Source organism: Streptomyces cinnamoneus (genome assembly GCF_002939475.1).
Classification (GTDB): Bacteria; Actinomycetota; Actinomycetes; order Streptomycetales; family Streptomycetaceae; genus Streptomyces; species Streptomyces cinnamoneus_A.
The window spans coordinates 1-115,343 of sequence record NZ_PKFQ01000002.1; the positions used below are offsets into that span (position 1 = coordinate 1).

The 115,343-nt window shown below is 73.4% G+C and carries 77 protein-coding genes and 2 tRNA genes (1 of these 79 running past the window's edge); 40 read left to right on the forward strand and 39 right to left on the reverse strand.

All coding sequences use genetic code 11. The annotated features are described in order from the left end of the window. Together CYQ11_RS28290 and CYQ11_RS28295 are read left to right on the forward strand one after the other, a co-directional pair. Positions 1-5,909: non-ribosomal peptide synthetase (locus CYQ11_RS28290; RefSeq protein WP_146104760.1), on the forward strand; the 5,909-nt coding region annotated here is incomplete at its 5' end. Next, positions 5,909-28,303: a non-ribosomal peptide synthetase gene (locus CYQ11_RS28295; protein ID WP_104651133.1), complete on the forward strand. Its 22,395-nt coding sequence runs from the start codon at positions 5,909-5,911 to the stop codon at positions 28,301-28,303. The genes CYQ11_RS28290 and CYQ11_RS28295, both read left to right, overlap by 1 nt. Before the next feature lie 69 nt (positions 28,304-28,372). On the opposite strand, the gene CYQ11_RS28300 is transcribed toward CYQ11_RS28295, so the two are convergent. The 3 genes from CYQ11_RS28300 to CYQ11_RS28310 all read right to left on the reverse strand — a co-directional run bounded on the left by CYQ11_RS28300 (position 28,373) and on the right by CYQ11_RS28310 (position 32,862). Beyond that, a complete protein-coding gene (locus CYQ11_RS28300) occupies positions 28,373-31,234 on the reverse strand; it encodes a non-ribosomal peptide synthetase (protein WP_205041776.1) in 2,862 nt (953 codons plus the stop codon). A gap of 91 nt (positions 31,235-31,325) precedes the next feature. Continuing rightward, complete coding sequence (locus tag CYQ11_RS28305; RefSeq protein ID WP_099197978.1) at positions 31,326-32,150, reverse strand: SDR family oxidoreductase; 825 nt, start codon at positions 32,148-32,150, stop codon at positions 31,326-31,328. Between the two features lies 1 nt (position 32,151). Beyond that, complete coding sequence (locus tag CYQ11_RS28310) at positions 32,152-32,862, reverse strand: thioesterase II family protein (protein WP_099197977.1); 711 nt, start codon at positions 32,860-32,862, stop codon at positions 32,152-32,154. A 523-nt stretch (positions 32,863-33,385) separates the two neighbouring features. On the opposite strand from CYQ11_RS28310, the gene CYQ11_RS28315 reads away from it, so the two are divergent. Continuing rightward, positions 33,386-34,840, forward strand: coding sequence for a DEAD/DEAH box helicase (locus tag CYQ11_RS28315; protein ID WP_099197976.1), 1,455 nt, complete (start codon positions 33,386-33,388; stop codon positions 34,838-34,840). A gap of 140 nt (positions 34,841-34,980) precedes the next feature. Here the strand turns inward: CYQ11_RS28315 and CYQ11_RS28320 are convergent, their stop codons facing one another. Next, on the reverse strand, positions 34,981-36,360 hold the full coding sequence (locus tag CYQ11_RS28320; protein WP_099197975.1) for a cryptochrome/photolyase family protein: 1,380 nt from the start codon (positions 36,358-36,360) through the stop codon (positions 34,981-34,983). Positions 36,361-36,579: 219 nt separating this feature from the next. Between CYQ11_RS28320 and CYQ11_RS28325 the strand changes: the two genes are divergently transcribed. Both CYQ11_RS28325 and CYQ11_RS28330 read left to right on the forward strand, forming a co-directional pair. Next, on the forward strand, positions 36,580-38,295 hold the full coding sequence (locus tag CYQ11_RS28325; RefSeq protein WP_099197974.1) for a sensor histidine kinase: 1,716 nt from the start codon (positions 36,580-36,582) through the stop codon (positions 38,293-38,295). Positions 38,296-38,414: 119 nt separating this feature from the next. Continuing rightward, complete coding sequence (locus CYQ11_RS28330) at positions 38,415-40,796, forward strand: phosphoketolase family protein (RefSeq protein WP_099197973.1); 2,382 nt, start codon at positions 38,415-38,417, stop codon at positions 40,794-40,796. Positions 40,797-40,803: 7 nt separating this feature from the next. On the opposite strand, the gene CYQ11_RS28335 is transcribed toward CYQ11_RS28330, so the two are convergent. The 6 genes from CYQ11_RS28335 to CYQ11_RS28360 all read right to left on the reverse strand — a co-directional run bounded on the left by CYQ11_RS28335 (position 40,804) and on the right by CYQ11_RS28360 (position 45,781). Next, a complete protein-coding gene (locus CYQ11_RS28335; protein WP_099197972.1) occupies positions 40,804-41,481 on the reverse strand; it encodes a response regulator in 678 nt (225 codons plus the stop codon). A 140-nt stretch (positions 41,482-41,621) separates the two neighbouring features. Next, positions 41,622-41,909 (reverse strand): DUF1876 domain-containing protein, encoded by a 288-nt coding sequence (locus tag CYQ11_RS28340; RefSeq protein WP_099197971.1) that lies wholly within the window; start codon positions 41,907-41,909, stop codon positions 41,622-41,624. A gap of 200 nt (positions 41,910-42,109) precedes the next feature. Then, entirely contained in the window at positions 42,110-43,099 is a 990-nt protein-coding gene (locus tag CYQ11_RS28345; protein ID WP_099197970.1) for a trypsin-like serine peptidase, read from the reverse strand. Between the two features lie 253 nt (positions 43,100-43,352). Continuing rightward, the gene (locus tag CYQ11_RS28350) at positions 43,353-43,622 is read right to left on the reverse strand and encodes a DUF1876 domain-containing protein (RefSeq protein ID WP_099197969.1); all 270 of its coding nucleotides are present in this window, start codon (positions 43,620-43,622) and stop codon (positions 43,353-43,355) included. Between the two features lie 82 nt (positions 43,623-43,704). Then, positions 43,705-45,042 (reverse strand): phosphoribosyltransferase family protein, encoded by a 1,338-nt coding sequence (locus CYQ11_RS28355; RefSeq protein WP_099197968.1) that lies wholly within the window; start codon positions 45,040-45,042, stop codon positions 43,705-43,707. A gap of 322 nt (positions 45,043-45,364) precedes the next feature. Beyond that, entirely contained in the window at positions 45,365-45,781 is a 417-nt protein-coding gene (locus CYQ11_RS28360) for an HIT family protein (protein WP_099197967.1), read from the reverse strand. A 90-nt stretch (positions 45,782-45,871) separates the two neighbouring features. On the opposite strand from CYQ11_RS28360, the gene CYQ11_RS28365 reads away from it, so the two are divergent. The 6 genes from CYQ11_RS28365 (at position 45,872) to CYQ11_RS28390 (ending at position 53,176) form a co-directional block, all read left to right on the forward strand. Beyond that, positions 45,872-46,633: a DUF72 domain-containing protein gene (locus CYQ11_RS28365; RefSeq protein ID WP_099197966.1), complete on the forward strand. Its 762-nt coding sequence runs from the start codon at positions 45,872-45,874 to the stop codon at positions 46,631-46,633. Between the two features lie 94 nt (positions 46,634-46,727). After that, entirely contained in the window at positions 46,728-47,051 is a 324-nt protein-coding gene (locus CYQ11_RS28370) for a plasmid stabilization protein (protein ID WP_099198004.1), read from the forward strand. Between the two features lie 104 nt (positions 47,052-47,155). Then, a complete protein-coding gene (locus CYQ11_RS28375; RefSeq protein WP_099197965.1) occupies positions 47,156-48,391 on the forward strand; it encodes a cytochrome P450 family protein in 1,236 nt (411 codons plus the stop codon). 164 nt (positions 48,392-48,555) lie between these two features. After that, on the forward strand, positions 48,556-50,058 hold the full coding sequence (gene zwf, locus CYQ11_RS28380) for a glucose-6-phosphate dehydrogenase (protein WP_099197964.1): 1,503 nt from the start codon (positions 48,556-48,558) through the stop codon (positions 50,056-50,058). Then, positions 50,055-50,798, forward strand: a complete 744-nt coding sequence (locus tag CYQ11_RS28385) for a beta-phosphoglucomutase family hydrolase (protein ID WP_099197963.1) — start codon at positions 50,055-50,057, stop codon at positions 50,796-50,798. Before zwf ends, CYQ11_RS28385 begins: the two co-directional genes overlap by 4 nt. Then, positions 50,795-53,176: a glycoside hydrolase family 65 protein gene (locus tag CYQ11_RS28390; protein WP_099197962.1), complete on the forward strand. Its 2,382-nt coding sequence runs from the start codon at positions 50,795-50,797 to the stop codon at positions 53,174-53,176. Before CYQ11_RS28385 ends, CYQ11_RS28390 begins: the two co-directional genes overlap by 4 nt. Positions 53,177-53,225: 49 nt before the next feature. Here the strand turns inward: CYQ11_RS28390 and CYQ11_RS28395 are convergent, their stop codons facing one another. Continuing rightward, positions 53,226-54,449, reverse strand: coding sequence for an FUSC family protein (locus CYQ11_RS28395; RefSeq protein ID WP_099197961.1), 1,224 nt, complete (start codon positions 54,447-54,449; stop codon positions 53,226-53,228). 129 nt (positions 54,450-54,578) lie between these two features. After that, positions 54,579-54,962, reverse strand: a complete 384-nt coding sequence (locus tag CYQ11_RS28400; protein WP_099197960.1) for a hypothetical protein — start codon at positions 54,960-54,962, stop codon at positions 54,579-54,581. 270 nt (positions 54,963-55,232) lie between these two features. Between CYQ11_RS28400 and CYQ11_RS28405 the strand changes: the two genes are divergently transcribed. Further along, positions 55,233-56,210, forward strand: a complete 978-nt coding sequence (locus CYQ11_RS28405; protein WP_243469310.1) for a DMT family transporter — start codon at positions 55,233-55,235, stop codon at positions 56,208-56,210. 192 nt (positions 56,211-56,402) lie between these two features. Next, positions 56,403-56,597 carry a hypothetical protein gene (locus CYQ11_RS28410; RefSeq protein WP_099197959.1) on the forward strand — a complete coding sequence of 65 codons (195 nt, stop codon included), beginning with the start codon at positions 56,403-56,405 and terminating at the stop codon, positions 56,595-56,597. A gap of 48 nt (positions 56,598-56,645) precedes the next feature. Here CYQ11_RS28410 and CYQ11_RS28415 read toward each other — a convergent pair whose 3' ends face one another. Beyond that, complete coding sequence (locus tag CYQ11_RS28415) at positions 56,646-57,764, reverse strand: WD40/YVTN/BNR-like repeat-containing protein (RefSeq protein ID WP_099197958.1); 1,119 nt, start codon at positions 57,762-57,764, stop codon at positions 56,646-56,648. Positions 57,765-58,003: 239 nt separating this feature from the next. On the opposite strand from CYQ11_RS28415, the gene CYQ11_RS28420 reads away from it, so the two are divergent. Next, positions 58,004-58,077: transfer RNA gene (locus CYQ11_RS28420), tRNA-Lys, on the forward strand. Between the two features lie 71 nt (positions 58,078-58,148). On the opposite strand, the gene CYQ11_RS28425 is transcribed toward CYQ11_RS28420, so the two are convergent. Next, on the reverse strand, positions 58,149-58,679 hold the full coding sequence (locus CYQ11_RS28425) for a TerD family protein (protein ID WP_099197957.1): 531 nt from the start codon (positions 58,677-58,679) through the stop codon (positions 58,149-58,151). A 177-nt stretch (positions 58,680-58,856) separates the two neighbouring features. On the opposite strand from CYQ11_RS28425, the gene CYQ11_RS28430 reads away from it, so the two are divergent. From CYQ11_RS28430 to CYQ11_RS28440, 3 genes are all read left to right on the forward strand, one after another. After that, complete coding sequence (locus tag CYQ11_RS28430; RefSeq protein WP_099197956.1) at positions 58,857-59,522, forward strand: hypothetical protein; 666 nt, start codon at positions 58,857-58,859, stop codon at positions 59,520-59,522. A gap of 59 nt (positions 59,523-59,581) precedes the next feature. Then, on the forward strand, positions 59,582-59,953 hold the full coding sequence (locus tag CYQ11_RS28435) for a VOC family protein (protein ID WP_099197955.1): 372 nt from the start codon (positions 59,582-59,584) through the stop codon (positions 59,951-59,953). Between the two features lie 100 nt (positions 59,954-60,053). Then, the gene (locus tag CYQ11_RS28440; protein ID WP_205041775.1) at positions 60,054-61,685 is read left to right on the forward strand and encodes a bifunctional 3'-5' exonuclease/DNA polymerase; all 1,632 of its coding nucleotides are present in this window, start codon (positions 60,054-60,056) and stop codon (positions 61,683-61,685) included. Between the two features lie 17 nt (positions 61,686-61,702). On the opposite strand, the gene CYQ11_RS28445 is transcribed toward CYQ11_RS28440, so the two are convergent. Together CYQ11_RS28445 and CYQ11_RS28450 are read right to left on the reverse strand one after the other, a co-directional pair. Beyond that, the gene (locus CYQ11_RS28445) at positions 61,703-63,250 is read right to left on the reverse strand and encodes an AMP-binding protein (protein ID WP_099197953.1); all 1,548 of its coding nucleotides are present in this window, start codon (positions 63,248-63,250) and stop codon (positions 61,703-61,705) included. 93 nt (positions 63,251-63,343) lie between these two features. Continuing rightward, positions 63,344-64,024 (reverse strand): UdgX family uracil-DNA binding protein, encoded by a 681-nt coding sequence (locus CYQ11_RS28450; protein WP_099197952.1) that lies wholly within the window; start codon positions 64,022-64,024, stop codon positions 63,344-63,346. Positions 64,025-64,108: 84 nt separating this feature from the next. On the opposite strand from CYQ11_RS28450, the gene CYQ11_RS28455 reads away from it, so the two are divergent. From CYQ11_RS28455 to CYQ11_RS30525, 6 genes are all read left to right on the forward strand, one after another. Further along, positions 64,109-64,182 (forward strand) — tRNA-Lys (locus tag CYQ11_RS28455). Between the two features lie 118 nt (positions 64,183-64,300). After that, entirely contained in the window at positions 64,301-65,686 is a 1,386-nt protein-coding gene (locus tag CYQ11_RS28460) for a flavin monoamine oxidase family protein (RefSeq protein WP_099197951.1), read from the forward strand. Positions 65,687-65,833: 147 nt separating this feature from the next. Next, positions 65,834-67,087: a cytochrome P450 gene (locus CYQ11_RS28465; protein ID WP_099197950.1), complete on the forward strand. Its 1,254-nt coding sequence runs from the start codon at positions 65,834-65,836 to the stop codon at positions 67,085-67,087. A gap of 96 nt (positions 67,088-67,183) precedes the next feature. Beyond that, the gene (locus CYQ11_RS28470; protein ID WP_099197949.1) at positions 67,184-67,885 is read left to right on the forward strand and encodes a VC0807 family protein; all 702 of its coding nucleotides are present in this window, start codon (positions 67,184-67,186) and stop codon (positions 67,883-67,885) included. A gap of 1,025 nt (positions 67,886-68,910) precedes the next feature. Then, positions 68,911-69,189 carry a hypothetical protein gene (locus CYQ11_RS28475; protein WP_146104761.1) on the forward strand — a complete coding sequence of 93 codons (279 nt, stop codon included), beginning with the start codon at positions 68,911-68,913 and terminating at the stop codon, positions 69,187-69,189. Between the two features lie 524 nt (positions 69,190-69,713). Next, positions 69,714-69,962, forward strand: a complete 249-nt coding sequence (locus tag CYQ11_RS30525) for a hypothetical protein (protein WP_240003204.1) — start codon at positions 69,714-69,716, stop codon at positions 69,960-69,962. Between the two features lie 38 nt (positions 69,963-70,000). Here CYQ11_RS30525 and polX read toward each other — a convergent pair whose 3' ends face one another. The 7 genes from polX to hypA are packed head-to-tail and all read right to left on the reverse strand — an operon-like array spanning position 70,001 to position 77,866. Further along, positions 70,001-71,725, reverse strand: a complete 1,725-nt coding sequence (gene polX / locus CYQ11_RS28485; RefSeq protein WP_099197947.1) for a DNA polymerase/3'-5' exonuclease PolX — start codon at positions 71,723-71,725, stop codon at positions 70,001-70,003. A gap of 43 nt (positions 71,726-71,768) precedes the next feature. Beyond that, positions 71,769-72,830: a hydrogenase expression/formation protein HypE gene (gene hypE / locus CYQ11_RS28490; RefSeq protein ID WP_099197946.1), complete on the reverse strand. Its 1,062-nt coding sequence runs from the start codon at positions 72,828-72,830 to the stop codon at positions 71,769-71,771. Beyond that, positions 72,823-73,950: a hydrogenase formation protein HypD gene (hypD, locus tag CYQ11_RS28495; protein ID WP_099197945.1), complete on the reverse strand. Its 1,128-nt coding sequence runs from the start codon at positions 73,948-73,950 to the stop codon at positions 72,823-72,825. The genes hypE and hypD overlap by 8 nt, the downstream gene beginning before the upstream one ends. Beyond that, positions 73,947-74,255 carry a HypC/HybG/HupF family hydrogenase formation chaperone gene (locus CYQ11_RS28500; RefSeq protein ID WP_099197944.1) on the reverse strand — a complete coding sequence of 103 codons (309 nt, stop codon included), beginning with the start codon at positions 74,253-74,255 and terminating at the stop codon, positions 73,947-73,949. Before CYQ11_RS28500 ends, hypD begins: the two co-directional genes overlap by 4 nt. Continuing rightward, positions 74,218-76,662, reverse strand: coding sequence for a carbamoyltransferase HypF (gene hypF, locus CYQ11_RS28505; protein ID WP_398780428.1), 2,445 nt, complete (start codon positions 76,660-76,662; stop codon positions 74,218-74,220). The genes CYQ11_RS28500 and hypF overlap by 38 nt, the downstream gene beginning before the upstream one ends. 2 nt (positions 76,663-76,664) lie before the next feature. Continuing rightward, positions 76,665-77,507 (reverse strand): hydrogenase nickel incorporation protein HypB, encoded by an 843-nt coding sequence (hypB, locus tag CYQ11_RS28510; protein ID WP_099197943.1) that lies wholly within the window; start codon positions 77,505-77,507, stop codon positions 76,665-76,667. Continuing rightward, complete coding sequence (gene hypA, locus CYQ11_RS28515) at positions 77,507-77,866, reverse strand: hydrogenase maturation nickel metallochaperone HypA (protein ID WP_099197942.1); 360 nt, start codon at positions 77,864-77,866, stop codon at positions 77,507-77,509. The genes hypB and hypA overlap by 1 nt, the downstream gene beginning before the upstream one ends. A gap of 286 nt (positions 77,867-78,152) precedes the next feature. Here hypA and CYQ11_RS28520 point away from each other — a divergent pair, with 286 nt between their 5' ends. From CYQ11_RS28520 to CYQ11_RS30715, 10 genes are all read left to right on the forward strand, one after another. Continuing rightward, positions 78,153-79,892, forward strand: a complete 1,740-nt coding sequence (locus CYQ11_RS28520; RefSeq protein ID WP_099197941.1) for an enoyl-CoA hydratase-related protein — start codon at positions 78,153-78,155, stop codon at positions 79,890-79,892. Positions 79,893-79,968: 76 nt separating this feature from the next. Further along, complete coding sequence (locus CYQ11_RS28525; RefSeq protein WP_099197940.1) at positions 79,969-81,033, forward strand: NADH-quinone oxidoreductase subunit B family protein; 1,065 nt, start codon at positions 79,969-79,971, stop codon at positions 81,031-81,033. A gap of 83 nt (positions 81,034-81,116) precedes the next feature. Next, the gene (locus CYQ11_RS28530) at positions 81,117-82,904 is read left to right on the forward strand and encodes a nickel-dependent hydrogenase large subunit (protein ID WP_099197939.1); all 1,788 of its coding nucleotides are present in this window, start codon (positions 81,117-81,119) and stop codon (positions 82,902-82,904) included. Between the two features lie 12 nt (positions 82,905-82,916). After that, positions 82,917-83,450 (forward strand): NifU family protein, encoded by a 534-nt coding sequence (locus CYQ11_RS28535; RefSeq protein WP_099197938.1) that lies wholly within the window; start codon positions 82,917-82,919, stop codon positions 83,448-83,450. Further along, a complete protein-coding gene (locus tag CYQ11_RS28540; protein ID WP_099198001.1) occupies positions 83,447-84,091 on the forward strand; it encodes a DUF5947 family protein in 645 nt (214 codons plus the stop codon). The genes CYQ11_RS28535 and CYQ11_RS28540 overlap by 4 nt, the downstream gene beginning before the upstream one ends. A gap of 11 nt (positions 84,092-84,102) precedes the next feature. Then, positions 84,103-84,312, forward strand: coding sequence for a hypothetical protein (locus CYQ11_RS28545; protein ID WP_099197937.1), 210 nt, complete (start codon positions 84,103-84,105; stop codon positions 84,310-84,312). Further along, positions 84,309-85,031, forward strand: coding sequence for a DUF6084 family protein (locus CYQ11_RS28550; protein WP_205041774.1), 723 nt, complete (start codon positions 84,309-84,311; stop codon positions 85,029-85,031). The genes CYQ11_RS28545 and CYQ11_RS28550 overlap by 4 nt, the downstream gene beginning before the upstream one ends. Next, entirely contained in the window at positions 85,019-86,065 is a 1,047-nt protein-coding gene (locus CYQ11_RS28555; protein ID WP_099197936.1) for a hypothetical protein, read from the forward strand. Before CYQ11_RS28550 ends, CYQ11_RS28555 begins: the two co-directional genes overlap by 13 nt. Further along, entirely contained in the window at positions 86,062-86,874 is an 813-nt protein-coding gene (locus tag CYQ11_RS28560; protein WP_099197935.1) for a hydrogenase maturation protease, read from the forward strand. The genes CYQ11_RS28555 and CYQ11_RS28560 overlap by 4 nt, the downstream gene beginning before the upstream one ends. A 22-nt stretch (positions 86,875-86,896) precedes the next feature. Continuing rightward, the gene (locus tag CYQ11_RS30715; RefSeq protein WP_275666317.1) at positions 86,897-87,028 is read left to right on the forward strand and encodes a DUF6893 family small protein; all 132 of its coding nucleotides are present in this window, start codon (positions 86,897-86,899) and stop codon (positions 87,026-87,028) included. Positions 87,029-87,056: 28 nt separating this feature from the next. Here the strand turns inward: CYQ11_RS30715 and CYQ11_RS28565 are convergent, their stop codons facing one another. The 3 genes from CYQ11_RS28565 to CYQ11_RS28570 all read right to left on the reverse strand — a co-directional run bounded on the left by CYQ11_RS28565 (position 87,057) and on the right by CYQ11_RS28570 (position 92,032). Further along, positions 87,057-87,827 (reverse strand): acyltransferase, encoded by a 771-nt coding sequence (locus CYQ11_RS28565; protein WP_099197934.1) that lies wholly within the window; start codon positions 87,825-87,827, stop codon positions 87,057-87,059. Positions 87,828-87,893: 66 nt separating this feature from the next. After that, positions 87,894-88,049: a hypothetical protein gene (locus CYQ11_RS29905; RefSeq protein ID WP_181143895.1), complete on the reverse strand. Its 156-nt coding sequence runs from the start codon at positions 88,047-88,049 to the stop codon at positions 87,894-87,896. A gap of 170 nt (positions 88,050-88,219) precedes the next feature. Beyond that, positions 88,220-92,032 carry an nSTAND1 domain-containing NTPase gene (locus CYQ11_RS28570; RefSeq protein WP_099197933.1) on the reverse strand — a complete coding sequence of 1,271 codons (3,813 nt, stop codon included), beginning with the start codon at positions 92,030-92,032 and terminating at the stop codon, positions 88,220-88,222. Positions 92,033-92,301: 269 nt separating this feature from the next. On the opposite strand from CYQ11_RS28570, the gene CYQ11_RS28575 reads away from it, so the two are divergent. Beyond that, positions 92,302-92,904 carry a TIGR03086 family metal-binding protein gene (locus CYQ11_RS28575; RefSeq protein WP_099197932.1) on the forward strand — a complete coding sequence of 201 codons (603 nt, stop codon included), beginning with the start codon at positions 92,302-92,304 and terminating at the stop codon, positions 92,902-92,904. A 163-nt stretch (positions 92,905-93,067) separates the two neighbouring features. Here the strand turns inward: CYQ11_RS28575 and CYQ11_RS28580 are convergent, their stop codons facing one another. Beyond that, positions 93,068-93,865, reverse strand: coding sequence for a VOC family protein (locus CYQ11_RS28580; protein ID WP_099197999.1), 798 nt, complete (start codon positions 93,863-93,865; stop codon positions 93,068-93,070). A gap of 234 nt (positions 93,866-94,099) precedes the next feature. Here CYQ11_RS28580 and CYQ11_RS28585 point away from each other — a divergent pair, with 234 nt between their 5' ends. Together CYQ11_RS28585 and CYQ11_RS28590 are read left to right on the forward strand one after the other, a co-directional pair. Further along, positions 94,100-95,248 (forward strand): baeRF3 domain-containing protein, encoded by a 1,149-nt coding sequence (locus CYQ11_RS28585; protein ID WP_099197931.1) that lies wholly within the window; start codon positions 94,100-94,102, stop codon positions 95,246-95,248. A gap of 74 nt (positions 95,249-95,322) precedes the next feature. Next, complete coding sequence (locus tag CYQ11_RS28590) at positions 95,323-95,574, forward strand: hypothetical protein (RefSeq protein ID WP_099197930.1); 252 nt, start codon at positions 95,323-95,325, stop codon at positions 95,572-95,574. Here CYQ11_RS28590 and CYQ11_RS28595 read toward each other — a convergent pair. Both CYQ11_RS28595 and CYQ11_RS28600 read right to left on the reverse strand, forming a co-directional pair. Beyond that, positions 95,544-96,296 (reverse strand): AAA family ATPase, encoded by a 753-nt coding sequence (locus tag CYQ11_RS28595; RefSeq protein ID WP_099197929.1) that lies wholly within the window; start codon positions 96,294-96,296, stop codon positions 95,544-95,546. The genes CYQ11_RS28590 and CYQ11_RS28595 overlap by 31 nt on opposite strands. A 176-nt stretch (positions 96,297-96,472) precedes the next feature. Beyond that, positions 96,473-97,480: a winged helix-turn-helix domain-containing protein gene (locus tag CYQ11_RS28600; protein WP_104651134.1), complete on the reverse strand. Its 1,008-nt coding sequence runs from the start codon at positions 97,478-97,480 to the stop codon at positions 96,473-96,475. 331 nt (positions 97,481-97,811) lie between these two features. Here CYQ11_RS28600 and CYQ11_RS28605 point away from each other — a divergent pair, with 331 nt between their 5' ends. Beyond that, the gene (locus tag CYQ11_RS28605) at positions 97,812-98,888 is read left to right on the forward strand and encodes an alpha/beta hydrolase (protein ID WP_099197928.1); all 1,077 of its coding nucleotides are present in this window, start codon (positions 97,812-97,814) and stop codon (positions 98,886-98,888) included. A 40-nt stretch (positions 98,889-98,928) separates the two neighbouring features. Here CYQ11_RS28605 and CYQ11_RS28610 read toward each other — a convergent pair whose 3' ends face one another. Further along, positions 98,929-100,086: a DUF5005 domain-containing protein gene (locus tag CYQ11_RS28610; protein WP_099197927.1), complete on the reverse strand. Its 1,158-nt coding sequence runs from the start codon at positions 100,084-100,086 to the stop codon at positions 98,929-98,931. A 215-nt stretch (positions 100,087-100,301) separates the two neighbouring features. On the opposite strand from CYQ11_RS28610, the gene CYQ11_RS28615 reads away from it, so the two are divergent. Continuing rightward, positions 100,302-101,552 carry a globin domain-containing protein gene (locus tag CYQ11_RS28615; protein WP_398780422.1) on the forward strand — a complete coding sequence of 417 codons (1,251 nt, stop codon included), beginning with the start codon at positions 100,302-100,304 and terminating at the stop codon, positions 101,550-101,552. A gap of 25 nt (positions 101,553-101,577) precedes the next feature. On the opposite strand, the gene CYQ11_RS28620 is transcribed toward CYQ11_RS28615, so the two are convergent. Together CYQ11_RS28620 and CYQ11_RS28625 are read right to left on the reverse strand one after the other, a co-directional pair. After that, positions 101,578-102,249 (reverse strand): CBS domain-containing protein, encoded by a 672-nt coding sequence (locus CYQ11_RS28620; RefSeq protein WP_099197997.1) that lies wholly within the window; start codon positions 102,247-102,249, stop codon positions 101,578-101,580. A 111-nt stretch (positions 102,250-102,360) separates the two neighbouring features. Continuing rightward, complete coding sequence (locus CYQ11_RS28625) at positions 102,361-102,651, reverse strand: cholesterol oxidase substrate-binding domain-containing protein (protein ID WP_181143896.1); 291 nt, start codon at positions 102,649-102,651, stop codon at positions 102,361-102,363. Positions 102,652-102,797: 146 nt separating this feature from the next. Between CYQ11_RS28625 and CYQ11_RS28630 the strand changes: the two genes are divergently transcribed. Continuing rightward, positions 102,798-103,847 carry a zinc-binding dehydrogenase gene (locus tag CYQ11_RS28630; protein WP_099197925.1) on the forward strand — a complete coding sequence of 350 codons (1,050 nt, stop codon included), beginning with the start codon at positions 102,798-102,800 and terminating at the stop codon, positions 103,845-103,847. Positions 103,848-103,876: 29 nt separating this feature from the next. On the opposite strand, the gene CYQ11_RS28635 is transcribed toward CYQ11_RS28630, so the two are convergent. From CYQ11_RS28635 to CYQ11_RS28660, 6 genes are all read right to left on the reverse strand, one after another. Beyond that, on the reverse strand, positions 103,877-105,619 hold the full coding sequence (locus CYQ11_RS28635; protein ID WP_099197924.1) for a pyruvate dehydrogenase: 1,743 nt from the start codon (positions 105,617-105,619) through the stop codon (positions 103,877-103,879). A gap of 233 nt (positions 105,620-105,852) precedes the next feature. Then, positions 105,853-107,430 (reverse strand): trypsin-like peptidase domain-containing protein, encoded by a 1,578-nt coding sequence (locus CYQ11_RS28640; protein WP_099197923.1) that lies wholly within the window; start codon positions 107,428-107,430, stop codon positions 105,853-105,855. Between the two features lie 222 nt (positions 107,431-107,652). Then, a complete protein-coding gene (locus CYQ11_RS28645; RefSeq protein ID WP_099197922.1) occupies positions 107,653-108,837 on the reverse strand; it encodes a thioredoxin family protein in 1,185 nt (394 codons plus the stop codon). A 50-nt stretch (positions 108,838-108,887) separates the two neighbouring features. After that, positions 108,888-110,366: a glycoside hydrolase family 47 protein gene (locus CYQ11_RS28650; RefSeq protein WP_240003201.1), complete on the reverse strand. Its 1,479-nt coding sequence runs from the start codon at positions 110,364-110,366 to the stop codon at positions 108,888-108,890. Positions 110,367-110,460: 94 nt separating this feature from the next. Next, on the reverse strand, positions 110,461-111,564 hold the full coding sequence (locus tag CYQ11_RS28655) for a PP2C family protein-serine/threonine phosphatase (RefSeq protein WP_099197921.1): 1,104 nt from the start codon (positions 111,562-111,564) through the stop codon (positions 110,461-110,463). 67 nt (positions 111,565-111,631) lie between these two features. Beyond that, positions 111,632-112,501, reverse strand: coding sequence for a maleylpyruvate isomerase family mycothiol-dependent enzyme (locus tag CYQ11_RS28660; RefSeq protein WP_099197920.1), 870 nt, complete (start codon positions 112,499-112,501; stop codon positions 111,632-111,634). A 156-nt stretch (positions 112,502-112,657) separates the two neighbouring features. On the opposite strand from CYQ11_RS28660, the gene CYQ11_RS28665 reads away from it, so the two are divergent. Next, positions 112,658-113,710, forward strand: a complete 1,053-nt coding sequence (locus CYQ11_RS28665) for a questin oxidase family protein (RefSeq protein WP_099197919.1) — start codon at positions 112,658-112,660, stop codon at positions 113,708-113,710. Between the two features lie 29 nt (positions 113,711-113,739). On the opposite strand, the gene CYQ11_RS28670 is transcribed toward CYQ11_RS28665, so the two are convergent. Next, a protein-coding gene (locus CYQ11_RS28670; protein WP_104651135.1) for a protein-arginine deiminase family protein crosses the window boundary here: on the reverse strand, positions 113,740-115,343 show its 3' portion. 190 nt of this gene lie beyond the right edge of the window; the window shows 1,604 of its 1,794 coding nt (coding positions 191-1,794); its start codon lies beyond the right edge, outside the window; it ends in the stop codon at positions 113,740-113,742.

Here is a 115,343-nt window from a genome sequence, read left to right on the forward strand (position 1 = left end):
CGGGTGAGCGGATGTATCGCACGGGGGACCGGGTGCGGTGGACTGCGGACGGGCAGTTGGTGTTTGCCGGTCGGGTTGATGACCAGGTCAAGATCCGTGGCTTCCGCGTCGAACCCGGCGAGATCGAGAGCGTCATCGCGGCCCACCCCCGCGTGGCCCAGGCGGCGGTCACGGTCCGCGAGGACACCCCCGGCGACAAGCGCCTGGCCGCCTACCTCGTGCCCGCGGATCACGGCACCGACGACCTCGCCGACGTCGTACGCCGGTACGTCGCCGACCGGTTGCCCTCGTACATGATGCCCGCCGCGATCACGCTCCTGGACGCCCTGCCGCTGACCGCCAACAGCAAGCTCGACCGCGCTGCGCTGCCAGCACCGGACTCCGCAGCGACCGCCCCGGGCACCACGGGCCGCGCCCCCGCCAACGCTCAGGAAGAGCTGCTGTGCGAGGCGTTCGCCGAGGTGCTCGGTCTGCCGGTCGTGGGTGTCGACGACGACTTCTTCTCTCTCGGTGGGCATTCGCTGCTGGCCGTCTCGCTGGTGGAGTGGCTGCGGGCCCGTGGTGTATCGGTGTCGGTGCGTGCTCTGTTCGCGACGCCGACGCCGGCCGGGTTGGCGGCGGTGGCCGGGCCCGGGCAGGTCGTGGTGCCGCCGAACCGCATCCCCATCGGGACGAGCGAGGTCACACCGGAGATGCTGCCGCTGGTGGACCTGACCGAGGCGGAGCTCGCGACCGTGACCGTGTCCGTACCGGGCGGCGCGGCCAACGTGGCCGACGTCTACCCCCTGGCCCCGCTCCAGGAAGGCATCTTCTTCCATCACCTCATGGCCGACCAGGACAGCGGCGACGTGTACGTCCTGCCGTTCGTCCTGGCCTTTGACACGCGTGAGCGGCTGGACGGTTTCCTCACGGCACTCCAGTGGGTGGTGGACCGCCACGACATCTACCGCACCGCCATTGTGTGGGAGGGACTGCGCGAGCCCGTCCAGGTCGTGGCCCGGCACGTGGACCTGCCGGTGACGGAGGTCGCCCTCGACAGCGCCGACGACGCCGCCGGCCAACTGATGTCCCGCGCCGGGTCCTGGATGGCTCTCGACCGCGCTCCGCTGCTGACGGCGCACACCGCTGCCGAGCCGGGCACCGGCCGGTGGCTGGCGCTGGTCCGTATCCATCATCTGGTGCAGGACCACACCGCGCTCGACGTGCTGCTGGGGGAGCTGCGCGCCTTCCTGGCCGGCGACAGCGACGAGCTGCCCGCCCCCCTGCCCTTCCGCGAGTTCGTCGCGCAGGCCCGCTTCGGAACGACGGAGCAGGAGCACGAGCGGTACTTCGCCGCACTGCTGGGGGACGTGACCGGGACCACCGCCCCCTACGGCCTGCTCGACGTGCACGGCGCCGGGTCCGCGGTCGCGCGGGACCGGCTGGACGTGGACGAAGCCCTGGCCGGGAGGGTGCGGGAGGTGGCGCGGTCGCTGGGAGTCAGTCCGGCGACCGTCTTCCATCTGGCGTGGGCGCGTGTCCTGGCGGCCGTGTCGGAGCGCGACGACGTGGTGTTCGGCACGGTGCTGTTCGGCCGGATGAACGCGGGCGCAGGCGCCGACCGCGTCCCCGGCCTGTTCATCAACACCCTGCCGGTGCGGGTCCCCGTGAAGGGACGGAGCGTGGGCGAGGCGCTGGCCGGCATGCGCGGCCAGCTCGCCGACCTGTTGGTGCACGAGCACGCTCCCCTCGCCGCGGCCCAGCGGGCCGCCGGGATACCCGGGAACGGGGCCCTCTTCACCTCACTGCTCAACTACCGCCACTCCCGGCCGTCGTCCCAGCAGGCCGGCTCGGCGATCGAAGGGGTCGCGACCCTCTTCGACCGCGAGGGCAACAACTTCCCCCTCACCGTGTCCGTCGACGACGACGGAGCCGGCTTCGCCCTGACCGTCGACGCGGTGGCGCCGGTGGACGCCGGCCAGGTCTGCGGGCTGGTGCACACCGCTTTGGCGAACCTCGTGACCGCGCTGGCAGAGGCGCCCGACACGAGGCTCGCCGCGGTGGACGTCCTGGACGCGCCGCTGCGCCGCCGGCTGACCGACGGTGCCGCTCCCGTCGGCGGCCCGGCGACGGCCGCACCGCGGGCGTACGTGCTCGACGGTTTCCTCTCGCCGGTGCCGTACGGCGCGGTCGGTGAGCTGTACGTGGCGGAGCCCGCCCCCGGTCCGGACGCACGGCCCGGACCCGCCGGCCAGGACGAGCCGGCCGAGGCCGACCTCGTCGCCTGCCCGTTCGGGCCGGCCGGGCGTCGCATGCACCGCACCGGGGAGCGGGCACGCTGGACGCCCGACGGCGTGCTGGAACGCCTCGGCGCCCCGGGCGAGGCCGCCCCCGAAGGCCGGCCTGACGGTGCCGACGCCACGGCCGCCGACCGTGCGCCGGCCGACGACCTCGAGTCCCTGCTGTGCGCCGAGTTCGCCCACATGCTGGGGCGCGACAGCGTCGGCGTGCACGACAACTACTTCCTGCTCGGTGGGCACTCGCTCCTGGCGACGCGGCTCATCAGCCGGCTGCGGTCCGTCCTCGGTGCGGAAGTACCGCTGCGCGCGCTGTTCGAGCACCCCACCCCGGCGGGCCTCGCCGGCCACCTGGCCCGCACCGGCCTCGTACGGACCGCACCGCGCCGGGCCCCGCTGCGCGCCGGGAAGCGCCCCGAGCGTCTCCCGCTGTCGTTCGCACAGCAGCGGCTCTGGTTCATGGGCCAGCTGGACGGCTCGAGCGCCACCTACACCAACACCACCGCTCTCCGGCTCACCGGCCCGCTGAACAGGGAGGCCCTCGCCGCGGCCGTACGGGACGTGGTCGGCCGCCACGAGGTGCTGCGCACCGTGCTGCCGCTCAGCGACGGCACCGGGCACGAGCCCGGCACCGGGCACGACGGGGAGCCCTTCCAGCTGATCCTGCCGGCCGACGAGACGGACGTCGCCATGCCGGTGATCGAGATCGCGCCGGCGGACCTTGCCGGGCAGACGGCCCGTACGACGGGCCACACCTTCGACCTCGCCACGGAGATCCCGATCCGGACGTGGCTGTTCGCCCTCGCCCCCGACCACCACGTGTTCGTCCTGGCCGTCCACCACGGCGCGACCGACGGGTGGTCGACGGGAGTGCTGGCCAGGGACTTGTCGGTGGCGTACACCGCCCGTCTGGACGGGCACGCGCCGCAATGGCCGCCCCTGCCCGTGCAGTACGCGGACTACGCGCTCTGGCAGCGCGACCTGCTCGGCGACCCCCGAGATCCGGACAGTGTGCTGTCCCAGCAGCTGGCCTACTGGCAGGACGCGCTGGCTGGAGCGCCCGAGGAGATCGCTCTGCCGGCCGACCGCCCTCGTCCCTCCGTCGCGACCCACCGCGGGGACGAGGTGGCCGTCGACATCGGCGCGGACCTCCACCGCCGCATCGTGGCGCTGGCCCAGGCGGAGAACGTCACCGTCTTCATGGTGATGCAGGCGGCGCTCGCCGCGCTGCTCAGCAAACTGGGGGCGGGCGACGACATCCCGATCGGCAGCCCCCTCGCCGGCCGGATGGACGACGCCCTCGACGACCTGGTCGGCTTCTTCGTCAACATGCTGGTCCTGCGCACCGACCTGTCGGGAGACCCGGGGTTCCGTGAACTGCTGCGGCGTGTGCGCGGCACGGACCTGGCCGCGTTCGCGCACCAGGACGTGCCGTTCGAACACGTCGTGGAGACGCTCGCCCCCGAGCGGTCCGTCGCGCGGCACCCCCTCTTCCAGGTGACCCTCGCCGTCCAGAACACCCCGGACAGCGCGCTGCGACTGCCCGGACTCGCGGTACGCGCCGAGCCCCTCGAAGAGGGGACCACCAGGTACGACCTGACGCTCAACCTCGCCGAGAGCACGGACGCCGACGGGGCGCCCGCCGGAATGGGCGGCGTGCTCCAGTTCGCCACCGATCTGTTCGACCGACCGACGGTCCAGGCGCTGGCCGACCGGCTGCTGCACCTGCTGGAAAGCGTCGTCGCCGACCCCGAGCGCCCTCTGAGCCGCGTGGACGCGATGACGCCACAAGAACGACGCACCGTGCTGGACTGGAGCACCGGCCCTGAGCGGACGATCGAGGCCACGACCCTGCCGGAGCTCTTCGCCGACCAGGTGCGTCGTTCACCCTCGGCCGTGGCCGTGCGCTCCGGAGACACGGTCCTCACCTACAGCCAGCTGGACGCCCGCGCCGACCGGCTCGCGCAGCGGCTCGCACGCCGGGGCGCGGGACCGGAGAAGCTGGTGGCCGTCGTGCTGCCCCAGTCGGTCGAGCTGGCCGTGACACTGCTGGCGGTGACGAAGACGGGAGCCGCGTTCCTCCCCGTGGATCCCGCCTATCCGGCCGACCGCGTCCGGTTCGTGTTCGACGACGCACGGCCGGTCCTCGTGGTCGTCTCGGGCGACACGGCGGAGCGCGCGCCGGTCGACCCGGAACTGCTGTTCCTGCTCGACGACCAGGAGACGGACGACGGCGCGCAGTGCACCCTCACGCCGCCCTCCCCGGCGAACGCCGCCTATGTGATCTATACGTCGGGGTCGACGGGTCGGCCTAAGGGTGTGGTGGTGTCGCATGGGGGTGTGCCGGGTTTGGCGGTGGCGCAGGGGGATGCGTTTGGGGTGGGTGTGGGGTGTCGGGTGGTGTTGTTGGCGTCGCCGGGGTTTGACGCGTCGGTGATGGAGTTGGTGATGGCGTTGGGGTCGGGGGCTGTGTTGGTGGTGCCGGAGGGGGGTGGTGGTTTGGCGGGTGAGGAGTTGGCGGGTGTGTTGGTGGGTGAGGGGGTGACGCATGGGTTGATTCCGCCGAGTGTGTTGGCGACGGTTCCGGTGCCGGTGGGGGATGTGCTGGAGACGTTGGTGGTGGGGGCGGAGGTGTGTTCTGCGGGGTTGGCGTCTCGGTGGTCGGTGGGGCGTCGGTTGGTGAATGCGTATGGTCCGACCGAGGTGACGGTGTTGTGCACGTTGAGTGATGCGGTGGTGGGGGGTGAGGTGCCGCCGATCGGCCGTCCGATCGTCAACACCCGCGTCTACGTCCTCGACGACACCCTCCGCCCGGTACCCCCCGGAGTGGTCGGCGAGGTCTACGTCGCCGGGCCGGGAGTGGCACGCGGCTACCTCGGCCGCCCGGCGCACACCGCCCAGCGGTTCGTGGCGGACCCCCTCGAGCCGGGCGGGCGGATGTACCGCACGGGGGACCGGGCGCGGTGGCGTGCGGACGGGCAGCTCGACTTCGCGGGGCGTGCGGACGACCAGGTGAAGATCCGGGGGTTCCGGATCGAGCCGGGCGAGGTGGAGGCGGTGCTCGCCGCCCACCCGGGCGTCGCCCAGGCCGCGGTCCTCGTGCGCGAGGACGTACCGGGCGACAAACGCCTGGTCGCCTACCTGGTCCCGTCCCGACAGGACCCCGACGACCTCGTCGACACCGTGCGCGCCCACACTGCCGAGCGGCTGCCGCGGTACATGCTCCCCGCCGCGTTCACGGTCCTCGACACCCTTCCCCTGACGGTCAACGGCAAGCTCGACCACCGGGCACTGCCGGCTCCCGACTACGGCGCCGCCGCGACGAGCACGGGGCGCGCCCCGGCCACACCCGAGGAAGAACTCGTCTGCGGCGTCTACGCGGACACCCTCGGACTGCCGAAGGTCGGAGCCGACGACGACTTCTTCGCCCTGGGCGGCCACTCGCTGCTCGCCACCCGGTTGCTCAGCCGCCTGAGGGCACTGGCGGGCATCGACGTCTCCCTGCGCGTCCTCTTCGAGAACCCCACCTGCTCCGCCCTCGCGGCCTGGATCGCGGCACAGGCCGGCGGGCGCAAGACGACGAAACGAAACCGGCCGACGCTGCGGCCCATGCGTAACCAAGAGGAGTTCTGATGATCCCGTTGTCGTTCGCGCAGCGCCGGTTGTGGTTCCTCGGGCAGTTGGAGGGGCCGAGCGCCACCTACAACATCCCCCTCGTCCTGCGCCTGTCCGGTGAGCTGGACCGGGACGCGCTGGCCGCGGCCCTAGGGGACGTCGTCGCCCGCCACGAGGTCCTGCGCACCATCTTCCCGATGGCAGACGGCGAGCCGCACCAGCGGGTGCTGCCGGTCGAGGAGGCCGGGTTCGAGCTGTCGGTCACCGAGGTGGCGGCCGAGGAACTCGCGGACGCGGTCCGGCGCGCAACCGAGTACGCCTTCGACTTCGCCGTGGAGATCCCCGTGCGGGCGTGGCTGTTCGCGGTCGCGCCGGACGAGCACGTCCTGGTGCTGCTCCTGCACCACATCGCCGGCGACGGCTGGTCGGTGGGCCCGCTGGCGCGGGACGTGTCGGTGGCGTACACCGCCCGGCGCTCCGGTGACGAGCCCCGGTGGTCGCCGTTACCGGTGCAGTACGCGGACTACGCGCTCTGGCAGCGCGAGCTGCTCGGCGACGAGACCGACCCGGACAGCGTGCTCTCCGAACAGGTCGCCTACTGGCGCCGGACCCTCGCCGGCGCGCCGCAGGAGCTGGAGCTCCCCTTCGACCGTCCGCGCCCCACCCAGGCCTCGTACCAGGGACACGCGGTCGGCCTGTCCCTCTCCGCCGACACCCACCGACGGCTGGCCGAGCTGGCCCGCGAGCACGGGGCGACGCTGTTCATGGTGCTGCACGCCGGAATGGCGGCGTTGCTCTCCCGCCTCGGCGCCGGCACGGACATCCCCATCGGCTCGGTGATCGCCGGACGCACCGACGAGGCCCTGGACGAGCTGGTCGGCTGCTTCGTCAACACCGTGGTGATCCGCTCGGACCTGTCCGGCGACCCCACCTTCACCGAGATCCTCTCGCGGGTGCGCGAGACCGCGCTCGACGCGTTCGGACACCAGGACGTGCCGTTCGAGAAACTGGTCGAGGACCTGGCGCCGGCCCGCTCGCTGGCCCGGCACCCGCTGTTCCAGGTCATGGTCACGGCCCAGAGCGCCGACCTGGTGTCCGGGACCGGCGGTGGCTCCGCCCTCCTGCTGCCCGGACTGCGGGCCGAGATGCTGCCCCGGGTCCACGACATGGGCGAGTTCGACCTCGACCTCGGACTCGCCGAGGCCTTCGACGAAGAGGGCCGGCCGGCCGGGCTCCAGGGCATGCTCATCGGGGCGGCGGACCTGTTCACCGCCGACACGGTCGAGCGCTTGGCCGGCTGGGTGGTCCGTGTCCTGGAGACGATGGCCGAAGCCCCCCGGACCCGGCTGAGCGCGGTGGGGGTTCTGAGCGAGGCCGAGCGCCGGCGGGTGCTGGTGGAGTGGAACGACAGCGCGCGGGAAGCCCCGGCGGTGACCGTCCCGGAACTGTTCGCCGCGCAGGTGGCGCGGACGCCGGGTGCGGTTGCGGTGGTGTGTGGTGGTCGTGAGGTGTCGTATGGGGAGTTGGACGAGCGGGCGAATCGTTTGGCCCGGGTGTTGATCGGTCGTGGGGTGGGGCCGGAGTCGGTTGTTGGTGTGGTGTTGGGTCGTTCGCCTGAGTTGTTGGTGGCGATTTTGGCGGTGCTCAAGGCTGGTGGGGCGTATCTGAGTGTGGATGCCGGGTTGCCGGTGGAGCGGGTCGGGTTCGTGCTGGGGGACGCGGCGCCGGTGGTGGTGCTCACCGACCAGGCGTCGGCTGGGGTCGTTCGTGCGGGTGGGGCCGTGCCGGTGGTGGTGATGGACGACCCCGGGGTGAGTGGCGAGTTGCTGGGGTTGTCGGGGGCGCCGGTTGGGCATGAGGACCGGCTTGGTGTGCTGTCGGCCGGCCATCCGGCGTATGTGCTGTACACCTCCGGGTCGACGGGCCGGCCCAAGGGCGTGGTGATCTCGCACGGCGGGTTCGCGAACCTGTCGCTGAGCCACGACCGGTTCGGTGTGGGACCGGGATGCCGGGTCGCGCAGTTCGCCTCGGCGGGCTTCGACATGTTCTGCGAGGAGTGGCTGCTGGCACTGCTGTCGGGGTCCGCTCTGGTCGTCGTGCCACCCGACCAGCGGGTGGGAGCGGACTTCGCGCGGTTCCTGCGGGAGCAGGGGGTCACGCACGCGACCTTGCCGCCGTCGGTGGTGGCCACGATTCCGGAAGGCGGCCTGGATCCGGCGTTCGTTCTGGACGTGGGTGGTGAGGCCTGCACGCCGGAGCTCGTACAGCGCTGGACGGCCGACGGCCGGACGATGTTCAACAGCTACGGACCGACGGAGACGACCGTCAACACCGCTGTCTGGCAGTGCCGCTCGGACGCCGTGACGGATGGCGGCGCCGTGCCGGTCGGCCGGCCGATCGCGAACACGCGCGTGTACGTGCTGGACGACTCGCTGCATCCGGTTCCGCCGGGCGTGATGGGTGACCTGTACGCGACGGGGACCGGCCTGGCGCGGGGATACCTCGGCCGTCCGGGGTTGACGGGTGAGCGGTTCGTGGCCTGCCCGTTCGAGCCCGGACAGCGGATGTACCGCACCGGCGACCGGGTGCGCTGGTCCCCCGACGGGGACCTGGTGTTCGCGGGGCGTGCGGACGACCAGGTGAAGATCCGTGGCTTCCGCATCGAGCCGGGCGAGGTCGAAGCCGTGCTCGGCGCCCACCCGGGCGTCGATCAGGCGGCGGTCGTGGTGCGCGAGGACGTCCCAGGCGAGAAGCGGCTGGTCGGTTACGTGGTGCCGGCGGGTGCCGGCATCGGTGACCTGGGTGAGTCGGCGCGTGGTCTCGCGGCGGAGCGGTTGCCGTCCTACATGGTGCCGTCCGCGGTGATGGTGCTTGACGCCCTGCCGTTGACGGTGAACGGCAAGCTCGACCGAAAGGCCCTGCCGGCACCGGACTTCACGGGAGCCGTGGGCCCCGGACGCCCCCCGGCCAACCCGCGGGAAGAGCTGCTGTGCCGGGCGTTCGCCGAGGTGCTGAGCGTGCCCGCGGTCGGCGTGGAGGACGACTTCTTCGCGCTCGGCGGGCACTCGCTCCTGGTGGTCTCACTGGTCGAGTGGCTGCGTGAGCGAGGCGTGTCGGTGTCGGTGCGTGCGCTGTTCGCGACGCCGACGCCGGCCGGGTTGGCGGCGGTGGCCGGGCCCGGGCAGGTCGTGGTGCCGCCGAACCGCATCCCCATCGGGACGAGCGAGATCACGCCGGAGATGCTGCCGCTGGTGGAGCTGACCGAGGCGGAGATCGCACGGGTCGTGGCCGCGGTGCCGGGCGGCGCCGCGAACGTCGCCGACGTCTATCCGCTGGCCCCCCTGCAAGAGGGCATGTTCTTCCACCACCTCATGTCCGACCGGGAAGGGGGAGACGTCTACGCCACCCCGACCGTGGTGGAGTTCGCGACCCGTGAACGCCTGGACGAGTTCGTCGCGGCCCTGCGCTGGGTGGTGGACCGCCACGACATCTACCGCACGGCGATCCTGTGGGAAGGGCTGCGCGAGCCGGTCCAGGTGGTGGTCCGGGAGGCGGAGCTTCCGGTGGAGGAAGTCGTCCTGGACGCGGACGGCGGGGACCCTGCCGAGCAACTGCAGGCGGCGGACGGCTCGCGGATGGACCTCGGCCGCGCGCCCCTGATGACCGTCCGCGTCGCGGCCGAGCCGGGCACCGCCGAGGGCCGGTGGCTGGCGCTGGTGCGCATCCACCACCTGGTGCAGGACCACACGGCCCTGGACGTGCTGCTGGGAGAGCTGCGCGCCTTCCTCTCCGGTACGACCGACGAGCTGCCGGAGCCGCTGCCGTTCCGCGAGTTCGTCGCCCAGGCACGGCTGGGGGTCGCCCCCGCCGCCCACGAGCGCTACTTCGCCGGACTGCTGGGGGACGTCGAGGAGACGACGGCGCCGTTCGGCCTGTTCGACGTGCACAGCGACGGAAGCGAGGTCACGCAGGCCCACCTGCCGGTGGAGGATGCGCTTGCCGGGCGGTTGCGGGAGGTGGCGCGGTCGTTGGGGGTGAGTCCGGCGACGGTGTTCCATCTGGCGTGGGCGCGGGTGCTGGCGACGGTTTCGGGCCGTGACGACGTGGTGTTCGGGACGGTGTTGTTCGGGCGGATGAACGCGGGGGCGGGTGCCGACCGCGTCCCCGGTCTGTTCATCAACACCCTGCCCGTACGGGTCCGCGTGAAGGGGCAGAGTGTCGGGGAGGCCCTGGCGGGGATGCGGGGGCAGCTCGCCGATCTGATGGTGCACGAGCACGCCCCGCTGACCGTGGCCCAGAGCGCCAGCGGCCTGCCCGGCGGCACCCCGCTGTTCACCTCGCTCTTCAACTACCGGCACAACCAGGACGCCCCCCGGGAACAGAGCACAGCCCTGCGCGGCATGAGCGTCCTGTCCTACCGCGACCTCAGCAACTACCCGCTCACCGTCTCCATCGACGTCGGTGAGACCGACTTCGCCATCACCGTCGACGCCACGACTCCGGCCGACCCCCGCCACGTGTGCACCCTGCTGCACACCGCCCTCGGCAACCTCGTCACGGCTCTGGAGGAGGACGGCGTCACGCCGCTTGCGGCGGTGGACGTGCTGGATGCCGCCACCGTGAGGCGACTGGTCGAAGAGTGGAGCACGCGCGCGTGGCCCACGCCACGGAGGCGGGACGACGCGGCCGCCACGACGGGCACGCGCGCGTTCGTGCTCGACGAGACCCTGCGTCCCGTGCCCGTCGGGGTGGTCGGGGACCTGTACGTGACGGCCCGGCGCGGAACCACCGCCCTCCCGTGCCCCTTCGCGGCAGATCCGGACGAGCGGATGTACCGCACCGGGGACCGGGTGCGCTGGACTGCGGACGGGCGGCTGGAACACCTCGGGCGCGCCGGCGAGCAGCTCCGCCTCGGTGGGTTCCGGGTGGAGCCCGGCGAGATCGAGGCCGTGCTCGCCGCCCACCCCCGGGTGGCCCGCGCGGCCGTGGCCGTCCGCGAGGACGCCGCCGGTGGCGAACGCCTGGTCGCCTACCTCGAGGCCGCCGGCCAGGGCGCGCACACGGACGGCGGCGGCCTGGCCGACGCCCTGCGCGGATACGCGGTGGGGCGTCTGCCGCAGCACCTCCAGCCCGCCGACATCGTGCTGATCGACGCGCTGCCGTCGACGACGGACGGACACCTGGACCGCGCGGCGCTGCCCGCCCTCGACCACGCGACCGCCGCCCGGCCCGCCGGCCGGGCACCCGCCAACGCGGTGGAGGAGATCCTCTGCGCCGAGTTCGCCACCGTCCTGGGTCTCGACCACGTCGGAGTGGACGACAACTACTTCCTGCTCGGCGGCCAGTCGTTGTCGGCGACGCGCCTGGTGAGCCGTCTGCGGTCGGTGCTCGGCGTCGAGGTGCCCTTGCGGGCGCTGTTCGAGTGCCCCACACCGTCGGGTCTGGCCGCACGGTTGGTGCAGGCGGAGCCGGGGCGTGTGGCGTTGGGTGCGGGGGTGCGTCCGGAGCGGGTGCCGTTGTCGTTCGCGCAGCGGCGGTTGTGGTTCATCGGGCAGTTGGAGGGGCCGAGTGCCACCTACAACATTCCCCTCGCCTTGCGTCTGTCTGGTGGGTTGGATCGTGACGCTCTGGTGGCGGCGCTGGGGGATGTCGTGGGGCGTCATGAGGTGCTGCGCACGGTGTTCCCGGTGGTGGACGGTGAGCCGTGTCAGCGGGTGTTGTCGGTCGGGGAGGCCGGGTTCGCTGTCGAGGTCGCCGAGGTGGCCGAGGAGGCGTTGACGGAGGCGGTGGACCGCGCCTCTCGGCATGCCTTCGACCTGTCCGGCGAGGTTCCGGTGCGGGCGTGGTTGTTCGCGGTGGCGCCGGATGAGCATGTGCTGGTGCTGGTGTTGCATCACATCGCTGGTGACGGCTGGTCGATGGGGCCGTTGGCGCGGGATGTGTCGGTGGCGTACGCGGCGCGGTGTGCTGGTGGCGAGCCTGGGTGGTCGGCGTTGCCGGTGCAGTACGCGGATTACGCGCTGTGGCAGCGTGAGTTGCTGGGCGATGAGGGTGACCCCGAGAGTGTGATCTCGCGGCAGGTGGCCTATTGGCGTGAGGCGTTGGCGGGGGCGCCGGAGGAGCTGGAGCTGCCGGTGGATCGGCCGCGGCCGGCGGAGTCTTCCCACCGTGGGTACGTCGCGCGGGTCGACGTACCGGCTGACGTGCATCAAGCCCTCCTGCGTATGGCGCGGGCTGAGGGTGTGACGCTGTTCATGGTGGTGCAGGCGGCGTTGGCGGTGTTGTTGTCGAAGGTGGGTGCGGGTGTTGATGTGCCGATTGGTGCGTCGGTGGCGGGGCGTACGGATCAGGCGTTGGAGGGGTTGGTTGGTTTCTTCGTCAATACGTTGGTGATGCGGACGGAGTTGTCGGGTGATCCGTCGTTGGCTGAGGTGTTGGGGAGGGTGCGGGAGACGAGTCTGGCGGCGTATGAGCGGCAGGATGTGCCGTTTGAGAAGTTGGTGGAGGAGTTGGCGCCGGTTCGTTCGTTGGCGCGGCATCCGTTGTTCCAGGTGATGCTCACGGTGCAGAACACGGGCTCGGTGGTGGGGGGTGAGGGTTCTGCGCTGTTGCCGGGGGTGCGGAGTGAGCCGTTGTCCGCGGAGGTGGGAGCGGCGAAGTTCGATCTGGACGTGAACTTGAGTGAGTCCTTCGCCCCCGACGGCACTCCCGGCGGCCTGCACGGCGCCTTGGTCGCGTCGACGGACCTCTTCGACCGTGCCACGGCCGCCCGGATCTCCGACTGGCTGGTACGGGTGCTGTCCACGGTCGTCGAGGCACCGGACACCCGGCTGTCCGCCCTGGAAGTGCTGACGCCGCCCGAGCGGCAGCGAGTTCTGGAGGAGTGGAACGACACCGCGCTGGAAGCCCCGGCGGTGACCGTCCCGGAGTTGTTCGCGGCGCAGGTGGCGCGGACGCCGGATGCGGTGGCGGTGGTGTGTGGGGATGTGCGGTTGAGCTATCGCGAGCTTGATGGGCGGGCGGATGCTCTGGCGGGTGTTCTGCGTGCTGCCGGTGTGGGGCTGGAAAGCGTCGTGGGGTTGTGTCTGCCGCGTGGTGTGGAGATGGTGGCGGCGGTTTTGGGGGTGTGGAAGGCCGGGGGCGCGTATGTGCCGGTGGATGCGGAGTATCCCGTGGAGCGGGTGGCTTTCATGCTCACCGACAGCGGCGCCTCCGTACTGGTCGGCACCCGTGAGGCGCTGGAATCGCTGGAAGGCGCTGTGCCGTCGGGTGTGTCGGTCGTGACGGTGGACGATCCGGCTGTCGAGGCGGCCCTGGCAACGCACCCCGATACTGCGCCTCCGGTGGTGTGGCGTGGGGGTGGGTTGGCGTATGTGGTGTATACGTCGGGTTCTTCTGGGTTGCCGAAGGGTGTGGCGGTGACGCATGGGGGGCTGGCGAATTATGTGGCGGTGGTGCCGGGGCGCGTGGGGTTCGGTGGCGTGGGGGTGCGGTATGCGTTGTTGCAGCCTCAGGTGACGGACTTGGGGAACACGGTGGTGTTCGCGAGTTTGGTTTCGGGTGGGGTGCTGCATGTGCTGGATGCGCAGGCGGTGACCGACCCTGGGGTGGTGGCTGCGTATGTGGCTGAGCATGAGATCGATTGTGTGAAGGTGGTGCCGTCGCATTTGGCGGCGCTGGGTGCGGTGGGTGGTCTGGCGGGGTTGGTTCCTGCTCGGTCGTTGGTGGTGGGGGGTGAGTCGGCTCGTTCGAGCTGGGTGGGGGAGTGGTTGGATGCCGCTGGTGATGTGGCGGTGTTCAATCACTATGGTCCGACGGAGGCGACGGTTGGTGTGGTCGCCGGTCGTTTGGACGCGGCGACGGTTGCTGGTGGTGTGGTGCCGATCGGTGCGCCGTTGGGGAACTCGTGCGCCTATGTGCTGGACGAGTGGTTGCGGCCGGTGCCGGTTGGTGTGGTGGGGGAGTTGTATGTCTGCGGTGTGCAGTTGGCTCGGGGGTATGTGGGGCGTGCGCGGCTGACGGCGGAGCGTTTCGTGGCGTGTCCGTTCGTGTCTGGTCAGCGGATGTATCGCACGGGTGACCGGGCGCGGTGGACTGCGGACGGTCGGTTGGTGTTCGCGGGCCGTGCGGATGATCAGGTGAAGATCCGCGGCTTCCGCGTCGAACCCGCCGAGGTCCAGGCAGTGCTCTCCACCGCCCACCCGGACGCCGCACAGGTGGCCGTGACCGTCCACGAGGACAAGGCCGGAGACCCGCAGCTGGTGTGCTACGTGGTCCCGGCCGAGGGCGCGGATCCCACAGGAGTGACCGACGCCCTGCGGGCGCTCGCCACCCGGACCTTGCCCCAGCACATGGTGCCGGCAGCTTTTGTGGTCCTGGATGTGTTGCCGTTGACGGGTAACGGCAAGTTGGATCGTGGGGCGTTGCCGGCGCCTGATTTCGCTGGTGTCGCGGGTGGGGGCCGGGCTCCTGCGGATGCTCAGGAAGAGCTGTTGTGTCAGGCGTTCGCGGACATCCTGGGTCTGCCCGCGGTCGGTGTGGAGGACGACTTCTTCGCGCTCGGTGGGCATTCGCTGCTGGCGGTCTCCTTGGTGGAGCGGTTGCGGGCGCGGGGTGTGGCGGTCTCGGTGCGTGCCCTGTTCGCCACGCCCACTCCCGCTGGTCTGGCGGCGGTCGCCGGGCCCAGGCCGGTCGAGGTGCCGCCGAACCTGATCCCGCCCGGCGCGGAGGAGATCACGCCGGGCATGCTGCCGCTGGTGGGCCTCACCGAGGCCGAGCTGGCCTGCGTCGTGGCCACCGTGCCCGGTGGTGCCGCGAACATCGCCGACGTCTACCCCCTGGCCCCCCTCCAGGAAGGCGTCTTCTTCCACCACCTCATGGCCGACCAGGACCGAGGCGTCTACGTGTCGCCCACCGTGGCCCGCTTCGACGCGCGCGAACGGCTCGACGAGTTCCTCCAGGCGCTCCAGTGGGTCGTGAACCGCCACGACATCTACCGCACCGCTGTCATGTGGGAGGGGCTGCGCGAGCCCGTGCAGGTCGTGTCCCGGCATGTGGAACTGCCGGTCGAAGAAGTCGTCCTCGCTCCGGACGGACCGCAGCCGGCCGACCAGTTGCTGGCCGCGGCCGGTTCGTGGATGGCCGTGGACCGTGCCCCCCTGCTGACGGTGCACGTCGCGGCCGAGCCGGGCACCGCCGGCCGGTGGCTGGCGCTGGTGCGGATCCACCACCTGGTGCAGGACCACACCGCCATGGAGGTGCTGCTCGGCGAGCTCCGCGCCTTCCTGTCCGGCAAGGCGGCCGACCTGCCCGAGCCGGTGCCGTTCCGCGAGTTCGTGGCGCAGGCCCGGCTCGGGGTCTCCCGGGACGAGCACGAACGGCACTTCGCCGAGCTGCTCGGAGACGTCACCGAGACCACCGCACCGTACGGCCTCCTCGACGTCTACCACGACGGGACCGACGTCATCGAGGCCCGCCTGCCGGTCGAGGGGCAACTCGCCACGCGCGTACGCGAGGCGGCGCGCTCCCGGGGGCTCAGCCCGGCGACCGTCTTCCATCTGGCGTGGGCGAGGGTGCTGGCCTCCGTGTCGGGGCGCGACGACGTGGTGTTCGGCACGGTGCTGTTCGGCCGGATGAACGCGGGGACGGGCGCCGACCGCGTCCCCGGCCTGTTCATCAACACCCTGCCGGTACGCGTCCGCGTGGGCGGGCAGAGCGTCGGCGACGCGCTCACCGGCCTGCGCGGCCAGCTCGCCGACCTGCTGGCCCACGAACACGCACCGCTGTCCCTCGCCCAGGCGGCCAGCGGCATCGTCGGCGGCAGCCCGCTGTTCACCTCGATGTTCAACTACCGGTACAGCCAGCCGGCGGTCCGTGAGCCCGGCACCGCACCCGCCGACGCCTTCGCCGGAATCAGCGAACTGATGTCCCGGCAACGCACGACCTACCCCATGGCCGTCTCCGTCGACGACGCGGGGGACTGGTTCCTGCTGACCGTCGAGACGCTTCCGCCAGCCGATCCGGACCGCGTCTGCGCCATGCTCCGCACCAGCCTGGACCGTCTGGTCGCCGCCCTCGAAGAGGCACCTGAGACGCCGCTCGGCGCGGTCGACGTGCTGGACGCGGCGGAAACGCTTCGCCTGGTCGAGACCTGGAACGCCACCGAGCGCCCCCTGCCGCCGGCCACCGTGCCCGAGCTGATCGCGGCGCAGGCGGGGCGTACGCCCGGCGCGGCCGCTGTGGTGTGCGACGGGAACGAGGTCTCCTACGCCGAGCTGGACGCCCGCGCCAACCAGCTGTCCCGCTACCTGCGGGACGCCGGAGTCGGTCCGGAAAGCGTCGTGGGGCTCTGCCTGCCCCGGGGCGTCGACATGATCGTGGCGCTCCTCGGCGTGTGGAAGGCCGGCGCGGCGTACGTTCCCCTGGACGCCGCGTACCCGGTGGAGCGGCTTGAGTTCGTCCTCGCCGACAGCGGTGCCGCCCTGGTGCTCGGCCACCGCGGTCTCGTACGGCGGCTGACCGCGAACCACGTCGTGTGCCTGGACGACCCCCGGGTCCTGGAGGAGGTGGCCGAGCGTTCCGACCGGCCGCTGCCGATGGCGTCGGGGCCCGAGCACCTGGCCTACGTGATCTACACGTCGGGTTCGACGGGGCTGGCCAAGGGCGTGGCCGCCCGCCACGGCGGCCTGCTGAACATGGCGCTGGCCCTGGGGCCGGTGCTCGGCGCGGCTCCGGGCGTCAGAGTCCTGCAGTTCGCCTCGTTCAGCTTCGACGCCTCGGTGCTGGACGTCGCGGCGACCCTGGCGGCCGGCGGCACCCTCGTGGTGGCCACGTCCGCCGAGCGGACCGACACCGCCCTGCTGACGCGGATGGTGCGCGAGACGGGCGTGACGTCCGCCAGCGTGGTGCCCTCCCTGCTGGCCACCTTGGACCCGGCCGATCTCGCCGGCGTCTCCACGATGCTGGTCGGCGCGGAACCGATCTCCACGCCGCAGGCCGAGGCGTGGTCGGCGGGCCGGCGGCTGGTCAACACGTACGGACCCACCGAGGCCACGGTGATGGTGACGGCCGGACGCGTCGAGCCCGGCGGCCGCCGGGAGGTGCCGATGGGCTCGCCGGTGGCGAACAGCAAGGTGTTCGTGCTCGACGGCGCCCTCCGCCCCGCTCCCGTGGGCGTGGTCGGCGACCTGTACGTGGCCGGGGCGCAGCTCACGCGCGGGTACGCGGGCCGGCCCGGACTGACGGCGGAGCGCTTCGTCGCGTGTCCGTACGAGCCCGGTGGGCTGCGGATGTACCGCACCGGGGACCGGGCGCGCTGGGGCGCGGACGGGCAGCTGGTGTTCGCGGGGCGTGCGGACGACCAGGTGAAGATCCGCGGCTTCCGGGTCGAGCCGGGCGAGGTCGAGGCCGTGCTGACGGCCCACCCGGGCGTCGGGCAGGCCGCCGTCGTGGCGCGCGAGGACGTGCCGGGTGACAAGGGTCTGGTGGCCTATCTGGTGCCGGCGCGGCAGGAGGTCGATGGTCTTGTCGAGGCGGTGCGCGCACAGGTTGCCGAGCGGCTTCCGTCGTACATGGTGCCGGCTGCGTTCGTGGTTCTGGAGGCGTTGCCGCTGACGGTGAACGGCAAGGTGGACCGCAGGGCGTTGCCTGCCCCGGACTTCGCCGAGGTGGCGGGTGCGGGGGGCCGGGTGCCGGCTGATGCCCGGGAGGAGCTGTTGTGTCTGGCGTTCGCCGAGGTGCTCGGGTTGCCGGTCGTCGGTGCCGATGACGACTTCTTCGCCCTGGGTGGTCACTCGCTCCTCGCCACGCGCCTGGTGAGCCGGGTGCGCGCTGTGCTCGGGGTCGAGGTGTCCCTGCGGACGCTGTTCGACAACCCCACGCCGGCACGCTTGGCCGCTCGTGTGATCCATGCCGCCCCGGGGCGTGTGGCGTTGGGTGCGGGGGTGCGTCCGGAGCGGGTGCCGTTGTCGTTCGCTCAGCGCCGGTTGTGGTTCATCGGGCAGTTGGAGGGGCCGAGCGCGACATACAACATTCCGTTGGCTTTGCGTCTGTCTGGTGGCTTGGATCGTGACGCTCTGGTGGCGGCCCTGGAGGATGTCGTCGGGCGTCATGAGGTGCTGCGCACGGTGTTCCCGGTGGCGGATGGTGAGCCGTGTCAGCGGGTGTTGTCGGTCGGGGAGGCCGGCTTCGCTGTCGAGGTCGTCGAGATGGCCGAGGAGGCGTTGACGGAGGCGGTGGAGCGCGCCGCCCGGCGCCCCTTCGACCTGTCCGGCGAGATACCCGTGCGGGCGTCGCTCTTCGCGGTGGCGCCGGATGAGCATGTGCTGGTGCTGGTGATCCATCACATCGCCGGTGATGGCTGGTCGATGGGGCCGTTGGCGCGGGATGTGTCGACGGCCTACGCCGCCCGTCGTGAAGGCCGCCAGCCGCAGTGGACCGACCTGCCGGTGCAGTACGCGGACTACGCCCTATGGCAACGCACGTTGATCGGCGACGAGACCGACCCCGAAAGCATCCTGTCCCAGCAGTTGGCCTACTGGCGCGAGGCCCTCTCCGGCGCACCGCAGGAGCTCGACCTGCCCGCGGACCGCCCACGCCCGGCACAGGCCGGCTACCGCGGACACACCGTGCCGGTGGAGGTGCCCGCCGACGTCCACCGTCAGCTGCTCGCGGTGGCGCGGGCTGAGGGTGTGACGCTGTTCATGGTGGTGCAGGCGGCGTTGGCGGTGTTGTTGTCGAAGGTGGGTGCGGGTGTTGATGTGCCGATTGGTGCGTCGGTGGCGGGGCGTACGGATCAGGCGTTGGAGGGGTTGGTTGGTTTCTTCGTCAATACGTTGGTGATGCGGACGGAGTTGTCGGGTGATCCGTCGTTCGCTGAGGTGTTGGGGAGGGTGCGGGAGACGAGTCTGGCGGCGTATGAGCGGCAGGATGTGCCGTTTGAGAAGTTGGTGGAGGAGTTGGCGCCGGTTCGTTCGTTGGCGCGGCATCCGTTGTTCCAGGTGATGCTCACGGTGCAGAACACGGGCTCGGTGGTGGGGGGTGAGGGTTCTGCGCTGTTGCCGGGGGTGCGGAGTGAGCCGTTGTCCGCGGAGGTGGGAGCGGCGAAGTTCGATCTGGATGTGAACCTGAGTGAGTCCTTCGCCCCCGACGGCACTCCCGACGGCCTGCACGGCGCCTTGGTCGCGTCGACGGACCTCTTCGACCGTGCCACGGCCGCCCGGATCTCCGACTGGCTGGTACGGGTGCTGTCCACGGTCGGCGAGGCACCGGACACCCGGCTGTCCGCCCTGGAAGTGCTGACGCCGCCCGAGCGGCAGCGAGTTCTGGAGGAGTGGAACGAAACCGCGCTGGAAGCCCCGGCGGTGACCGTCCCGGAGTTGTTCGCGGCGCAGGTGGCGCGGACGCCGGATGCGGTGGCGGTGGTGTGTGGGGATGTGCGGTTGAGCTATCGCGAGCTTGATGGGCGGGCGGATGCTCTGGCGGGTGTTCTGCGTGCTGCCGGCGTGGGGCTGGAAAGCGTTGTGGGGTTGTGTCTGCCGCGTGGTGTGGAGATGGTGGCGGCGGTTTTGGGGGTGTGGAAGGCCGGGGGCGCGTATGTGCCGGTGGATGCGGAGCATCTCGTGGAGCTGGTGGCTTTGATGCTACACGAAAGCGGCGTCTCCGTCATGGTAGCCACCCGTGAGGCGCTGGAATCGCTGGAAGGCGTTGTGACTTCGGGTGTGTCGGTCGTGACGGTGGACGATCCGGCTGTCGAGGCGGCCTTGGCAACGAACCCCGATACTGCGCCTCCGGTGGTGTGGCGTGGGGGTGGGTTGGCGTATGTGGTGTATACGTCGGGTTCTTCTGGGTTGCCGAAGGGTGTGGCGGTGACGCATGGGGGGCTGGCGAATTATGTGGCGGTGGTGCCGGGGCGCGTGGGGTTCGGTGGCGTGGGGGTGCGGTATGCGTTGTTGCAGCCTCAGGTGACGGACTTGGGGAACACGGTGGTGTTCGCGAGTTTGGTTTCGGGTGGGGTGCTGCATGTGCTGGATGCGCAGGCGGTGACCGACCCTGGGGTGGTGGCTGCGTATGTGGCTGAGCATGAGATCGATTGTGTGAAGGTGGTGCCGTCGCATTTGGCGGCGCTGGGTGCGGTGGGTGGTCTGGCGGGGTTGGTTCCTGCTCGGTCGTTGGTGTTGGGGGGTGAGTCGGCTCGTTCGAGCTGGGTGGGGGAGTTGTTGGAGGCCGCTGGTGATGTGGCGGTGTTCAATCACTATGGTCCGACGGAGGCGACGGTTGGTGTGGTCGCCGGTCGTTTGGACGCGGCGACGGTTGCTGGTGGTGTGGTGCCGATCGGTGCGCCGTTGGGGAACTCGTGCGCCTATGTGCTGGACGAGTGGTTGCGGCCGGTACCGGTTGGTGTGGTGGGGGAGTTGTATGTCTGCGGTGTGCAGTTGGCTCGGGGGTATGTGGGGCGTGCGCGGCTGACGGCGGAGCGTTTCGTGGCGTGTCCGTTCGTGTCTGGTCAGCGGATGTATCGCACGGGTGACCGGGCGCGGTGGACTGCGGACGGTCGGTTGGTGTTCGCGGGCCGTGCGGATGATCAGGTGAAGATCCGCGGCTTCCGCGTCGAACCCGCCGAGGTCCAGGCAGTGCTCTCCACCGCCCACCCGGACGCCGCACAGGTGGCCGTGACCGTCCACGAGGACAAGGCCGGAGACCCGCAGCTGGTGTGCTACGTGGTCCCGGCCGAGGGCGCGGATCCCACAGGAGTGACCGACGCCCTGCGGGCGCTCGCCACCCGGACGTTGCCCCAGCACATGGTGCCGGCAGCTTTTGTGGTCCTGGATGTGTTGCCGTTGACGGGTAACGGCAAGTTGGATCGTGGGGCGTTGCCGGCGCCTGATTTCGCTGGTGTCGCGGGTGGGGGCCGGGCTCCTGCGGATGCTCAGGAAGAGCTGTTGTGTCAGGCGTTCGCGGACATCCTGGGTCTGCCCGCGGTCGGTGTGGAGGACGACTTCTTCGCGCTCGGTGGGCATTCGCTGCTGGCGGTCTCCTTGGTGGAGCGGTTGCGGGCGCGGGGTGTGGCGGTCTCGGTGCGTGCCCTGTTCGCCACGCCCACTCCCGCTGGTCTGGCGGCGGTCGCCGGGCCCAGGCCGGTCGAGGTGCCGCCGAACCTGATCCCGCCCGGCGCGGAGGAGATCACGCCGGGCATGCTGCCGCTGGTGGACCTCACCGAGGCCGAGCTGGCCTGCGTCGTGGCCACCGTGCCCGGTGGTGCCGCGAACATCGCCGACGTCTACCCCCTGGCCCCCCTCCAGGAAGGCGTCTTCTTCCACCACCTCATGGCCGACCAGGACGCCGGCGACGTGTACGTGCTCCCGATGGTCCTCGGCTTCGAGGCGCGGGAGCGACTGGACGCCTTCCTGAACGCCATGCAACGCGTGGTGGACCGGCATGACATCTACCGCACCGCAGTCGTGTGGGACGGGCTTCGCGAGCCGGTGCAGGTCGTGCTGCGGCACGCGGACCTCCCCGTCGAAGAAGTCGTCCTCGCCCCGGACGGACCGCAGCCGGCCGACCAGTTGCTGGCCGCGGGCGGGGCCTGGATCGAGCTCGACCGGGCACCGCTGCTGCGGGTGAGCGTCGCGGCCGAACCGGGCACCGGCCGGTGGCTCGCGCTGCTGCGCATCCACCAGCTGATCCGGGACCACACGACCCAGGAAGTGCTGCTCGGTGAGCTGTGGGCGCTGCTGTCGGGGAACGAGGACAGCCTCCCGCAGCCGCTGCCGTTCCGTGAGTTCGTGGCGCAGGCGCGGCTCGGGGTGTCCCGGGACGAGCACGAGCGGTACTTCGCCGACCTGCTCGGAGACGTCACCGAGACCACCGCCCCGTACGGCCTCCTCGACGTGCACGGCGACGGGGCGTCCGTCCAGCGAGCGCAGCTGTGGACGGACGACGCCCTCGCGGCGCGGGTGCGGGAGGTGGCCAGGTCGTCGGCCGTGAGCCCGGCGACGGTGTTCCACCTCGCCTGGGCGCGCGTCCTGGGCGTGCTGGCGGGGCGGGACGACGTCGTGTTCGGCACGGTGCTGTTCGGCCGGATGAACGCGGGCGCCGGTGCGGACCGGGTGCTGGGGCCCTTCATCAACACGCTGCCGGTACGGGTGCGCCTGGACGGGCGCGGCGTGGGTGAGGCGCTGTCGGCGATGCGCGGTCAGCTCGCCGACCTGCTGGCCCACGAACACGCCCCCCTCGCGCTGGCGCAGCGGGCTGGAGCCGTCCCGGCCGGCAGCCCCCTGTTCACCTCCCTCTTCAACTACCGGCACAGCGGCCTCGTCCCGCAGGAGCCCGGCACCGAACCGGAGCCCCCCGCCGGGGCCGACGACGCGTTCGCCGGGATCAGCCAGCTGATGTCCCGCGAGCGCACCAACTACCCGGTGGCCGTGTCCGTCGACGACCTCGGCGAGGGGTTCCGGCTGACCGTCGACGCGGTCGCCCCGGCCGACGCCGCCCAGGTCTGCGCGCTGCTCCACACGGGCCTCGACCACCTGGTCACCGCCCTCGAGCAGGCCCCCGACGAGCGGCTGGACGCCGTGGACGTCCTCGACGACGCCGAGCGGCACCGCGTGGTGGCGGAGTGGAACCGGACCGACCGGGAGGTCGCGGCGAAGACCTTCCCGGCGCTGTTCGCTGCGCAGGTCGCCCGGAGCCCCCGCAGCACGGCGCTGGTCCGCGGGGCGCACGAGCTCTCCTACGCGCAGCTCGACGAGCGGGCCAACCGGCTGGCGCGGCTGCTGATCGGCCAGGGCATCGGGCCCGAGTCGGTGGTCGCGGTCATGCTGCCGCGATCCGTCGAACTGGCCGTCGCGTTCCTCGCCGTCCTCAAAGCCGGCGCCGCGTACCTCCCCGTCGATCCGGCGCTTCCCGCCGAGCGCGTCTCCTACCTTTTCGCCGACGCCCGGCCGGTGCACGTCCTGACGGACTCGGCCTGCGCGCCGCAGGTCCCGGCCGGCCCGCCGGTCACCGTCCTCGGAACGCCGAGGACGGACGCGCGACTCGACGGCTTCGCCCCGTCGGACCCCACCGACGCCGAGCGCGTCACCGCGCTGCTGCCCGCCCACCCCGCCTATGTGATCTATACGTCGGGGTCGACGGGTCGGCCTAAGGGTGTGGTGGTGTCGCATGGGGGTGTGCCGGGTTTGGCGGTGGCGCAGGGGGATGCGTTTGGGGTGGGTGTGGGGTGTCGGGTGGTGTTGTTGGCGTCGCCGGGGTTTGACGCGTCGGTGATGGAGTTGGTGATGGCGTTGGGGTCGGGGGCTGTGTTGGTGGTGCCGGAGGGGGGTGGTGGTTTGGCGGGTGAGGAGTTGGCGGGTGTGTTGGTGGGTGAGGGGGTGACGCATGGGTTGATTCCGCCGAGTGTGTTGGCGACGGTTCCGGTGCCGGTGGGGGATGTGCTGGAGACGTTGGTGGTGGGGGCGGAGGTGTGTTCTGCGGGGTTGGCGTCTCGGTGGTCGGTGGGGCGTCGGTTGGTGAATGCGTATGGTCCGACCGAGGTGACGGTGTTGTGCACGTTGAGTGATGCGGTGGTGGGGGGTGAGGTGCCGCCGATCGGCCGTCCGATCGTCAACACCCGGGTCTACGTCCTCGACGACACCCTCCGCCCGGTGCCGCCGGGAGTCCCCGGAGAGCTGTACGTCACGGGAGCGGGCCTGGCCCGCGGTTACGTCGGACAACCCGGCCTGACCAGCGAGCGCTTCGTCGCCTGCCCCTTCGAGCCGGGCGGGCGGATGTACCGCACGGGGGACCGGGCGCGGTGGCGTGCGGACGGGCAGCTCGACTTCGCGGGGCGTGCGGACGACCAGGTGAAGATCCGGGGGTTCCGGATCGAGCCGGGCGAGGTGGAGGCGGTGCTCGCCGCCCACCCGGGCGTCGCCCAGGCCGCGGTCCTCGTGCGCGAGGACGTACCGGGCGACAAACGCCTGGTCGCCTACCTGGTCCCGTCCCGACAGGACCCCGACGACCTCGTCGACACCGTGCGCGCCCACACCGCCGACAGACTCCCGTCGTACATGGTGCCGGCTGCGTTCGTGGTTCTGGAGGCGTTGCCGCTGACGGTGAACGGCAAGGTGGACCGCAGGGCGTTGCCTGCTCCGGACTTCGCCGAGGTGGCGGGTGCGGGGGGCCGGGTGCCGGCTGATGCCCGGGAGGAGCTGTTGTGTCTGGCGTTCGCCGAGGTGCTCGGGTTGCCGGTCGTCGGTGCCGATGACGACTTCTTCGCCCTGGGTGGTCACTCGCTCCTCGCCACGCGCCTGGTGAGCCGGGTGCGCGCTGTGCTCGGGGTCGAGGTGTCCCTGCGGACGCTGTTCGACAACCCCACGCCGGCACGCTTGGCCGCTCGTGTGATCCATGCCGCCCCGGGGCGTGTGGCGTTGGGTGCGGGGGTGCGTCCGGAGCGGGTGCCGTTGTCGTTCGCTCAGCGCCGGTTGTGGTTCCTCGGGCAGCTGGAGGGGCCGAGCACCACCTACAACATCCCCCTCGTCCTGCGCCTGTCCGGTGAGCTGGACCGGGACGCGCTGGCCGTGGCCCTGCGGGACGTCGTCGCCCGCCACGAGGTCCTGCGCACGGTCTTCCCGATGGCGGACGGCGAGCCGTACCAGAAAGTCCTGACGCCGGAAGAGGCAGCGTTCGCGCTCAAGGTCGTCGACGTGGCCGAAGCCGAGCTGGCGGACGCGGTGGACCGCGCCTCCCGGCACACCTTCGACCTGTCCGGCGAGATACCCGTACGGGCACGGCTGTTCGCGGTCGCCCCGGACGAACACGTGCTGGTGCTGGTGCTGCACCACATCGCCGGCGACGGCTGGTCGGTGGGCCCGCTGGCGCGCGACGTGGCGGAGGCCTACGCGGCCCGGTGCACCGGTGACGAGCCGCAGTGGCCGCCCCTGCCCGTGCAGTACGCCGACTACGCCCTCTGGCAGCGCGAACTCCTCGGTGACGAGAGCGACCCGGACAGTGTGCTCTCCCGCCAGGTCGCCCACTGGCGGGACGCCCTCTCCGGCGCACCGCAGGAGCTCGACCTGCCGGCCGACCGGCCGCGGCCCGCCGAAGCCTCCCACCGCGGGCACGCCACCGGATTCGCCGTGCCGGCCGCGACGCACCGGAAGCTGCAGGCCCTCACCCGGGAACAGGGCGTGACCCTGTTCATGGTGGTGCAGGCCGCACTGGCGACGCTGCTGTCCAAGACGGGCGCCGGGGACGACGTCCCGATCGGGGTCGCCGTCGCCGGGCGCACCGACCAGGCGCTCGACGACCTGGTCGGATTCTTCGTCAACACCCTGGTCGTGCGCACGGATCTGTCCGGCGACCCGACGTTCGCCGAGCTGCTCGGGCGGATCCGCGAGACCAGCCTCGCCGCGTACGAGAACCAGGACGTGCCGTTCGACAAGCTCGTCGAGGAACTGGCGCCCGCACGCTCCCTCACCCGGTCCCCGCTGTTCCAGGTGATGCTGGCCGTGCAGAACACCGGCTCGCCGGGCGGCGGCCCGGGCGCCGGGCTGCCGGGCCTGCGCACGGAGGTGCTGCCCGGCGGAACCGGAGGGGCGAAGTTCGACCTGGACGTGAGTCTGGGCGAGACCTTCGACTCCGACGGCGCCCCGGCCGGCCTGCGCGGCGTGCTCAGGGCGGCGGCGGACCTGTTCGACCCCGACACCGCCGACCGCCTGGCGGGCTGGCTCGTGCGGGCCCTGGAGGCAATGGCCGCCGACCCGCTGGCGCGGATCGGTGACGTCGACGTCCTGGCCCCCGCCGAGCGGCGCCGGGTTCTGACGGAGTGGAACGACACCGCCCGGACCTGCCCGGCCTCGACCGTGCCGGAGCTGTTCGCCGCGCAGGCCGCGCGCACCCCCGACGCGGTCGCGGTGGTGTGCGGCGAGACCGAGGTGACGTACGCGGAGCTGGACGCGCGGACGAACCGGCTGGCCCGCTGCCTGACCGGGCGCGGTGTGGGGCCGGAATCCGTCGTCGCCGTCTCCCTCGACCGGTCCGCCGACCTGGTCGCCACGCTCCTCGGCGTCCTCAAGGCCGGAGGCGCCTACCTGCCCCTCGACACGGAGTACCCCGCCGAGCGCGTCAGGTTCATGCTGCGCGACGCCGGGGCGATGTGTCTGCTGGCCGACGCCTCCGCGCGGGAGCGGCTGGCGGCCGTCGCCGACGAGGAGGGCCTGCCGGTGCTCGTCCTCGACGACCCCGCGACCGCCGGTGAACTGGCCGCCCTCGACGAGGGCGCCCTGACGCCCGCCGAACGCGCGGGCGTCCTGCTCCCGGACCATCCGGCGTACGTGGTGTACACCTCCGGATCCACCGGCACGCCGAAGGGCGTGGTCGTGCCGCACGCCGGCGTGGACCGGCTGGTGCGCGACAGCGGGTACATCGACCTGACGCCCGACGACGTGATCGGCCAGCTGGCGTCGGTGTCCTTCGACGCGGCCACCTTCGAGATCTGGGGCGCCCTGCTGAACGGGGCACGGCTGGCGGTCTCCGCCTCGACACGCCTGTCGGTGCCCGAGACGCGCGACTTCCTGGCCGGGCACCGCGTGAGCGTGCTGTTCCTGACGACAGGCCTGTTCAACGTGCTCGCCGACGCCGACGCCGAGGCGCTCGCGCACCTCCGCGTCCTGCTGACCGGAGGTGAGGCGTACCACCCCGCACTGTTCGAGAAGGTGCTCGATCGGCTGCCGGGGGTGCGGCTGTCCCACGTGTACGGGCCCACGGAGAACACCACCTTCACCACCGAGCACCGCGTGCGCCACGCCGACCTCAAGGGCGGGGCGACCGTGCCCATCGGCGGGCCGATCTCCGACACCCGGCTGTACGTGCTCGACGAACGCCTCAACCCCGTGCCGCCGGGCGGGACCGGTGAGCTGTACGTCGCGGGTCTCGGGCTGGCCCGCGGCTACGCCGGCCGGGCCGCCCTCACGGGCGAGCGGTTCGTCGCCTGCCCGTTCGAGGCGGGGGAGCGGATGTACCGTACAGGTGACCGGGCCCGCTGGACGGCCGGGGGCGGGGTGGTGTTCGCGGGCCGCGCCGACGAGCAGGTCAAGATCCGCGGGTTCCGCATCGAGCCCGGCGAGGTCGAGGCGGTCCTGAGCGGTCACCCCGCGGTGGCACGGGCCACGGTCGTCGTCCGCCAGGACGTCCCGGGCGACAAGAGGCTGGTCGCCTACCTCGTCCCCGCCGAGGAGGCCGGCCGCGACCCGGCCGCGCTGGCCGGGGCCGTAGGGGCGTACGCCGCCGAGCGGCTGCCCCGGTACATGCTGCCCGCGGCGATCGTGCCGCTGGACGCCCTGCCGCTGACGGTCAACGGCAAGATCGACCGGGCGGCCCTGCCCGAGCCCGGCCCCGCCGCCCGGGCCACCGGCGGCGGGGCCACGGACCGGGGATCCGTCGGAGCCCTGGAGCAGGCCATGTGCGAGGCGTTCGCCGAGGTCCTCGGTCTGGACGCCGTCGGTCTGGAAGACGACTTCTTCGCCCTGGGCGGGCATTCGCTGCTCGCGGTCTCGCTCGTCGAGAAGCTGCGGGAGCGGGGCGTCGACGTCGCGGTGCGCGCGGTGATGGCGCATCCCACCGTGGCCGGCCTGCGGAACACGCTCAGCCTGTCCTCCGTGCGCGACTCGCTCGGTCCCCTGCTGCCCATCCGGACGACCGGAGACCAGCCGCCCCTGTTCTGCGTGCACCCGGGCGGCGGACTCAGCTGGTGCTACACCCCGCTGGCCCGGCACCTTCCCGCCGACCGGCCCGTCTACGGCCTGCAGGCCCGCGGCCTCGACGGAACGGGCGCGCTCCCCGCCGACGTCGTGGAGATGGCGGCCGACTACGTCGAGCGGATCCGCGAGGTGCAGCCGGCCGGCCCGTACCACCTGCTCGGATACTCCTTCGGCGGCAGCGCGGCGCACGAGATCGCCGTGCGGCTCCAGGACCTGGGCGAGGAGGTGGCGTCGCTGATCATCATGGACTCCTTCCCGACCGCTCCGACCGACCTGTCCGGTCCGTCCGGGCCGGCGGAGCCGGCGGGGGAGGACGACGCCGAGGTCGCCGAGTGGGCGGAACTGATCCGGGCGGAGCTCGGTCACGCCCTCGGCGGGCTGTCGGACGAGGAGATCGTGGTCCTCGCGCGGGTCTTCCGGAACAACGGCGACATCAGGAGCGCGCACCACTTCGGCCGGTTCGACGGCGACGCGCTGCTGCTCGTCGCGGCCGAGGGAAGGCCCGACGGCGAGTCCGGCGCGGCGCGCTGGGCCCCCCACGTCTCCGGCCGCGTCCAGGAGACCCGCCTTCCCTGCTCGCACGCCGACATGGTGCGCCCGGACATGCTCGGCCTGGTGGGCGAGGCCGTCGCGGCCTGGCTGCGGGGGACGAGGAGCGGCGACGAGGAGGAATGACGGAACGGGCGGAGGCGGGCCACCGGCCCGCCTCCGCCCGCTCACGCTCCCCTGGCGGGAGGCCGCCGGTCAGCTCCCGCTGTCCCGGAGCAGGCCGATGAACTGCACCGCGACGGAGTTGCGGTAGAAGTCCCGCACGGAGACCCGGGGGAGCCCGTGGTCCCGCAGCTCGCGCAGCAGCCGGATCACCAGCAGCGAGTTCCCGCCCAGTTCGAAGAAGTTGTCGTGCGGACCCACCTCGGTGTTCAGCATGCGGCTCCACAGCGCGAGGACGGTGGCGGCCGTCGGGTCGTCCTCCGCTGCCGGGCCCGGCCGGGAGCCCGCCGCGCGCGGGGGCGCGGCGGCGGCCTCGGGCTCGGGCAGCGCGGCCAGGTCGGCCTTGCCGTTGGCGGTCAGTGGTATCGCGCCGACCTCCGTGAGGGTCGCCGGCATCATGTAGTCCGGCAGCATCGTGGCGGCGTGGTCGAGCAGGTCCTGCCGGCGCAGCCCGGAGCCGCCGCGCGCCACGAAGTAGGCGTCGATGCGCGCGGTGTCCCGGTCCCGTGCGACGCCGTTGCGCAGGACGACCGCCGCCCCCGCGACCGAGGGGTGGCCGAGGAGCACGCCGCGGATCTCGTCGAGCTCTATCCGGTGCCCGCGGACCTTCACCTGGTTGTCGATCCGGCCGAGGTGGTCGAGCCGGCCGTCCGGCCGCAGGCGGCCCAGGTCCCCCGACCGGTAGAGCCGTTCGCCGCTGTACGGGTCGGTGACGAAGCGCTCCGCGGTCAGTTCGGGGCGCCGCAGGTAGCCCCGCGCGACACCGGCGCCCCCCACGTGGATCTCCCCGGCGACCCCCGCGGGCAGCACCCTGCCGCGTGGGTCGCGGACGGACAGGGACCAGCCGGGCAGCGCCTTGCCCACCGCCCTGCTGCCGGCGACGACGTCGGCGGGCGTGAGGGACTGCTCGGTGACGTGCACGGTGGTCTCGGTGATGCCGAACATGTTCGCCACGCGGCACTCCGTGGCGGAGTGCCGGGCGAACCACGTGCCGAGCACGCCGACGTCGAGTGCCTCGCCGCCGAGCACGACCAGTCGCACGGCGACGCGGGCCCGCAGCCGGGCGTCGGTCTCGATGAACTGGGCGAACGCCGAGGGCGTCTGGCTGAGGACCGTCACCTGCCACCGGTCCACGAGTTCGTAGAACAGCTCGGTGTCCCGTGTCGCCCAGTAGGGCACCACCACGAGCCGGCCCCCGGTGAGCAGGCAGCCCCAGATCTCCCACACCGAGAAGTCGAAGGCGCCGGAGTGGAAGAAGGTCCAGGTGTCCCCGGCGCCCAGTCCGAAGCGGTCCCGGGTCGCCGCGATGAGCGCGGTCACGTTGCGGTGCGGAACCACGACCCCCTTGGGCCGGCCCGTGGAACCGGAGGTGTAGATGACGTACGCGGGCTGGTCGGTGTCCGTCACGGGCGGCGGCGCCGCAGGGGCCGACTCCCCGAGCCCGTACAGCTCCTCGGGCGGGACCAGCCGCACACCGTCGAAGCGGGGAAGCGTCTCCGGCCGGCCGATGACGACGGGGGCGCCGGCGTCCTCCAGCGTGTACCGCAGCCGCTCCTCGGGATAGCGGACGTCCAGGGGCACGTAGGCGAAACCGGCCTTGACGATTCCGACCAGGGCGACCACGAACTCGGCCGTGCGGTCCAGCGCCACGGCGATCAGGCCGCCGGGCTCGGCACCCAGGGCGCGAAGGCCCCGCGCGACCAGTTCGGAGCGGCGCTCCAGCTCCGCGTAGGTGAGTTCGGTCTTCTCGTCGGCCACGGCGATCGCGTCGGGCCGGCGGCGGGCGACGTCGGACAGCAGGCCGTGCAGGGTCCGGTCCGCGTCCGGCGAGCCGGTCGGGGCCGTCGCGCCGTCGGCCAGCAGACGCGCGGCCTCCGCCTCGCCGATCAGCTCCGTCTCACCGAGCCTCAGGGACGGCGTCGCGAGCAGTTGCCCGGCGACGTGCGCCAGGTGGGCGGCGAAGTCCCGGGCGACACAGGGGTCGACCTCGCCCGCGCGGTAGCCCAGGGTCCCGGTCACCGATCCGTCGGCCGCGCGCAGCCAGTGGACGACGAGCGGCAAGGCGGGGGCGAGGAAGGGCCGGTAGCGCTCCCCTGGACGGTCGTCGTCGAAGACGCATCCCACCTGCGGAACCGGCACCCGGCGCGCGTCGTCGCCGGCCGGGGAACCGTCGAGGAGCGCCCGGCACCGCGCGACCAGGTCCCCCGCCGTCTGCTGCTCGTCGAGCGCGACGGCACGCACCCGCATGCCGTCGGCGGCCGGCGCGGCGGGCCACAGGGCCACGGCCGGTTCGTCCGAGCCCGCGTGCCGGGCGGCGGTGACGGCGGTCGCCGCGAGGAGCAGGGCGTCCGGCGCGGCCTCGGCCCACGGGACGGCCACGTCGCCGAACCAGTCGGCAGCCGAGGGGTCGCCCAGCCCCCACTCGGGTGCCGCGTGCGCCCCCTCCGGGCCGGCCGCCGCGGCGCCGCCGCCGGCGTCCGCGGACACGACCGGGGCAGGCGGCAGCGGCGTCCCCCGCGACAGGAGCGCGCCGAGACCCCGGAGCGCCTTCCGGGGCACCTCGGCGCGCCGGGCGACCAGGACCAGATCCGCCCGGCCGTCGGCGTACCCCAGGAAGACGGCACGCAGCGACCGGGCGGTGCCGTGGCCGCCCAGCGGCCGGCCGGCCTCCGCGCGCACCCGCGCGAGAGCGGCCGGATCGTCGTGCGCGACCGTGAGCCGGTCGTACCAGACGGACAGTCCGGCCGCGGCGGGGACGGCGCCGGCGGCCGCTCGCGCGCGTGCGCGGACCGTTTCGAAGGTGGCGCCGGCGTCCAGCCGCAGGGTGAGGCTGTGGCAGCCGCCGGCGTCCCGGGCGGTGGGCTCGGCCATGCGGTAGCGCAGGCCTGGCGTCATGAGGACTCCTCGGTTCGCGGGCTCCTGTGAATGCGCCTGCGGTCGCAGACTCCCGGCACGGGGGCGCGGCCGCGGCGCGGCCGCCCGCCGCTCACATGGCGGTGAAGCCGCCGTCCACGGTCACGGTGGCCCCGGTCACCTGGCGGGAGTCGCGCCCGCTCAGCCAGAGCGCCGCGCCCGCGACGTCCTGCGGCTCGATGAGCCGGTTCATCGGCTGCCGCCGGCTGAAGACCTCCTCGTGCTCCTCGACCGCCACGTCCAGGGAGCGGGCGATCTCGGCCAGCATGCGGCCCTCGACCAGCGGATCGTCGCGCACCGAGCCGGGGCACAGGGCGTTGACCCGCACCCGGAACGGCGCGTAGTCCAGCGCCGCCGCCTTGGTCAGGCCGATCAGCCCGTGCTTGGCGGCGACGTATCCGGCGAAGTGGCGGTAGCCGACCAGCCCGGCGGTGGACGCGACGTTGACCACGCTGCCCTCACGCCGGGCGATCATCGAGGGGACGAACGCCTTCATCATGTGCCACGCGCCCGTCAGATCGGTGTCGATCATCAGCTGCCACTCGTCGCCGCCGATCTCGTGCACCGCCTTGCCCGAGGGGGCCGCGATCCCCGCGCCGTTGACCAGGGCCTGGACGGCGCCGAAACGGTCCAGCGCCCGGGCGGCCACCGCCTCGCACGCCGCGAAGTCGCGCACGTCGGCCGCCTCGGTGAGCACGCACGCCCCGAACTCGCGGCACAGCTTCGCGGTGTGCTCCAGCTGAGCCGCGGAACCCAGCGGATAGGGCACACCGGCGACGTCGTCGGCGACGTCGACCAGGACCAGGTCCGCGCCCTCCTCGGCGAACCGGGTGGCGCAGGCCCGGCCCAGCCCGCGGGCGGCCCCCGTGACGACCGCCGTCACACCGTCGAGGAGCATGTCAGGGCCGCCGGCCGGCCAGGACCCGGGTGACGGTCTCCAGCAGCGGCGCCACCGTGTCGACGAGGTACATGTGCCGGCCGGGGATCTCCGCGTACCGGAACGCGCCCGTGGTGGCGTGGCGCCACTCCCGGGCCCGCTCCGCGTCGACCAGGGTGTCCGAGGCGCCCCGCAACGAGGTGACCGGGACCGACAGCGGCTCGTCCGAGCGGGGCTTGTAGTTCTCGTGCATCTCGACGTCCGCCCGCAGCAGCGGCAGCAGCAGCTCCCGCATCTCCGGGTCGTCCAGCGCCTCGTGGCGGTAGCCGGCGAACTGCTCGACCCTGGCGAGGAACTCCCGGTCGGCGAGCCCGGTGGCGCGGTCGTCGCGCCCGCTCCACGGGCCGGGCGAGCCGCTGACGAAGAGGTGGTCCGGCGCGGTCGCGCCGGTGAGGGAGGACAGGGCCCTGGCCGCCTCGAAGGCGAGCACCGCGCCGAGGCTGTGCCCGAAGAGGGCGTAGGAGTCGTATCCGCCGACCAGCTCGGCGATGCGCGGGGCGAGTGCCTGGGCGGCCGTGACGGCGTCGGTGTGGGGAGGGTCGACGAACAGCTCCTCCCGGCCCGGCAGCTGGACCGGCACGATGTCCGGACAGCCGTCCGGCAGGTCCGTCCAGGCCCGGTAGAAGCCCGCACCGCCCCCCGCGAAGGGTAGGCACACCAACGCCCCGCTCATCGCGTGTCCTCCTCGTCAGGGAACCTGGGTCTCCCGCTCAACAGGTCGGCACACTCTGGCACATGCCCGCGCGGGGACGGCAGCGTTCGACCTGCCGGGGCACGCGGGGCCGGCGCGGGCTCCGGCTGTACGACTGACGCGACGCCGCAGTCGGACACCCGCGCGGGGACCGGTTCCCAGGCGTCCGGGGCGGGGGACCGCCCAGGCGGCCGGGAAGGGGGCGTGCGGGCCCCTGGCCCCAGGGGCGAATAATGGCATTTGTCTAGCCCTGAACAGGCGGGCCGTGTTACTGTCGGCGGCAGCTGTCACAGCCGTTCTTCCCGTAGACTTCCCGTGCCTCGATGGTTCTCCACCATCGGGCGCTTTTGTGTTTCCGGTACTTCCTCCAGCGGATGGCTGTCATATTCCGTGCCGGTCCGGCCGGATTCGTTCCATCGTTCATCCGGTTCGTTCTTGCGTTTCCCCAGCCGCGCCTTCCCGCCGGGGACTCCTCGATACGTGCCCCGTCGAGGAAGGTTCCTTCATGAACCGCTTTGCACGTACGAACGGCCGGCCCGCCGGCTCCCGCAAGGGCGGCGCCGCCCCGAAGGGCGAGTTCGCCCCGCCGGCCACCCTCACCCCCGCCCTGCCGCCGGCCGCGACGTTCGCCGAACTGGACATGCCGGCCGCACTGCTCAAGACGCTCACCGGGCAGGGCGTGCAGGAGCCGTTCCCCATCCAGGCGGCCACCCTGCCGAACGCCCTCGCCGGCCGGGACGTCCTGGGCCGGGGGCGCACCGGATCGGGCAAGACGCTCGCCTTCGGCCTGGCGCTGCTCGCCCGCACCGCCGGCGGGCGCGCCCGGCCGCGGCAGCCGCTCGCCCTCGTGCTCGTCCCCACCCGGGAGCTGGCCCAGCAGGTCACCGACGCGCTCACCCCGTACGCCCGCGCGCTGGACCTGCGGACGGCCACCGTCGTCGGCGGCATGTCGATCGGCAGGCAGGCGAGCGCGCTGCGCGCCGGGGCCGAGGTCGTCGTCGCCACCCCCGGACGGCTCAGCGACCTCGTCGAGCGCCGGGACTGCCGGCTGGACCACGTGCGCGTGACCGTCCTGGACGAGGCCGACCAGATGACCGACATGGGCTTCATGCCCCAGGTCACCGAGCTGCTCGACCAGGTGCGCCCCGACGGCCAGCGGATGCTGTTCTCGGCCACCCTCGACCGCAACGTCGACCAGCTGGTCCGCCGCTACCTCACCGACCCGGTGGTCCACTCCGTCGACCCCTCGGCGGGCGCCGTGACGACGATGGAGCACCACGTGCTGTACGTCCACGGCCCCGACAAGTACGCGACCACCACCGAGATCGCCGCCCGCGACGGCCGGGTGATCATGTTCCTGGACACCAAGCACGGGGTCGACCAGCTCACCCGGCACCTGCGCGACAGCGGCGTGCGCGCCGCCGCGCTGCACGGCGGCAAGTCCCAGCCCCAGCGCACCCGCACCCTCGCCCAGTTCAAGGACGGCCAGGTCACGGTGCTGGTGGCCACCAACGTCGCCGCCCGCGGCATCCACGTCGACAACCTCGACCTGGTGGTCAACGTCGACCCGCCGGCCGACCACAAGGACTACCTGCACCGCGGCGGCCGCACCGCCCGCGCCGGCGAGTCCGGCAGCGTCGTCACCCTGGTGCTGCCCCACCAGCGCCGCGAGATGAGCCGGCTCATGGCCGACGCCGGCATCGCGCCGCGGATCACCCAGGTGCGCTCCGGCGAGGCGGAACTGAGCCGCATCACCGGCGCCCAGGCCCCCTCCGGCGTCCCCCTCGGCGGCGGCGCCCCGGCCGAGGCCGAGCGCCCCAAGCACGGCGGCGCCCCCTTCCGCGGCCTGGGCGGCGGGCCGGGCGGCGCCGGACGCTCCGGCCGCGGCTCCCGCCGGGCCGTCGAGGCCCGCCAGCTCGCCGAGGCCCGCAAGGCCGCGCGCGTCCGTCGCTCCGTGTAGCGGACCCTCACCCGCAGGCGTCGCGGTGCTCCCCGCCCGGGCGGCAAACCCTTCCGGCGGCGGTCCGCAGCGCCTGGGCGGTGGTCTGCCAGCCGCACGCACCGCGGTGCGCGCCCGCACCCCCGTACGCGCGCCGCTCCTCACTCCCGGCCCCGCGCCCGCTTGAAGCGCGCCAGGCCCTCGGACAGGGCGACGACGGGGGCGGGATAGTCGTACGCGGCGCGCTCGGGTGCCGGCAGCGTCCAGGGCGCGTGGACGGCCGGCGCGGCGAGACCGGCGAGCTCGGGCACCCAGCGGCGCACGTACGCGCCCTCCGGGTCGTGGCGCCCGGCCTGGGCGACGGGGTTGAGGACCCGGTTCGGCCGGGTGTCCGTGCCGGTGCCCGCCACCCACTGCCAGTTCAGCTGGTTGTTCGCGACGTCACCGTCCACCAGCAGGTCCAGGAAGTGGCGCGCGCCGACGCGCCAGTCGACGTACAGCGTCTTGGTGAGGAAGCTCGCCACCAGCAGCCGGCCGCGGTTGTGCATCCAGCCCTCGTGCAGCAGCTGGCGCATCGCCGCGTCGATCACGGGATAGCCGGTGCGGCCCTCCTTCCACGCCGCGACCTCCTCCCGCGCCGACTCCTCCGTCCGCCACCGGTCGTGCCGGGGACGGTAGTCGGCGAGGGCCGCGGCGGGCCGGGCGGCCAGGACCTGGTGGTGGAAGTCCCGCCAGGCGAGCTGCCGCACGAAGGCGTCGGCCCCCGGGCCGCCCGCCTCACGGGCCCGGCGGACGAGCTCCACCGGCGAGAGGGTGCCGAAGTGCAGATGAGGGGAGAGCCGGGAGGTGGCGTCCCCGGCCAGGTCGTCGTGGCGATCCCCGTAGCGGGCGAGCCCCGCGCGGCGCCACGCGGCGAAGCGCCCGCGGCCCGCCGTCTCCCCGCCCGCCGCCAGCCCGGGCGACGTCCCCGGCACGTCCGCGCGGGACGGCAGGTCCTCCGAGCGCACACCGGGCGGCACCGGCACCGCCCGGGGAGCACCGAGCACGTCGCGCAGGCGTTCGCCCGACCAGCGGCGGAAGTAGGGGGTGAAGACGGCGAAGTGGCCGGAGCCCGCCGGAGTGACGGCGCCGGGCGCGAGGGCGGTGATCACCGAGTCGTGGACGCTCAGCCGGCAGCCGCGCGCCCGCAGGGCACGCTCCAGCCGCTCCTCACGCCGCTGGGCGTAGCCGCTGACCCCGGCGGCCATGTGCACCGCGCCGGCGCCCGACTCGGCGACCACCTCGCACACCCGGGCGACGACGTCGCCGGAGCGCACGACGAGACGCCCGCCGCGTTTCCGCAGCCCCGCGTCGAGGTCCCGCAGGCAGTCCGCGAGGAACGCCCGCCGGTTGGGCACGGCGAAGCCCGCCGCGTCGATGCCCTCGTCCCGAACGAACAGCGGCACCACCTCGGCGGCGGAGGCCAGCGCCGCGCGCAGCGGCGGGTGGTCGTGCAGCCGCAGGTCGGAGGTGAACAGGACGACGGAGACGGGGGCGCTCATGGCGCCCACGGTGGGCGGGAAGCGGCCACCGCGCAATCCGACACGCACGCGGCCGCGGGCGTCCCGGCCGCGCGGGGGCACGGACCAGCGGGGACGACGGGCCGGGCGGGAGGGCCAAACGGGCAGTGAAGGAGCCCGGGTGAGGGACCGTCACACGCGACGATACGGTGGTGCCGCAGGGGAAGACCGTCCGAGTGGACGAGCCGACGAGGAGGTACGGTGCGCAACACCGGGAAGGGCTCGGTGCGGCTTCCGCAGCTCCGGCTGGACGACCTGCTGGAGGAACTCCAGGCGAGGCTGGACGCCGCCCGCGGCACCCGGGACCGGGTCCACAGCCTGCTGGAGGCGGTGCTGTCGGTGGGCCGCGGGCTGGACCTGGAGGACGCCCTGCGGCGCATCATCGAAACGGCGGTGGTGCTGGTGGACGCCGAATACGGCGCCCTGGGCGTCATCGGCCCCGACGAGCGGACCCTGTCCCAGTTCCTCACCGTGGGCCTCACCGACGAGCAGATCGCGGCCATCGGTCCGTACCCGTCGGGCCACGGCATCCTCGGCGAGCTCATCCGCCACCCCGAGCCGCTGCGCCTGTCCCGGATCGCCAAGTCCCCGGCCTCGTACGGCTTCCCGGCGAACCACCCGCCGATGCACAGCTTCGTGGGCGTGCCGATCCGCGTGCGGGAGCAGGTCTTCGGGAACCTCTACCTGACCGGGAAGCGCGGCGGGGCCGACTTCGACGACGAGGACGAGGCCGTGCTCGCCACGCTCGCCGTCGCCGCCGGCGTCGCCATCGACAACGCTCGTCTGTACGAGGAGTCCAGACGGCGCGAGCGCTGGCTGCGCGCCAGCGCCGAGGTGACCACCAGCCTGATGTCCGCCGGCCCGGGGGCCGACGTCATCGGCCTGATCGCCGAGCTGGCGAAGGACATCACCGGGGCCGCGCTGGCCACGGTCTCCCTGCCGCTGGACGAGGGCGCCGGCCTGACCGTGGAGGTGGCCGCCGGCGAGCAGGGGGACGGGCTGCGCGGCCTGGTGGTGCCCGTCGACGGCACGCTCAGCGGGGCCTCGTGGGCCGAGCGGGGCCCGGTGTACAGCGTGGACGTCGGAGAGGACCCGAGGATCTCCTTCGGGCCCGGCCGGCTGGCGGGACTCGGCCCGGCGGTGGCCGTGCCGATCCGCTCGGGCGAGGACGCGCGCGCCGTCCTGCTGCTGGCCCGCCGGCGCGGCGAGGCCGGGTTCTCCCCGGAGGAGACCGAGCCGCTCGTCGCGTTCGCCGCCCAGGCCGCCGTGGCCATGGAACTGGCGGAGCGCCGCGCGGACGCCGAACAGCTCGCCCTCCTGGAGGACCGCGACCGGATCGCCCGGGACCTGCACGACCTGGCCATCCAGCGGCTCTTCGCGGCGGGCATGACGCTGCAGAGCGCCGACCGCTTCATCGGCCACCCCGAGGCGGCGGAGCGGGTGCGGCGCGCGGTGGACGACCTGGACGAGACCATCAAGATCATCAGGTCGACGATCTTCGGCCTGCGGTCGCGGGAGACCGCCCCGCCCCACGGCCTGCGCACCCGGGTCGTCCAAGCCGTCAGCGAGGCCGGCGCCGCCCTCGGCTTCGCGCCCGGGCTGCGCATGGAGGGACTGCTGGACACCCAGGTGCCGCGCGCGGTCGCCGACGACGTCGTGGCGGTCCTGGCGGAGGCCCTCACCAACGTGGCCCGGCACGCCGGCGCCTCGGCCACCGACGTCGCCGTGGTCAACGACGGACGGGACCTCCTGCTGACCGTCACCGACAACGGCGTCGGCACCCCGGACGGCGGCCGCCGCAGCGGCCTGCGCAACCTCGCCGAGCGCGCCGCCGCCCACGGCGGCGGCCTGCGGCTGACCACACCGTCCGGCGGCGGGACGACCCTGGCGTGGAGCATTCCGCTGGAACGGGGGTAGGCGCGGAAGCACCCCCGCCCGGCACGCCCCCATGGCGACCGGGGCGGTGGGGTGGAACGGTGGGCACGGGTGCGCGGCGCACCCGTGGACCCGCACCGACGCCGACGAAGGAGCGACCCATGCCGGACCTCCCCGACCGACCCGGTGACCCCTGCGACGAGGAACTGGCGGCGCTGGACGCCCACTGGCGGGCGGCCAACTACCTCTCGGCGGGCCAGATCTACCTGCTGGACAACCCCCTGCTCACCGAACCCCTGCGCCCGGAGCACATCAAGCCCCGGCTGCTCGGCCACTGGGGCACCTCGCCGGGGCTGAACCTCGTCCACACCCACCTCAACCGGGTGATCAAGGCACGGGACCTGGACGCCCTGTGCGTCTGGGGGCCCGGCCACGGCGGGCCGGCCGTCCTCGCGGGCTCCTGGCTGGACGGCAGCTACGGCGAGACCTACCCCGACGTCGGCCGGGACGCGCGCGGCATGGCCCGGCTCTTCCGCCAGTTCTCCTTCCCCGGCGGCGTGCCCAGCCACGTCGCGCCCGAGACGCCCGGATCCGTCCACGAGGGCGGCGAACTGGGCTACAGCCTCGCCCACGCCTACGGCGCCGCCCTCGACAACCCCGGCCTGCTCGTGGCCTGCGTCATCGGCGACGGCGAGGCCGAGACCGGCCCGCTGGCGGCCTCCTGGCACTCGAACAAGTTCCTCGACCCCGTCCACGACGGGGCGGTGCTGCCGATCCTCCACCTCAACGGCTACAAGATCTCCAACCCGGCCGTCCTGGCCCGGCTCCCCGAGACCGAGCTGGACCGGCTGCTGCACGGCTACGGCCACCACCCCCTCCACGTCGGCGGGGACGACCCCCGCCAGGTCCACCGCGACCTGGCCCGGGCCATGGACACCGCCCTGGACCACATCGCCGTCATCCAGCGCTCCGCCCGCGCCGAAGGCGTCACCGACCGGCCCTCCTGGCCCGTGATCGTCCTGCGGACGCCCAAGGGCTGGACCGGCCCCGCCGAGGTCGACGGCACCCCCGTGGAGGGCACCTGGCGCGCCCACCAGGTCCCGCTCAGCGGCGTCCGGGACGACCGGGGACACCTGCGGCAGCTGGAGCAGTGGCTGCGCTCGTACCGCCCCGGCGAACTCTTCGACGCCGAGGGCAGGCCCACACCCGCGGTGCTCGCGTGCGTACCGGAGGGGCCCCGCCGCCTCGGCGCGAACCCGCACGCCAACGGCGGCCTGCTGCTGCGCGAGCTGCCCCTGCCGCCGCTGGAGCGGCACGCGGTCACCGTCGACAAACCGGGCGCCACCCAACACGAACCCACGCGCGTCCTCGGGGACCTGCTGGAAGACGTCATGACCCGGACCGCCGAGCGCAGGGACTTCCGGCTCGTGGGCCCGGACGAGACGGCCTCGAACCGGCTCCAGGCCGTCTTCCGGGCCACCGACAAGGCGTGGCAGGCCACCACCCTGCCCACGGACGAACACCTAGGCCGGCACGGCAGGGTGATGGAGGTCCTCTCCGAGCACCTGTGCCAGGGATGGCTGGAGGGATACCTGCTCACCGGCCGGCACGGCTTCTTCTCCTGCTACGAGGCGTTCGTGCACATCGTCGACTCCATGGTCAACCAGCACATCAAATGGCTGAAGGTCTCCCGCACCCTGCCCTGGCGCCGGCCCGTCGCCTCGCTCAACTACCTGCTCACCTCGCACGTCTGGCGCCAGGACCACAACGGCTTCTCCCACCAGGACCCCGGCTTCGTCGACCACGTCCTCAACAAGAGCGCCGACGTCGTCCGCGTCTACTTCCCGCCCGACGCCAACACCCTGCTGTCGGTCGCCGACCACGTCCTGCGCAGCCGCGACCACGTCAACGTCGTCGTCGCCGGGAAACAGCCCGGCTTCGACTGGCTCGACCTGGAACAGGCCCGCGCCCACTGCGCCCGCGGCGCCGGCATCTGGACCTGGGCCGGCACCGAGGAGAGCGGCCGCGAGCCCGACGTCGTCCTCGCCGCCGCCGGCGACGTGCCCACGCAGGAGGTCCTGGCCGCCGCGAGCCTGCTCCGGCGCCACCTGCCGGACCTGGCCGTCCGGGTCGTCAACGTCGTCGACATCGCCCGCCTCATGCCGAGCGGCGAACACCCCCACGGCATGCCGGACGCCGAGTTCGACGCCCTGTTCACCCGCGACAAGCCGGTCGTCTTCGCCTACCACGGCTACCCCTGGCTCATCCACCGCCTGGCCTACCGGCGTGCGGTCCACGGCGACCTGCACGTGCGCGGCTACAAGGAGTCCGGGTCCACGACCACGCCGTTCGACATGGTCGTCCGCAACGACCTCGACCGCTACCGCCTGGTCATGGACGTCATCGACCGCGTCCCCGGCCTCGCCGTACGGGCCGCAGCAGTGCGCCAGACCATGGCCGACGCCCGCACCCGCCACCACGCCTGGGTCCGCGAGCACGGCACGGACCTGCCCGAGGTGGCCGACTGGACGTGGGACGGCTGACGGCGCCTCAGCCGCGGCCCGCCGCCTGGGAGGCGATCACGGCCGCCTGGATGCGGCGCTCGACGCCCAGCTTGGCGAGCAGGCGCGAGATGTGGTTCTTCACCGTCTTCTCGGACAGGAACAGCTCCTTGCCGATCTGGCGGTTGGTCAGTCCGGCCCCCACCAGGGCCAGGATGTCGCGCTCGCGCGGGGAGAGGCCGGCCAGCCGGGCGTCCTGCGGCCCTGTCTCGTCCTCGCCGCGCAGGCTGCTCATCAGACGAGCCGTCGTGGCCGGATCCAGCATGGACTGGCCGGAGGCGACCGTACGGATCGCGGCGACCAGGTCGGAGCCCTTGATCTGCTTGAGGACGTAGCCCGCCGCCCCGGCCATGATCGCGTCCAGCAGGGCGTCGTCGTCGTCGAACGACGTCAGCATCAGACAGGCGAGACCCGGCAGGCGCGAGCGCAGTTCCCGGCACACCGAGATGCCGTCGCCGTCCGGCAGCCGCACGTCCAGCACGGCGACGTCGGGGCGCAGGGCCGGGCCGCGGGCCAGGGCGTGCTCGATGCCGCCGGCCTCGCCGACGACCGTGATGTCGTCCTCGCCGTCCAGCAGGTCGCGGATGCCGCGCCGGACGACCTCGTGGTCGTCCAGGAGGAAGACCCGGATCGGCCTCTCCCGGGAGAACGCCTGTGACTGCTCCACTGCCTGCTCCTGTCCGACGGTCGGCGCACTGCCACGATGATTCGATCATGAACCGGCGGGGCGGTGACCGCCATGGGCCGAACGGCCCCGGGGCGGGGTGGGGCGGCGGCTTCAGGCGCGTGGCGCGGCGGTGCCCGGCCTCACACGGGCCAGCCGTAGGACGGCGAGGTCCTGGGCTCCGGCGCGGCCCCCACGGCCTCGACGTCGTGCGCGGCGGTGCTCAGCAGCTTGTCGCCGAGGTCGCGCAGGGCCCGGCCCACGGCGAACTCGTCGCCGATCTCCGGGACGTCCTTGTCGCCGGGGGCGCGCTGGGCTGTTCCCCGGCCGGTGAGCGAGGTGGTTCCCGTCTCCAGCACCACCTGGGCCTTCGTCGTTCCCTCGTCCTCGGAAAGTCGAAGGCGAACGTTCCACTCGGTCGTGTGCGGCATGGCTCGCTCCTCGTTCTGGTCCGGTCCCCGCGGCGGGTGCGCAAAGCCCCGGGGCACGGTTTTCGGCGAGGTCTACCTCCTCAACGTACCTCGCCCGGCGCCGCTCCTCTCGGCGCCCGCCCGCCGCGCCTGCCGTGCCGTGGTGCGCCGGCCGTGGCGGCGGTGACCGGAGGGCGCCGCCACGGCCGGGGACGCGGACGTCAGGTGGTCTGGGCCTGGTCGTAGAGCTTCTTGACGTCGTCGCCGAAGTACGGGCCGAACATCGTGTTCGGCAGGAAGACGTAGCCGAAGCTGTTGACCGAGGCCTGCAGGCCGGTGCCCGAGGCCTCGTCGAACGAGGTGAACCACGGGCCGCCGCTCGAGCCGCCGGTCATGTTGCAGCCGAGGCCGTGGTCGGTGGTCAGCAGGAAGTCCTTGGAGCTCTTGCCGCTGCAGTGGATGAGCTTGGTGCCGTCGTACGGGGAGGCGGCGGGGAAGCCGAAGGAGTACATGGCCTTGTTGTAGCCGCCGTTGAACTCCAGGCCCTGGGCCCCGACGACGTCGGTGAGCCTCTTGCCGTCCACGGGGGCCACGACGGCGGCGCCCACGTCGTAGTTCATGCCCGTCTGCTCGTTGGCCACCCACTGCGGGGTGGACATCGTCTTGCTCGCGGTCCACTTGCCGTACGGGGTCTGCCCGTTGTCGTAGCCGGGAGCGAACACCCAGTTGGTGTGCCAGGCGCCCTGGTACTTCACGCAGTGCCCGGCGGTGATCACGGTGCTGCCGTTCTTGCTGGTGACCGCGTCGCCGGAACACGAGGCGTTGCGTCCCTGCATGGTGAAGAACACGCGGCCGGACGTCCGGACGACGGCGCCCCCGCCCGTCCACGGGGCGCCGGCCTGGGGGAAGGACCTGGTCCGTGGCGCGGCCGGGGCGGTCGGCGCGACGGTCGTCGTCCTGCCGCCGCGCTCGGGCGCCGCGGACGCGGCGTCCGGGGCGACCGGGAGGAGGTCCAGCGGGGTGGCCGTCCGCATCCGGTCGGGCGTCCAGTAGTCGCTCGCCTTCTGCCGGGCGGCGGCCGAGGCCGCGAGGGTGTGAACGGTCCCTGGTGCCGGCGGGGCGCCGGCGGCCGCGGTGGCCTGCGTGCCCGCGGTGACCAGGGCGCCGGCGATCAGCAGGATGCCGGCGGTCGTGCGGCGGGGTCGTCTCACGCGTACTCCTTCTGCCGAGGCCGCGCGCGGCGAGCCGCGCGGGCTCTGTGGGGGCCGGACCGGGCGCGGTGCGGGCGGTCCGGGCAGACGAGTGGTGCGGATGCGCAGGAGCGGTGCGTGAGGCAGGGTGCCACGGAAGGCCAACTATTGACAGGGGCGTGTCAAGTTTGGCCGGTTGGAGTGCGGACGTGCGGCGGCCCCGGCCGCCGGGCGGATGCCGGCGGGCCGGGGCCGTGAGCGAGGCGTGGGTCGGTCAGTGGGACAGGTGGACGTCCTGGTGCATGACCTCCTGGATGTCGGTGCCGGCCTTGTCGAGCAGCTGTTCGGCGAGGCCGTTGAGGGCGCGGGCGGCCGCGACCTCCTCGCCGACCCGCTGCTGGCGGCGGTCGTCCGGATGGCGGTTGGCGATGCCCTGAGCGGCGAGCTGCGAGCCGTCGTGCATCTTCAGACGCACGTCGGCCTGCGTGGTGGCGTCGATCTCGCGGAACTCCATCTGGATGTTGCAGTCGACGATCGTCTCCATGGGGATCACCTGCGGATCTGTTCGGTGGGGGATCGGTTCGGGTCCCTCGCCCCCGCTCCGGGGACGGGGAGGGCACCCGTCGCTACGGCGCGGAGGCGGCGGGCGTCAGATGGCCGGTGAACCAGTCGCGGGCGAGGTCCGCGACGGCGTCCAGGGTTCCGGGCTCCTCGAAGAGGTGCGTGGCGCCGGGCACGACGGCCAGTCTGTTCTCGCAGCGCAACTGCTGTGCGGCGCGGCGGTTGAGGTCGAGCACCACGTCGTCCAGGCCGCCCACGACGAGCAGGGTCGGCGCCGTGACGTCACCCAGCCGGGGCCCCGCGAGATCGGGCCGGCCGCCGCGCGAGACGACGGCGGCGACACCGCCCGCGTCCGGGCCGCCGGGGGCGTCCGCGGCCGCCCACAGGGCGGCTGCCGCGCCCGTGCTCGCGCCGAAGTAGCAGACGGGCCCCGCCGCGCGACGGCGCAGCCAGCGCGTGACCTCCGTCAGCCGGCGCGCCAGCGGCTCGACGGCGAACACGTTGGCCCGGTCGGTCTCCTCCTCGGGGGTGAGCAGGTCGAACAGGAGGGTGGCCAGGCCCGCGTCGTTCAGGGCGCGGGCCACCGCGCGGTTGCGGGGACTCAGCCGGCTGCTGCCGCTGCCGTGCGCGAAGACCACCAGCCCGGGGGCGCCCTCGGGGAGGGTCAGGTCGCCGGCGAGCTCGACGGCCCCGCCCTCCACCGGCAGCCGCACCGGGCCCGTCGCGAGCCGGCCGGGGCCGCCGCCTCCCGCGTCCTCGTCGCGGGTCTCCGCCGCGTTGCGGCGCAGGAGCTCCATGACCTCCTCGTCCTCGGTCTGGGAGAAGTCGTGGTACCACTCGCCCACCGCGGAGAAGACCGCCGGAGTGGACAGGCACACCAGCTCGTCCACCTTCGCCCGGAACGTCTCGGCCGTGTCCGGGGGCGCCACCGGCACGGCCAGCACCACCCGGGCGGCTCCCTGCGCCCCCGCCACCTGGACGGCGGCGGACGCGGTGGCGCCGGTCGCGATGCCGTCGTCGACCACCACGGCCGTACGGCCCCGCAGCGGGACGCGCGGGCGCCCGGCGCGGAACCGCTCGGCCTGCCGGGCCAGCTCCGCCTCCTCGCCGCGCTGGACCTCGGCGAGGTCGTCCTCGTCGATGCGGCTCATGCGGACGATGTCGTCGCTGACCACCCGCACCCCGCCCTCGCCGATGGCTCCGAAGCCGAGCTCGCGGTGGTAGGGCACGCCCAGCTTGCGGACGAGGATGACGTCGAGCGGCGCCCGCAGCGCGTGGGCGATCTCGAAGGCCACGGGAACGCCGCCCCGTGGCAGGCCCAGCACGACCGGACGTTCGTCGCGCAGATGTTCCAGCCGCTCGGCGAGGCGCCGACCGGCGTCCACCCGGTCGATGAATCGCATGATCCACCTCTGACCCCGGGGCCCGGCTCCGGAGGCTCCGGAAGACAAGGAAAGCCGTCCGTCCAGGGAGCCTTACTTCCAATATGACGGCCTTGGAGTGGTTAGTCCACGCCAGCCCCGGCCGTCCCGTACCGGTCTAGGGGGTGTCCGGTGGGTCGGTGCGGGTCCTGCGGTGTCCGCTGGGGCCACCTCCCAGCGGTAGCCGGGGGAGGATCGCAAGGCGGAGCATCTGCCTCGGACCGGGCGTCCTCGGCTGATGCGACAACGCAGCGAGGTGCCGTGCCGGGCTCCGCAGGGCCCGTGCTGACCCATCGGACACCCCCTAGTCCTCACCGAGCGCCGCACGCAACCGGGCCGCCACCGCCGCCGCCTCCTCGTCGGAGCCGTAGCGCGTACGGGGCCAGAAGAACCCCCGCAGACCGTCCTTGCGGTTGCGCGGCACGACGTGCACGTGGAAGTGGGGCACGGACTGGCTGACCCGGTTGTTGGCGGCCACGAACGAGCCGGCGGCGTCCATGGCGCGCTCCACCGCGCCCGCGACCCGCTGCACCCGGGTGAAGAACGGTCCGAGGTCCCCGGCGGGCAGGTCGGTGAGCGTCTCGGCGTGCCGCCGGGGCACCACCAGCACATGGCCCGGGAACAACGGACGCGCGTCCAGGAACGCCACCGCCGTCTCGTCCTCCAGGACGAGGTGAGCGGCCGTCGCGCCGGCCGCGATCGCACAGAAGATGCAGTCCACGGGGACAGTCAACTACCCCCGGGCCCGGCATCCGGCTGGAATGGGGCCCGTGGCGGTGAATCGCCCGTCCGCCCCGGGCAAGGGTCACCCATGCCCCTCCTCGTCGGCACCTCCGGCTGGCAGTACAAGGACTGGCGCGGCGACCTCTACCCCGCGGACCTGCCGCAGCGGTTGTGGCTGGAGGAGTACGCGGCGCGGTTCACGACCGTCGAGAACAACAACGCCTTCTACCGGCTGCCCAAGCCCGAGACCTTCGCCGACTGGCGCGAGCGCACCCCCGACGGGTTCGTGATGGCCGTCAAGGCCAGCCGCTACCTCACCCACATCAAGCGGCTGCGCGAGCCCGAGGAGCCCGTCGACCGGCTCATGCGGCACGCCTCCGGGCTGGGGGAGCGGCTCGGTCCCGTGCTGCTCCAGCTGCCCCCGACGCTGCGGGCCGACGCCGCGCTCCTGGACGCCGCGCTCGCCTGCTTCCCCGCCGGGACGCGCGTCGCCGTCGAGCCCCGGCACGACTCCTGGTGGACGGAGGAGATCCGCTCGGTGCTGGAGGACCGGGGCGCCGCCCTGTGCTGGGCCGACCACGACTCCCGGCCGGTGACGCCGCTGTGGCGCACGGCCGGCTGGGGTTACGTGCGCTTCCACTGCGGCCGGGCGCAGCCGTGGCCGCGCTACGGACGGCAGGCGCTCGGCACCTGGGCCCGGCGCGTCGCCGACACCTGGCCCGACGACGCCGACGTGTACACCTACTTCAACAACGACCCCGGCGGCGCAGCCGTCCACGACGCGGCCGCCTTCGCCCGCGCCGCGGCCTGTCTGGGGCGCACGGTGAGCCGCACTCCGGACACTTCCTAGGCACGTCCCGATCGGCGGCTCCCGCCCTGCGCGGTAAGGGGCCGCGTGCCAGGGTAGCCGTGTACGGACGGAAGCGCCGGTGAAGGAGCAGCACATGCCCAGAGGATCCAGCCCCAAGCGCGAGCGCCAGTACGAGTACATCAAGGACAGCGTGCGCGACCGCGGCGAGAGCGAGAAGCGGGCCAAGGAGATCGCGAGCCGCACCGTCAACAAGGAACGGGCCCGCGCGGGCGAGTCCAAGACCGCGAGCCGCACGTCCCTGGACGACATGTCGTCCTCGCGTCGCGGCGGCCAGCGCTCGCACTCCGGGGCCCAGGGGCCCACCAAGGAACAGCTGTACAACGAGGCCAGGCAGAAGAACATCCACGGCCGCTCGGACATGACCAAGGAGGAGCTGAAGAAGGCGCTCGGCCGCTGAGGAGCCGGCCACGGGCCCTTTGTAGGAACCGCACAGCCGCAGGCCGCCAGCGCTGACCGGGCCCCCCGCGTCGGGACGGCCGGGGCATCGGTGAGGATGAGCGGGTGCCCGAACCCCTGAACCCCGCCGACCCCGCCTTCGCACGTGACCCGTACCCCGCCTACGCACGGCTGCGCGAGCAGGCCCCCGTGGCCCGGGTGGCGCTGGCCAACGGCACGCACGCGTGGCTGGTCACCGGCCACGAACAGGCGCGCGCCGTGCTGGCCGACCCCCGGTTCTCCAACGTGCCGGCGCCGGGCGCGGGCCGGCCCAAGCCCGATTCCCCGGCGCAGCGCGCCCGCGGATGCCTGGCCCGCCACATGCTCAACTCCGACGCCCCCGACCACCTGCGGCTGCGCCGGCTGACCACCGCCGCGTTCACCCCGCGCCGCGTCGACGCGCTGCGCCCGCGCATCGAGCGGCTCACCGACGGGCTGCTGGCCGGACTCTCGGCACGGCTGGAGCTCGACGGCGGCGCCGACCTCGTCGACGCGTTCGCCTTCCCCCTGCCCGTGCTGGTGATCGGCGAGGTGCTGGGCGTACCTGAGGCCGACCGCGCGGAGCTGCGCGAATGGACCTACCGGGTGGGTTCGCCGGCGGACGCGCTCGTGGAGGGCGCGGTGGACGAGGCGTGGGTGCGGCTCCACGCCTACTTCTCCGCGCTGATCGCGCGGAAGCGGCGGGCGCCGGGCGAGGACCTGTTCAGCGCGCTGGTGCACGACGCGAGCGAGGGCGGCCTGGACGACGGCGAGCTGCTCGCCATGGCCTTCCTGCTGCTGTTCGCGGGCTACGAGACGACCATGAACCTGCTCGCGTCGGCGTCCCTGTCGCTGCTCGAGCACCCCGCCGAACTGGCCGCCGCGCGCGAGGGCGGGCCGGAGCGCTGGGCGGCGGTCGTCGAGGAGGTGCTGCGGCACGCCAGCCCGCTGGAGGGCACCACCTGGCGGCGCACCACCGCCGCGGTCGACCTGGGCGGCGAAGGCGTCATACCCGCCGGGGACTCGGTCCTCGTCGTACTCGCCGCCGCCAACCGCGACCCCGCCCACTTCCCCGAGCCGGACGCCTTCCGCCCGGACCGCCATCTGACCGGTGCGGACCGGGCCGCCCCGCACCTGGCCTTCGGTCACGGCCCGCACTTCTGCCTCGGCGCGCGCCTCGCGCGCCTGGAGGCGGCCGTCGCGCTGCCACGGCTCTTCGCCGCCTTCCCCGGCCTGGCCCTGGCCGCCGATCCGCAGCGGCTTCCCTACCGCCCGGGTCTGCTGGTGCGCGGACCGCGCAGGCTGCCGGTCACTCTGCGGTGAACGCCGCGGGCCGTCGACGGGTCGGCGCGGCCACGACGGCCGTCACCTTCCCGGTCCACTCCCGGCCGCACGCCCCAGGACGGGCTCGGCCCCACCCGCCCGGGGCCGCGGCCGAACGGGTGGCGTGAATCGCGCCCCGCGGCCCCCTGCCGGAAGGTGGGAACGTGACGGCCCTCCAGCCCCCCGCGACGGCGCACGGCACGAGCAACCGGCCCGGCCGCCCCGACGACCACGTCGTCGTGCTCTTCGGCGCCACCGGCGACCTCGCCAGACGCAAGCTGCTGCCCGGGCTGTACCGGCTCGCCCGGGCGGGGCTCATGCCGTACCGCTACCGGATCGTGGGCTCGGCGCCGGCCGCCTCCGCGCTCACCGACGAGGAGTTCCGCGCCCACGCCCGGCAGGCCGTCACCGAGTTCGGCGCGGAGCAGCTCTCCGGCGCGCACTGGGCGGCCTTCGAGAGCACGCTGAGCTTCGGGGCCGCCGACCCCGAGGACCCCCAGCCGCTGCTCGCCGCCGTACGGGCCGCCGAGCAGGCCGTCGGTGGCAGCCCCCGCAGGCTCTGCCACCTGGCCGTGCCACCGAGCGCCTTCGCCTCCGTCATCGGCATGCTGGGCCGCTGCGGGCTCGCCGAGCGGGCACGCGTCATCGTCGAGAAGCCCTTCGGCACCGACCTCGCCTCCGCCCGCGCCCTCAACGAGACGGTCCACGCGGTCTTCGACGAGTCCCGGGTCTTCCGCATCGACCACTTCCTCGGCAAGGAGTCCGTCGACAACATCCTCGCGCTCCGCTTCGCCAACGGTCTCTTCGAACCCGTCTGGAACCGCGACCACATCAGCCACGTCCAGATCGACGTGCCCGAGACGATCGGCATCGAGGGCCGCGCCGGGTTCTTCGAGGAGACCGGCACGTTCCGCGACATGATCGTGACCCACCTCTTCCAGGTGCTCGGCTTCGTCGCGATGGAACCGCCCGTCCGCCTTGAGGCGACGTCCCTGCGGGACGAGAAGGCCAAGGTCTTCGAGGCGATGAAACCGCTCGATCCGGCGCACGTCGTCCGCGGCCAGTACGCGGGGTACCGCGCGGAACCGGGCGTCGACCCGCACTCCGGCACCGAGACCTTCGCCGCCCTGCGCGTGGAGGTCGACAACTGGCGGTGGGCCGGCGTCCCGTTCTTCCTGCGCTCCGGCAAGTCCCTCGGCCGGCGGCGCCAGGTCGTCGCCCTCTCCTTCAAGGAACCGCCGCTGCGCATGTTCCCCGTCGACGCGCACACGGGGGGCGGCCCGCGGAGCAACACCCTGGTCGTCGACTTCGACGACCCCGGCTGGATCTCCGCCCGCTTCCTGGCCAAGGAGCCGGGCCCCGCGATGCGGCTCGGCCCGGCGGCCATGACCTTCCGCTACGCCGACTCCACGGGCCGGCGGCGCGGACTCGAGGGCTACGAACGGCTCCTCCTCGACGCCATGCTCGGCGACCAGTCCCTCTTCACCCGCGCGGACGGGATCGAGCGCCTGTGGGAGGTGTCCGAACCCCTCTTCCAGGCACCGCCGGCCGTCCTGCCGTACGCGCCCGGATCCTGGGGCCCGGCGGCGGCGGACGACCTCGTCGCCCCCCACCGCTGGTACCTCCCGGACATTCCCGTCGAAGATCCGGGAAGAGGAACCACATGACGAAGCTCGGTCTTCCCGACACCATCCGCGCCTGTCTGTTCGACATGGACGGCGTGCTGACCCAGACCGCCACCGTGCACGCCGCCGCCTGGAAGGAGACGTTCGACGCGTTCCTCCACCGGCGCGACGGCGCCGCCTTCCGGCCGTTCGACGCCGTGACGGACTACGACGAGTACGTCGACGGCATGCCCCGGGCGGACGGCGTGCGCTCCTTCCTCGCCTCCCGCGGCATCCGCCTGCCGGAGGGCGACGAGGACGACCCGCCGGACCGCGACACCGTGCACGGCCTCGGCAACCGCAAGAACCGGCTGGTCCTGGAGAAGATCAAGGAACTCGGGGTCCAGGCGTACGCCGGCTCCGTCCGCTACGCCGAGGCCGCCCGGGCAGCCGGTCTGCGCCGGGCCGTGGTGTCCTCCAGCGCCAACTGCCACGAGGTGCTGGTGGCCGCCGGCATCGACGCCCTCTTCGAGGTGCGCGTCGACGGAGTGGTCGCGGCCGAGCAGCGGCTGCCGGGCAAGCCCCACCCCGACACCTTCCTCGCCGCGGCCCGGGCGCTCGGCGTGCCGGCCGCCGAGGCGGCCGTCTTCGAGGACGCCCTGGCCGGCATGGAGGCCGGGCGCGCCGGCGGGTTCGGTTTCGTCGTCGGCGTGAACCGGGCCGGCCAGGCCGACGCCCTGCGCGAGCACGGAGCCGACACGGTCGTCGACGACCTGGCCGACCTGCTGGGGGAGGCCTCATGATCACCCATCCGGCCTACATGGTCGAACCCTGGTGCCTGCGCGAGACCGAGCTCAATCTCGACGTGCTCTCCCAGAGCGAGTCCGTCTTCGCGCTGTCCAACGGGCACGTGGGCTGGCGGGGCAACCTCGACGAGGGAGAGCCGCACGGCCTGCCGGGCAGCTACCTCAACGGCGTGTACGAGTTCCGGCCGCTGCCCTACGCCGAGGCCGGATACGGCTATCCGGAGTCCGGCCAGACCATCATCAACATCACCAACGGCAAGCTGATCCGCCTCCTGGTCGACGACGAGCCCTTCGACCTGCGCTACGGCAAGCTCCACAAGCACGAGCGGGTGCTGGACTTCCGCACCGGGCTGCTCCACCGCACCACCGAGTGGACGTCCCCGAGCGGGCGGAGCGTCCGGGTGCACTCGACCAGGCTGGTCTCCTTCACCCAGCGCGCGGTGGCGGCCGTCTCCTACGAAGTCGAGCCGCTCGACGACGAGATGCGCATCGTCCTGCAGTCGGAGCTGGTCGCCAACGAGCAGCTGCCCCAGCACGGCGGTGACCCGCGGGCCGCCGCCGTGCTGGAGGCGCCGCTGGAGCCCGAGCAGCACGGCGCCCACGGCCCGCGCATCCGGCTGCTGCACCGGACGGCCCGCAGTGGTCTGCGCGTGGCCGCGGCCGCCCACCACTTCATCAGCGGCGGTGAGAAGACGGAGTCGTCGTCGGAGAGCAGCGAGGACCTGGCCCGGCTCACCGTCACCTCGCGGCTGCGGCCCGGCCAGCGGCTGCGGATGGAGAAGATCGTCGCCCACGGCTGGTCGGCGGTCCGTTCGGCCCCCGCGGTGCACGACCAGGTCGACGCGGCGCTGGCGGCCGCCGCCAGCACCGGGTGGCAGGGGCTGGTGCGGGACCAGCGCGGTTACCTGGAGGACTTCTGGGCGCGCGCCGACGTGGTGGTGGACGGCGACGCGGAGATCCAGCAGGCCGTCCGGTTCGCGCTCTTCCACGTCCTGCAGGCGGGCGCCCGGGGCGAGGCGAGGGCCCTGCCGGCCAAGGGGCTGACCGGCCCCGGCTACGACGGCCACTGCTTCTGGGACACCGAGACGTTCGTCCTGCCGGTGCTGACGTACACCGCGCCGCAGGCGGTCGAGCAGGCGCTGCGCTGGCGGTACAGCACGCTGGCGGCGGCCCTGGAGCGCTCCCGGCAGCTCGGCTTCCAGGGTGCCGCCTTCCCCTGGCGGACCATCAACGGCAGCGAGTGCTCGGGCTACTGGCCCGCCGGAACCGCCGCCTTCCACATCAACGCCGACATCGCCGACGCCGTCGTGCGCTACGTGCGGGCCACCGAGGACGAGGGGTTCGAGCAGGAGGTGGGGCTGCCGCTGCTGGTGGAGACGGCCCGGCTGTGGCGCTCGCTGGGCCACCACGACCACCACGGGGACTTCCACATCGACGGTGTGACCGGCCCGGACGAGTACAGCGCCATCTCCGACGACAACCTCTACACGAACCTGATGGCGCAGCACAATCTGCGCGAGGCCGCCGGGATGGTCGAGCGCCACCCCGACCTGGCGGCGACCCTCGGGGTGGACGACGAGGAGACGGCCGCCTGGCGGGACGCCGCCGCCCGCATGACCCTGCCCTTCAACCCGGAACTCGGCGTGCACGAGCAGTCCGCGGGCTTCACCCGGCACCAGGTGTGGGACTTCTCGCGCACCGGCGAGGACCGGTACCCGCTGATGCTGAACTTCCCCTACTTCGACCTCTACCGCAAGCAGGTGGTCAAGCAGGCGGACCTCGTCCTCGCCATGTGCCTGCGGGGGGACGCCTTCACGCCCGAGGAGAAGGCCCGCAACTTCGCCTACTACGAGCCGCTGACCGTGCGGGACTCCTCGCTGTCGGCCTGCGGGCAGGCCGTCATGGCCGCCGAGGTCGGCCACATGCGCCTGGCCTACGACTACCTGGGCGAGGCGGCCATGATGGACCTCTCCGATCTGGAGGGGAACACCCGCGACGGCATCCACATCGCGTCGCTGGCGGGCACGTGGTTCGCGCTCGTCATCGGTTTCGGGGGGATGCGGGAGTACGACGGGCTGCTGGCCTTCACCCCGCGGCTGCCGGAGCAGCTCGGGCGCCTCTGCTTCACGGTGCAGTTCCGCGAGCGCCGGCTGAGGGTGGAGATCACGGGCCAGACCGCGACGTACACCCTGCTGGAGGGCGAGGACCTGGGCATCCGGCACTGCGGCGAGCGCCTGACGATCTCGGCGGGCGAGCCGGAGTCCCGGCAGGTGCCGCCCATCCCCGCGGGAACCCCGCCGGAGCAGCCGGCGGGCCGCTCCCCGGCCCGGCGCGGCCGGGGAGCGGGGCACGGCGAGGTGGACGGCGGTCACTGACCGGGCGCCGCCGGCCCCCGGGATCACGGCCGGGGACCGGCGGCCGGGTCTACTGCGTACTGCTGCGCCATCCGTAGCGGCTCTTGCGCAGTCGTCGCCGCATGCGGCGCAGCGGGTGGCGCTCGATCTGCTCGCGGGAGTGGCGGTCGAGTTCCTCCGCCAGCCGCTCGGTGCGCTTCTCCACGTCGAGCTCGTCCAGGATGCGGTCGACCTCGGCCAGCAGCGCCCCGTGCAGCTGCCACTGGCGCGGGTGGACGCGGACGCCGTCGAGCAGCAGGTGGGCGGCCCGGTCGCGGCTCGCCCGGCCCTCGGCGAGCTCCTTCAGCAGCCGGTCCTCGGCCTCCTCGGCGTTGGCGGTCACCTGAGTGGTGATCAGCACGGCGAAGCTCTCGATGGCCGTGGCCAGGTGGCGGAAGACCTCCTCCAGGGCGACCGCGACCTCCGGGGCGAACAGGGTCTCCTCGGTGCGTTCCTTGGCCAGGTCGGTGAGCGTGCGGCAGATCACCCGCAGGACGACGGCGGCGATCTCCAGCGTGTCGAGGCCCGTGCGCAGCACGACCCGGAAGAGCAGCCCCTCCTTGACCCGCGGGTTGAGCTTCAGGCTGTCCTCGGCCTGTCGCAGGGAGGCGTCCACCTGCGTGATGTCGTTGTCCAGCCGGCGGGCCTCGTGGAGGCGGGCGGCCGCCTCCGCGACCGGGGTGTGACCGGTGACGGTCTCGCCGATGTGCTGGAGCAGCCGCCGCATGCGGCGGGCCAGGTCCTCGATGGCGTCGCCGGCCGGCTGGACCCAGACCGGAGGCACGAACAGGAGGTCGAACATCAGGCCGACGACCGCACCGATCAGCGTCTCCAGGACCCGGTCCCAGGCGGTCTCCGCCACCCGGGTCACCCCCAGGACCAGCATGGCGCTGATCGCCACCTCGGGGACGAACTCCCCCACCCGTACGAAGCGCCCGATGACCAGGGAGGCCAGGATGATCAGTCCCAGGCTCCACCACGTCAGGCCGACCAGGGCGCTGAAGCCGATGGCGATGAGCACGCCGGCGACCACGGAGTTGACTCTGCGGATGCCGGTGGTGAGCGTGGAGTAGAGGGTCACCTGCACGACGAGCAGCGCGGTGAGGGGTGCGGTCAGCGGAGCCGGCTCGTTGCTCAGCCACAGGGCCACCACGTAGGCGATCACCGAGGCCAGCGTGGAGCGGACGGCCTGGACGAAGGCCGGCTCCCTGCCGCGTCGGACCAGTGTGGTCAAAGGGTCGGTGAAATATGGCACTTCATGCCTGTTCCCGTGTGACTCCAGTGAACACTGTGTCGTCACCGGTGTGGCGTAACACACGCCGCCCCTGAGGGGCCGCCCCTGTGCGGCCGGCGTGGCCGCGTGCCTCCGGGCCGGCCGCGGCCGTCAGGACGGGGCGTGGTCCGGGTGCGCGGTGAGGACGAGGCGGGTCTCCAGCTCGTGCTCGCCGGGGACGGTGCCGTGGTCCTCGACGCCGAACGCGGCGGCGAGTTCCTCCCGCACCTGACGCACGGGGTCGGCGGCACCGAAGAGGTCGACGGTCACCGCGCCGCCCAGGGGCGAGGGGACGGTCGTCCCGGGTGCGACGCGCGTCCGCGCGTCGACCACCGTGGACCACACCGTGGGGGCGCCCGCGCCCGTGTCGACCGCCCGGACCTTGGAGCCGGAGGGGAAGGCGCTCTCCAGCGCTTCGAACACCGCCGTGGCGTCGTCGTGACCGCAGCTGGTCAGGTGGACGCTGACGTGGTCCGCAGTGTCGGGACCGCTCATCGCGGTGCTCCTTCGCCGTCGGGGAGTGCCGAGGGGGCCGGTCTGCCTCCGAGCGTACGAGAGGAGTCCCGGCCCGGCGCGGCGGCGGGGTCCGTCCAGGCCATCCGGGGACGGACGACGGGGCAACGTCAAAGGAATTCTTTGATCCAATCACGGAATTCATTATTCGACTTATAGGGGAAAGCTCGCTACCTTCGGCAGGGTTCGAAGAGGCCCCGCGTTCCCGTGCCCGCCTCTTCCCCTCCTCCGACTCGATGGGTGGTGTTCTCCGTGCCGCGTGAGCGCCGGGTGGCGACCCCGTGGAAGTTCATGGCCGCGACGGCGATCCTGTGGGGATCGGCCTTCCCGGCGATCCGGGTCGGGCTGGAGGGGTATTCCCCGACGGCCATCGCCGTCCTGCGCCTGGCCTTCGCCCTGCTCTTCCTCGTGCCGTGCCTGCTGACCGGCCGCATCAGCCGGCTGCGCCGCGGCGACGCCCTGCGCATGGCCGGGTTCGGCGTGACCGGCATGACCGCCTACCAGCTGCTGCTCTACGCGGGCGAGCGCCACGTCGAGGGCGGCACGGCCGCCATGCTCGTGGCCACCTCCCCTGTCTTCGCCACGGCGCTCGGCATGCTCGTGCTGCGCGAACGCCCCGGCGCGTGGGGCATCGCGGGACTGCTCGTGGCCCTCGGCGGCGCCCTCGTGGTGGCCACGGCCGGCGGCGAGGGGGGCGGCTCGCGGTCGGGCATGGCGATGATCGTGGCCGCGGCGGCGGCCCAGGCGACGTCCTTCATCCTGCAAAAGCCCCTGCTGCGCCGCTACTCCGGCATGGACTGCATCTTCTACGGCAGCCTCTTCGGCCTCCTCCCGCTGCTGGTCTTCGCCCCCCAGGCGGCCGGCCAGGCGCTCGCCGCCGGCTGGCAGCAGAGCGCGGCGGTGGTCTGGCTGGGCCTGGCCTGCACCGTCCTGGCCTTCTGCACGTGGTCGCGCGTCCTCAACGCGGCTCCGGCGTCGACGAGTTCGCTCGTCCTGTACGCCGTGCCCGTCGCGGCCCTGGCGCTGGACGCCGTGCTCCTCGGTGCCGTACCGGCCCCGACGGCCTGTCTGGGCGGCCTGATCGTGCTCGCCGGAGTCGGCGTCGCCGCCGTCCGCCGCGCCCCCCGCCCGCCGGCGCCGTCGGAGCCGGTCGCCCGGGGCGGACCGGTCTCCCGCGAGGAGACCGCACGGCACGAGGAGACCGGCGTCCGCAGCCCGTCATCCGTCTGACCTGCCGGAGAGCCGGCGGTGCATCCTCCCCGAGGATGCCCGCCGGCTCTTTCCGTCATGCGACCGGGCCGGCGACGCCGCCCGGCACGCGGCCGCGGGCGGGACGTACCGGTCGGGCCTCCCCCTGGCGGGCGCGCCCGGCGGCGAGGAGCGCAGCCACGTCCTCCCGGTGCCCGTGGGGGACGCCCGCACGTGCCGGGAACTGGCCGGCGTCCTGCTGGCCGGTACGGCATCCACGTCCAGGCCGTCGATCCGCCCGGCGCGCCCGCCGGGGCGGCGCACCTGCGGCTCACCCCTTCCGCCGCCCACCGGATCGTCGACGTCTACCGGCTGGCCCGGGTGCTGCGGCAGGCGTGGGACGAGCTGGGGCTCTCCACGGCGGACTGACCGGCGCGGCACCGGCCGCCCACGGGTGACGTGGGCGGCCGGCCGTGCTCAGTCGACCTTCACTTCCTCCAGGCCCAGGTACATCACCTTCGGCTGGACCGGGTTGAAGGCGATGGCCGAGATGCCGTCGTGGGCGTTGTGGTTCTTGGTGACCTTGCCCGTCGACGCGTCCAGGCGGTACAGGTCCGTTCCGTAGGCCTGGAAATACGTGCCGTACTCGAAGTACAGCACGTTCGCGTCGGCCGGACTCGGCGCCAGCAGGGTGCTGTTGGTGAGCTCGGTGTCCCGGGTGTCGTCGACCACCTTGGCGAAGGTGCGGCCGCCGTCGGCCGACCGGTAGAGGTGGCGGCCCTCCGCGCCGCTGCTCGGAGCGGCCTCCACCAGGTCGATGCCCAGCGCGTAGACCACGGACGAGTCGGCGGGGGAGACGGCCGCCTGGAAGAGGTTCGCCGTACCGCCCGCGGTCGTCAGTCCGGTGGACGCGGTCCAGGTGGCGCCTCCGTCGGTGGTCACCGAACCGCCGTTGACCATGCCGCCCGCGACGGCGTGGTCGATGTTCGCGGGGTCGAAGGAGACGGCGTAGAGGTTGGTGCCGCCGCCGAAGGCCTTGGTGCCCACGCTGCGCCAGCTGGCGCCCGCGTCCGTCGAGTCGTACAGCTGCCCGTCGGCCCCGGCGAGGCGTACGTGGCCGGGGCGGTTGCGATCGGCGCCCACGCCCACGATGTCGGCGGCGGGCGACGTGAGCCGGGTGACCTTCCTGCCGTCCACCCGGGCCAGGAAACCGCCGTTGACCTCCCAGGCGAAGGCGCGGCCGCCGGGGGCGGCGGTCAGCCGCGTGATGCCGCTGCCGAGCGTCGCGACGCGGGTCCAGGTGCAGCCGGCGTCGGTCGAGCGCTGGAGCTCGCTGTTGCGGGTGGCCAGCAGGGTGTTGGGCGTGTCCAGCGCGACCAGGCCGTGGGTGTAGCTGACCGGCTTCAGGGTCCCGGTGGTCGGGGCCAGGCTCGCGCCGTCGTCGGAGGTGAACGTGACCGAGCCGTCGCCGGTGACCCGGTCGCAGGACGGGACCGTCCAGCCGGCGGGGGCCGCCGCGACGGCGGCGGGGGACTGGACGAGCACGCAGGCGGCGGCTGCGGCCGCGGTGACGGCCGCGCAGATCCGCTTGTTCATGTTCTCTCCCTTGTGGGGCACAGGCATGAGGTCGATTGACGATCATGTTTTAGCCGCCGCGCGTACGGCCCGGAACACGATCGATCGCCAATCTTTCTGCCCTGAAAGGTGCTTGACGGAAAAAATCTGGTTGAAGGGAGAAGCGACCGGATGGTTGAGGGGTGTCCCGAGTGGACGGGCCTGTCCGGAAGAAGCCCCCGTGCACCGAACGCGGGGGCAGAGCATGTAATATTCATGTCGCGCCGCTAGCTCAGTTGGTTAGAGCGGCTGACTCTTAATCAGCAGGTCCGGGGTTCGAGTCCCTGGTGGCGCACCGAACGGCCGGGGCCCCTCACCGATGGTGAGGGGCCCCGGCCCTTTTCACGCGCCCCGGCGCGTCGGCAGTCAGGCAGTCCGGCCGCCCATCACGGCGGGGAACTCCGCGGGTCCGGCGTCGAATCCGCGGACGGCTCCGCGGAACGCCCACGCCCCGGAGCCGTCCCGCACGAACTCCGCCACCGTCGCCGCCGTGGCCCACGGGACGCCGGAGAAGTCGTCGCGGGAGAGCTCCTCGTGCCCCTCGGCGATCCGGACGCCGGCGTTGGCCACGTCGCCGAAGGTCCGTCGCCCGTCGCGCTGCTGGATGACCACGCCCACCACGACGCGGACGAATTCCCCCGCCAGCCGGTCGAGTTCCAGGGTCATGATCTCGTCGGAGCCGAGCCCCTGACCGGTCCTGCTGTCCCTGTTGAGGGTGATGGTGCCGTCCGGCGAACGGCGCTCGAAGTGCACCAGGTAGGCGGGTTGGCCGTACGGGGCGTCCGCGCGGTATGTCGCGGCGACGAGGTCCAGGTCGTGGTCCGGGGCGGCGAGGGGGCTGGGATCCCACTTGAGGGCGACCGCGACCGCCCCGACCCCCTTGCTGAGACCGCTCATCGGGCTCCCCTCCTCGCGCACGGCCCGTACCGGCCCGCGCCGTCGACGGTTTATGCCGCCATGGTGCCACCGTCCGCCGCCCGCCGGCCGGGCTTTCGGCGAGCGCGCGAGGAGCCGGACCGCCCGGGTGACGAAGCCGACATGGCTGATCAGACGTCAGGTCGGCAGGATGGCGGTATGAACCGCATCTCCGCCCGTGCGCTGGTCCCGGCCCTCCTCCTGCCCCTCGCGCTCACTGCCTGCGGCACGGACCGGTCCGCCGGCCCCACCATGCGCCCGGCCGGCGCCGGTCAGACCGGCCGGCAGGACACCCATGCCGGCCTCGAAGCGCGGGCACGGGAGATCGGGACCACGACCGACCTGGTCTACGCCCTCGACGCACCCGGATTCGACGTCGCCCGGCAGTCGGTGGGGGCCCACGGGGCCGACGGCTTCTCCAGCGTCTACGCCACCGTCCGGGGCGACGCCACGATCACCCTCACCGCCGACCGCGGGGCCCTCACCGAGGCGGACTGCCCCCGGGTCCCCGTGTACGGAGCCGACGGCGCCGCCGTCTCGTGCGAGCGGGACGGTGGCGTCTGGTACCGCACCGCGGGTGACTTCCACGAGTACGCCCTGGCCAGGAACGGGCACGTGGTGCGCCTCGCGGCGGGTGGGAAGGCCGTCGACCGCGACACCCTGCGCACCGCCGCCCGGTCGGCCCACCTCGCCGACGACCGCGAGCTGGACGCCCTCCTGCCGCCCCTGCGGGGCGCCGCCGGTACGCCGCCCGAGCGAGGCGACCTGCCGCCGACGGGTGACTCCGCGCCCCGCAACCGGCCGCCGGAGGGCACCGGCGGCTGAGAGGCGGCACCCTGGTGGGGACCGCGACCGGCGGGGGCAGGCAGGGAAGGCAGACCAGCATGTTCAAGGACACCAAGGCGTTCAGCGGCTTCTCCGTGAACGACGTCGGCGAGGCGAAACGCTTCTACGGCGAGACCCTGGGCCTCACCGTGTCGGAGGACCACGGCCTGCTCCACCTGCACCTCGCCGGCGGCACCCCGGTGCTGGTCTACCCCAAGGAGAACCACACGCCCGCCTCGTTCACCGTCCTGAACTTCCCCGTCGACGACATCGAGGCGGCCGTCGAGGAGCTGGGCCGGCGCGGGGTGCGCTTCGAGCGCTACCCCGGCCTGGAACCGGACGAGAAGGGCATCTTCCGCGGCGGCGGGCCCCTCATCGCCTGGTTCACCGACCCGGCCGGCAACGTCCTGTCCGTCCTCCAGGAGGGATGACCCCCGCGGCGGACGACCGCGCGGCGGGGGCGTTGTCAGACCCTGCTGCGAGACTCTCCGCGTGAAATGGGCAGTGAGCGGGGGGAGAGGCGGGGAGGGCGTGCGGCTCTGCCCGCTGGACGGTGCGGGCCGGGCAGCCGGCCCCGTGGTGACCGAGCGGAGCCTCGCCGAGGCCGTGAGGTCGCGGCCGGAGGCCGAGCGGTGGGTGTGGCGGTCCACCGCCCGGACGTACGGGGCGCTGCTCGAAGCGGGCGTGCGCGTCGACCGGTGCTACGACGTGGAGGCCGCCGAGGCCCTGCTCATCGGCCATGAGGAGGGCCAGTCGGGCCAGCCGCGCTCCCTCGCCGCGGCCTGGGCCCGGCTGCGCGGGCTGCCCGTGCCGGCGGACCCGCCCGTGCGGGCGGCCGAGACGCAGCCGTCCCTGTTCGAGCCGGGCCCCGTGCCGCTGCCGCCCGGCGCCGACGAGCTCGACGTGCTGCTGGAGGTGTACGCGCACCAGCAGTCCCGCATCGAGCGGGCCGGGCATCCGGGGCGGCTGCGCCTGCTGACCGCCGCCGAGTCGGCGGGCATGCTCGTCGCGGCCGAGATGGGGCGCGCCGGGGTGCCCTGGCGCGCGGACGTGCACCGGGACCTGCTGACCACGCTGCTGGGGGAGCGGTATCCGGGCGGTCAGGAGACGCGGCGGCTGGCGGAGCTGGCCGAGGAGGTGTCGCAGGCGTTCGGCGAGCGCGTACGGCCCGACCTGCCCGCCGACATCGTGAGGGCCTTCGCGCGCCGGGGCGTCGCCCTGTCGTCCACGCGCGCCTGGGAGCTGCGCACGCTCGACCACCCGGCCGTGCCGCCCCTGCTGGAGTACAAGAAGCTCTACCGCCTGCACACCGCCCACGGCTGGTCCTGGCTGCAGTCCTGGGTCCGCGACGGGCGCTTCCACCCCGAGTACCTGCCCGGCGGCACAGTCTCCGGGCGGTGGACCACCAACGGCGGCGGGGCGTTGCAGATCCCCAAGGTGATCCGGCGGGCGGTCGTCGCCGACCCCGGCTGGCGGCTCGTCGTCGCCGACGCCGACCAGATGGAGCCGCGCGTGCTCGCCGCGATCTCCCGCGACCCCGGGCTGATGGACGTGGCCGGCAGTGGCCGGGACCTGTACGCGGACCTGGCCGAGCGGGCCTTCTCCGGCGACCGCGAGCGGGCCAAGCTCGCGATGCTCGGGGCGATCTACGGCCAGACCTCCGGCGACGGCCTCAAACACCTGGCCGACCTGCGGCGGCGGTTCCCCCGGGCGGTCGCCTACGTCGACGACGCCGCCCGCGCCGGCGAGGAGGGCCGGCTCGTGCGGACCTGGCTCGGGCGCACCTGCCCGCCCTCGTCCACCGCCGTCGACGACGAGGCGGGCATCCCCCAGGAGGAGGAGCCGGCCGGCTACGGCAGTACGGCCGGCGCCCGGGCCCGCGGCCGGTTCACCCGCAACTTCGTCGTCCAGGGCAGCGCCGCCGACTGGGCGCTGATCCTCCTCGCCACCCTCCGGCAGTTCCTGGCGGGGCTCCGCGCCGAGCTCGTCTTCTTCCAGCACGACGAGGTCATCGTGCACTGCCCGCGGGAGGAGGCCGGGGCCGTGGTGGAGGCGGTCCGCTCGGCGGGGGACCGCGCCGGGCGCATCGCCTTCGGCGACACACCCGTGCGGTTCCCCCTCACCACGGCGGCGGTGGAGTGCTACGCGGAGGCCAAGGCGTAACCAGGACGGCCCCGCCGTCAGGCCGCCGCGGCCTCCTCCGCCGCGCGGCGCAGCTCCTTCTTGTCGGGCTTGCCCGTCTCGGTCAGCGGCAGCGCCGCGGCGAAGGTGATGCGGGCCGGCTCGTACATCTCGCCGCGCTCCCTGCGCACGAGTGCGCGCAGCTGCCGCTCGTCCACGTCCGCGCCGGCCCGGGGCACGACGACGGCGTGGACCCGCTCCATGCTGTCCGCGTCCCGCACGCCGAAGACGGCGCTCTGCAGGACCTGCGGGTGCGAGTTGAGCAGGTCCTCCAGCTCGGACGTGTAGACGTGGCCGCCGACCACGATGATCATGTCCTTGAGCCGGTCGGCGACGGTCAGGAAGCCCTCGTCGTCCAGGAACCCGATGTCACCGGTGTGCAGCCAGCCGTCGCGCAGCACCTCGGCGGTCAGCTCGGGCTGCTTCCAGTAGCCCTGCATGAGGGAGCGGGAGCGTACGCATATCTCCCCGCGCTCCCCGGTGGGCAGCGGCCGGCCCGCCTCGTCGCGGATGCTCACCTCGACGCCGGGCAGCGCCGTTCCCGCGGACCGTAGCCGCTCGGGGTGCTTCAGGTCGTGCGCGTCCGCCGGGAGCACGCTGATGCCGCCGGCCTCGCTCTGACCGTAGAACTGCACCAGCACGGGACCGAAGCGCCGCACCGCGTCGGCGATCCGTGCCGGGGAGGCCTGGCAGCCGCCGTACATCAGGCCGCGCAGGCTTGAGGTGTCGGTGGTCGCCGCGTCCGGGTGGTCCAGCAGCTGGTACAGGAGCGGGGGCAGCAGGAACACGTCGGTGATGCGCTCGCGCTCGATGGCGGCCAGCACCGCGCCGGGCTCGAACTCGTCGAGGAGCACCACGGTGCCACCGCCCCGGAGGGTGCTGTCGGCGAACATGCCGGAGGCGTGGGCGATGGTCGTGCAGACCAGCTGCCGGCGTTCGTGGCTCAGCGGCTTCTCCGCGCCCATCCGCTGGAAGGCGCTCATCTGGCCGAAGGACATGCAGATGCCCTTGGGACGGCCGGTGGTGCCGCCGGTGTGGCGGATGCTCCAGATGTCGTCCGGCTCGCCCCGGGCCGGCAGCGGCTCGTCCGGGTACCCGGCGGCCGCCTCCAGCAGATCGGTCCCCTCCTTCGCGGGGCCGAGCACCAGCACCTTGTCCACGGCGGTGGCCGCGGTCACCTCGGCGGCCCGGTCGGCGCAGCGCGGGTCGACGATCAGGGCGCGCGTCTCGACGTCGTGGACGATGGCGGCCTGTGCCTCGGCGGACAGCTTGCCGTAGAGGTGGTTGACCCGGCAGCCGATCAGGTTGGCGGCGTAGCGGGCCGCGATGATCTCCGGCAGGTTGCCGCTCAGCAGGGTGACGCCGTCGCCCCGGCCGAGTCCCTCGCCCTCCAGGGCACGGGCGAGACGGTGGACGAGCGCGCGGAACTCACCCGCGGTGATGCGCCGGTCCTGATGGACTAACACCTCGCGCTCCGGGAAGGCGGCGAAGGCGTTGAGGGTGTCTTCCACGGGGTGGACGAAGGCGGTCGTGGCGGTGGCTTGCATGGAGCGGTTCCTCCGGTGTCGGCATATGGTTACCTGAGGCAAGCATATGGAAGGAGTCGTTCCCGAATCAAAGGCGCCGCCGGTGCCGAGCCGTCAGGTCAGCAGCCGCGCCGCGACCTTGAGGTCGGACACCAGGCCCGCGTACGCGGCGGCGCGCCCCGCGTCGTCGGCGCGCAGCACGGCCGAGGGGTGAATGGTCGCCACGAGCGCGGTCCCGGGGGACTCCTGCCCGTCGACGGGCGGCATCGGCAGCGCGGCGCCCCGCTTCTCCGCCACCCGGAACGACGAGCCGAACAGCGCCTTGCCGGCCGTGGCGCCGAGCGTGACGACCACCTCGGGGCCGACCAGCCGCAGCTCCGCCGCCAGCCACGGCTTGCAGGCGCTGATCTCGCGCAGGTTCGGCGCCTTGTGGATCCGGCGCTTGCCGCGCGGGGACGGCTCGAACTTGAAGTGCTTGACGGCGTTGGTGACGTACGTGAGCGCGGGATCGATGCCGGCCTCGTCGACCGCCCGCATCAGCACACCCCCCGCCGGCCCGACGAACGGCCGCCCCTGCCGGTCCTCCTGATCGCCCGGCTGTTCACCGAGGAGCACCACGCGCGCCGACGCGTCGCCCGAGCCGAAGACGGTCTGGCCGGCGGCGCGGTGGAGCGGGCAGCCCCGGCAGCCCGCGGCCGCCTCCCGCAGCGCGCGCAGGTCGCCGCCCGCCGGGACGAAGGGACCCGCGTCGTACGGCTCTGGCTCCGCCCCGTCCGCCTGGCCTGCTCGTGCCATGACTCCTCCAGGACGTGCCTCGGGGGGACCGCTGATCACCCCCGAGCGTACGACGCACTCCTCTGATCAGGTAGTATTTCCCCCGCGCCGCTAGCTCAGTTGGTCAGAGCGGCTGACTCTTAATCAGCAGGTCCGGGGTTCGAGTCCCTGGTGGCGCACGGCAGAACGAGGGCCCTCACCGACCGGTGGGGGCCCTCGGCGCATGTCCCCGCCGGGCGCGCGGCCACCGGCACCCGCCCCGACAATCGCACCAGGACCACCCAGAGAGGCCCCTCCATGTCCCTCCCCGGCCCCGGCAGCCGCCGGACCGCACCCGAGGCCCCCGGCGCCGTCACGGACACGCTGGTCGTCGGCGCGGGCATGGCCGGCCTGTACGCGGCCCGCGAACTGCACCGCGCCGGCCGCGACGTCGTCGTGCTGGAGGTCAGGGACCGCGTCGGCGGACGGGTGTGGAGCGACCGGTGGGAAGGCGGGACCATCGACCTCGGCGCGTCGTGGATCCACGGCGTCGAGGGCAACCCGGTCGCGGACCTGGCCCGCGAGGCCGGCGCCGGCACGCTCGTCAACAACGCCGGCACCCTGGACTACGGCGTCCGCGCCGGAGCCGTCCACTACGGCGCCGACGGCCGCCGCCTGACCCCCGCCGAGTGCCGCGAGCGGCAGCGCGACCACGAGGCCGTCAGCGCCGGGCTGTTCGCGCTGGCCCGCACCGCGGACCCGGACGAGTCCCTGGCGAGCGGCCTGCGACGGGCCCTGGCCGACAGCGGCCTGACTCCCGCCCGGGCGCTGCGCGTCCTCCACGCACGCTGCCGCATGGCCGAGGACGACTGGGGCGCCGGCGCCGAAGAGCTGTGCCTTTCCGGGCTGGTGACCGGCCAGGACCACGAGGGTGACGAGGTCGTCTTCCCCGACGGCTACGGCCAGCTGACCCGTCATCTCGCCACGGGCCTGGACGTGCGCCTCGGCCACCGGGTCACCCGCGTCGAGCACGGCGACGGCGGCGTCACCGTCCACATCGACGGGCAGGGCGTCCTCACCGCCCGCCGCGCCCTGATCACCCTCCCCCTGGGCGTGCTCAAGGAGGGGTCCGTCACCTTCGACCCGGCTCTCCCCGAGCCCAAGCTGCGCGCCGTCGAGCGCCTCGGCATGGGCCTGTACGACAAGCTCTTCCTGCGCTTCCCGCGCCCCTTCTGGGACGAGAGCGAGGTCATCGGCCAGGAGGGCACCCCGCACGGCGCCTTCGCCAACTGGTACGACCTGCGGCACGTCGTCGGCGCGCCCGTGCTCCTCGCCCTCAACGGCGGGCCCGTCGCCCGCCGTCTCCAGGACCTCGACGACACCGCCGTCGTCCGCGCCGCCCTGAACTGCCTGCGCGGCCTCTACGGCGAGCGCGTCGAGGAGCCGTCGGCCCACCGTGTCACGCGCTGGGGCACCGACCCGTACGCCCGCGGCGCCTACTCCTACCCCGCCGTCGGCTCCCTGCCCGGGGACCACGACGCCCTGGCCGCCCCGGTCGGCGGCCGCCTCCACTTCGCGGGCGAGGCCACCAGCGCCGACCACAGCAGCACCGTCCACGGCGCCGTGCTCTCCGGCCTCCGCGAGGCACGGCGCATCCTCGGGACGGACGGAGGGACCGGCGGGAGCGCCGATACGGCGAGATAGCGCCAAATGGCGAAATATCGCCTCACACATGCGAGTGGATTTCCCCTCCGAGGGGAACGCGTCCCTGATCGCCGGGATAGCCATCACGTACGGCCCTTCCCGCCCCGCACCCGCCGAGGGCTCCGGCACCAGACAGGGAGCGACCGCATGACCAGCACGTCCCCGAAGCCTTCACCGGCAGCGGAACCCTGCCCCGCCCGCCCCGCGGACGACGGGACCGTCCACGACTGGCCCGTCGACCACCTCCCGGCCCTCGAGTTCGACCCGCTCCTGCACCGGCTGCTGAAGGACGAGCCCGTAGCCCGCATCCGGATGCGCTTCGGCGAGGGGCACGCCTGGCTCGTCACCCGGTACGAGGACGTCAAGCTGGTGGCCGCGGACCCGCGCCTCAGCCGCGCCCTGACGGTGAACCGCCCGGTCACCAGCATGACCCCGCACGTCGTGGCGCCCGCGGGCGGCATCGGCCGCACCGACCCGCCCGACCACACCCGGCTGCGGCGCCTGGTCGCCCAGACCTTCGGGCGCAAGAGGGTGGCGGCCCTGCGGTCCAGGGCCCAGGAACTCGCCGAGCAGATGACGGACCGGATGGCGCAGCAGGGGCCGCCGGCCGACCTGGCGGAGTGCCTGACCGGGCCGTTCCCCGCCCAGCTCATCGGCGACCTGCTCGGGGTCCCGGAGCGCGACCTGGACCGGCTGCAGAGCTGGCGCGGCGTCATCCTCTCCAGCAACCACTCCCAGGAGGAGAGCGAGGCGGTCAAGCGCGAGATCGCCGGCTACTTCCGCGAGCTGGCCCGGCACCGCGCCGACCACCCCGACGACGACCTGTACAGTGCGCTGGTCGCGGCCCAGGTGGAGGGCGAGCTGAGTCTGCCCGAACTGGTCTCGCTCGCCGTGATGCTCGTCCTCAACGGCATGGACGCCGTGCGGAACCAGGTGTCCAACATGGTCTACGCCCTGCTGACCCACCCCGACCAGCTGGCCCGGCTGCGCGCCCACCCCTCGCTGCTGCCCCAGGCGGTGGAGGAGCTGCTGCGCTACATCCCCCACCGCAACGGCGTGGGCCTGCCGCGCATCGCCACCGAGGACCTCAAGGTCGGCGAGACGACGATCCGCAGCGGCGAGGTGGTGTACGTGTCGTACCTCGCGGCGAACCGGGACTTCACGGTCTTCAAGGACCCCGACCGGCTCGACCTCGGCCGGGACGAGGCGCCCAACCTGTCGTTCGGCCACGGCGCGCACTACTGCGTGGGCGCGTTGCTGACCAGGATGGAGGCGGAAGTCATGCTCTCGACGCTGCTGAACCGTTTCCCGGGACTGCGACTGGCCGTCGGCGAGGAGGAGATGCGGTGGCGGCGCGGCTCGATCAACCGCGGCCCGGAGGCGCTGCCGGTGACCTGGTGACCGCCCGTAAGGGGCGGGGCGGGCGCGCGTTTGCCTGTACACGGTCATTCCCCCTAAGGTCCTCCCCGTTTAGTAATTGATCTTGGGGGAAATTCCATGTCCGCTCAACCGTCCGCGCCCGGCAAGGGCATAGGGGCGAAGACCGTCGTCAGCTGGGTCGTTTCCATCGTCTGCAACGTCGCCCTGCCGATTGTCACCTACAACCAATTGACCGCGGCCGGCTGGAGCGAATTCTCCGCGCTCGCGGTCTCCGGTGTCTGGCCCGTCGTCGACACGGTCGTCTATCTGATCTGGCACCGCCGCGTCGACGAATTCGCCATCGTGACCATGATCTTCATGGCCCTCACCCTGGTGGTCACCGCCGTCGGACCGCACTCGACGAGGCTGCTGCTGGTCAAGGACTCGGCCGTCACGGGCCTGTTCGGCGTGGTCTGCCTCGTCAGCCTCGCCGCACCGCGCCCCCTGATGTTCTACCTGGGCCGCAAGTTCGGCACCGACGGCACCAAGGAGGGCGTCGCGCACTGGAACGGGCTGTGGCAGCACGAGCTCTTCCGCCGCTCGCTCACCGTCATCACCCTCGGCTGGGGCGTCGGCTACGTGGCGGAGGCGGTCGTCCGCGTCGGTCTCTCCTACGCCCTGGCCACCGACGGCATGGTCACCGTGAACTCCGTGCTGAGCTACGGCGTCCCGGCCGTCCTGATCGCCTGGACCATCAGCTACTCCAAGCGCACCCGCGCCCGGGGCGCCCAGGCCCGCGCCGAGGCCGAAGCCGCGACCGCGGCGGCCACCGCGGCCTAGTCCGCGCGACCCGGTCCGGGAACCACCGTCCCGGTCCGGGGCCGCCAGCCGGCGGGGCGCCCTGCCCGCGCAGGAACCGCCGCGGCTTCCGCAGGGGCCGCGGCACGGAAGGCAGGGCGCCCACTGCCGGCGCCCTGCCCGGAGACCGAGTCGGTGATGGTCGGCACGGCCCCCTGCTCATTCCTGCTCCCGGTCTCCGAACCGGGCAGCCGAGTTCCCGTTCCCGCCTCTCCCGTCGTGCGAGGCGTGGGACGGGGCGTTGGTGTACTTCGAGATGGTGACGAGGTTGTCCGCGAGTCCCGCTGTTTCCGGGTTGCTCTTCAGCCCCTGAATCGTTTCCTTGAGGCGCTCGCGGCCGCGTCAATGGCGTTCGGGACGGGGACAGGGCAGCTCCCGCGAGGGTGAGAGCGGTAAGTGCGCGCTTGGCGTTGTTCATATGGTGTCAGCGCCGATGGGTCGACTGGGTTACGTGGGGCGGTGTGCTGTGAGTGGCAACTGGTCCACCAGTACTCGCCATGCGGAACTCCCGCGCAACTGGCCGCGCATCCGGGCCGCCGTCCTGCTGCGGGACGCGCACCTGTGTCGGTGGGTCCGTTACGACACGGGGCTGCCGTGTTTCGAGGAGGCCACCGAGGTGGACCACCACTTCGACCCGGACGGTCACCGGCTAGAGGCGCTGTGGTCGCTGTGCCAGGGGCACCACGCCTGTAAGACGGCACAGGAAGCGGCAGCCGGCCGGAGGCGGGCGCGTGAAACCCGAGAGGTGCCCCGAGTCGCAGGCCTCACTCTGGGGCGCTGTAAGCCCCCTGGGCCTGCGCGAAGCTCCGGGAGGCTTCCCCTGTCTCACTTGCCTCAGCCATCAAGCGAGTGAGCGGGAAACCGGGGCGATGAGCCCAGTGAGGCGTCGGAACATGGGCCATGGGCCGTGGTGGCACCTGGGCGTACCAGAGGCCGCTGGCATCCACGGCAGATGTGTTCCGTCCCGACGCTCCGTGACCGCTCGTCGGCACAGTCGTTGCCTGTGCATGACCAACACATTCCGTCGTGTTATCGGCACGGCCGCCATGACCGGTGCCTGTGCGCTCGCCGCAGCCGCCCCGGCATCGGCGAACTTCATCGGGGACAACATGGCCCTTGCCCAGATCGCCTCCCAGCAGACGGGCGTGAACAGCGGCAACCAGCAGTCGACTTCGAATCACGGCAGCAACAATGGCAACACTGCCCAGCAGGGCGTCTCCGACAACCAGGATGTTGACGTCATCAAGAACATTGCCGGCTTTAACAACCCGGTCGCCATCTTCTGAGCCGGACAGCTCCATCACCTGGCCCCCGCGGCCGACCCCCTTCGGGCCGGCGGCGGGGGGCCGTTGTGCGTTCGCCACTCGTGACCCGGACGGCTCGCTCATGTGCCCGCAGTGACGAATAGCCGGCCCGGTGCGGACCGTGCAGCAAGGCAGCTGTTGTACGTACCTTCTTTCCCTACCCGTATATAAGGAAAGAAGGTGCCCGCAGCGGCTCTTCTGCTGCCGCTGCTGGCGTTGTACCCCGCCCGAACTCAAGCCCTCCGCCGGATGAGCACGCCGGCCCGGCTGAGCCGCTGCGTTCCCCTTCTGTGCTCACTCGCCAACGCGACTCAGACCAGGGAGAATTACTGGAGCCTGCGCATTTTCGAGACCGACCCCGAGAGTCGGCCGAAGCCGCGATTCAGCAGTGACACGGTGGGGCGGTTCCGGTCGGCCGGATGGCGGGCAACCGCCCGGAGTCGCTGAGCCCGTCATCGACGTCCACAAGGGCACGCAGCCGACCGAGGCACGGTTCTAGGCGCTCTATGCCCTTCACCCGTCCTGGGGCACGAGCAACAGGTCGGCCCGACGACCACGATGAGCTCGGACCCGAGGCCACGGCCGACGACGTCGCCGCCGTCGAAACCTGCGACTTCCCCGGGCTGGTCACCTACAACGAAACCCAGGGCTTCACACTCGTCCACGACGTTCAGCGCACGCACACGCGCGTCTACCTCATGGCCCGCCGGGCCGAGGCCGTCACCGATCTGGCCGAGAGGCTTCGCGCGCTGTAAGGCGGGGTCGTGAGGCCGAGGAAGGGGGGACCGCTGATTCAGCGGCCCCCTGGGCGCAGGAAGCGCCGGAGCTTCTGCAACGGCCACGTGTTGATCACCTCGTCCTTCGTCAGCCAGCCACGTTGCGCCGTGCCCACCCCGAAGCGCATGTACGGCAGGTGCACGACCGAGTGCGCGTCGGTGTTCACCGCGAACTTCACCCCGTAGCGCTTGGCGCGCAGGATCTCCTCGTCGCCCAGATCCAGCCGCTCGGGGTGGGAGTTGACCTCCAGGGCGGTACCAGTACGCGCACAAGCGGCGAAGACCTCGTCGAAGTCGGCGTCGATGCCCGGGCGCTTGCCGATCTGCCGCGTGGTGGGATGACCGATGATCGAGACATACGGGTTCTCGCAGGCCCGCACGAGTCGCCGCGTCAGCTCCTCCCGACTCTGGTTGAAGTGCGAGTGCACCGACGCCACGCACAGGTCGAACCCCGCCAGGAAGTCGTCCGGCCAGTCCAGGTCGCCCTCCGGCCCGATGTTGAGTTCGGTGCCGTGCAGCACGTGCATGCGGCGGTGCTTCCCGTCCAGCGCCCGCACCTTTTCCCGCTGGGCCAGGATCTTCTGGTCCGTCATCCGCTGCATGTACAGATTCGGCGCGTGATCCGTGATGGCGAAGTACGCGTAACCGCGGTCTGCCGCCGCAGCCACCATGTCTTCCAGGCCGGACACCCCGTCCGTGAGGTCGGTGTGCGTGTGCAGGTCCCCGCGGATGTCGCCTTCCTCGATCAGCTCGGGCAACTCGCCCTTCAAGGCGGCAGCGATCTCGCCCCTGTCCTCCCGCAGCGTCGGCGGGATCCACGGGAGGCCCAGCTTGGCGTAGATGTCCTCCTCGGTCCCGGACACCGCCTTCTTGCCGCTCTTGGCGTGGAAGAGCCCGTACTCCGACAGCTTGTACCCGTGCCGGATGGCCATCTCCCGGACCCGGATGTTGTGCGCCTTCGAGCCCGTGAAGTACAGCAGCCCCGCTCCCCACGAGTCCGGCGGCAGTACCCGCAGGTCGACCTGGAGCCCCTTGGTGGTGCGGATCGAGGTCTTCTTCTCTCCGTGGGCGATGACCTCGGCGGTGTACGGAAGGCCGCTGAACGCCTCCATGAACGCCGCCGACCGCTCGGCTGCGACGAGGACGTCGACGTCCCCGATGGTCTCCCGCATGCGCCGCAGCGACCCGGCGTACGCGCACCCCTCACACCCCTTCACCCGGGACAGCTCCGCGACGACCTGCTCGGCGACGTCCATGGCGCTGTTGAGGAGGATGCGGCCGCCGGCCTTCTGCATCAGCGCGATGCCGTGGAGTACGTTCTCCTCGGTCCTCTCGCCGAAGCCCTTCAGATCGCGCAGCCGTTTGTCGTGGATCGCGTCGAGCAGCTCGTCCACGGAGGAGACGCGCAGTTCCTCATAGAGGGTCATGGCCTTCTTCGGCCCGAGCGTGGGAATGGTGAGGAGTTCCCGGACCCCGGCCGGTACGGACGCCCGTACCTCCTCGACGTCCGACACCTGGCCGGTCCGCAGGAACTCCACGACTTTTTCCGCGATCGACTTCCCCACGTTCGGAATGTCCCGCAGGCCCTTCACGTCGAGCTTGGAGACATCCGTGGGGAAGCCGCCGATCGCGCGGGCGGCTTTTTCGTAGGCGCGTGCCTTGAAGGCGTCACCACCGGTGATCGCGACGAGGTCGGCGTACTCCTGAAGCAGCGCCTCGACCTCCTCATTGGGCCGGGCCATGGGTCCAGCCTGCCATCAGGAGGGCGAGGGCACACCCCGGGCGTCAGCAGATGCGCGGCAGCTGCTCCCCGAGGGGGAGGTCGACCACGCGGGTGCCGCCGAGCCGTGTCCGCGCCACGACCGTCCCCGGGTGCTCGGCCACACAGGTGCCGATGACCGCCGCGCCGGCCCCCCGTGGGTGGGCGCGCATGGCGGCGAGGACCGCGTCGGCGTGCTCGGGCGGGACGAAGGCGAGGAGCTTGCCCTCGTTGGCCACGTACAGCGGGTCCAGGCCGAGGAAGCCGCAGGCGCTCGCCACCGGCTCGGGCACGGGCACGCTCTCCTCGGTGAGCACCACGCCGGTGCCGGAGGCGGTCGCGATCTCGTTGAGGACGCCGGCCACGCCCCCGCGCGTGGGGTCGCGCAGGACGTGCAGGTCGGGGGTGACGGCCAGCATGGCGGCCACGAGGCCGCCCAGCGGGGCGGTGTCGCTGGCGATCTCCACACCGAACTCCAGGCCCTCGCGGACGCTCAGGACCGCGATGCCGTGCATGCCGACCGGCCCGCTGACGATGACGACGTCGCCGGGCGCGGCCCGCTGCGGCCGGATGTCCACGCCGTGGGGGATCAGCCCGATGCCGGAGGCCGTGACGTACACCCCGTCGCCGTGCCCGCTGTCCACGACCTTGGTGTCGCCGGTGGCCACGGTGACGCCGGCGGCCTCGGCGGCCTTCCCCACCGCGCGGGCCACGTCCGAGACCACGGACAGGGCGGTCCCCTCCTCCAGGATGAAGGCGCACGAGAGGTAGGCCGCCCGGGCCCCGCTCATGGCGAGGTCGTTGACGGTGCCGTTGACGGCGAGGTCCCCGATGCTGCCGCCGGGGAAGAACAGCGGCCGCACCACGTGGGAGTCGGTGGTGAAGGCCAGCCGGGCGCCGCCGACCTCCACGGCCGCCGAGTCGCCGAGCCCGGCCAGGACGTCGTTTCCGTAGGCGGGCGCGAACACCTGGTCGAAGAGCTCGGCGGACAGCGCTCCGCCGCCGCCGTGCCCGAGCACCACGACGGGCTGGTCGCGCAGCGGCGCGGGGCAGGTCCACGCGCTGGGATCGAGGGTGATGTCAGCCAACGGGGGCCGCCTCCTTCGAGGGGGGTGCCGCCGGGTCCAGCCGGCGGTAGAGGTAGTAGGCGGCGCAGGCCCCTTCGCTGGAGACCATGGTCGCGCCCAGGGGAGTGCGCGGGGTGCAGGTCGTGCCGAACGCCGCGCACTCGCGCGGCTTGATCAGTCCTTGGAGGACCTCCCCGCTGCGGCAGGCCGCGGGCTCCTCGGTCGTCACCCCGGTGACGCCGAAGCGGTGTTCGGCGTCGAAGTCGCGGTAGGCGTGCGCGAGCCGCCAGCCGCTGGCCGGGATGGTGCCGATGCCGCGCCAGGCCCGGTCCGTGACCTCGAAGACCTCCGCGAGCATCCGCCGGGCCGCGGGGTTGCCCTCGGCCCGCACGGCTCGCGCATAGGCGTTGTCCACGCGGTGCTCGCCGCGTTCGAGCTGGTGGACGGTGCGGCGGATGCCTTCGAGGACGTCCAGCGGCTCGAACCCGGTCACCACGATCGGCACCTTGTGGCGCGCGGCCAGCTCCGGGTACTCGTCCGTGCCCATCACGCTGCACACGTGCCCGGCGGCCAGGAACGCCTGGACGCGGCAGTGCGGCGCCCGCATGATCGCCTCGATGGCGGGCGGGACGCGCACGTGCGAGACCAGGAGGCTGAAGTTGCGGACGCCCAGCCGCCGAGCCTGGTGCACCACCATGGCGTTGGCGGGCGCCGTCGTCTCGAAGCCGATGCCGAAGAACACGACCTGGCGGCCCGGATCCCGGCGCGCGATCTCCAGCGCGTCGAGCGGCGAGTACACCACACGCACGTCGCCGCCTTCGCTCTTGACCCGGAACAGGTCGCGGCCGCTGCCGGGCACGCGCAGCATGTCGCCGAAGGAGCAGAAGGTGACCTCCGGCAGCGCGGCGACCGCCAGCGCCTTGTCGATCATCTCCAGCGGGGTGACGCACACCGGGCAGCCGGGCCCGTGGATCAGCTCGACCTGTTCGGGCAGGAGCTGGTCGATGCCGTGCCGGATGATCGAGTGGGTCTGTCCGCCGCACACCTCCATCAGCGCCCACGGCCGGGTCGCCGTCGCGTGGATGTCGTCCAGCAGCCGCCGGGCCAGCCCGGGGTCCTGGAACTCCGCCAAGTACTTCACCGGATGTCCTCCAAGGGTTCCGCGGGGACGACGCCCGCCTCGGCGGCGGCGCGGCTCCACGCGTCCCCGAACTCCTCCTCCAGCGCGCCGATCCGCGCGAAGAGGTCCAGCGTGGCGAGCGCCGCCGCCTCGTCCAGGCGTTGCAGCGCGAACCCGACGTGGACGATGGCGTAGTCGCCGACCTCGATGTCGGGCAGATAGGCCAGGCACACGTCCTTGACGGCGCCGCCGAAGTCGACGCGGGCCATGCGGGTGCCGTCCCGCTCCTCAATGCCGACGACCTTGCCGGGCACTGCCAGGCACATGGGTCTCTCCTTCCCGCTGGCCGGTCCCGGCCCCGCGCGCGCGGGCCCGGGCGGCGATCAGTACCTGTCCGAGCGCGAGCCCGCCGTCGCCGCACGGCACCCGGCCGTGGCGCACGACCGCGAAGCCGTCGCCGCGCAGCAGGTCCGTGCAGGCGTCCTCGAGCAGCGCGTTGGCGAACACCCCGCCCGACAGGGCGACCGTGCGCACCCCCGTGGCCCGTCGGGCGTCCCGGCACACGGCCAGGACGGCCGCGGCGACCGCGTGGTGGAAACGCGCGGCGACGACCGCGGGCCCCGCCCCGTCGCGCAGGTCGGCGACGGCCTCCCGCAGGACGGGCGCGGGGTCGAGGAGGAGGGGCCCGCCGTCGCCGGCCGCCCGGCTCGCGAAGGCGTACGGGCGTCCGCAGCGGGCGATGGCGGGAGCCGCGCACGCCTCCAGCTCGACGGCCGCCTGGGCCTCGTGGCCCGCACGGTGGCGGACGCCGAGCAGTGAGGAGACCGCGTCGAAGAGCCGGCCCATGCTGGAGGTGGGCACGCAGGCCACCCCGCGTTCCAGCTGGCGGTCCAGCACCCGCAGTTCGTCCGCCGCGCAGGCCGCCACGCACGGCAGGTCCGCGTCCCAGGCGAGCCGCGCGGCGCGCAGGTGCGACAGGGCCGTCCGGCAGGGGTTGCGCACGGCCGCGTCGCCGCCCGGCAGGGGCACGTACGCCAGGTGGGCCAGGCGGCGGTAGCCGTCGTAGTCGGCCAGCAGCACCTCGCCGCCCCACACGGCGCCGTCGTCGCCGTATCCGGTGCCGTCGAAGGCGACGCCGATGACCGGGGCGGTGCCGTCCAGGCCGGCGTCGGCCATCGCGGAGGCGATGTGGGCGTGGTGGTGCTGGACCAGGTGCAGCGGGCGGCCGGCGGCGTGTTCGCGCGCCCACGCCGCCGACCGGTAGCGGGGGTGCCGGTCGGCCGCGAGGAGGCGGGGCCGGACGCCGGTGAGGGCGGAGAGGTGCCGGACGGCCCCGCCGAACGCCGCGACGGTGGCGGTCCCGTCCAGATCGCCGATGTGCTGCGAGAGCCAGGCGGAGCGGCCCACGGCGAGACAGAAGGTGTTCTTGAGGTCGCCGCCGACGGCCAGGGCGGGCGGCACGGCGAAGGGGAGCGGGACGGGTTCGGGCACGTAGCCGCGCGAGCGGCGCACCGGCAGGAGGCTGCCGTCGCGCCGCACACGGACCACCGAGTCGTCGCAGGGCGCGTGGATCGGCCGGTCGTGCCAGAGCCGGGCGTCGGCCAGCGGGGCCGGGAGCGCGGCCGCCTCCGCGTCGTCGGTCACGATGGGCTCGCCGGAGCGGTTGGCGCTGGTCATCACGAGCACCCGGGGCCCGGGCGGATCCCCGGGCAGGGCGAACAGCAGCCGGTGCAGGGGCGTGTAGGGGAGCATCAGCGCGATGTCGGGGCTGCCCGGGCAGACGGCGTCGGCCAGGCGGACGCCCGGTACGAAGCCCGCCTCGCGCCGCACCAGCACCGCGGGGGCCCGGGGCCCGGCGAGCAGCCGGGCCTCCGCCTCGCCGAGCGGTGCGACGGCGCGGGCCGTCGCGAGGTCGGCGGCCATGACGGCGAAGGGTTTGCCGCCGCGCTCCTTGGCGGCCCTCAGCCGGGCCACGGCCGACGCGTCGCCCGCGTCGCAGGCCAGGTGGTAGCCGCCCAGCCCCTTGACGGCCAGGACCGCGCCCCGGGCGAGCAGTTCTCGGGCCCGGGCCGGCGCGTCGGACGCCTCCCAGGTCGCCGGGCCCTCGGTCAGGCGCAGCCGGGGCCCGCAGCCGGGGCAGGCGACGGGCTGGGCGTGGAAGCGCCGGTCGCCGGGGTCGGCGTACTCGGCGGCGCACGGCCCGCACAGCGCGAAGCCGGCCATCGTCGTGGTCGCCCGGTCGTAGGGCAGTCCGGTGACGATGGTGAACCGGGGACCGCAGTGCGTGCAGTTGATGAAGGGGTGCCGATGGCGTCGGTTCCCCGGATCAGTGAGCTCGTGGAGGCACGCCGCGCACAGGGCCGTGTCCGGGGGCACCGTGGTGCGGCCCCGCCCCTGCCGGGAGGGCCGGATGGTGAACCCCCGGCCGCCGACGGCGGGCAGGTCGTGCTGGACGACCGACGTGACGGCCGACAGCGGCGGCGCGTCGGTCGTCAGACGCTCGGCGAACGCGCCGACGCGCCCGGCGTCGCCCTCGACCTCGGTGACGACCCCGTCGGCGCCGTTGCTCACGTGACCGGACAGCCCGAGCTCGTGGGCGAGGGCGTGGACGAAGGGCCGGAAGCCCACGCCCTGGACGGTGCCGCGCACGACGATCCGGCGCCGGACGACGCCGGTGGCGACCGGTGCGGGGCCGGTCGCCCGCTCCGGGGCCGCCGGGCGGGAGGCGGGCACCGCTAGCGGGCCGTCACCGTGGGCGGGCCGCCGGGCTCGTGGCCGGGCGCGGCGTGCCGGGGGCCGGGGCCGGGTGGGTGCGCCCGGTGGGCGCGCGGCCCCAGCCCGTGGCCGTAGCCCTCCTGGTGGTCGCCGGCGTGCTTCCCGGGGCCCAGCCGGCCGGTGGCCATCCGGGGCCGGTGCACCTCGGTGCCCGCGGCGACCGCGAGGACGTGGTCGGTGAACGCGTCGACGCCCTCGCCGTCGCGGGCCGAGGTGGCGAGGACGGGCACCCCGGGGTTGACCCGGGTGACGTTCGCGGCGAACGCCGCCTCGTCGAAGCCCACCGCGGCGGCGATGTCGGTCTTGGTGAGGACGACGAGGTGGGCGAGGCCGAACGCCGTGGGGTACTTCAGCGGCTTGTCCTCGCCCTCGGTCACCGACATCAGCGTCACCCGCAGGGTCTCGCCCAGGTCGTAGGCGGCGGGGCAGACGAGGTTGCCGACGTTCTCCACGAACAGCACCCGGCTGTCGGCCGGCAGCCAGCCCTCCAGGTGGGACCGGAGCTGGGCGGCCTCCAGATGGCACAGCCCACCGGTGAGCACCTGTTTGACGGGGACGCCGGCGCGGGCCAGACGGCGCGCGTCGTTCTCGGTCGCCAGGTCGGCCGTGAGCGCGGCCACCGGCACGGTGCGCGCCCGCATGCCCAGCAGGACCCGTTCCAGCAGGGCGGTCTTGCCGCTGCCGGGGCTCGACAGCAGGTTCACCACCGTGGTGCCCCTGGCGGTCAGTTCCTCGCGGACGGCGCCGGCCAGGGCGTCGTTCTTCGCCAGCACGGCCTGGCGCATGTCGATGACCCGGCACATCACACGCTCGCCTCTTCCTCCAGCTCGATTCCGGTGATCTCCAGCTCCCGCCCGCCGGTCAGGTCCTCCGCCGGGCGGTCGCAGCGCGGGCACCACAGCAGGGGCGGCATGCCCACCGCGAAGTGCTCCGCGCAGTGCGCGCAGCGGGCGCGGCCGGGCACCTCCTCGATCAGGAGCCGGGCGGTCTCCAGCACGGTTCCCTCCCGGGCGACCTCGAACGAGAACCGCAGCGCGTCGGGGACGACACCCGCCAGCTCGCCGACGCGCACCCGCACCGCCGCGACGCGCGCGGCGCCGTGCCGGCCGGCCGTCTCCGCCGCCCGTTCGACGATCGCGGCGGCGATGGACAACTCGTGCATGACCTCGCCGCTCCCGTCCCGCGTCCTGGGCGCACGGACGCCGCCCCGCGACGGAGGGCCCGTGCGGTACGCGCTCCACAGTGCCCGCCGGGGTGCGGCGCGGCCCGGTCCGCCACGGCCGCGGCCACCGGTACGGGCCCGGGTATTCGCCCGCGCAGCCCAATCGCGCCGGGTCTTCGGGCCCGGCCGCACGTCCGGACGGCCTGAATGGTGTGACGATCAGTCCGGCATGCCGCCGTATCGCGTCATCTCTTCCCATGTTCCGACGAACGTCAGGAGGTCACCCGTGCGCGTCCTGCTCATCGCCAGCGCGTTCAACAGCCTCACGCAGCGCGTCTTCGCCGAACTCGGTGACCACGGGCACACCCCCGCCGTGGCCGTGGCGGACGGGGACGAGGCGCTGCGGGAGGCGGTCGCCCGCCACCACCCGGAGCTGATCGTCGCGCCCATGCTCACGACGGCGATCCCACCGGACGTGTGCGCGAGCCACACCTGTCTGGTCGTCCACCCCGGGCCGCCCGGGGACCGGGGACCGTCCTCCCTGGACCGGGCGGTGCAGGAGGGGGTGCGCCGCTGGGGCGTGACGGTGCTTCAGGCGGAGGAGGAGATGGACGCCGGGCCCGTCTGGGCGGCCGAGGGGTTCACTGTGCCGCCGGGGGTCACCAAGAGCGACCTCTACCGCGGTGAGATGGCCGACGCCGCCGTGGCCGCCGTGCTGCGGGCCGTGGACCGCTTCCGCTCGGGGTGCTGGGAGCCGAGGTCGCAGGAGGGGCTGCGGGTGCGCAGCCTTCCGTACCTGCGGCAGAGCGGGCGCCGGATCGACTGGGAGGGCCAGGACACCGAGTCCGTCCTGCGCACGCTGCGGGCGGCCGACTCGCAGCCGGGCGTGCGGGACGAACTGCTGGGCGAGGAGTGGTTCCTCCACGGCGGGCACTACGAGGACCGGCTGCGGGGGACACCGGGGCGGGTCCTGGCCACCCGGGCCGGCGCGATCTGCCGGGCCACGGCCGACGCGGCGGTGTGGATCCCCCAGTTGCGCCGGGCCCGCACCGACACGGAGCCCGCGGGGATCAAACTGCCCGCCGTGCGGGCGCTCGGCGACCGGCTGCCGGACGTCCCGGAGGTGACCGCGCCGCTGGAGATGCCCGCGCACCGGCGCACCTGGAGCGACATCCGGTACGCCGAACAGGGCGAGGTGGGCTTCGTCCGGTTCCGTTTCCCCGGCGGGGCCATGAGCACGGTGCAGTGCCGCCGGTTGCTCGCCGCCTGGCGGTTCGCCCGTTCGCGGCCCACGTCGGTGATCGTGCTGGGCGGTGAGCGGGACTTCTTCTCCAACGGCATCCACCTGAACGTCATCGAGGCGGCCGCCGACCCGGCGGCGGAGTCCTGGGCCAACATCAACGCGATGGACGATCTGGTGGAGGCGGTGCTGACCACCACCGACCGGCTCGTCGTCGCCGCCCTGCCCGGCAACGCGGCGGCCGGCGGCGCGATGCTCGCGCTCGCCGCCGACGAGGTGTGGTGCCGGGCGGGCGCCGTACTCAACCCCCACTACCGCCTCATGGGGCTCTACGGCTCCGAGTACTGGACCTACACCCTGCCCCGGCGCGTGGGCGCGGACGGGGCCCGGGCGCTGCTGGACGAGGCGGCGCCCGTCGGCGCGGCCCGGGCCCGGTACCTGGGCCTGGTGGACCGGGTCGTCGCCATGCCGCCGGGGGAGTTCGCGGCGGAGGTCACCCGGATGGCCGCGGACCTCCTCGGTGAATGCGACGTCCAGACGCGGATCGCGGCGAAGAAGGCCGCCCGCGAGCGCGACGAGGCGGCCAGGCCCCTGGCCGCCTACCGGGAACACGAGCTGGAACGCATGCGGAGCACCTTCTTCGACCGTGGCGCGCCCTACCACGCCCTGCGGTCGGCGTTCGTGCGCAAACGGCCCGCCCCGGGCGCCGCGAACCGCCTGGAGGCCCTCTCCACACCGGGACGACACGTGGAAATTGCCGAGAAAAAGCCGGTATGTCAGATTTAATCTCCAAGGGCCCGGAGCCCGCCGGCCACCCACGGCCTGCGGGGCCGGCCCACCGCGGGCCGAAGGGAAGGCAGCCATGGGCGCGCCATCGACGACCACGCCTGCGTCGGGCACCGCCTTCGACGAGGTGCACATCCTGTGGACCTCCGAGGGCATGAGCTGCGACGGCGACACGGTCTCGGTGACCGCCGCCTCGCTGCCGAGCCTGGAGGACGTCCTGCTCGGCGCCATCCCCGGCGTCCCCAAGGTCCATCTGCACAACAAGGTGCTGGCCTACGAGACCGGCGACGACTTCATGGCCGCCTTCCACCAGGCGGCCCGCGGCGAGCTGGAGCCCTTCATCCTCGTGGTCGAGGGGTCCATCCCCAACGAGAACATCAACGGGGACGGTTACTGGACCGCCATGGGCAACGACCCGGAGACGGGCGAGCCGATCACCCTCAACGAATGGCTCGACCGGCTGGCCCACCGGGCCTGGGCGGTCGTCGCCATCGGCACCTGCGCCGCCTACGGCGGCATCCACGCCATGGCGGGCAACCCCACCGGCTGCATGGGACTGGTCGACTACCTCGGCGCGGACTTCCGGTCGGCCGGCGGGCTGCCCGTCGTCAACGTCCCCGGATGCCCGGTGCAGCCCGACAACTTCATGGAGACCCTGCTGTGGGTCCTGCACCAGGCGGCGGGCCTGGCGCCGGTCATCCCGCTGGACGAGCAGCTGCGGCCCACCTGGCTGTTCGGCAAGACCGTCCACGAGGGCTGCGACCGGGCCGCGTACTACGAACAGGGCGACTTCGCCAAGGACTACAACTCACCCAAGTGCCAGGTCAAGGTCGGCTGCTGGGGCCCGGTGGTCAACTGCAACGTCACCAAGCGCGGCTGGATGGACGGTGTCGGCGGCTGCCCCAACGTGGGCGGCATCTGCATCGGCTGCACCATGCCCGGCTTCCCCGACAAGTTCATGCCGTTCATGGACGAACCACCCGGCGGCAGCCTGTCCTCCGGCCTCATGAGCGTCTACGGGCCCCTCGTCCGCAGTCTGCGCTCGGTCACCAACTCGGCCGCCAACCGCGAACCGAAGTGGCGCCACAACCGGGACGCCCTCACCAGCGGCTACGAACCGCGCTGGGGCAGCCGCACCTGACCCGCACCGCAGCGGGCACCACCCACCCCCCCGACGCCGGGACGACCCCGGAGCACCGCGAGACAGCGCGAGAGGAACGGCCAGTGGCGACCGCCCAGGACAGCGACGCGGCACGAAGCGACCTCACCGAGGTGGCCTTCGACCCCATCACCCGGATCATCGGCAATCTGGGCATCTATACGAAGATCGACTTTCCGGGCCGTAAGGTCGTCGAGTGCCGCAGCACCTCGTCCATCTTCCGCGGCTACAGCGTCTTCATGAAGGGCAAGGACCCGCGCGACGCCCACTTCATCACCAGCCGCATCTGCGGCATCTGCGGGGACAACCACGCCACCTGCTCGGTCTACGCGCAGAACATGGCCTACGGCATCAAACCGCCGCCGCTCGCCGACTGGATCATCAACCTGGGCGAGGCCGCGGAGTTCATGTTCGACCACACGATCTTCCAGGACAACCTGGTCTTCGTCGACTTCTGCGAACGCATGGTCAAGGAGACCAACCCCTCGGTCCTCGAACGCGCCGAACGCACCCCCGCGCCGCGCGGCGACCTCCACGGCTTCAAGACCATCGCCGACATCATGCGCGCCTTCAACCCCTTCGAGGGCCAAGTCTACAAGGAGGCGCTCCAGATGAGCCGCCTCACCCGCGAGATGTGCTGCCTGATGGAAGGCCGGCACGTCCACCCTTCGACCCTCTACCCCGGCGGCGTCGGCACGGTCGCCACCCCGCAGCTCTTCACCGACTACCTCGTGCGCCTGACCCGCTGCCTGGACTTCGTCAAGCGCGCGGTGGCGCTCAACGACGACGTCTTCGACTTCTTCTACGAGGCGCTGCCCGGCTACGACCAGGTCGGCCGCCGGCGCACCCTGCTCGGCTGCTGGGGCTGCTTCCAGGACCCCGACGTCGTCGACTACGACTACCGCAACATGACCGAGTGGGGCAACGCCATGTTCGTCACCCCCGGCATCGTCGTCGACAACGAGCTGGTCACCACCGACCTCGTCGACATCAACCTCGGCCTGCGCGTGCTGCTCGGCAGCTCCTACTACGAGGACTGGGCCGGCGAGGAGACCTACGTCGACAAGGACCCGCTGGGCAACCCCGTCGACCAGCGCCACCCCTGGAACCAGACCACCCTGCCCAGGCCCCAGAAGCGCGACCTGGACGGCGGCAACTACAGCTGGGTCATGAGCCCCCGCTGGTACGACAAACGCACCGGCGACCATCTCGCCCTCGACACCGGCGGCGGCCCGCTCGCCCGCCTGTGGACCACCGCCCTGGCCGGCAAGGTACGGACCCCCTACGTCCGCTCCACCGGCCACAGCGTCGAGATCGACCTGCCGAAGACGCCCGCCACCCCCGAGACGCGGCTGGAGTGGAAGCCCCCGCCCTTCCCCAACACCATCGAACGCGACCGGGCGCGCATGTACTTCGTCGCCTACGCCGCCGGCATGGCCCTCCACTTCGTCGAGCGGGCGCTGGAGGAGGTCAGGGCCGGGCACACCAAGGTCTTCGAGGACTTCAAGGTCCCCAAGGAGGCCATCGGCGTCGGCTTCCACGAGGCCGTGCGCGGCGTGCTCTCCCACCACCTGGTCATCCGCGACCACAAGATCGCCAACTATCACCCCTACCCGCCCACGCCCTGGAACGCCAGCCCCCGCGACCGCTACGGCACCCCCGGCCCCTACGAGGACGCGGTGCAGGGCATGCCGATCTTCGAGGAGAACGGCCCGGACGGCTTCAAGGGCATCGACATCATGCGCACCGTGCGCAGCTTCGACCCCTGCCTGCCGTGCGGCGTCCACATGTACCTCGGGGACGGACGCACCGTGCGGCAGAGCCACTCGCCCACCCTCGGCGCCCTGGCCTAGGCGGTCGTGACCATGCCCCTGACCGACCAGGAGACCCGCGAACGGGTGGCCCGCGCCGAGGCCCTGCTCTCGGAGCTCGCCACCCTGCCCGACGGGCCCGTCCGCGCACAGGTGACGGACACCCTCCACGCCGTCGTCGGGCTCTACGGCGAGTGCCTGGCCCGCGTCATGCTGCACGCGCGGGACGCCCGCGCCGCCCTGGCCGCCGACGAACTCGTCGGCCACCTCCTGCTCGTCCACGACCTGCACCCCGACCCCGTCGAGACCCGGGTGCGGCGCGCCCTGGAGGACGTACGCGCCCAGGGCGACGCCGAACTCGTCGCCGTCGACGGGCCGGTGGCCCGCGTCCGGCTGCGGGCCCGCGGGTGCGGCTCGTCCACCGCCGCCCTGGGCCGGGCCGTCGAGGACGCCGTGACGCGGGCCGCACCCGAGATCGAGCGGGTGGAGACCGAACAGGGCGCCGCCCCCGGCACCCTGATCGCCGTCGAGTCCCTTTTCCGCCCCGGCACCCCCGCCGGCCACGAGGCGGACGGGTGCCCCCGATGAGCGCCGCACGGACCGCCTCCCCGAGGCTGCGGGAACTCGCCCGCCGCCCCGCCCCCGAGCCCGTGAACGCCCCCGGCGAGCGCTGCGACCTCTGCGCGGAGCCCCTCGCGGACGACCATCGCCACCTGCTGGACGCCTCCGGCGGGCACACCGTGCTCTGCGCCTGCCGGGCCTGCTCCCTCCTCTTCGACCGGAGCGAGGCGGGCGGCCGGCACTACAAACTGCTGCCCCGGCGCCGGCTGCGCCTGGACGGCTTCACCGTCGACGACGCGCTGTGGGCGTCCCTGGGCATCCCCGTGGGACTCGCCTTCTTCGTCCGCGACGACGCGTCCGGGCGGACGACCGTGGGCTACCCCAGCCCCCTGGGGACCACCCGCTCGGAACTGGACGCCGCCGTCTGGCACGACCTCGCCCGCGGCCACCCCGCCCTCGCGGAGCTGGCCGCCGACGTCGAGGCCCTGCTCGTCCACCGCGTACCCGGCGCACCCCCGCAGCACTGGATCGTCCCGCTGGACGACTGCTACCGCCTGGTAGCCGTCGTCCGTGCCCACTGGAAGGGACTGGCCGGCGGGCCCGAGGTGTGGACCCGCATCCAGCGGTTCTTCACCGGCCTGGCACGGCCCGAACCCGCACACCGCTAGGAGGCGACGACATGGCCGACATCACACGGGGCAAACCCCACGTGCACCCCGACAAGGCGGCACACGTGCCCGGCGTCCGGGAGGGCAACCTCACCGGCCACTACCAGCGCCAGTCCGGCCACCTGCCCGACGGCCGGTCCACGGCGCGCCGTTCCACCGGGGTCTGCTCCCGGTCGAGGAACCCGATCCTGCCCGACATGCCCAACCTCTCGCCCGCGTGAGCGGCGTCCGGCAGGACCGGCGGCAGGGGCGGGACCCGCACGACGGCATCGCCGACCTGGCCTTCGCCGTCACCGGGGCCCGCCCGCTGGAGCACGCGGCGGTGCCCACCCTCGCCTTCCGGCTGGACATCGCCCGCACCGGCGGCGGACCGGTGCGCTCCGTCACCCTCACCACGACGGTCCGGATCGCGGCGGCACGACGCCGCTACGCCCCAGCCGAACGACTGTCCCTAGCCAGGGTGTTCGGCCAGGACGACCAGTGGGCCGCCGCCCTGCGCCCCCTGGCCTGGGCCCGGCTGACCACGACCGTGCCGCCCTTCGACGACTCCGCCACCGTCGACCTGCCCGTGCCCTGCACCCACGAGGGCGAACTGGCCGTCACCTCCTACTTCGACGCCGTGCGCGACACCGTCGTGCCGCTGGACTTCCTCTTCAACGGCACCGTCTTCCACACCGGAGCGGACGGCGCGCTGCGCACCTCGCAGATCTGCTGGGCCAGGGAGAGCTCCTACGACCTGCCCGCCGGGCTCTGGCACTCCCTGACGGCCCGCTACTTCGGCGGCACCCGCTGGCTGAGGGTCTCCCGGGAGGCCCACGACGACCTCGCCGCCTACCGCGACCGGCACGCCCTGGCCGACTGGGACACCACCGTCCGGGCGCTGCTCGACGGGACGGCCCCCGTCCCCGCCCCGGAGGGAGCCGCGGCATGGACGCGGTAGAGGCCGCCGTGGAGAAGATCGCCCGCACCTGTCTGTACGAGGGCTACCTGCTGTGGCCCTACCGCCGCTCGGCCCTGAAGAACACCCGGCGCTGGACCTTCGGCGGCGTCTTCCCCCACGGCCGGGCCGCGGAGCTGGGCGAGCCGTCCCGCATGCGCACGGAGGTGCTGCTCGCCTCCGACGGCACCGCGGAGGTGTTCGTCCGCCTGCGGTTCCTCCACGTCGTTGAACGGCAGGTCCACCGCCTCGGACCCGGCGGCAGCGAACCCGTGGACGCCCTCACCGTCGCCGGCAGGCGCTACCTCACCTGGCACGAGGCCACCGAACGCGCCTGGACCCTCGCCCCCTTCAGGCCCGCCGACGGCCCCCGCAGCACCACCGTCGCCGTGCCCGGCGGCACGGCCGAGGAACCGCTCGACGACGGGGACGGACGACGCGCCGGCGTCCTGGTGCGCAGCTGGCGGCCCCTGGAGGGCGTCGTCGAGCTCGACGCCGTACCGCTGCCGGGCGACGTCTGGCGCGTCGCCGTGACCCTCACCAACACGACCGCCTGCCCGCCGCCCCCCGATCCGCGCACCGCGCGCGACGCCCTGGCCGCCCACGGCTTCATGTCCACCCACACCGTGCTGCGCTGCTCCGAGGGCGCCGCCTTCGTCTCGCTCGCCGACCCACCCGCCCCGCTGCGCGGGGCCGCGGACTCCTGCCGGAACGAGGGCACCTGGCCCGTCCTCGTGGGCCGGCCGGCGGGGGACCGGCAGCGGGCCCGCTCGGTGCTGTCCTCGCCCGTCACCCTGGAGGACTTCCCGGCCGTCGCGCCCGAGAGCCCCGGCGACCTGTTCGACGGCGGGGAGATCGACCAGCTCCTCATCCTCAGCGTGCTCAGCCTCACCCCGCGCGAACAGGAGGAAGCCCGTGCCAGCGACCCCAGGGCCCGCGAGATCCTGGACCGCTGCGCGGCCCTTTCCGCCGACGAGCTGATGGCTCTGCACGGCACGATCAGAGAGTTCCGCCCACCGAAGGAGGCTGCCCCATGAGAAGCGTGCCGATCGGCGGTGTCCGCGTGCGCCGCGGCAGCCGGGTCCGGCTGCGGCCCGTCGGCCGGGCCGACGTCCTGGACCCGTCGCTCACCGGGCGCGTCGCCGAGGTGACGGAGTTGACGGAGGACCTGGAGGGCCGGGTCCAGCTGGTCGTCAGCCTCGACGGCGACGCCGGCCGTGACTTCGCCACGGGCCTGGGCCACCGCTTCTTCTTCTCACCCGAGGAAGTGGAACCCGTCGTCGGCGAGACCGCCCCGCCCACCGCCCGCGTCCTGATCGCCGGCATCGGCAACGTCTTCCTGGCCGACGACGCCTTCGGCCCCGAAGTCGTCGCCGCTCTGCGCCGCCGCCCCGTGGCCGCCGGCGTGCACGTCGCCGACTTCGGCATCCGGGGCATGGACCTGGCCCACCGGCTGCTCGACGGCTACGACGTGGCGGTGTTCGTCGACGCGGCGCCGCGCGGCGGGGCACCGGGCACGCTCTACCTCATCGAGCCGGCGCCGGTGGACGCGGCCGCCCCCGCCCCGCCCGACGCCCACGGCATGGACCCCGTGCGCGTCCTCGCCCTCGCCCACCGGCTCAGCGCCGCCGGACAGGGGGGAGCGGTGCCCCGCGTCGTCGTCCTCGGCTGCGAGCCGCTGGTGCGCCTGCGCGGCGACGAGCCCGAGGTCGCCTTCGGCCTCAGCGAACCCGTGCGGGCCGCCGTCCCGGAGGCGGTGCGCTGGCTCGAATCGCTCACCCGCGCCCTGCAGGGCGACCCGCGCGCCCCCTTGGACGCGGTGCCCCTCGCCCCCGTGGGCCCCTGAAGCCGGCGAGGAGGTGACTGACATGAGGAACGGCATCTTCATCCCGGCGGTCGTGGTGCGCGTCGCCGTCGGCGCCCTCGCCCTGGCCGCCGCCGCGGCCGTCGTCTTCAACGCGCCCGACGCCGTGCGCTACTTCAAGATGGAGACCATGTAGCCGTCGGCCGCCCGCGTGGCGCGGGCGGTCACTCGCCGTCGGCCACCGCCGCCGTCCCAGCCGGTCCCGTGGGCCACTCGGCGAGCGCTACGAGCTCGTCGGCGGTGACGCCCTCCGGCACCGGCACCGGCGGCGGCGTGCGCAGCGGGGGCTGCCAGCCCGCTTCCCGGTCCCAGGTGCGCACGACCTTCGCGGGCGCGCCGGCGACGACCGCGTGGTCGGGGACCTCGCCCCGGACGACCGCGCCGGCGGCGGCCACCACGTTCCGGCCCAGCCGGGCGCCCGGCAGGATGACCGCTCCGGTGCCGATCCAGCTGCCGGCGCCGATCTCGACCGGGGCGCTGCGGGGCCACTGCTTGCCCACGGGCGTGTGGGGGTCGTCGTAGCTGTGGTTGGTGGTCGTCACGTACACGCCGGGGCCGAAGAAGCAGTCGTCGCCTATCGTCAGCAGGGTGTCGGCGACCACGTGGCTGCCGCGGCCGAGGACCACGCCGTTGCCCAGCCGGACGACGGGCTCCGGGCCGAGGTCGAGGCCGGGCATCATGCCCGCGGTCAGCGTCACGTCCTGGGCGATGATGCAGTGGTCGCCCAGCTCGATCCACGGATCGCCGAAGATCGTGCCCTGCGGGAAGGCGAGCCGCGTGCCGGCGCCGATGCGGCGGAACCGGTACGGGCCGGGGCGCTCGGCGGTCACCGCTCCGGCCTCCCTGAGCCAGCGCGCGCCGCGGTGCACGGCCCGGGAGGCGGTACGGCGCCGCCAGGCCACCAGGGTCGAGAACACGTTCTGATTCGTCGGCACCCCCACACGGTACTCAGGCTCCCCACCGCTCCTTCCGGGGCCGTGCTGTGATCTTCACCCCACGGCTTAGGGGTGGCGGTTGTGCCAGGCGCTGTAGAGGCCCGTGAGGATCGCCGCGTACTCGGTGAGGGCGGCGGGGGTGGTGTGACCGAAGAGGATGAGCGTGACGCAGGCGGCCATGGTGACCGCGAAGGCCCATACCTGAGAGGCGCTGCCGTTCATGGGGGTCCTCCTTCGTGAGGGGGTGGGGGCTGGCCGAGGCGCCGCGGGTGGCGGAATCATCACTTCCGGCACTGTGAGTCTCGGTAGGCGACGGGGCGCCGGTACAGGGGTTGCCCGTTGCCCGTGGGGCAAGAGGCACCGGGCAACCCCGCCGTACGGTCCCGGCGCCTTCAGCCGCAGCCGGGGCCGTACGGCACGTCGGGCAGCAGCCGGTGCCAGACGGCCCGGTCGGTGTGGCCCACCGCCTTGCACGTGCCGGCCAGTACTCGGGGGACCGAGAGGTTCCACCAGCGCACGGTGCCGTCCTCGGCGACGGAGACCACCGGCCCCTCGTCGGCGAGGAACGCCGCCGCCCGGACACGGCCGGTGTGCCCGGTGAGGGTGAACAGCAGCCGGCCGTCGCGGGGATCCCAGATGCGGACGGTGTCGTCCCGGCCGGTGGTCGCCAGCCGCGTCCCGCTCGGGTTGAAGACGGCCGAGGTCACGGGGCCGGTGTGGCCGGCCAGCGTCCGCAGCCTCCGCCCGTCGCGCGGGTCCCAGAGCTTGACCGTGTAGTCACGGCTGGCCGTCGCCAGGATCCCGCTCGGGCTCTTGGCGAGGCCGAGCACCGTGTCGGCGTGGTCGGCCAGCTCGTGCAGCTGACGGCCGTCCGAGACCCGCCAGATCCGGGCGGTGTTGTCCAGACTGCCCGTGGCCAGCGTGCCGCCGTCGAGGAAGAGCACCCGGTAGACGGCGTCCCCGTGCCCGGTGAACCGTCGTCCCGGCAGCGGGGCCTCCCCGGTGGCCCGCCAGAGCCTCGCGGTGTGGTCCTCGCTGGCGGTGGCCAGCGTCCGGGCGTCGCCGGGCCGGAAGGAGAGCGAGGTCAGCGGCCGGGAGTGGGCCCGCCACCGGTACAGCGGCCGGTCGGGCGCGGCGGTGCGCCACACGGTGGCCGTCCCGTGCTCGTCCCCGGCCGCGAACAGCGAACCGTCGTGGCTGAACGCCACCGCGCGCACCGGCACGCTCCCGGCCCGCACGGTCCGGGCCGTACGCTCCCGGGTCCGCCACAGCCGCAGCGTGCCGTCGCTCCCGGCGACCGCGAGCAGCGAACGGTCGGGGCTGAGGGCCGCGTCGAGCCAGGCCGCCCCGGGCAGCGGGGCCCGTACGGACCCCTGCGGGTTCCACAGCCGCAGCGTGCCGTCCTCGCCCGAGGTCGCCAGCGTCCTGCCGTCGGGGGAGAACGCGATGCCGTGCACCGGGCCCAGGTGACTGGACAGCACCGCGATCCGGCGCCGTTCGGCGACGTCCCAGACGCGGGCGGTGTCGTCCTGGCTGGCGGCGGCCAGGCGCTTGCCGTCGGGCGAGAAGGCCACGGCGAAGACGGAGTCCTGGGCGCCCTCGAGCGCCGCCTCCCGCTTGCCGCTGAGCGTGTCCCACAGCCCGACGTCGTCGTGCCACTCACCGGTGGCCAGGCGCCGCCCGTCCGGGGAGAAGGCCAGGGAGCGGATCTGCCCGTGCTCCTTCGAGCCGACGACCCGCGCCCGCCCCGCGGCCACGTCCAGCAGCCACACCCGCCCGTCCAGCCCGGCGGCGGCCACCCGGCCGCCGTCGCCCGTGACGGCGGCCGCGTACAGCGGCCCCAGGCCCGCGTCGTGGACCTCGGCCTCGGCGGCCGGGCGGCCGGGGTGCGCGATCCTGACCCTGCCGTCCTCTCCCGCCGAGACCACCGACTCCCCCCGGCCGGACAGCGCGACGGCGCGCACGGGACCCGTGTGCCGGCCCGCGGGGGCCCGCCGGCCGGTCGCGCTGTTCCACACCGTCACCTCGCCCTCGTCCGTCCCCCACGCGACCAGCGGCCCGCCGGAGGCGGCCGCCAGCGCCCGTACCGGCGCGCGGTGGCCCGCCAGCACCGACGAGCCCCGGCTCCCGGCCACGTCCCACACCCGGACGGTCCCGTCGGCGCCGGCCGACAGCAGGTGCCCGCCCCGCGGCTGCCAGGCGACGGCGAAGGCCGGGCCCCGGTGGCCCGCCAGCCGGCCGGCGTAGGACTGCGCCTGGGAACTGAGGACCGCGCTGGCCGCCGCGGGCGTGTGGGCCTGCCGCCAGGCGGCGGTCGCCAGCAGTATCGACACCTCCGGCCGGGAGGTGCTCAAGGACGTCGCCCGGAAGGCGAGTTCGTCCGACCGGGCCGCACCGCGCTGCGCCACGGCCTGCCGCCCCTGGTGCACCGCCACGACGGCACCGGTCAGGGCCAGCACCAGGAGCACGGCCAGGGCGGCCAGCATCCGGTGCAGCACACGCGTGCGACGCCGCTCGGTGTCCAGCTCCGCTGCGGCCTGCGCCGTCGCGGCCTCCAGGAAGGCCCGCTCCACGCCCGTCACCGCCAGCACCGGGTGACCGGCCAGTTCCCGGGCCGTCGCCAGTCTGTTGCCGCGCAGCAGCAGTGCCGGGTCACGGCCCTCCGCGTCCCACTGCCGGGCGGCGGCGGCCAGCTGCTGCCGGCCGCGCAGCAGCGCGGCATGGGTCTCGATCCAGCCGTGCAGGCGCGGCCACGCCCGGAGCACCGCCTCGTGGGCGAGGGTCACCCGGTCGGCGTCGACGGTCAGCAGGCGGGCCCGGGTGAACTCCTCCACCACCTCCGCCGTCGCCTGCGACCGCGGCCCGGCCTGCCGCAGCAGCAGCTCGCACGGCACCCTCAGCCGCGTGGCCCGGCCGTCCTCGTCGAGGCGGACCAGCTGGAGGAGGGCGGACCGCGCCGCGTCCTGGTGCGCGGGGGACAGCCGCGCGTACGCGCGCTCCGCCGTGGCCGCCACCGCGCCGGCGATGCCGCCCGCCTGCTGGTAGCCCTCCACGGTCAGCGTCCGCTTGCGGCGCCGCTGCCAGGTCGCGAGCAGGGCGTGGGACAGCAGCGGCAGCGCGCCCGGTTCGTACGCGGCGCGGTGCCCCTGGCCCCGGTCGCCGGCCCCGAGGTCGCGCAGCATCAGCTCCACCAGCCCCGGCTCCAGGTCCAGCCCCACGGCGAGGGCGGGCCGCACCACCGCCTCGCGGATCTCGTCCGGCCGCATGGGCTCCAGCGGCAGCTGGCCGTCCCGCATCGCGGCCGCCAGCTCCGGGAAGGCCAGGCACCGGCCGTAGAAGTCGGCCCGCATGCCCAGCACCACCAGCGCCGCGGACCCGTCCCGGCCGTCCGCGAAGGCCGGGCCCGTCGCCAGGGCGTGCACGGCGCGGATGAACTCGCCCTGCTCACGGGCGTCCGGGCACAGGGTGAAGACCTCCTCGAACTGGTCGACGACGAGCACCAGCCGCACCGGCTCTCGGCAGCCGTCCGTGCCGCCCAGCGCCTCGTGGACCGCCGTGGCGAGGGCGCCCGGCGAACGGGCCAGGGCCTGCCGCAGCTCCCCGGCCGTCAGCCCGGTGACCCGGGCCAGCCGGTCCATGAGCTCCTCCAGCGGCCGTTCCCCGGGCCGCGTGCTGACCACCGGCCAGCGGTTCGCCCCCGCGACCGGCAGGACGCCGCGGCGCAGCTCGGGCACCAGCCCGGCCTGCAACAGCGAGGACTTGCCCGTCCCCGAGGCCGCCACCACGGCGACCGGGCCCGCCCCGTCGAGCCGCTCGGTGAGGCGGTGCACGAGCGCCGCCGTCGCCCGGTCGCGCCCGAAGAACCAGCTCGCCTCCGCGGTGCCGAAGGCCGCCAGTCCCCGGTAGGGGCACACCTCCAGGGGACGGCCGCGGGCCCCGCGCCGCTCCTCCGTCGCCCCCGCCACCAGGGGGGACAGCTCGCCCTCCGCCTCCAGGGCCCCCTCGCACCGCCGGGCGACCTCCGGTGTCATCGGCTTCTCACCGGTCTCGACCCGGCTCAGGTAGCCCTTGTTGTAGTGGACCAGGTGGGACAGCCCGGCCAGGGACATCCCCCGCGCCTGGCGCAGCCGGCGCAGCTGCTCTCCCGGCGCGACCGTACGGGCGGCGGTCGCGCCGTGCTCTCCTTCTTCTCCGCCTCGGTGCATCAAAGGCCGTCCTTGCTGTGCGAGCTCTGCCAATAGGCCGGTTGTCACAGGTTGTCCCTGCTTGACCCGTTCAGCGGGCACGGCTCGTGCGGACGGCCGCGAAACCGGTCCTTCGAGTGACCGGATCCTTGTGGGTGACGCAGGACGTCCTGGCCGGTTCCGCCACCGGCCCGCGTCACCGGAGCGGACGGCGCCGCCTTGCCCCGCCGCCCGGCGGCGTGTGTGCTGGCCGTGCCGCTTCCGCACGGACGCATGCTGAAGGAGACGCGATGACGGTGGACTTCGACCTCGGGCCCGCCGCGCAGCGGATGGCGGGTCTGCTAAGGGCGGTCGACGACGAGTGGCTGACGGCGCCGACGCCCTGCGAGCGCTACACCCTGGGCGACCTGATCGAGCACGTGGGCGGCCTGGCCGGCGCGTTCACCGCGGCGGCCACCAAGACCGCCCCGGAGCCGGCGGGCTCCCCGCCCCCCTCCGGCGACGCCGCCCGGCTGGAGACGGACTGGCGCACCCGGATCCCCGAGCGGCTCACCGCCCTCGCCGACGCCTGGCGCGACCCCGCCGCCTGGGAGGGCGTGACCCGCGCCGGGGGAGTGGACCTGCCGGCGGGCGTGGCGGCCCGAGTGGCACTGGACGAACTGGTCGTCCACGGCTGGGACGTCGCCCGCGCCACCGGCCAGCCGTTCGACTGCGACGAGGCGGAGCTGGCCGCCTGCCTGGAGTTCGTGTCGGGCTTCCCCCGGCCCGACCCGGAGGAGCGGCCCGCCGACGGCGGCCTCTTCGGCCCGCCCGTCGACGTCCCGGCCGACGCCCCGCCGCTCGACCGGATGCTCGGGCTGACCGGACGCGACCCCGGCTGGACGCCCGCCTGACGCCGCGCCGGAGACCGCGCGGCTCCGGGCCGCCCCGGCGAAGGCCTCACCTGGAACGCCCCGGTTCGGAACGCCCCGCCCCGGAGAACGCCTCGCCTGGAACACGCCGGCCTGGAACGCGCCCGCACCGGCCCCGTCCGCCGCCCCCGCCCTGACCGCCGTGTCAGCTCTGGCCGGCGGGCGCGAGCACCACGAAGTCGGCGCCGAAGGGGTCGAGGCAGACGGCCAGCCGCCCGACGCCCTCCGCGTCCTCCGGGCCCATCTGCACACTGCCGCCGTTGCCGGTGACCGCGGCCACCGTGGTGTCGCAGTCCACGACGGCGAACACCGGGTGCCAGTACGGCCGGCCGCCGTTCAGCGTCAGGGCCTCGGAGCCGACCTGCATCACACCGCCCTGCATCCGCTCCTGGCCCTTGCCGGCCGGAGTGACGAGGGAGTACGTGCCGCCGTCGCCCGGCAGCGGGATGTCGGAGGTCTCCCAGCCGAACAGGCTGCCGTAGAACTTCTTCGCGGCCGCCGCGTCCGTGGTGTACAGCTCGGTCCAGGCCAGCGCCCCCGGGGCGTCGGTCTGCTCCAGTCCCCTGGACGTGCCGGGCTGCCAGATGGCGAACTGGCCGCCCTGCGGGTCGGTGAACTGGGCCATCCGGCCCGCGCCGTCGGCGTCGAGCGGCGCGACCCGCACCGCCCCGCCCAGGCGCTCCACCGTCCGCGCCGTGGCGTCGGCGTCGGGGGTGTTGAAGTAGATCATCCACGCGGAGCGGGCCCCGGTCTCGGTCAGCGGGCCGACCGCGCCCACGATCCGGCCGTCGTTCTTGAAGATGCCGTAGCCGTTCGCCTCGGGACCGAGCGACTCGAACTCCCAGTCGAAGACCGCGTCGTAGAAGGCCGCGGCCGCGGTGACGTCCCGCGCGCCCAGATCGATCCAGCACGGGGAGCCGGCCAGGAAGTCGGTGGTGATCATCTTCGCCCCTTCGAGGATTCCGCCGGAGTTCTCCGCCCAGACTGACACCTCCCACCCGCGCTCGCCCTTTCTACGGGATCTCCGTGGTTGAAACGCCGCGGCGCGGCAAGGCGAGCGGGAGACGCCGCGGGGCCGGCCCGGCCCGGGGCATTGGTCCGTGCGGCCGAGTACGACTGGCCGTGCCGCCGCCCGTCTGGTCACCTGAAAGCATCCCGGGCCCGGAGGAGGACGACGATGGACATCGGCGCTCTGACCGATGAAACACTCAGCGACCTGCGTCGAAAGCGCGAATACCCGGCTGTGTCGCTCCAGATGCCCACGAATCGGCGCGCCCCGTACCGCCCCGAGGACCAGGTCAGGCTGCGCAACACCGTGGCCGAGGCCAAACGGCGGCTCGCCGAGGACCCCCGGGTCACACGGGCCGCCCGGATGGACGTCGAGGCCCGGCTCGACGCGGCGGTGGCCGAGGTCGACCTCACCCACGGGTCCGACGGCCTGCTCGTCCTCGCCGCCCCCGGCGAGCACCAGGTCTGGTACCTGCCCCGCATGGTGCCGCAGCGCGTGATGATCGACGACACCTTCCTCACCCGCAACCTCGTCGCCGCCCGCCTCGTGGAGGAGCCGTACTGGGCCCTCGTGCTGTCCGAGGGCGAGACACGGCTGTGGGACGGCACGGGGGAGAACCTCGTCGAGGCCACGGAGAACGGCTTCCCCGTCCGGCCCGCCCTCCCCGACCACCAGGACGCGCTGCCCGGCCGGAACTTCGACAAGGTCGGCAACCACCCCCTGTCCTCACGCGAGGAGTCGCACGTCGAGCGCGAGCGCCAGTACATGCGCGCTGTCGCCGCCGCCCTGGCTCCCGTCATGGACCGCCGCCCCCGGCCGCTGTACGTCATCGGCCTGCGCGAGCAGATCGCGCTGTTCGAGAAGCTGTACCCCAACAGCGCCGCGATCACCGCCCGGGTGGAGAACGGCGGCGCCGCGGGCAAGTCCGCCCACGAGATCCTCGGGATGCTCCACCCCGCCTTCGACCAGCGCCGCTCCTCGCGCCACGAGGAGGTGCTGCGCCGCCTCAGCGACGCGCGCGGCAGCCGGCGCTTCACCTCGGGCCTGGACGAGATCTGGCGGACGGTGCGCGAGGGCCGCGTGGCGCTCCTCGCGGTCGAGGACCACTACCAGGTCACCGCGCGGGTCGACGGCAACGGCGGTCACCCCCTGCGGGTGGAGGCGCCGACGGAACCGCTGCTGGCGGACCCGGACGTCCACGAGGACGTGGTGGACGAGATCGTGGAGGCCGCCCTCGCGGGCGGCGCGGACATCGAGTTCCTCCCCGACGACGCCCTCGCCGAGGCGGACCGCCTCGCGGCCGTCCTCCGGTACTGAGGCCGGGCCGGCGTCGCCCCCGACGGCGCCGGCCTCCCTCGTGTCGGGTACCCCCGCAGATCGTTAAAGGGGACATGAACCATCATTTCGCCACCCGTATCGCCGCCGGTTCGGTCCTCCTGGCTGTGGGGGGCCTGGCCTGTGCCGCCGGCACCGCGCAGGCCGACGACGCGCACGGGCGGGGCACCGCCCCGCTCACCTCCCGCGTCGCCGGCCTGACCTCCGCCGGCGGCCCGGTCGGCCGGGCCGCCTCCCTCCTCAAGGAAGAGATCCCCAAGGAGGCGTCCGGCCAGGTCTACCTGCGCTCGCCGCTCGCCGAGGGCTGAGTGACGCCCGGCTCCGGGCCGGCGCGGCCGGTGCCGGAGCCGAACTCGACCGCCGCCACGTGTTCGCGCGAGGTGCGGTCGAGCAGCACCACCGAGGCGGCCTCCGCCACCGCGTCCGGCACCGGGAGCACGGCGCCCGGGAGCCGGTCGCCCGGTGCCCCCGCCGCGGCGGACAGCGTGCCCAGCAGCCGGCCCAGCCCCCTGCGGTGCTTGGCGAAGACGCGCCCCGGCGCCCGCCGGCCCCGGACGGCCTGCCCGGCGAGGGCCTCGGCCACCCCGACGTCCAGCAGCACCAGGTGCAGCTCGCGCCCCTGCCGCCCGGCCGTCCGGGCCAGCCAGCGGCGCATCCACGAACGGCTGCCGCAGTCGTGCACCAGCAGCGGAGCCCCGCCGCGCGCCTCGGTGCGCAGCCACCGGGCGTACGTCAGCCGTGCCCAGGGCCGGTAGACCGCGTACGGCAGGCGCTCGGGCATCACGGACTGGCATGCCTCGTGGACGACCCGCGGGTCGACCGTGGCCGCGCAGGCGGACCACCGCCGCATCAGCGTGCTCTTGCCGCTGCCGGGCAGCCCCGAGACGACCACCACGGCCCCCGGGGGATAGAGCAGCACGGCCGGCGGGTCGTGCCGCCCGCGCAGGTCCACCAGTCCGCGCGGACGCAACCGCGCCGACGGCTCCTCGGGCGGCACGTCCGCCGTGGCCGGTCTGCGTATGTCGTTCACTACCGTCCTTTGTTCGATGGGACCGCCCCCCGCGCACGGGCCGGGGGACCTTCCCGCGGCCCCCGCCGGGGAGGAGGCGGCGGCAGCCTTGAAGACGTGAGGGCGCGGCGGTCGGTTCTGGCGCACCGCCATGGCGGCGCGGCGCCCCGGTGCGTCCCCGGGCCGGTGGGCGGGGGTCAGCCCGTCGCGGCGGGGGCGTTGAGGAGCGCGGAACCGGTCGGGGTGATGGTGTGCAGGGCCGTGTTGCGGTGCCGGGCGGTGGAGATGAGCCCGGCCGCGCGCAGGACCGTGGCGTGTTCGCTCGCGCTCGCGGGTGAGATGTCGACGAACGCGGCCAGTTCGCTGGTGCTCCGGCCCGGGTGCTCGGCGATCGACGACAGCACGGCGGCCCGGGTCCTGCCCAGGAGCGCGGCCAGCGGGTTCGGCGCGGGGGAGGAGGCCCGGGGGGCGGAGGCGAGGGCCAGCGGATCGGGGTCGTCGTGGTGGAGGGAGTAGGCCAGGTACGGCTGGGGGACGGCCTTGGGGTCCACGAAGGGGATGGGCGCGAACAAGGAGGGGATGAGGAGCAGTCCGCGGCCCTCCAGATACAGGTCGCCGTGGAAGCCGGGCACGATGGTCACTTCCAGGACGGGGGGGTTCCAGCGGATGCGGCGTGAGTTCAGGCCGCTGAGCATGCCGTGCACCCCGCCGTCGCTCAGCTGCCTGATGCGCAGGGCCCTGTCCGCTGAGGCCAGGCTCTCGATGCGCGGCCAGTGCGGTGCCAGGATCCGTTCGTGCAGGTGGCCCAGCGCACCGTGGAGCTGGCGGAGTAGCCGCTGGTCCTCGCCGAGGTGCTGGGCCCAGCGGGGCAGCCGGACCTGGCGCTCCGAGAGCCGTGCCAGATCCTCGCGGATCCGGGTCCGGGGCGTCGAGCGCACCAGCTCAAGGTGGTCCTCGGGGCTGCCGCCCTGGGTCAGGGACAAGAACGCGGGAGAGCGGCCCGTGGCCGGGATCAACTCGAAGACCATGCGCGCCGAGGGATCGAGGCCGGCCAGCGCCTGCCGGCGCCAGGCACCGAAACCGGGGGGCGGGTTCCGCAGTTGCAGCACCCGGACGGCGATGCTCAGCTCCAATAACGGCCGCGGTGCGTCTGCCACCCGGGTGCGCGCCAGGTCTTCGGTCGTGAAATGAATCCGGTAGACCATGCCCTCCCCCTGTCCCTCCCTCTGTCGGATTCAACGAGGTAAGGGCCCGATTATGACGATAGCCGGTTCTTCGGTCCACCCCGAATGATGTTGCCTCCCCGGCGCGTCGTGCCCCATTCCCGGGCCGTCCGACGAGGGAAAAGGCCTTTGTCCTTCTTGTGCTCGGGAGGGTGGACTGGCAAGCCCCCTGGGAATGCGGGACGGGGGAACTTTGGCAGGTACATTCGCATCCGTAACTTTCGGAACAGCACGTTTATGCCGCTGGCGGCAGACCGGAACACGCGGAGCAGCGCACATGACCCACTTGCCCCCGATGCCACCTTCACCTCCCATGCCCGGTCCCGGGTCGAGGAAGAAGCGGTGGATCGTTCCCGTGGTCGCGCTCGTCGCCCTCGGCCTCCTCGGCTGGCCGATTCTCCACTACCTCGGCGTATTTTCGGACAAGGGCGATCCGGTCAGTTTTGCCCAGGCGAACAAGGGCGGCGGCAAGCAGGGAGGCGGAGCGGACGGACAGGCCGGCGGGCAGAGCGGGGAGGAATCCAGAACGCTGATGCCCACCGGGCCCGAGGCGAAGTTCACCGTGGAGAGCACCCTGGGTGACGGCACCAAGATCGCCAAAACCAAGTACCAGGGGCAGAAGTCCGGTTTTACGGGGAACGTATGGGTCTGGGCGCCGAAGGAGTACTACGAGAAGCAGTACGAGAAGAGCGGCTTCCCGGTCCTCATAGCCCTGCCCGGCGGCGACGGTGCCCAGACGAACTACTGGATCGGCGGCGATCTCGCGCTCCAGGCGAACATCAGCACCTGGGTGAAGGAAGGCAAGAGCCTGCCCTTCGTCGTCGTGATGCCCACCCTGAACCCGAACAGGAAGTTCTACTACGACGGCAGCGACATCCCCGATCAGCCCAAGATGGGCACCTGGCTGACCGAGGACGTCCCCGACCTGGTCAAGGCCAACTTCCGCACGCTGAAGTCGCGTGACGGATGGGCGTTCATGGGCTCCTCCTCCGGCGGCTTCGCGGGCCTGAAGGCCGTGCTGAAGCACCCGGACAAGTTCAAGGCCGTCATCGCCTCCGGCCCGGACATCGTCCCGGACTCCCCGCTGTGGAAGGGCCACGAGCAGGAGAAGGCCGAGAACAACCCGAAGGTCCTCGCCCAGCGCCTCATCGACGCCAAGGGCCCGGACGTCTACCTCGCCTTCCAGTACGGCACGGCCGAGGACCCCCTCACCATCAGCCAGGTGGACCAGTTCCGCAGCCAGTACGACAAGGGCCCGGTCCACACGATGCTGAAGAAGATCCCCGGCGGCAAGCACAACGCCCGGACCTACGTCCCCGGCCTGGGACAGGGACCCATGGAATGGATCAGCAAGCAGATGGAGGGCCCGACCCCCGCCCCGGCCTCCTGACCCCCGCCCCGGGCCCCGCACGCGCCCGGCCGCCGCGCCCTCACCCGCCCGGCGGCCCGAGCGTGACGCGCAGGAAACGGGGCCGGTAGACGCCGGCCCGGTCGATCACGTCCTGCGGCACGAGGCTGTTGACGTTGTAGGAGACGACGAGTTCCCCGGGGCGCTCCAGCTCGGGGTGCTCGTGCGGGTTGTAGGCGATGACGTTCCGGTTGCGGTACGTGCCCGACGGGCCGGCCTCCGGCGCCGTGTACACCGTCCGTGGCCGGGTGAACGGGCCGTGGGGCGTACGGGACCAGGCGAGCTGCACCTGAGCGCTGAACGGTTCGTCCGACCGCTGGGTGACCAGGGCGTACCAGCGGCCGTGCCGGACCACGCTCAGCTCGTCCGAGGTGCGCAGCGCCGCCCCGTCGGCGCCCGTCAGCCGCGCCGACCGCGACTCCCGCGCGGACCACTTCCCGTCGGCCGTCCAGTACTGCCACGGCCGGCGCAGATCGGATCCGGCGACACGTGCGAGCCGGAGGTAGTGCGCGCCCAGCGGGCCCTGCTCGGTGCCGTAGACGTAGGTGTGGCCGCCCTGTCGCTCCAGCCACGCGCCCCAGGCGGTGCGGGCCGAGGAGGGCAGCGGGGTGAGGGAACGCGGCCGGTCCGGCCGGCCGGGGCCGAACCGCGCCAGCACGTTGCCCTGCCAGGCCACGTCCAGCGGACCGCTCCCGGTGCGCGCGTACCGGGCGTAGACGATGGCGGCACCGCGGCCCTCGGCCACTCCCGCCCTGGCCCAGTACCACTGGTCGCGGGAAGGGCCGCTCACCACGGGCGCGGGCCCGCCGGACCGGTCCCGGCCGGTGACGGTCCGGGGGCGCCCGGCGGCGGGCCACAGCACGAAGCTGTTGTGCACGAAGGGCGTCGTGCCGCCCGCGCCGGCGACGGGCGGGCGGGAGCCGTCGGCCCGGACGGTGCCGAGGAAGGTGTCGGAGAAGACCCACAGCTCACCGGCGGCCGTCGCGACGGAGTAGGTGCTGTCCCCACCGGTCCAGTGACTTCGCCCGGGGCGCTCGGCGTAGGCCCCCCACGCCTCGTCCAACGCCGTGGCCGGACGCACCCGCCCGACCCCGGGGGGACCGGCGGCCGGCCGGTCCCCGGGTGGAACGAACGCGCAGACCGCGACGGCGAGGGCGACCAGCACACGGGGAATCCTCATGGCACCCGTCCAACGATCCACATGCCCCGCGGTTGCCGCCGGGCGGCCTGGACGTGGTCGCGGCGGGCGCCCGCCGCGACCACGGAGGCCCAGTGAAGCCGAAGACGATCATCGACGGAATGGGCCGTTCGGCCCCCCGTCCCCGGGCCGAACGGGCACGTTCCGGCGGTGCCATACTCCTTGCGCTCTGCGCCCGGCACGAGGAGAGACGGCACGTGAACACCACCAGGGGCAACGACTACTACGCGCTGCTGGCGCGGCACGACGCGATGCGGCTGCGCCGTCAGATGCTCTCGCCGGGAGCCGTCGCGGCCCCCGACCGCACCACCGCGGGCGGCGCACACCGGCCGCCGTGCGACGAGGCCGACCGGCGGCTGATCCTCGGCGGGCTCCATCTGGTCACGCCGTTCGACGACCTCATCACCCACCTGTACGAGGTCATGTTCGGGCGCTGGCCCTACCTGCGCTCGCTCTTCCCCGACTCCATGACGTTTCAGCGGCAGCACCTCGCTCAGGTCTTCGGCTATCTGACCGACCGTCTGGACCGCCCGGACGAGGTGGCCGCCACGTTCACCCGGCTCGGCCGCGACCACCGCAAGCTCGGGGTCCGGCCGGCCCACTACGAGGCGTTCGAGGCGGCGCTGTGCGAGGCACTGCGCGCGCGGGCGGGTGCCCGCTGGACCACGGAGCTGGAAGGGGCGTGGCTGCGCATGCTGCGGTTCGCGGTCGGGGCCATGGTCGCCGGCGCGGACGCCGCGATCACCGAACCGCCGGCCTGGCACGCCACGGTGGTCGGCCACGAGCTCAGGCGCCCCGACCTCGCGGTGTTACGCGTCAGGACCCATGAGCGCTACCCCTACCGCGCGGGGCAGTACGGTGCGCTGGAGGCGCCCTCCCTGCCGCACGCCTGGCGGCAGTACTCGATGGCCTGCGCTCCCCGGGCCGACGACGAGATCGAGTTCCACGTCCGCCGGACCGGTGCCGGCGGGGTGAGCGAGGCCCTGGTCAGCCGCACGCGCGTGGGCGACACCCTGCGGCTGGGGCCGGCGGCGGGGACGATGACGTTGGACGGCCACCTCACCCACGACCTGCTGCTGGTGGCGGGCGGCACGGGCCTCGCCCCCTTCAAGGCCCTGGTGGACGAGCTGGGCACCCGGCCCCCGGGCGACAGGAGGGTCCACCTCTTCGTGGGCGCGCGCCACCACGCGGACCTCTACGACCGCGACTGGCTGGCCGACGTCGAGCGCCGGCGCCCCTGGCTGCGGGTCCTGCCGGTCTTCGGCGGCACCCCGGCCACGCTCGCGGCGGTGCGGCGGCACGGGGAGAGGCTGGGTCTGGACTGGTCGGGGCGCGCGGCGGCGGTCAGCGGGCCGCCGGAGATGGTGCGCGCCACCGTGGCGGAGCTGAGGGACCTGGGCCTGCCCGCCGACCGGATCCGCCACGACCCGCTGCCCGGCGCGCCGTAGGGCGCCCGGGCGAGGTGAGAGGACGTCAGCCGTGCTGCGCGGACGCGTCGTCGTCCGTCTCCGCCGTCAGGTGGTGATCGACGCTCACCACGCCGTCCACGCTGCCGCACAGCTGCACGAGCACGGGTACGAGGCTCTTGCGCCGCACCGATCCGCTGAGCCTGACCTGACCGCCCGTGACCTCGACGCCGATGGCCGACGGCGACTCGTGCAGGGTGCGCACCACCACGTCCTCGACGATCTCGTCGCGGATCGCGCGGTCCGTGCGGAGGAACACGCGCAGCAGGTCGCCACGGCTGACCAGGCCCACCAGCCGCCCGGTGTCGTCCACGACGGGCAGCCGCTTGACGCGGTGCCGCTCCATTGTGCGCGCGGCCTCGACGACGCTCCACTCCGGGCGGGCGCAGACGGCGGGGCTGGTCATCAGGCCCTCGGCGGTGGTCGCCTCGTGCTTCGCGGCCGTCACCGGGCCCACCGGCGCCGGCTGCCGGCCGCCCGGGGACGGCGGCTGCTTCGCAGCCTTGGCCAGCAGATCCGCCTCGGAGACGACGCCCACCGGACGGTCGGCGGAGTCCACCACCGGTACGGCCGTGATGTCGTGTTCCTGAAGCACGTGCACGATCTCGGTGAACAGCGTCCCGCGCTGGACCCGCACGACCGAATGGGTCATCAGGTCGCCGACGGTTCTGTGCTGCAACATGTCCCAGTCCCTTTCGGATCCACCGGGAGGGCGGGCGCCGCGCCCCCGGCCTCCCGGACACCTCAAGCCTCGCATATGCGGAGCGTTCCGCCGGAAGGGGGCGGCCCGTCAGCCGGAGGACAGCAGGGCGTCCACGAAGGGGCTGCCGAAGACCCGCCCGGGGTCGTGGCGGTCCAGGACGGCCACGGCGTCCTCCCAGCGGGCGCCCGCGGGGAAACCGGTCCGGAAGGCGCCGGGCCAGGTCGTGGTGAGCGCCCGCCGGTCCGTCCAGGCGCCCTCCGGCGGCGGCCGTCGCCGCGGCGAGCACCCGCCGCCGCCCGGGACCGGGAATGTCGTCCGTACCGGCCAAGGGACCGCCCTCCCCACCTCCGGGCGCGAGGCGCCCCCGAGCGTCGTCACCCGGCCCAACGAGCGGGGGGCGCGGAGATCACGGACCGGCGGCCCGTACCGCACGCAGGGGGGCCTTGTCGCACCGGCCCCGTCGGATCCATCGTGTAACCGCTCACCGGCTCCACCGACCGTCAGCCCGCGCTCCAGGAGGCCCCATGACCGCCACCATGCTCGCCGGACGACTCGACCTGCGCTCCGGCGGCTTCGCCGTCGAGGAGGTCCCCGTCCCCCACCCGGGGCCGGGGCAGGTGAGGGTGAAGGTCAAGGCGGCCGGCATCTGCCTGTCGGACGTCCACCTCATCGACGGCAGCCTCAAGCCCGGGCGCACGACCCTCGACAAGGTCACCCTGGGCCACGAGACGGCCGGTGTCGTCGACGCGATCGGGCCGGACGTCCCCGCCGGGTGGACCGAGGGCCGGCGGGTCCTGCTCCAGGCGGGGGAGCGCTGCGGGGCCTGCGCCGACTGCGTCCGCTTCGCGCCGTGCCGGAGCGTCCTCACGCGCGGGGTCGACTACGACGGCGGCTGGGCCGAGTTCGCCCTGGCCTCCCACCACACCCTGGTCGTCCTCCCCGACGACCTCCCCTTCGAACAGGCCGCCGTCATCCCGGACGCCGTCTCCACGCCGTGGGCCGCGATCACCGCGACGGGACAGGTCCGCCCCGCCCGGCCGGCGGGCGTCTGGGGCGTGGGCGGTCTCGGCGCGCACGCGGTCCAGCTGCTGCGGCTCGCCGGCGCGGCACCCGTGGTCGCCGTCGACCCGCTGGAGGCCGCGCGCGAGCGGGCGCTCGACCTCGGTGCCGATCTGGCCCTGGACCCCGCCGACCCCGACGTGCGCGGGCGGATCCTCGCCGCCACCTCGGGCGCGGGCCTGGACCTCGCCCTCGACACGGCGGGCGTGCCGGCCGTGCGCGAACAGGCCGTGCGCTGCCTGGGGCACGGCGGCCGGCTCGTCGTCGTGGGCCTGGGCCCGGCCCCGCTGACCGTCAGCGACGGCATCGCGTTCAGCTACCGGGAACAGCGCATCCTCGGCCACTACGGCTCGGCGCCCGCCCACGTCGACGAGCTCGTCACCCTCGCCCGCCTGCACCGCCTGGACCTCGGACGGTCCGTCAGCGCGACCCTGCCGCTGGCCGAGGCCGCGACGGGGGTCGAGCGCCTCCAGAAGAAGGAGGGCAACCCCGTCCGGCTGATCCTCACGCCCTGAACGACGGCCGTACGAGCGACGCCCGCCGGTCAGGGCCGCGGCACGTTCCGCAGGTTGGAACGGGCCATCTGCGCCATCCGCCCCACACCGCCCGACAGCACGGTCTTGCCGGCCGACAGCGCGAAGCCGCCGACCATCTCGGCACTGATCTTCGGCGGGATGGACAGGGCGTTCGGGTCGGTGACGACGTCCACGAGCGCCGGGCCCTTGTGCCGGAAGGCGTCGCGCAGCGCCCCGCGCACGTGCTTGGGCTTCTCGACCCGCACCCCGTGCGCGCCGGCCGCACGGGCGATGGCCGCGAAGTCGGGGTTGTGATTGGTCGTGCCGTACGAGGGCAGCCCGCCCACCATCATCTCCAGCTCGACCATGGCCAGGGAGGAGTTGTTGAACAGCACCACCTTCACCGGCAGGTCGTACTGGACGAGCGTGAGGAAGTCGCCCATCAGCATGGAGAAGCCGCCGTCCCCGGACATCGCCACGACCTGCCGGCGCCGGTCGAGCAGCTGCGCGCCGATCGCCTGCGGCAGCGCGTTGGCCATGGAGCCGTGCGTGAACGAACCGATGACGCGCCGCCGCCCGTTGGGGGTGAGGTAGCGGGCCGCCCAGACGTTGTTCATGCCCGTGTCGACGGTGAAGACCGCGTCCCCGGCCGCCTCCTCGTCGAGCACGGAGGCGACGTATTCGGGGTGGATCGGCGTGTGCTTCTCGACCTTGCGCGTGTACGCCTTGACCACGCCTTCGAGGGCGTCGGCGTGTTTCCTCAGCATCTTGTCGAGGAACTTGCGGCTGCTCTTGGCCCGGACCTTGGGCGTCAGGCAGCGCAGCGTCTCGCGCACGTCGCCCCACACCGCGAGGTCGAGCTTCGAACGGCGCCCCAGGTGCTGGGGCCGGACGTCCACCTGGGCGATCCGCACGTCGTCGGGGAGGAACGCGTTGTACGGGAAGTCCGTGCCCAGCAGGATCAGCAGGTCGCACTCGTGGGTGGCCTCGTAGGCCGCGCCGTAGCCGAGGAGCCCGCTCATCCCCACGTCGTACGGGTTGTCGTACTGGATCCACTCCTTGCCGCGCAGCGCGTGCCCCACCGGTGACTTCACCCGCTCGGCGAACCGCATCACCTCGTCGTGGGCCCCCGCCGTGCCGCTGCCGCAGAACAGCGTCACCTTGTCCGCCTCGTCGACCATCCGGGCGAGGGCGTCGATCTCCGCGTCGCCGGGGCGCACCGACGGGCGGGTGGTGACCAGCGCGTGCTCGATGCTGCGCTCGGGGGCCTGTTCGCCGGCGATGTCGCCCGGCAGGGTGATGACGCTGACGCCGCCCTGCCCGACGGCGTTCTGGATCGCGGTCTGCAGCACCCGCGGCATCTGGCGGGAACTGGAGATCAGCTCGCTGTAATGGCTGCACTCGCGGAAGAGCTGGTCCGGATGGGTCTCCTGGAAGAAGCCGGTGCCGATCTCGCTGCTGGGGATGTGGGAGGCGAGCGCCAGGACCGGCGCCATGGACCGGTGCGCGTCGTACAGGCCGTTGATCAGGTGCAGGTTCCCCGGCCCGCAGGAGCCCGCGCACGCGGCGAGCCTGCCGGTGAGCTGGGCCTCGGCGCCCGCGGCGAAGGCGGCGGTCTCCTCGTGGCGCACCTGCACCCAGTCGATGGCGGCGTTGCGGCGCACGGCGTCCACGACGGGGTTGAGGCTGTCACCGACGACTCCGTAGAGCCTTCGCACTCCCGCCCGCACGAGGACGTCGACGAACTGCTCGGCCACCGTCTGCTTCGCCATGGCACCTTCCTCCGGATGAGTGACTGTTCGCGACCGGCCTGGCCGGCCCTGAGCGCCGCCTTCCCACATCAACCCACGGAACACCCGCCCGTGCATCGCCGGAGCGATCAATCGGGGCCCGGCCGCGGTGGCGCCGGGCGCGGCACGACGGCCGCCCGGCGCTGCCCGCGGCCCTGTCCGCGCAGTGCCTCTACGCCGCGCCGCGCTTCCTCATGCCTGGGCGACGACACCCCCTAGGAAAGGGTGAAGGCGGCCGGAAGGGTCGGGTTGTCGGCGTTGTCGTAGCCGATGGCGCAGTACGTCCAGGGTCCTTCGGACACCTTCAGGGTCGTCGGCACACCGACGTAGGGGCGGTAACCCTGAGGGTCCGCGCAGTCGGTGGCCGCCTTCGGCCCGTACTTGATCTTGTACGAGGTCAGCTCCCACGGCGCGTACACCGGGCGGACCCAGTGGACGGGGCCGCTCTCGTGGTCGAAGCGCTGGACGTCCAGCTTGGGGGCGACGGACGGCGGGGTGTTGTCCACGCGCGCGTACGCGGAGGACGGGTGGGCGAACGAGGCCGCCCAGCCCTTGCCGTGGGCCGTGGCGTCCGGGCCGCCGACGGCACACAGCACGTACAGGTTGTCCTCCTTCGGCAGGAGCCCGGTGTGGTCCAGACCCGACCGGGGCAGCCGCCGGGGCGTGGAGTAGCCCTCGGGCCGGGTGCAGTCGGTGGCGCCGAACGGGCCCGTCTTGAAGGCGACGTAGGCGTGCCGGCGGGCGTCGGCGGGCGTGACGTGCGCGTCCCAGCGGGCGGGGCCCTGCGGTGTCTCGCTCCGGGTGTGCTGCCCGGAGGAGGCGACGTCCACCTGCTCGCCCCGGTCGAGCCGGCAGCCCGGCCGGTCCAGGCGCAGGTCCGCGTTCTCCAGGCACGAGGCGACGGCGTCGACCGGCGTGGCGTAGACGGTGTCGTCCTTCGGCTCGGTCAGTCCGGCCGCGCCGCCCTCGCAGGGGCGGCCCAGGCCGCAGCCGAGGTAGCCGGGGGTGGCGACGGTGTTGAGCATCGCGATCAGCTGGTCACCGCCGGCCGCGGTGACGGGGCCGCCGGAGGATCCGCCGCTGATGCCCAGGCAGTCGGTCCGGGCGAAGCCCTTCCACAGCCAGGTGTACTCGTGCAGGGCCACCGGGGAGCCGGTGACCCGGCAGGTGGACAGGCGCAGGAAGCGTTTGCCCTCCTCCACGCCGTCGGTGGGGGCGTGCACCGCGTGCAGCGCCGTGCCGGGCGCGGGCGGGGCGGTGGCGAGCGTCCGGGGCGTGACGTTCAGCTTCGCCAGCTCCCCGTAGGTGGCGGAGATCCGCAGGACCGAGACGTCGATGTCCTTCATCGTCGCGTACACGACGTGTTCCACCGGGAAGGTCTTGTGTTCCGAGGCGTTGTCGTGGAAGTAGGCGGGGGTGAAGGTCCAGTCCCCGCCCGCCGGCTGGTCGACGGTCACCTCGTTGGTCTTCATCGTGTCGCTGACGCAGTGCCCGTTGCTCAGGATCAGGGCCTTCCGCCGGGGGTCCGGCTTGCCCGGGGCGTGGACGAGCGTCGCCGTGCAGGTCGTCCCGCCGCCCCCGACGAGCCGGCCGGACGAGCGGAACCTCTCACCGACGGGTGAAGCGGCGTCCAGCAGTGGTGCCTCCTGCGCGGCCGCGGACCGCGCGGCGGGGGTGTCGGCCCCCGTCTCCTGCGCCCGGGCCGGGCTTCCCCATAACAGGCCGACGGCTATGAACCCGGACACACCCCTGGCGAGCGTGGTGCGTATCCGGGCGGGAACGGCGTCCCTCACGGCAACCCTCCTTGATCGTCAACCGGTTGACGGCGACGACTGTGGCAGAGCCGCCCGGTCGCTTTCACGAGGGCTGTCCGATTTTCGGACATGCACGTACAGCGATGGGCGGCCCGGAACGGAGCGGGGAGCGGACGGTCGCCGGGTCGCCGGGCCGCACGGAGACCGTGCCGGACAGGTGACGCTGCGTCACCTTCCTGATGGGGTGCCGCCGCGATCGGCTCAAAAGCGGTGCCGGCCGGTCGCCGGGACGCCGGCGACCTCCAGCCACGAGGCGAGCTGCCGCCGGGACCGGACGCCGTGGAAGCGGAAGACCTCCGCCCCGTCACGGAGGAGGACGACCGTGGGGACGCTGAGCGAGTCGAACCGTTCCTGCGCCCATTCCACCGCGTCCACGTCCACCACGGCGCCGCGCAGCCCGTCCCCGCACGCCTCGACCACGTCTTCGACGACGGGCGTGAGCACGTGGCACGGGCCACACCACGGCGCGGTCAGCTGGACCAGGACGGGCGTGGGACCCGCCAGCAGCGCGTTCAGTTCCGCCTCGTCGGTGAGGTCGCGCAGCACGCCGCGTAGGGGAGCCGGAGCCCTCTCGTCCCGGTCCCCGCCCGGCAGGCCGCCGAGGTCGTCCTCGTCCTCGCCCTCGGCGGCCGCCGCGGCCGCGAAGGCCGCCGCGTGCTCCGGGGGCGCGAAGACGCCGTTGACGGTCAGCCCCGCGCGGAGCAACCGTTCCAGCACGGCCACCTCCAGCGCGTGTCCCGGGCGCTCCGTGAGGCTGACGTCGGTGAGCGTGGGCGTCAGCGACAGCACCGCGTCCGCCAGCGCGTCGTCGACCCGCGTGTTCTCCAGCGTCAGCGAGTTCAGTGCCTCCGCCCCCGCCAGGGCGCGCAGGGAGGCCGGATCGAACGCGCCGCCGTCGCACACGATCAGGCTGTCGAGCGAGTCGAGGGTGTCCGACCCGGCGAGCGAGGCCAGTCCGGCCCCGGTGAACCGCGGCGATTCCACGACCATGTCGCCGAGCGACGACAGTCCGCGCAGCGCCTCGAAGCAGTCGTCGGTGAAGTCGCCCGACAGCACCAGGGTGCGCAGGTCGCGCAGCCCGCCGACCGAGCGGACCGTCTCGTCCGTCGCCCCGCGCACGTCGACGACCACGAAGGCGTCGGGCGGGCACTGCGCCAGTCCGGCGAGGGCGTCGCCGTCGGCGTCCGCCGCGTAGACGAGCAGCGCGCCGGCCGGCACCTCGACCCGGCCGCGGGCCTCCACCTCCACGGGCGTTCCCGCCGGCTCCGGGCCGGTGGCGTCGCCGTGCCCGTCGGGGTCGTCGTGCTCGCTCTCCCCGCCGTGCTCGACGTAGACGACGGAGCCGGGAAGCCCCTGGTCGGGGAAGTGGATGACGCGGTTGCTCATGCGGTCATGCTAAGCAGCGGCCCCCCAGGACCGGAATCCTGGCCTCCGGCTCATCCGGGACGGGAGCCCCGCAGGATCTTGCCCTCCGTGCTGAGGTAGCCGCGGTCGTAGTCGAAGCGCCCGGTGCCGGCGAAGGTGAGGTAGAGCCACTTGAAGTTCTCCGCGAACACGTACGCGGGGCAGTGGTCGCCCTTCGGCATGGGCCGCCGGGTGACGTCGGTGACGACCGTGTAGCCGTGCGGCACCCGGTGGTGGCGCCTGAGGTTCTCGAAGTAGCGCCACGCCGTGGTCCGGTAGACCGGGTCCCCGGTCTGCCAGTACAGCTCGAACGCGCAGTTGGCGTACTCCGGCCGGAGCTCGTTCCGCGCGTCCAGGACCGTCAGGCGCCGGTAGTCGATCTCCTCGGGGATGACCGCGTACGCGTCCAGCACGGCGGTCCAGGACCGGTAGTAGTCGGCCGCGAGGGCGTTGTCCCCGCCGACGGGCAGGACGGCGACGCCCAGCGAGGACTGGCGCCGCGCCAGCAGGGCACCCGTGCGGAAGTCGACGCGCTTGAACCACAGCAGGCCGTCCACCCGCTCGGACTGGTGACGGACGAACGCGTCGACGAGCGTCCGGAACCAGTCGCGGCACTCCTCGTCGTCGAACATCACCCACGCGCCCCACAGGTACTCGTAGAACGAGTCCGCCGGAGGGTTCACGGCGACCGCCGACCGGTCGGCCCACTGGCCGGTCTCGACGTTCATGCTGGTGGCGAGCAGGCCGAGCGACGAGCGCCGCTGCACGACCGCGCGCAGGGCGCGCTTGGCGGCCCGCCGGTAGCGGGCGTCACCGGTGAGCTCGGACAGCAGACCGAACTCCAGGATGTGCGTACCGATCTCGGCCAGCGGCAGCACGGTGCCCGAGACCCGCCCGGTCCGCAGGTTGACGAAGCGGTAGGGCATGCCCGTGGGGGACTTGGTGAAGGCGGGAAGCAGCCGGTCCGTCAGGTCCACGCACAGGTCGAGCAGGCTCCGGCGGCGGGTGGCGAGATAGCCGGCGAGCAGACCGCCCACCAGGCGGATGGTGGCCTCGAAGACCTGGAAACCGGCGTCGATGTCGAAGTCCAGCCGGTCGTCGATCCAGCGCAGACACAGGTCGGTCTCGTCGTCGAGGCCCATGACGCAGTGCGTGTCGAGCGCCTCGACGATCGACAGCCCCACCGGCTGCCCGTCGGCGAAGAACTCGCGGTAACCGCCCGAGACCGGCTCCACCTCGTCGTGCCCCCAGGCGAACCGCTTGTACCCGCGCCACGCGTGGAGGAACTCCGAGCGGATCTCCCGTGCCTTCGCCGGCTCCGGCTTCCCGGCGCCGGCCGGCGCGGCGGTACGCCCCGGGAGGCGCCGTGGATCCGCGCCCGCCCCGTACGGACCCGCCACGGCACGCGGCTGGCCGGCGGGCCCGCCGGCCAGCGTGACCCCCCCGGCGGCCGCCAGTGCGTAGAACATCCCGCGGCGGGTCGTCCGCGCGGCGAGCGATCTGCTGAACATGACTCGGTCCTCCTGAACACCGGTCCCGGACCCGGACCGTGATCGCAGTATGCGGCCGGCGGGGCGCCGTCCCCGGCAGGCGCGGCGCGTGCGGTCAGGGGCAGCGTGCGATGGCGACCAGGGCCACGTCGTCCCCCAGGGACCCGCCCGCGTGGGCGAGCAGGTCGTCGTGGACACGCTTGACGAGCCGCTGCGGGTCGCGCTCGTGCCAGGCGGCGACGCGCTCGACGAGGGGGTAGAAGGAGCCCTGGGAGTCACGCGCCTCGATGACTCCGTCGGTGTACAGCAGAAGCAGCTCGCCGATCCCGTAGGGGAACGTCTCCGCGGTGTAGTCCGACTCCGTCAGGCCCCCGCCCACGCCCAGCGGCAGGGCCGGGTCACTGACCGTCAGGACGACGACCTCCTCCTCGCGCAGCAGCAGGGGCGGCGGGTGGCCGCAGCTGATGAGGTGGATCACGGGTTCGGTGTCGGGGATGTCCAGCACCGCCGCGGTCACGAAGCTCTCGCCCGTGGCCACGTCGCCGTTGGGGTCCGCGTCGGAGTAGATGGTGTTCTGCAGGTGCGCCACCAGCCGGGGCAGGGGAGGGTTGCGGTGCGCGGCGGCACGGTAGGCGCCCAGCAGCAGGGCCGCGTCCCCGACCGCGGGCAGCCCCTTCCCGCGGACGTCGCCGATCATCACCCGGGTGCCGTCGGGGGTGCGCACGGCGGCGTACAGATCGCCGCCGATCTGGGCCTCCTCCTCCGCCGCCACGTAGACCGCGGCGAGCCGCAGCGGTCCGATACGCGGCGGAAGGGGCCGGAGCAGCACCTTCTGGGCCACGTCGGCCACCAGCCGGGCCTGCCCGAGCTGCCGCTCATGGCGCTCGTGCACATAGCGGAAGCCGACGAGGAAGAGGGAGATCACCAGGAGGGCGGCGATCTGGGCCTGGTGGTTGGCCGTGAAGAGCCCGCCGTGGAAGACACCGATGGCGACCTGGGCTCCCACGGCCAGGGCCCCGATGGCGGCCGTGAGCAAGGGACCCCCGAAGGCCGCGGTGATCGCGGGCGCCACGACGAGGAGCGGTCCCAGGTGGATGTTCGGGGCGGTCAGGAGATCGACCACCACGATCAGCACGATGAGCCCGAGGGGCACCGCGATCAGCGCGGAGCTGGGATTCCACCGTCGCCCGAGGTCGGGTGGATGATGCTGGAGGCGCATGCCTCCTGCTTACATTTCCGGGCGACCCCGGTGCCCCTCCGACACGTCTTTCCGGCCGGTTCGCCGGTCACACGGGCGGAACGAGGACGAAATAGCGGTCCAGCGCGGCCCGGTCGCCCTTCACCACGTCGAGCCGGTCGGCCGGGATCCGCTGCCAGAGGAACAGCATCAGGTCCGACGCCGTACCGGCCAGCTCCACGGCACCGCCGCTGTCGCCGTCGGGGTCGTCGGCGCCGGGGCCGTCGCCGGTATCGAGCCGGACCTCGTCGCCCTCGAAGCGCACGCTCCAGTCGCCCGCCCCGTCCGTCCGCCGGAACCGGAACCGCTCCCCGGAGCCGGGCGGCGCCTGGGTCCAGGCCCGCCTGGCCGGCGCCATCACCTCGAAGGTGTGGGTGATGGCGTCCTCGGCGAGCCCGGCGTCGACCGGCTGTGCGCTCCCCACCGCGTTCTCGGCGTCCCAGCGGTGCACGGCCGCCTCGATGGTCTGGATCCGCAGCCAGAACGCCACGGTCTGGTCCGGCCCGAAGGTCCACACCCGTTCCTTCGGGTCGGTGCTCCGCCACAGCGCCTCCATCGCCGCGGCCCCCTTCGTGAACCAGTCGACCATGCCCACCGGCAGCGGCCCGCGATGCGGCGCGTCGTCGAACGACACCGGCCAGCCCGCGCGGTCCTCGGGCAGCCCGAGGAAGGAGAGGTCCGTCCCGGGGGCCGGCGTGCGGGCGATCAGATCGGCCATGCTGTCCGGAGGGTCCGTCATCCGCTCCCGGACGAGGTGGGCCACGAATCTCTGCACCCCGCCCAGATGCGCGACCAGATCGGAGACGGACCAGCCGGGACAGGACGGAACCAGCGGAGCCCCCGAGCCGTCGGCCGCCAGCCAGCGGGCCACGGCCTCGAACGCCCGGACTTCGCGATGGAAGTGAGGAAGGTAGTCCATGGTCGGTTCAGTGCCCCCTGGTCGCCCGGATATGTGCCGCGCGGCGGTACGTCCACGGCGCCGTACGACCAAGGACGTAGGGCAGAAGACCGTCGACCAAGGGCGTAGGGCACAAGACCGTTACGCCCGGCGGGCCGGGCGATCTAGCCTCGCGCCATGGATACGACGAGCGGCACACTCGACGAAGCCCTGGAACGCCTCCACGCGTCCGGCCCCGAATTCCGGGGATATCTCAGCAACCACGGCCCGATGGCCGTCGAAGCCCTGGTCCGCCGCGGCGCGGCCCGCACCGTGCACCCCTGGCTCGACGCCTACCGGTCCCGGCTGGAGGACGTCCCCGCCCCCAAGTCCCGCATCGGCGCGGACGACTGGCGGGAGGCGCTGGGCGACCCCGCCCGCGTCACCGACTGGACCGCCTACTTCACCGGCCAGGTCGCCGAACGCCCCTGGCGCGACGTCCTCGCCGAATGGTGGCCGCGCCTGCTGCCGGGCATAGCCGGAGCGGCGGCCCACCCCGTCATCCGCGTCGGCCACGCCGTGCGCACCCTCACGCAGGACGGCGAGAGCGAGCACCGCACCGGCGAACTGGCCCACGCCCTCGGCTACTGGGCCGCCCGGCACCAGCTCCTGCCCACCGCCGTGAACCCCTCGGGCGACGCCGCGCCCCACACCGCCCTCGCGGCCCTGCCCCGCATCGCCGACCAGCACGTCCTGCCCACCGACGGCTACGCCCAGCTGGCCGGCACCCCCCACTGGCTGGAGACGGCCGAGTCCCTGCACGTCCCCCGGACACCCGACGCCATCCAGGAGCACCTGGCGGCCCTCGTCAGGGCCGCCACCCACAACTACGCCCTCTACGGCCACGGCAACCCCGTCATGCTCGTCCACGCCGCCACCGCCCCGAACGCGGTCGCCCGCGTCCTGCCCGTCCTCCCGGAGGAACTCTGGCAGCAGTCCCTCGCCGTCGCCTGGGCGGCCACCGCCGCGATCACCTCCATCTACGCCGCGGACACCCCGCGCCCGTCGCCCGACGCCGCCTCCCTCGAACCGGAGGAGGTCTTCGAACGGGCGGCCGCCCACGGTGACGAGCACGTCATCAAGTTCGCCGACACCGCCCTGGACGTGGCGGCGAGCGCCGAGGGCGGCGACCCCCGCGCCCTGTCGGCCGCTCTGAACGCCGTGGCCCTCATCGACGCCGACCGCGACTGACGAGACGTCAGGGTAACTACGCATCAGGCTCATTCGGGGATCTCCCGCAGGGCGTTGGTGGCGCAGTGGACCTCGCCACCGCTCAGATGCGCCCATGAGAAGTCCTCGACCCAGTGCGTGCGCACACCGCGGGTCGTCAGCAGCCGCTCGGTCTCGGCACGGAAGAGATCGCGGCCGGCTACGCGCGGCCCGTGGGGGTCGGGGGCGGCGAAGTCGCGTGCGGTCAGCGACAGCCCGTTGACGAGAGCGGGCGAGAGGGCGATGTGCCTCCGCGGCATTCCCTCTCCGAGGCTGTCCTTCACATACAGGACCGGGAGTCGCACGATCTCCTCGGCCTTGAGGCCCGTCGCCCGCAGCAGGACCGTCAGCTGCCCGTCGATGTGCCGTGCCGCGTCCTCGTTGTCCCCCGTCTCCGCCTCGTGCCGCAGGACCCGGTCGACGGTCGGCTTCTCCTTCTGCACCGTGTCCGCGAAGAGCCGCTGCCCGCCCTCGCCGGCGCGCTGCGCCTGCCTGAGCAGGGCGACGGCCTTGCGGGGGTCGGAGACGGCCAGGGTCCAGCCGCGGGCGTTGTCCGCGCGGACGACGTGCACCGTCTCGTCCACGTGGCCGACGAGAAGCCAGGACGTGTCCAGCACGACCGGGGGCTGCTGCCCCTGGGCGCGCAGCATGCCGACGAACGACGGGTCGGGCCGGCGCTCGGCGCTGCTGCCGTAGACCACGCGCCCCTGCGGATAGCCGGCGTAGGGCGGCAGCGCTTCGACGTTGCCGGTGAAGTTCAGCAGCTCGTCGACGTTCTCGTCGCGGTGGGTGGTGTACTGCTGGACGACGCCCACGTCCGGCCCCCGCAGGTCGCGGTAGAGGAGCCGTCCGGCGCGGCGCAGGCTCGCGGCCCGGCCGTCGTCGGACGACCAGTAGTTGGGGGAGCGCAGCAGGACGCGCATGGTGTGCGGTCCGTGGGGCGTGGGCTTGGTGACGTAGCCGGGCTCGGCGATGTCCTGGCGCCAGATGTCGCGCCACCACTGCTGCGTGCCGGGCTGGAACCGCAGCGCGGAGCCGGGCAGGCCGGACTCCTTCACCGCGGCGCGCAGGGGGTCCGCGAACTCCCCCCACTGGCCGGGGGGCCGCTCGGCGGTCCGCACCTCGACGGGCCGCCCGTCGCCCGGCCCGGGGGCGGCGGCCAGGACCTGCTGCGCACGCTGGAGGTCGTGGTGCAGCAGGACCGGGGCGACGTGCAGAGGCCTGTGCGCGGACCGGGTGGTGCCCCGCTCGGTGACGGTCAGCGTCACGTCGATGCGACCGTCCCACCGCTCGGGGTCCCGCACCACGTCCCGCGCCTCGACGGCCAGCCGCACTCCGCGCCGCAGCTCCCGCGCGTCCAGCCGCCCGCCGGCGCCCAGCGACTCGTACGTCCCGTTCCGCTCGACGAAGACGCGGGCGTACGGACTCTGCGCGGCAGGCACCGCGACCCGGCCCGTCGCGTGCGCGCCCACGGCCATCGGCGGTACGCGCAACGGCGTGAGGTCCTTCAGGTCGGCCGGGCCGTTCACCACGTCGTCCGCCGCGTCGTTGCAGGCGGCGAGCCGCTCGTCCACGGCCACGTCCAGCCGGTCCTCGTCACCGGGGCGCAGGGAGC

What these genes read in the sequence shown, in the direction of transcription:
- CYQ11_RS28295 (WP_104651133.1), top strand. Translation starts at nt 5,909, where the DNA reads ATGATCCCGTTGTCGTTCGCGCAGCGCCGGTTGTGGTTCCTCGGGCAG.
- CYQ11_RS28300 (WP_205041776.1), bottom strand. Translation starts at nt 31,234, where the DNA reads ATGACGCCAGGCCTGCGCTACCGCATGGCCGAGCCCACCGCCCGGGAC.
- CYQ11_RS28305 (WP_099197978.1), bottom strand. Translation starts at nt 32,150, where the DNA reads ATGCTCCTCGACGGTGTGACGGCGGTCGTCACGGGGGCCGCCCGCGGG.
- CYQ11_RS28310 (WP_099197977.1), bottom strand. Translation starts at nt 32,862, where the DNA reads ATGAGCGGGGCGTTGGTGTGCCTACCCTTCGCGGGGGGCGGTGCGGGC.
- CYQ11_RS28315 (WP_099197976.1), top strand. Translation starts at nt 33,386, where the DNA reads ATGAACCGCTTTGCACGTACGAACGGCCGGCCCGCCGGCTCCCGCAAG.
- CYQ11_RS28320 (WP_099197975.1), bottom strand. Translation starts at nt 36,360, where the DNA reads ATGAGCGCCCCCGTCTCCGTCGTCCTGTTCACCTCCGACCTGCGGCTG.
- CYQ11_RS28330 (WP_099197973.1), top strand. Translation starts at nt 38,415, where the DNA reads ATGCCGGACCTCCCCGACCGACCCGGTGACCCCTGCGACGAGGAACTG.
- CYQ11_RS28340 (WP_099197971.1), bottom strand. Translation starts at nt 41,909, where the DNA reads ATGCCGCACACGACCGAGTGGAACGTTCGCCTTCGACTTTCCGAGGAC.
- CYQ11_RS28350 (WP_099197969.1), bottom strand. Translation starts at nt 43,622, where the DNA reads ATGGAGACGATCGTCGACTGCAACATCCAGATGGAGTTCCGCGAGATC.
- CYQ11_RS28355 (WP_099197968.1), bottom strand. Translation starts at nt 45,042, where the DNA reads ATGCGATTCATCGACCGGGTGGACGCCGGTCGGCGCCTCGCCGAGCGG.
- CYQ11_RS28365 (WP_099197966.1), top strand. Translation starts at nt 45,872, where the DNA reads ATGCCCCTCCTCGTCGGCACCTCCGGCTGGCAGTACAAGGACTGGCGC.
- CYQ11_RS28370 (WP_099198004.1), top strand. Translation starts at nt 46,728, where the DNA reads ATGCCCAGAGGATCCAGCCCCAAGCGCGAGCGCCAGTACGAGTACATC.
- CYQ11_RS28385 (WP_099197963.1), top strand. Translation starts at nt 50,055, where the DNA reads ATGACGAAGCTCGGTCTTCCCGACACCATCCGCGCCTGTCTGTTCGAC.
- CYQ11_RS28390 (WP_099197962.1), top strand. Translation starts at nt 50,795, where the DNA reads ATGATCACCCATCCGGCCTACATGGTCGAACCCTGGTGCCTGCGCGAG.
- CYQ11_RS28400 (WP_099197960.1), bottom strand. Translation starts at nt 54,962, where the DNA reads ATGAGCGGTCCCGACACTGCGGACCACGTCAGCGTCCACCTGACCAGC.
- CYQ11_RS28415 (WP_099197958.1), bottom strand. Translation starts at nt 57,764, where the DNA reads ATGAACAAGCGGATCTGCGCGGCCGTCACCGCGGCCGCAGCCGCCGCC.
- CYQ11_RS28425 (WP_099197957.1), bottom strand. Translation starts at nt 58,679, where the DNA reads ATGAGCGGTCTCAGCAAGGGGGTCGGGGCGGTCGCGGTCGCCCTCAAG.
- CYQ11_RS28430 (WP_099197956.1), top strand. Translation starts at nt 58,857, where the DNA reads ATGAACCGCATCTCCGCCCGTGCGCTGGTCCCGGCCCTCCTCCTGCCC.
- CYQ11_RS28435 (WP_099197955.1), top strand. Translation starts at nt 59,582, where the DNA reads ATGTTCAAGGACACCAAGGCGTTCAGCGGCTTCTCCGTGAACGACGTC.
- CYQ11_RS28445 (WP_099197953.1), bottom strand. Translation starts at nt 63,250, where the DNA reads ATGCAAGCCACCGCCACGACCGCCTTCGTCCACCCCGTGGAAGACACC.
- CYQ11_RS28450 (WP_099197952.1), bottom strand. Translation starts at nt 64,024, where the DNA reads ATGGCACGAGCAGGCCAGGCGGACGGGGCGGAGCCAGAGCCGTACGAC.
- CYQ11_RS28460 (WP_099197951.1), top strand. Translation starts at nt 64,301, where the DNA reads ATGTCCCTCCCCGGCCCCGGCAGCCGCCGGACCGCACCCGAGGCCCCC.
- CYQ11_RS28465 (WP_099197950.1), top strand. Translation starts at nt 65,834, where the DNA reads ATGACCAGCACGTCCCCGAAGCCTTCACCGGCAGCGGAACCCTGCCCC.
- CYQ11_RS28470 (WP_099197949.1), top strand. Translation starts at nt 67,184, where the DNA reads ATGTCCGCTCAACCGTCCGCGCCCGGCAAGGGCATAGGGGCGAAGACC.
- CYQ11_RS28475 (WP_146104761.1), top strand. Translation starts at nt 68,911, where the DNA reads ATGACCAACACATTCCGTCGTGTTATCGGCACGGCCGCCATGACCGGT.
- CYQ11_RS30525 (WP_240003204.1), top strand. Translation starts at nt 69,714, where the DNA reads ATGCCCTTCACCCGTCCTGGGGCACGAGCAACAGGTCGGCCCGACGAC.
- polX (WP_099197947.1), bottom strand. Translation starts at nt 71,725, where the DNA reads ATGGCCCGGCCCAATGAGGAGGTCGAGGCGCTGCTTCAGGAGTACGCC.
- CYQ11_RS28500 (WP_099197944.1), bottom strand. Translation starts at nt 74,255, where the DNA reads ATGTGCCTGGCAGTGCCCGGCAAGGTCGTCGGCATTGAGGAGCGGGAC.
- hypB (WP_099197943.1), bottom strand. Translation starts at nt 77,507, where the DNA reads ATGTGCCGGGTCATCGACATGCGCCAGGCCGTGCTGGCGAAGAACGAC.
- hypA (WP_099197942.1), bottom strand. Translation starts at nt 77,866, where the DNA reads ATGCACGAGTTGTCCATCGCCGCCGCGATCGTCGAACGGGCGGCGGAG.
- CYQ11_RS28525 (WP_099197940.1), top strand. Translation starts at nt 79,969, where the DNA reads ATGGGCGCGCCATCGACGACCACGCCTGCGTCGGGCACCGCCTTCGAC.
- CYQ11_RS28535 (WP_099197938.1), top strand. Translation starts at nt 82,917, where the DNA reads ATGCCCCTGACCGACCAGGAGACCCGCGAACGGGTGGCCCGCGCCGAG.
- CYQ11_RS28540 (WP_099198001.1), top strand. Translation starts at nt 83,447, where the DNA reads ATGAGCGCCGCACGGACCGCCTCCCCGAGGCTGCGGGAACTCGCCCGC.
- CYQ11_RS28545 (WP_099197937.1), top strand. Translation starts at nt 84,103, where the DNA reads ATGGCCGACATCACACGGGGCAAACCCCACGTGCACCCCGACAAGGCG.
- CYQ11_RS28555 (WP_099197936.1), top strand. Translation starts at nt 85,019, where the DNA reads ATGGACGCGGTAGAGGCCGCCGTGGAGAAGATCGCCCGCACCTGTCTG.
- CYQ11_RS28560 (WP_099197935.1), top strand. Translation starts at nt 86,062, where the DNA reads ATGAGAAGCGTGCCGATCGGCGGTGTCCGCGTGCGCCGCGGCAGCCGG.
- CYQ11_RS30715 (WP_275666317.1), top strand. Translation starts at nt 86,897, where the DNA reads ATGAGGAACGGCATCTTCATCCCGGCGGTCGTGGTGCGCGTCGCCGTC.
- CYQ11_RS29905 (WP_181143895.1), bottom strand. Translation starts at nt 88,049, where the DNA reads ATGAACGGCAGCGCCTCTCAGGTATGGGCCTTCGCGGTCACCATGGCC.
- CYQ11_RS28570 (WP_099197933.1), bottom strand. Translation starts at nt 92,032, where the DNA reads ATGCACCGAGGCGGAGAAGAAGGAGAGCACGGCGCGACCGCCGCCCGT.
- CYQ11_RS28575 (WP_099197932.1), top strand. Translation starts at nt 92,302, where the DNA reads ATGACGGTGGACTTCGACCTCGGGCCCGCCGCGCAGCGGATGGCGGGT.
- CYQ11_RS28580 (WP_099197999.1), bottom strand. Translation starts at nt 93,865, where the DNA reads ATGATCACCACCGACTTCCTGGCCGGCTCCCCGTGCTGGATCGATCTG.
- CYQ11_RS28585 (WP_099197931.1), top strand. Translation starts at nt 94,100, where the DNA reads ATGGACATCGGCGCTCTGACCGATGAAACACTCAGCGACCTGCGTCGA.
- CYQ11_RS28590 (WP_099197930.1), top strand. Translation starts at nt 95,323, where the DNA reads ATGAACCATCATTTCGCCACCCGTATCGCCGCCGGTTCGGTCCTCCTG.
- CYQ11_RS28600 (WP_104651134.1), bottom strand. Translation starts at nt 97,480, where the DNA reads ATGGTCTACCGGATTCATTTCACGACCGAAGACCTGGCGCGCACCCGG.
- CYQ11_RS28605 (WP_099197928.1), top strand. Translation starts at nt 97,812, where the DNA reads ATGCCCGGTCCCGGGTCGAGGAAGAAGCGGTGGATCGTTCCCGTGGTC.
- CYQ11_RS28610 (WP_099197927.1), bottom strand. Translation starts at nt 100,086, where the DNA reads ATGAGGATTCCCCGTGTGCTGGTCGCCCTCGCCGTCGCGGTCTGCGCG.
- CYQ11_RS28630 (WP_099197925.1), top strand. Translation starts at nt 102,798, where the DNA reads ATGACCGCCACCATGCTCGCCGGACGACTCGACCTGCGCTCCGGCGGC.
- CYQ11_RS28635 (WP_099197924.1), bottom strand. Translation starts at nt 105,619, where the DNA reads ATGGCGAAGCAGACGGTGGCCGAGCAGTTCGTCGACGTCCTCGTGCGG.
- CYQ11_RS28645 (WP_099197922.1), bottom strand. Translation starts at nt 108,837, where the DNA reads ATGAGCAACCGCGTCATCCACTTCCCCGACCAGGGGCTTCCCGGCTCC.
- CYQ11_RS28650 (WP_240003201.1), bottom strand. Translation starts at nt 110,366, where the DNA reads ATGTTCAGCAGATCGCTCGCCGCGCGGACGACCCGCCGCGGGATGTTC.
- CYQ11_RS28655 (WP_099197921.1), bottom strand. Translation starts at nt 111,564, where the DNA reads ATGCGCCTCCAGCATCATCCACCCGACCTCGGGCGACGGTGGAATCCC.
- CYQ11_RS28660 (WP_099197920.1), bottom strand. Translation starts at nt 112,501, where the DNA reads ATGGACTACCTTCCTCACTTCCATCGCGAAGTCCGGGCGTTCGAGGCC.
- CYQ11_RS28665 (WP_099197919.1), top strand. Translation starts at nt 112,658, where the DNA reads ATGGATACGACGAGCGGCACACTCGACGAAGCCCTGGAACGCCTCCAC.